This is a genomic window from Ectothiorhodospiraceae bacterium BW-2, assembly GCA_008375315.1.
GTDB lineage: Bacteria > Pseudomonadota > Gammaproteobacteria > Thiohalomonadales > Thiohalomonadaceae > BW-2.
The window spans coordinates 1,326,445-1,410,000 of record CP032507.1; the positions used below are offsets into that span (position 1 = coordinate 1,326,445).

The window sequence follows — 83,556 nt, forward strand, 5'->3', positions numbered from 1 at the left end:
CACTACTGAAATTGATAAAAACACCACCACTTGCCGCTGTCAGACGCGCTAACAATCTAGGCAGATAAGCATTCAGTCGAAAAGTTTCCTCTGAATGTTGTTCACAGGCATCCACGCCAATACGCGCTACACAATTGATAACAACATCAAAATTTTCAGTGTCGAGTAGCGATTGCACTGCATCAAAATCCCTAGCATCCAGAGTTTGCGAGTTAACACCAGTCACCTGAAAACTATCCGCTAATACATAATGTAGTGCGTTACCTAACTTACCCGTATATCCAAGTATTAATATCTTCCTCACAAATCTTCCTCTCTTTGTAAGAGCCTATCAATTCCAGAAACAAAACCTCTCTTATTTATAAATCTGTCGGCCTTGTTCATCGTTTCGTCAGGCTTGGCTGCAATAGGAACTCCAGCCAGCCTAAGCGCGGAATGGAAATCCCTTTTCCCAAGGAGGGATGGAGTATTCCCGTCACCGGTATCAGTCGCTGTACATGGTTGCGGCTGACGAAACGATGAACAAGGCCAATCTGTCAAGCGGCATAACTACTACTTTCTAAATTTTCATCAACCATTTTATAGAGTCGCGTCGCAACATCATGTCGTTCAAGAAGCTTAGCCACTGCAATAAACTGAATGGTACCGATCAGTGATTTGGAGAGCATGGCATCCTCACTCCAGCCATAACGGCGTTTGAGAGACACCTGTTCTTCAGCCGCAGCCTCATCAATCATATCAACAATACCAGCTATCTCTTTATTTTCTGGAATAAAAAAATCGAGAATATCGGTTTGTTGGCCAGTAACAGGATTAATCCACGGCTTGGTTACTAGTGGGTAATCACCGTTTTGCGTGAGAGGACTCCCCGGATAGACACGCATGGTGGAAATAACCGCCACATCAGCCCCCTTATGGATATATTCGGTCGCCACAGTAATGGAGTCCATTAAATCCTCTACCGTACTTTCAGGTATGCCAATAATAATAAACATCTGAGGAGTAATTCCTAGCCTTAATAACTCATCAATGACGATACGGTAATCATCCAATGTTACACCAATCTTATTGACCGATGGCATATGAAGCAGTCGTTCACTAAACGACTCGATACCCAATCCGATATTATGAAACCCTGCTAATTTCATTAGCTGTAGTAATTCAGAACGTAAAATTTTTGTGCCGTCTGACTGACGATACAAAAAATCAAGTACACGAGCCTGACAAAAAAATTGTAGATCGCTGGGTAGTTCGCCCGAACTCTTACCCTCAATAACCTTTTGACAGAACTCTTTTAGGCGCAATATACCCTGAGCGTTGCCTACAGGAAAATCATCGTCACTGAACATAAATGCTCGTGCACCTACATTATTAGCGTAGTGCTCCACAAGTTCATAAACTTCTTGTGCAGACAGCATGATGATGGTGATTTTCTTATCTTGCGACAACGGAAGAAAATTCTGTGAACTACAAAAACCACAGCGACGAGGACAATGGCTGACTGTATAGAGACGCGTTGTTTCCACGGTAAATGAGGCATTATTAAACGCATTATTTTTGCGTGCTCTCATAATATCCCAGTAACGATAATATGGAATATTATTTTTCAACCCATTAACATAAAATAACTCGCTAAACTCTTCTCTAGTCAATGTTGGTGATGGTTGGTAAACCGTTTGCATCCCCATATCTACACGCTCAGTCTTCAGCATCGGTGCTAGATAAGCAACTCCTGATGTGTTTTGTAAAAGTGTCAATAAATTTGTTGACAGTGAATTCCCCTCATGATATTTGCGATCAAATAAAAACAAATGATCACAAAAATTAGCAAAGGTTTTATCTGCAAAACCTAGAAAACAAATGTCCAGTAATTTAGTTCTCAACCATTGTTCGTAATTCATAGTGGCTTCTTGGCCACCGGCAATCATCAATGTATCATGTGCTGAAAGAGCAAGTTGACGGAGTTCTAGAATCGCATCCAAATCCATACTCATATTCACATGGGTGACACTCATTCCAATAATATCATAAGCTCCAGATTTCACCCTTGTTTTTAATAAATTTTCGTCATCTATGTCATAATCAAAGATTTCACAACAGTGATTATGTGCCTCTACTGCAGTCTTAAGATTATAAAGACCTAATGGTGGAGAAATATTAAACCCTGCCCAACTTTTGGATGTAAGCAACAAAATGGAAAGACCATTTTTCATTTTATCCCCTTAATCATACGCGCACCATAAGCAATCTACAGCCAAGTAAAACATAGAATTTATAATTTAAAATGCATAATCATAAACGAACTTTAAGTATTAAAAACAAGATTATCTCTCGTTTTTTTCCTAAGCTCTGAAATATCTTCGATAGACATGCCCCACAACTCGGATATGCGTTCAATCCGTTCCGGAGAAAAATTAATTCTATCCCACTCATAAACTCTCAATATACTGACATCCTTTCCCGTCCACTCATTTGATTTGACCTTTGAATATCTCCAATCAATCTTATAGCTCTCTTCATTCTCAACATCCATAGCATTCGTAGCTAAGGCAATGTCATATATTGTTGTTCCCTTAATGGGAACCATAACAAAAATTTTGATATAGTCAGCATTACAGTGCTCAGCAAACCAAATAGTTTTTCTTATCTCCTCCCAAGTTTCACCGGGGTTTCCGATAACAAAATTTGCTAAAACATACATACCCCTGTCTTTAATATTCTGAATTTTTGCCGGAATTTCAGGAAGATTTTTTATCGGCTTTTTAATAATATCTCTTAAAACTCGTTCATCTCCCGATTCAATAGCAACATTAGCGCCGACACAACCAGACTCTTTCATTAAATCTAGCATCTCATCATCAATTGCAAATATTGGCAGCGCAATGGCAACCCATTTAAGATTTAGTTGCCGCCGAATCAATTCATTCAATATCGCTTTTGCCTTTGGTTTGGCTGCAAAAAGATTATCATCCTGAATCACAAATGATTTCAGTCCAAAGTTCCTAACAAAAAATTCGAGATGATCAACAACTTTATCAGGTGAGGGCACCCGTATCTTGCGTCCTGAGATAAATGGAACCTGACAAAAAGTACAGGGATACGGGCACCCCCTGCTAATCGTTAATGCAATTCCTGGTAATTCAGGCGCACGATTAAACCCATATCGCCCATCTTTCTTCAAATAATCATCGAGATTTACATAGTCATAATTAGGGAATGGTAGTTGATCTAGATCATCAATCAACGCACGATCTTGGATAGTTAATCGATTTAAATCATCACGATACAGCAATCCTTTAGCTGGAATCTCACCTCTGTTTTCCAGATATAATAATAACTCTCTTAACAGATACTCACCTTCGCCATTACAACCATAATCAATATTAGTGTTAGCCATAACCGTCACTGGATCGGTAGTAATATGAACACCTCCAGCTATAACCGTAACATCTGGAAGAGCATTTTTTAACTCATTAGCAGCGATATCCAATGTTTCCGCATACTCTGATGTAATTACTGAAACACCGAAGTATTTAGGCGAAAAGCCCTTAACAATCTCAACAAAATCGCCTATTGAAAGGTTATATTTTTGAGCATCGACAATCTTAACATCAACAATGTCCTCAACCATTGTCGCTAACAGACATAGCGTCGTTGGTGGAAGGTCCCATGTTGTTACCACATCATCTTTTACCCATCTTTGATTGGGATAACATAGTACTAATATTGGTTTGTCACTCATTAAACACCATCCGAAAAACATCAAAAATAAAACGAATTGGCACTGGTCATCTATAATCAATCCCAATCATTACAGGTAATAATTCACTACATTTCTCAGAATTAATGTCTAATATTTTTTTTACCTCATAATCATCTAAGGTTGCATGTTGACGAGCTAAAAAACCTAGGTTAGTCTCTGAAACCTGCACTGACTCTATATCCACACTCAACCCACGACTCTGCGCCCAAGTTCGAGCTAACTCAAAATAACTCATCTCATCTTCCGCAGTCATCTGAAAGACACCCCTAAGACGCTGCTCCATCAGCATAGCAATCACCCATAATGTTCGCTGTATTGATACAGGAGAAAAAACATAATCAACAAAGGCTCGTATAGCTTCACCCCGGTCAAGAGCTCGTTGCCATCCATGTATTACATTCATCGGTCCATCAATAACCTTTCCAAGGCGTAATACCGCACCGGCTCCGGTTAAAAGCAGAGATTCAATGACTGCCTTTTGTCTCCCGTACTCAATAGATGGAGAGACAGTCGTCATCGACTTAACTTTGGGTAGCTCGCCATTAAATACCAAATTAGTCGATGGATAAACCACTGTGGCTCCCCTCTCCCATAGTATTTCAATAAGCCTCATGGTTGCTGCCACATTGATCTGCGCTGTTATTTCTGGTTGATGTTGACATTGAACCACATCGCTAATCCCTGCACATATCACAGCTAAATCAACAGAATTTGGCAACACCCAGCTTGATGGTTCTGAAGATAAATCGAGATATAGTAGTTTCTCGTTATCTCTACGTCTCGTAGTACCTGTAACAGACCATCCTTGATGCGTTAAATAGTTTATCAATGCATGACCTAATGTACCATCTGCGCCAACAACTAAACATTTTTGTTGTACAATCATCATATGACTATAAAATTAGCACTATTAAATTTAGTGTATATTTTCATTCTCAAATGCTGTTGTATAGATATCATTATCTCTAAAACCCAACTCTTTAAATTGATGAATAATATCATATTTATAAATTGACTGCATAACTAATATTGCTGCGTCTGCAAATTTATCTATCAATTCATCATCACGCTTATAAATTGTATATTCACCCAAATATTTAGCGCCATGAAATGTATCATTATTATCAACTATAGCTACAATATTCATATCTTGATAGTTCAATTCAAGCAGATCAAAATACTCCAAAAATATATCTTCGTAAACTCTAGGGCTAATAATTATTTTTTTGTACCGATTATTGACATCCAACAATAGTTCTTTTTGCTGCTGTATTTTCCTTCTTAAATTAGGCAGCGATGACGGATTAAAATCAAATCTCAGTGAACACTGACGACATCCAAGACGTATAATGCGTGGTGTTGAGACCTGTATATTCCCATATTCAACAACACTACTACAGTTAGGACACTCAAGCTCACAAATATAGGCTTCATGTTCAGTACGCTTATCTAACTTTACTGATTTCACTTTACAATACTGTCTTGCCTCTGCTGAAATTTTCTCAATTTCAGCGACAACATTACGATACTCATCATCACTCATTCGAGAAAGATTAAGAGCGGGTGAACCAGAACGAATAAATTTCAGCTTATCGGTTACAATACCCTTTTCCAGAGCCATTTTATACAAAGGCGTTCCTGGATAAGGTGATATTTTTCCAAGATTAATTTTATATTCTGGATGCTGCTTCCACCAAGCTATGGTCTCTTGGCTTGTTTCGTAAGTTTCTGCTGGATCGCCAAAAATAAAATTACCTTGTATTGTTACCCTATTATCGACGGCACATCTAAGTGCACTTTCAATATTTTTTCTTGTTACACCATGCTTCTGCATACTCTTAAGAACATCATCATTTATGCTTTCCAAGCCAAAGCTTACCTCATAACAACCTGAATCACGCATAAATTTTAATGTCTTATCATCCACTGAACCAGGCCATAACTGACAAGTCCATAAAATATTGTATTTCATTATACGCTCGGAAAATTCGATTAATCTCCGTTTACTAGCCGACATCATTTCATCAAGTACTGCAATGATATTAACATTATATTTATTCACAAGGATATCAATTTCATCGAAAACATTATCAAGGTTTCTCATTCTGTATTTTTGACCAATCGGATGGAAGCAGAAAGTACACTTTAGTGGACAGGAACGACTAGTAATAATAGGAATAGCGCGCGGAAAATCAAATGGATAAAATGAAGTTCTAGCAGAAGGATATTGTCGCCGAAAATATTCTTCAATATCGATAAGTGTGAAATCAGGATATGGAAGCTGGTCAATACACTCATTTGCTTCCCGTTCCGTATTATATACATAGCTACCATTCTGCTTATGTACAAGTCCTTTAATTGCAGCAACAGAACTACCTTTTTCCAGAGCATGAACCAGCTCCAACGATGTAATTTCACCCTCCCCTAGAACAGCATAATCAGGTTTTATATGATTGCAGATAAACTCTTTATCACTAGTTACAATCCCCCCTCCAAGCACGGTTAATATAGAAGACTCCAAATTCTTAAATATATCAAATATATTTTTTATACTTTGATAGGCGGCAGAAAGTCCACCGCACATCATAATATTAACCTCATGTAAAGAAAGATAATTTTCAATCACATCTCTCTCTGATCTATCTGCATATGAGTTTAGATTGAGGATCGATACATCGTATCCGTTACTCTTAAGATAAGTAGCGACATACAGAATACCCAATGGCAAGTCATAAAATTCTTTTTGGCTGTATACCAATTTAGGAAGAATAAATACTATTTTCACCTATTTTTCACCTCTATCTTTATTTATCATAGTGAATTTTTAACTTTTAAATTTTATTAGACAGCGCCCACTACTTTTTCCAGAACGCATATCATCAAGAGCATCATTAATATTTTCCAGAGAATAATAATCGGTAAACAATTCCCGCAACTGTATTCTTCCTGCTCGATATAGCGCGTGATAGCGTGGTATATCCAGTTCAGGACGACTCTCTCCACCATGAGAACCTGTAATATATTTCCCAAAATGCATTGGGAGAGAATAAATATTAATATTATCTCCTTTTTTAGGAACTCCAACCAATATAACACGTCCTTGTGGTTTACTCAGTTGATAACCCATTTCAATAATGGCCGGTTTACCTGTATTATCAATAAACACATCAACACCATTGGAATCCAAAATTTGGCTAATCGTCTCTTTTGCATCAACAACATTAGCATTAATCGTATGGGTAGCACCCATCTTCTTCGCTAATTCCAATCTATTGTCATACAGATCAACCGCAATAATGGGATAGGCACCAACTAGACTAGCAGCCTGAACAATATTCAGTCCCACACCTCCAGCACCATAAACCACTACCGACTCACCAATACGCACATTTGCATCATTTTCCACCACACCAAACCCAGTTGTCACGGCACAACCAAATAAAGCCGCGACCTCCATATCACTATCTAATGGGATTGCTGTCATGCGGTTTTCCGACACAATCGAGTATTCGCTAAATGTCGTTACCCAACCGGCGTTTACCGTTTTTTCTCGCCATTGGTATTTAGGTGGAGCAGACTCGATTCCACTCCCTTTACGCCAATGCAATACAACGATATCCCCAACTTTAACAGTTCTTACCCCAGCACCAATCTCAATCACTGTTGCAGAGGCTTCATGTCCTAATAAATGAGGCAAAAATCTATCTTCACCTTTTGCACCATCTATCTCTCCAATTTGAGAACCACAAATACCGCTGAAATGAATTTTAACCAATACCTGTCCCACCTCCAGTGATTCAGGCAACATTATCTCTTCAATAACCAGTGGTTTACGCTGCTCGACTAAAATAGCCGCTTTCATTGTTTTTGGTATCATCTATCATTCACTCAAAGTAGATGTAGGAGTAATCACCACTATAACCCGTCTGCTTGAACCACCAGTCCCACTCTTCTGGAGTACAAAAAGCCTCACAAGTCACCTGCCAATAGAGCAGATTAGCCTTCTCCTCCTCATTTCGGTACGACTCTACACAGAGATATTTATACTTTTTTCCGACCCGTTCCATCTCTCTTAGAGCTTTATCCAGATCGTAGTTATGTAAGTTATGCAGCGTGGTAATGGAAAAAACAAAATCAAAATGGTCATCCGGAAAGGGAAGATGATTAGCATTCCCAATCTGTAACCGATCTTTTATCTCTTCCTTACCATTTTCTATTGCATAATCGGAGATATCGATTCCGTAAACATCTAGTCCAGGCAATAGTTGTGTCAATTCATAAAGTTGATAACCCTTACCACATCCAATATCAAGTATTTTATCGCCAGGTTTTAATCCATAGTGTTGAATCATTGCCTCTCCAACAGGTGCCCAACGACCAGCCATGTAGCGATATCCACCATAGTTTATGCGACGATCGCCATCCCAATAGTCATGCGCCCATTTTTTAGCTAGCATTGCCGCTTTTGCCTTGGGATATTCCGGATCATTTACCCGAGCCAAATAGTCGCGCTGAGTGCTTTTATGTACTTTAGACATAAAATCAATATATGCCATAATCATATTCCTTAATTGATTGAAAAACTGTCTGTGCTTTTGTTAGCTGAGCTATTTTAAGTGCTGTTTCATCTAACATAGGATTTGCAAATTTCCTTCTTTTCATATGCACTGGCAAAAAAATATTGAGCATAATACAACACCATTTTACTTGATAAACCGGATACAACATTTGAATCCGCGTCCTAAAATCATCAACATCAGCAAATAAATGTTGGCTGCGATCAATAAAATATTGGTAATATTTCATCGGAACCTGAACGGCGGGTTGTAGAAAAAAATCTATAACCGTCTTAACTGGATCATCCCACCCCGCATATTCAAAATCGATAAAGTAAATCTCTCCTTTATCTGTTCGTAAGGCGTTATGAAAGCCAAAATCGGACGGTGATACGCAACACTGCCCTTGTGAAAATAGTGCATCCATTGCCCATCCACGCCTATATGCCTGCTGTTCAATCGACTCACGACACCATTTCCAAAACTTGGCCAACTCGTTGATAAAGTCAACACCTTTACCGCCAATACCATCATCATCAATCGCTAGCAGCTGTTGAATACGCCGAGCAGTAATATTCAAGTGCCCAATCAATGACGAAGGCGATTCAGATGCAGGAGGCAGTTTCTCTGCATAGTAACGCATTATGGGTTGGTTGAGTCCATTCAGAAAATTAATGGCTGCATCAACTTCCTGTTGCCCCAACTCATCTGGTTGTAGATGTTCTCCGTCAATATACTCGTAAAGAGCCATACCATTTTCAGCACTCAACGCTAATGGTGCGGGTACACTGCCTGGACAAACATGATTTGCATACACCAGAAAATCATATTCGGTCTGTAACCGATTGCGATTATCACCATCGTGCTGAAAATAGTGCTTCAACAGATATTTTTGATGATTCTCACCTGACTCAATACAGTAACTTCGATTATTCCCCCCCATACACAAAAGAGATATTCGCTCTATTTCTGTATCCTCTGCTGCGGCTCGTACCAACAGTTGCGAAGATATACTGTATAGTTGTGCCTCGTGGATAAGATTTTCCATTAACACTCTATCCCAAGATACTTCCCTATATCCTGCCAAGTTGCAAAAGTAGGCATCAAAGAAAGTGAATAGTGTTCTTCGGGATCAAACAGAATGGAGATAATATTTTTAGGGAACTTTTGCGCGGTCAATATTTCAGGCAAATCATCAATAAAGCAGTCACATCCACACCGTTCAATCTGTGCCAATTTAGTATCGCGTGTTAATTCAAAGAAAAGCTGTTCATCGCTAAATAATTTCCGGTTATTCCAAACAAGATTCTCATTAATCCATCCTCTAGCTGCGGCATGTAGATCATAGGGTAAACCAATGACAGGATATTGTGTCTTATGACTAATGATATTGATAACATGCCCCTGTTCAACGGCTGCTGCGATGAAAGCCACCACACCAGGAAAAGCACTTGCCTCACTCATTCGTTTACCGTAAACATATCCCTGCATCTCTGTCCATACAGGCTCCTGATCTATACCGCGCAAGTAATCGCGTATGGCAATTTTATTGACTGGCATATCAGAATTTATCACCCCCTGTTCTAGTGCAACTTTATAAAAAATTTCATCATAACAGGCTATGGTATTGTCAAAATCAATTCCAATATACATCCAATTCCTCGCTTTAATAACGCAATCAAAACTACCACTAAATGCGTGACAAAATTTGATATGCTATGTTTTTAGCGGTTAAACCATACTTTTGACGAGCATACGCCTGATGGCCTACTTCATGCATAAATTCATCTGCAGTACCAAAATTGACAAGGGGAATCCTATTTTCGGTCGCTACCATCCACTCAGCCACAGCGCTGCCAAAGCCTCCCAACAAACTATGCTCTTCTACGGTTGCAATCAGTTCAAAACGCTCCATAGCCCCTGAAAGATAGGTCACATCAAGAGGTTTTACGGTATGAAAGCTAACTATTTCCGCCAAGACTCCCTGTTCAGCAAGGATATCCGCCGCTTTCAGTGACTCTTCCATCATACTACCTACTGACAACAAGGCAATTCGCTCCCCGGGACGAACAATGATAGCTTCGCCGGTTGTCAATCGTAGTGATTTTGAATGAATATCCGGTTCACCTTTTTTACCAATTCGGATATAGGCCGGCTTATCAGACTGTAACACTGCTCGCATGATCATACGCAGCTCGTTTGTATCACAAGGCGCAAATATCTGCATGCCGGGCAAAGTTCTCATAATGGCTAGATCTTCGAGCGAATGGTGAGTTGGACCAAGCTCTGCGTAAGAGAGACCGGATCCAGTCCCAACAATCACTACCGGAACATTTTGATAACAAACATCCACTCGGATTTGCTCAAAGCAGCGAGTTGTTGTAAACGGAGTAATGGTGTACACAAATGGGCGCAGACCCGAAAGCGCCAATCCGGCAGCAACCCCCATCATATTGGCTTCAGCGATACCGCAATTGAGAAACCGCTTTTCATCTATATCTTTAAATTTATCAAATAGTCTATTACCAATATCACCCGATAAAAGAACAAGCCGTTCATCCACTTTAGATAGTTGCGTTAACTCATCAGCAAATGCATTTCTCATTTGCACTCTCCAAGCTCGTCCTGTGCTAATAACACCTCTTCAGCGGTAGGTATACGATAGTGCCAATTATTATCATCCTCCATAAAGGAGACTCCTTTCCCTTTCGTCGTATGCGCAATAATTGCAGTTGGTTTCTCTTTTTTCGAGGTAAAACGATCTAATTCAAATAACAGCTCAGAGTAATTATGTCCATCAACTTCAACAGATTCCCAGCCGAATGCACGCCATTTATCAATCATAGGATCGAGAGAGAGGATTTCCTGACTACGACCAGTTGCCTGCCATTTATTAAAATCAACAATCACACATAGGTTAGATACTTTTTGTCCAGCAGCCAGCATAGCTGCTTCCCAAATAGAGCCTTCATTACACTCCCCATCTCCCAGCACAACATAAACATTATACTCTCTCTTTTGCATGCGTGCCGCCAATGCAATTCCCAATCCTATGGGTAAACCATGACCTAACGAACCAGTCGCAGCCTCAATTCCAGGTAATTTATCCGGCGTAGGAGGATGTTCCGCAAACAACCCACCATCCTTACCGTAATCATTAAGACAATCCGAATGATAATAACCGCGTTTTGCTAGCACATGAAATAATGCTGGTGCCCCATGACCTTTGCTCAAAATACAACGATCTCTCAATGGATCTGTTGCTTTAGAAGGATTGATTCTCAATTTCGAAAAATATAGAGCTACCAAAATATCAACACAAGAGAGGCATGAACCTAAATGAGGCGTATGGCTCTTGTGGGAATTCTCAATAATTTGTTTTCTTAAAACACAAGCAATCTGTTTCAGTTGGTCGTACTGCATAATAATCAATATAATTTACAATAAAGTAATAGAACAATTATGGCTTGTGGATGTATGTATCATTCTGATTTTTTAATACATCAAAATTAGAATCAATCCACTCTATAACTTCATCAACACCTTGTTCAAGACTTACAACATCACTCCAGCCAATATTTTTTCTAATTTTGGTACTATCAATCAAATAAGCTGCATCTTTTCCGAGCCTTTCATCAGCTATATCGACCACATCATAAAAGTCAACTCCCATTTTATTACATATCATTTCAACTATACTCTTAATAGTTACAGTTGACTCAGTAGCTATATGGTAAACATCACCGATATCACCTTGTAAAGCCACCTTTAATGTAGCATCTGCAACATCCCTTATATGCACGAATGATCTCTCTGAAATACCACCGCCATGGAGCTGCAAACGCCTTTTTTGCTTTATATACATGATAGTTCGAGGAATAATCCGATAGAGTTGCTGACCAATCCCGTAAACATTCGCTGCACGAGTATAAACTGCTGGAAAATTATAATTATCAATAAATGTTTTCAAACTCATATCGCCAGCTGCTCTAGAGGCAGCATAGGGCGTACTAGGGTTATAAGGCTGATCTTCCCTAACATAGTTAGGACAATTACCATAAACTTCTGGCGTTGCAATATGAACATATTTTTTTATAAAATCAAAATCTTTTAACCTATTAAATAGCCTTGTCACAGCAACAGCATTCGTCATAAACCAATGTTCAGGATGTAACCAACTCTCAGCCACCATACCCTGAGCAGCAAAATTCACGATATAGTCAGGTTTTTCTTTTTCCATCAAATCAGCAATTTTATCTAGATCATGATTGAGATCCATCTGATAAAAAGTGTAATATTCATCCACTAACCTGTTATTAATGTACGGCAAAAAAAGTCTATTAGGTGGCTGAGAACGGCTAACTCCAATTACTGAGTAACCCATATTTAAGCCAAAATCGACAAAACTCGCTCCCGAAAAAGAATTACTGCCAATCACCACTATTTTTTCATTCATAATCATTAACTTACTACCAAGAAGACCCACTCCAAACTACAACCGTAAACAGCCAAATTAAAAAAATCAATCTGCAATTATGACTTGTTTATCCTTCAATTTAGCGTCTTACAAAAAAAAACTTAAGTTTTTTTTTTTAAAACCGCTGTCATTTATATATCATATCCTTAATTAAAGTTACATATACTATATTTATTTGTCAACCAAGAGAGACTCTGCAATGCCAAAAAAAATGAACCTAACCAACAAGCTACATCAACCGCTGATACTAGAGCGCATTTCACAATCCGACTCTTTAGCACCAAAAACCTATCCCCTCGTCGTCGAACTCGACACCACCGAGGCCTGTGATCTCGCCTGCCCCGGCTGTATTAGCGAAGATATTGTCCAAAACGGCGCTCGTTTCTCCAACGAAAGACTACTACAACTCGGAGAGGAACTCTACGATGCGGGCGTTAAAGCCGTTGTCCTTATTGGGGGCGGCGAACCCCTAGCCCACCCCGCTGTTGGTGAGTTAATTGACTACTTTGGCACCCATGATATCCACATTGGCATCACCACTAATGGCACCTTTATCCACAAATATCTGGAACCAATTGCCAAATACTCGTCATGGACCAGAGTCTCTATGGACGCTGCAACGAACAAGCTATTCCAAAAACTACGACCCTCCAAAGGAGGAAAATCGAAATTCGACCAAATTATCGCCAATATGCGGCAATTAGCCAAAGTTAAACAGGGTAAACTGGGCTATTCTTATCTCATTCAAACGGAAGCCGATGGTAATGGCGTTGTCCCCAATATTCACGAAATATATGCAGCCGCAGAGTTAGCACGCGATATCGGCTGTGACTACTTTGAAGTTAAACCGAGCTACCAATTTCGTAAGGGCATCGAGCATGCATTGATGAAACACTCTCAAGAGAAGATGGATCAAGCGCGAGCTGAAATTGAACGACTTGATGAGCTAGAGACCGATAGCTTTAGTATTATTAAGGCGATTAACCTAGATGCATCTCTAAATGGCATTAATGAACCACAACCAAAGGACTACAAACGCTGTCCGGCTTCCATTCTTCGCACCCTGATTGCGCCATCGGGCGTTTTTGTCTGCCCCTATTGGCGTGGGAAAATTCAATACAACATGGGGCAATTGCACGATCAATCTTTTCAATCGCTATGGCATGGCCAATGCCGCGCTGAAGTAATGAACTACCTTGATGCCGGAAAACAGTGTAACTTTCACTGCCTACGACACCTATCCAATCTTGAAACTATTGCTATAACGAATGCACTGGAGCAGGGGAATCCCATAGCGACCGTTGATGAGTTTGATCGATTTATTTAACCTTTTGAGCCTAAGACCTCTTTGGACTCGAACAAATTACCCACAAATAATGGCACATACTGGGAAACCCTGTATGCAGCACCTCATCGTTCATTCCAAAAAGAAACACATTATTAAAATATTGATAACCCAAATCTTTTAATGCGGTTGCGTCTTTTAAATTAACATGACCCTCTTTGGATGCATGAGAGGCGTATTGACTCGCAGCCTTGTTAGGAGTTCCCATAATTATTACCCCTTTATGATTCAGTGAATCGACCAAGTTTCCAACAAATGCAGACTCCTCATTTGGAAAAACATGTTCAATGACATCGACAAGAAAGATGCCATCAACCTTTTCAGGAAATGAGGCGTGTATAAAATCGAAGTATTCGAAGCGGACATTTTCCAGAAAACTGTTTCGTGTCCGTGTTTTATCCAGCATATCTTGATCGATATCGGTACAAATTAGTTGCTTGACCCTACTTGCGACCAAAGGCGAACCAAAACCATCCCCGATACCAACCTCAATCACTCGATCCATGCCCTGCAACATACTGGAACAAAATTTATACCTAGACAACACATAACAGAGATGACGCGGGTCTACGCGATAAATTTCCGAAGTATATTCTCCTAGTAGAAGCTGTTCTCGCTGCTTTGCTTCTGCAACCATCGACTCCCATAATATTTTTGAGTTATCCATAATCTATCCTGATTTAGTTATGCCAAATAAGGCCTTGTTCATAGTTTCGTCAGCTAAGAGCCAAAATTGGTAATGTTTCTCAGCACACAAATGACATGACACACATCCCCCTTAGAGGTAAAATCAGTTAATGAAGACCACTTAATCACCAAAAGGAGGCAACATCATGTCGGAGGTCAGTTTAACCGAATCTGTCGTAAACCCAAAGGGAAAACCTGCGCAACCGGAATAGCAATTAATCATCATAGAGTGATGTGGAAAAAATGGCTCAGGAGCTCATTCATGAACAGCTTGTCCGGCTACCATTCTTCGTACCCTCATTGCACCATCAGGTGTTTTTGTCTGCCCCTATTGGCGCGGCAAAATTCAATACAACATGGGGCAACTGCACGATCAATCTTTTCAAGCGCTCTGGCATGGCCAACGCCGCACTGAAGTGATGGACTACCTTGATGCGGGTAAACAGTGCAACTTTCACTGCTTACGCCACCTGTCCAACCTTGAAACTATTGCTATAATGAGTGCACTGGAGCAGGGGGATTCCATAGCGACTATTGATGAGTTTGATCGATTTATTTAATCTTGACAACCCGTTCGAAAAAAGGTGTTTACTCTCTGTCTCAAGGATACTGAACTGTCAAATCACGATTATGGCCTTATGCCTAGTGCTAATAACATCTATTAAAGTTGTTTCCCAATCAAACCATATAGTTTATAATTAATTTTTTTAAACAATTTTTTGAAAGGTTTTAATGATGAAATTTAGCACATCAGAGTTAAATACTGATAGAGGTTGGGCTGCTGCTACTGGCATAAAGAAAAAGCAGTTTTACTTAATTTTGGAAACTTTCGAAAAAAGCCACTCTAGTATTATCGAATCGAAATTACTTAAAAATACGATTGAAATTGGTGATGAATTCTGTATCAAAAACACAGAGGAACTTTTATTTTTTACGCTGTTCAGTTTAAAGAGTGGATTAACTTATGATAACTTGGGTTTTGTGGCTGGAATATCATCATCTTATGCGCACAAAATTCAAGCATTTGGTCTCTCTGTTTTGGAGCACGCATTAAATGAGTTAGAATGTATGCCAATTAGAAAATTTAAGGATCCCACTGAATTTAAAGAGTTTTTTGAGAAAAATAATATCGAAAACATACTCATAGACGCAACCGAGCAACCGAAACAAAGACCATCAGAATATGATAGACAAAAAGAACATTTTTCAGGTAAAAAAAAAGGCATACAGTAAAGGCTTTAGTGATTGCAACCTCTGGAAGAAATATCCCATATATAAGTATGCCATATGCAGGTAGTGTACATGATTTTTCAATGATGAAGCAAGAATTTGATCCGATGGAAAACTGGTTTGAAAATATGAATGCAAATGTTGATTTAGGGTTTCTTGGTATTGAGTCTGTTTATGATTTTAACTCAATAAAAATTCCACATAAAAAACCTAAAAATGGCTCATTGACAGATGAGCAAAAAGCAGAAAATAAAATGGTTGGTTCTGAGAGGATTTTCGTTGAACATAGCATTGGTGGGCTAAAACGTTTTAGAGCTTTAGCTGATAGATTAAGAACTCATTCCGTCAAGTTATATAGCAAAATACTAGGAATATGCGCTGGAATCTGGAATTTCTCTCTCGCTAACCCATTGATTTAAAAAAAGAAACATGTCTATTATAGGAGATATAAAATGGAATGGGCTGCTGTTATAAACAATCCGTTACTTAAAAACCTTCCATTTAAGATTGAACTTAATAAATGGGGGCAAATACTCATGAGTCCTGCAAGTAATAGTCACGGAAATTTACAATATAAAACGGGTTCTAGGATTGAGCCTGAAAAGAGAGGTAAAGGTGAAATAATCACCGAATTTTCTGTACAAACAAGCCAAGGGGTAAAAGTGGCTGATGTTGCATGGGTATCAGATGAATTCATTGAAAAATATGATTTTGAAACGCCTTATAGTTGTGCCCCAGAAATCTGCGTTGAAATTGTATCTCCCTCTAACCCTAAAGAGGAAATTGAAGAAAAAATTGAATTGTATTTGGCAAAAGAAGCTAGAGAAATCTGGATTGTCAGTGATGATGGTAATACAAGATATTACTCGTATAAAGGAGAGCTGTCGCAAAGCGTAGAGCTTGATATTGACAAATAAGTGTCTCTGATGCCACTCTTTACGCTTGCTATTCGTACCAGTTGTGGTGGTTCAACCGGCATGGGTCACCTCAAGCGCTTGACAGCCTTGGCTCAAGCGCTACAGCAGTATTGCATCGAACCACTATTCATTATCAATACCCCTCTGCAACTCACAGAACTTCCGTCCTACTTTAATTTTACCGCTCTAACACTAATTCACAGCGAAAATAACCTGCTAGAGGATGCAGACAACACACTTCACATAGTACGAAGATACCCATCGATTAAGGCAATTATGGTCGATGACTATCAGCTAGGCTCAGCTTGGGAGGAGGTGTTTCAGCAGCAAGGGTATCGGATCATTGTGATTGATGATTTGGTTAGGCAACATCAATGTGATCTACTCATCGACTCCAAATGGCGTGGTGCTGAAACAGCGCTAAGTTATGACCATTGTCTGCCTGCATCGACACAAACACTATTAGGTCCCGACTATTTTATCCTCTCTAGGGAGTATCAAGCAGCTCTACCGGAGAGAAAAGCATCCCTTGCTCCTAACCCGTTCACAATTCTTATTTCACTAGGAGGTTCTCCTAGGTTAGATCAAATCGAGCAGTTAACTGATGCCTTCAGTCATTATTGGAGCCTCACAACTCATCTACAACTCAATATTGTTAGCGGAAATTTACCTCGGCAAAAAATACAATCAGGCCATAGTCGCGTGACGATCGATACCATCGAAAATGTACCCTCTCTATACCCCTGCTATCTGAAATCCGATCTATTTGTCGGAGCTGCGGGTACCTCAATGTATGAAGCCTTTGCCTGTCAACTGCCCGCTATCACCTTTACCATTGCCGATAACCAGCACATTCCGCTATCCCATGTACACGATTTTGGTCATTTTTTTCATAGTAACAGCCCTCCATGGGATTGGCTGGAGGGATTGGTACGAAGTTGTGAACAATTCTGTCAAAATTACTCAAAATTGGAACAATCCTACCGCAACGCCCGTTGTTCTATTGATGGTAAAGGATCTGATCGAATTTCGCTGGCGATTAAGCAACTATTAAGCCCTGCATCGACCTAAATCGTTATGACTATTGTTCACCAGGTAGCCAATCGTCCCCTAGCAATTCATCCATCTGCCAACAAAATAGTTCCGGAAAGTCTGCTATCCCCGTCTCATTCACAGCAATCGATACGGCATCATTCCACACCTTATCCAACCAATCGGGATCAGCAAGCCGTGGTTTAAGGCTAGGCACCTCTTTTAGGTGAAGCGCTATGGCCCGTCTTTGAGTTTGAATCGTTCTCAACCAACTCTTTCCACGCCTTTCGGGCTGATATTCCCACTTAAGCAAATGAGCTATAAGAGCTGCCATTCTTGATGCTAACTCTCTCTGTTCGCTCTTTCCCACATCCTCTATCTCTTCAGCTAAATGTTCAATATCAAGCAGTTCAAACTGTCTATCTCTTAAAAGCTGCGCTTGCTCATTTGCCCATTCTAAAACATCTTGCTCATAAGCGATCATCATTTACTTTTGCACCCCACCCAAGCAGTCCCAAGTCACAGGGTCACCCACCTCTAAATCATAAGCTGCTTTTTTTGACAGCACAATATCGTAGTATTTAGGTGACAGACCAAAACCAGGTCTGACCGACTTAATATTTTGGGCGCTAAAGGGCTCACCGGCTTTGATCGGAGCAATCGCGTAGAGTGATCGTTTTCCCTGCAAATTCTTGCTCGCAGCAGGAGTCACACTATACTCCACATCTCCCAGAGCCTCTTCAACTCGCCGGATTTCGGTCACCATCGCCTGAAACTGCTCGATAGTGAGTGAGAAGAAACTATCCACCGACTCTATCGTCTCATCCAGAATAATATGCTTTTCAATCACCTTTGCGCCCAGAGCCACTGCACCGATGGAAACCCCCATACCAGGCGTATGATCTGAAAGCCCAACTGGCAATCTAAACATCTGTTCCAGATGGGGAATTGTCTTCAGGTTTACTTCCGAGATGGGGGTTGGGTAGGCCGTGGTGCACTTTAACAGCACAATCTCTTCGCATCCGGCCTCTTTCAGAGTCGCTATTGCTTCAGCGAGTTCTGCCACATTAACCAGACCGGTTGAGAGAATGACGGGCTTACCGGTGGCCGCAACCTTTTTTAGCAAGGGAAGATCCAACACCTCTGGTGAGGCGATTTTATAGGCTCGAACATGGTATTTCTCCAACTCATCTACCGATGTTGGATCGAATACTGAACCAAACAGCTCCACACCCAGTTCGTTAGCACGACTAAAAAGAGCAGGCAGCCACTGCCATGGTGTATGAGCATATTCGAATAGATTATATAAATTACCATAGCTGTGCCAAGGGTTATCTTCGGCAATCATAAAATCGGCTTTGTTGGAGTTTATGGTAATGGTGTCAGGACGATAGACCTGTATTTTAATCGCATCAGCACCCGCTTTATGAGCTGCCTCTATCATTTGTAGCGCAATATCAAGTTGGCCTGCATGATTACCGGATATTTCAGCAATTGTATAGACAGGCTGTTCCTCACCAATCGCTCTATCTCCTATTGTTACCGGTCTCATTGGATCTCCTCCTCTAGTTCACATACAAACAGGCGATTAATGTCAGCCAAAATTGCCATCATCGAACTATAACTATTAAACTTAAATAGATAGACTCCCAAGCGCTGCCGTCTATAATCATCAATTCGATCGCCTGACTGTAGATAGGCATACCCAGTGAGTAGATGAGGCTGCAAGCGCTCATTGAGCGTTAAATCGACCAAGATCCCGTTTCGAGACGCCATCGGAGCGTAACGGATCACATAATGGCCCGTTTTTATTGATTGAGAGGCCAAGGTTAGCGGCTGCCCAAGATAACCGTTTAGAGTATTGAGCGTATAGCTAAATTGGGTTAGGTACTCAACCGGTATAGCATACCAATCCCCTGGTGTACGGCGAGTAAACTCAATAATATAGAGCTGATCACCCTGTTGCAGGTATTGGCCATGAATCAAGCCATCGGTTAGTTTTAACTCTGAGGCGATACGCTCCACAACGCCACGCAGATAGCTTTTATGATCTGCAGAGGGGTGGTAGGGGCCAGAGGAGTAGGCAATTTGGTAAGGATTCAGCCAGTGATATTCGCTGTCATAGTAGTCAAAAACCACCTTTTGGTTGACGATAAAACTAGAGAAGCTGTGCATACTCCCCTCAATATACTCCTCAACCACGCAGCGCTGACTTAGTGAGCTTGCTAACGCCCTCTCTATGGCAGATTTAAGCTGCATACTATCGAAAACGGTTGTGATTCCCTTACCGCCGGAGCGATCCACCGGCTTAACAATCACCGGTAGAGGGATTGACCAATCGGCTATTAAGGCCTCTAAATCACTCTGCCTATCCACAGCGCAATAGCTAGGACTACTGACACCAATTTGACGACAAAAGTCGCGATAGAGATCCTTCTCATGGATCACTCTAGCGGTTGTCACACTATCATAGCCGGGCAACCCAAGCCGCTCGGCCACAAACGCAGCCGTTTGGTAGGCGGTATCATTGCTACCGGCAATGACTCGATCAAAGCACTCCTTTTGCGCTAACGCCAATATCGCTTGAGGTTGACTATAATCGAGATTAAAGTGTGCCTCCAATTGTCGGTTGACTGCGATATCCGGCATATTGTTGACGGCACTGATAAGATACCCTTCGTTTTTAGCCCTCTCAATCAACAACAGATCGGAGGGGGTTCCGCCAATGAGTAGTGCTCGCTTAGACATAAAATAGTAGCTGCATGGATACTTTCAAGAGATATTGATTCCATAAATAACATAGGAGCAGTTGCTATCAGATCTATGCTCAACAATCTTACTAAAACCAAAAGATGCTAACATATCTTCATGCAGAGGATTGACATAGATAAAATAAGCGCCTATTGCGTTATTAATAATATGCGTAGCAAGCCCTAACAAAAAACAGCGAAACAATGCCTCATTAAATGGATTATAGGCAAAGATGACCTTATTGTTAGCAGTGTAACTTGCCATGCGTATATCGCACTCATGAATAGTAACACCCTCTATATTTAGCCGTCTTAAATTATCTCTAGCAATCCGATTCAGATAGACTGAATGCTCATAGCCAGTAATGGTAGAAAAACCACACTCATGCGCCAAAATGAGACCGCGCCCCTTGCCTGAACCTATATCAACAAACTCATAGGTTTTGATAATTTCATCGGGAAGCTCTCCACATGCCGATAGAAACACCGACTCAACAACCCCCATATACATGTAGCAGCCATCGTAATTATTAACCCCAAGATGCTCTAAATCAACTACATGACGAGTCTCTATATTATTACGCTTTTTATCAAAACGGTATTCGTCACGAAAGAAGATATATGATTCGCGTAACCCTTTGTAATATATCCGCCTAATCACTCTACGAAAATTAGACCAAAGCAATGTCAAGTTCATAAACCGTGAGCTTCTACACAAAAAGCAGTCATCAATTTAACTTAATCCAAGTTGTCTTCAGTTCACAATATTCATTCAAGGCGTGCAATGATTTATCCTTACCAATTCCAGACTCTTTCACCCCTCCAAACGGAACCGCATTATCATCATCACCATAGCTGTTGACATGAACCATCCCCGCCTCTAATCTCCGACTGCAAAAAAATGCCTCATTAATATCGTTAGTCCATACCGAGGCTGCCAAGCCATAGTGGGTATTGTTAGCTAAATGGAGCGCCTCCTCAATATGCTCATAACTATGAATGATCAATACTGGCCCAAATATCTCCTGTTGCGCCAATTCACTATCGGGGGTCACTTCATCAAAAATCGTGGGGGCAATGTAGTAACCGTTAGTAGGAATAGCTGCATCGCCCTCTATGACTACAGGCTCAATGCCTGCTTGTTTCGCTCGTTGAATAAAGCCCTGAATACGCTGATACTGCTCCTGACTCACAATCGAGCCGACTGTTGTCTGAGGGTTAAATGGATCGGCAGGTACATAGATTTTTGCGGCACGATACAATAGCGATAAAAAGCTCTTTTTTATCTCTTTATCAATGATTAGGCGTGAAGGAGATGAACATATTTGGCCTTGATTATAGAAAATATTTTTTGCTAGAACTTCAGCTGCGTGAGGTAAATTAGCATAGTTTCGGGTCAAGATAAATGGGCTTTTGCCGCCACACTCCAACCCTATCTTTTTCATATTTGATTCGCCGGCATAGAACAACATCTTTTTACCCACAGCCGATGAGCCAGTAAAGAAGAGTCCACGCACTTTAGGGTGTCGAGCCAAGGCCTCGCCAGTCACCTCGCCACGGCCGGTAACAACATTTAGCACACCATCTGGCAACCCCGCTGAGGTTGCCATAGCCGCAATCGCTAAAATAGAATAGCTTGCCTCCTCAGCCGGTTTTATCACCACAGAGTTCCCCATGAGCAGTGCCGGCGCGATCTTCCAAGCGGCTACCACTAACGGATCATTCCAAGGCAGAATCGCCGCCACAACACCTAAGGGTTCACGAGCAACTAAGGCTAACTCCTGAGAGTTAGGCTGATAAGACTCATCGTGAACTTTATCCACAGCTTCAGCAAACCAGCGCACGACACTAATCGCTTTAGGAATCGAATCTTCGATAAAATTACGATAGGCTCGACCGGTCTCCAAAGTATCGAGTTGAGCTAAATAGGTTAGGTTAGCTTCAATGATATCTGCCCAGGCAAAGATAATCTGCTTCCGCTCTCTAACGGGTTTATCGCACCAAACCCGACTCAAATAACTTGCGTTAGCGGCATTAACAGCTTCATCGACTTCACAAGCAGTGCAATCAAATAGTGGCTTTAACTGTAACTGCCGCAGTGGTGATTTTTTACTTAGCAATAGAGAATCAGACAAACTACAATACTGCCCATTAATATATGGCCGATTCTCAATACTATCGATTAATTGTATATTTACAGCGGTTTCCATAGTTACCTCCACTTAATCAAATTTTAATTTGAATTTGAATTTGAATAAGAGCACCAAAAATAGGGCTGGATAGAGCCACCAAAACTGAGTTTAAACCACCCCCGCTGTGGACTATTCACTCCCTCTAAATCAACCTCTGTCACCCCTTTTTTCGCTAACATCGAAAAGGCCTGCCATAATACGGCAGTTCCGGTAGAGCTAGAACGCATTTGCGAGTTGTTAGCTCCAAATAGATAGTAAGCCCTTAGGCCGGCAATCAAAAACAGGGCATAACTTCCTGCGCTACCCATCTTGTCCTTAGCCACGAATAGATGTCCGATTCGGCTGCCTAACAGACTCATCGCCAACGATGATAAAAACATCAAATCCGCTTCACTCATCGCAATATTCTGCCGCAACATTGTTAGTTTATAAAAATCGACAAATTGCGCTACATCATTTGACTCACAAACGGTGATCTGATCACGATAGCCATAACGAATCTGCTGTTTTCTCGATACTGATGCATTTTGGTATAAAGGTGACTCGGTTAATATGCTATTGTCGGTAAACGAGGTAATATCAACAATTGAAGTATATCGCACCTCAATCGAATATTTGGGTGCAGCAATATGGTAGTTACACCACTGAAAAGGTCTAATATCCTGCAATTGTGGCAACAGTTTTAATTTTATTTGATTATATTTAGATACTAACCATGTCGAAAAAAAGGTCAATATATCGAAATACTCCGAATGAATCTGAGCACGATTTAAATTAGGTAAATGACCCATTAATATTCCATCATGAATCAAAGTGCCATGGCCAATAACTTGGGTCTCATCTAATGACACTGCCAAGAGAACAACAGCCACTTTTTCTCGGCCTTTAACACAATAATAGGTGTGGAATACCCCAGATAATGCCTTCAAATAAGAGGAGAGAAAAAAACCGCTCACCAAGGGGGAGCGCAAAATAAATCTATCCCACTGCTCATCTATATGAGCAGGTTCCATAACATAGTGCTTTTGTACCATATCCATAGCGACACCCATGACTAAAATTGCCTAAATAACTTTGGAGTTTTTTTGTTCAGATGGCCAGACAAATAGTGATCGACAACAGCGTCATTATAATAGTCATAAATTAGATGCAAATGGTGAGGATGCCAATCAGAAGAGCGCCAAATTCGCCCACTACTCTTGTGTTTTTTCTTAATGACATATCGCTGTTTATCAAATATTTTAAATAACATTTCAAACTCATCAACCATCGAACTCACAGCTCGACATGAGAGATGATGCAGGCCATCACCAGCCACCAAGGGTGCACAGTTCTGCTGTACAATATCACCGGCATCTAGTTGATCAGTTAGTTCATGAATTGTCATACCTGTCATCTGTGGCTCCAGTAGATAGCTAGGCCAAAAATGGGTAATACAACCACGATACCATGGAGATAATCCCCCATGGATATTCCATTTTTCACCCGTCACACAGGCGAGCGTTGCATTATTCAATATATGAATACCGTAGCTGATAAAGAGAGTGGGAGCTATCTTCTGTAAAAATTGTCGTACCTGTTCACTATTAATTTCAGCTCGGGAAACGACTATTTTAGGTACCCTAGGAAAGTCAGCATGTTCAAAAAAGTCTAGCTCGATCTTCTGCCGCTGCTTAAAGTGGTGGTTAAATAAATTGGCTGTCTCTAGCGGTAAATCAGTTGGTGGTTTTGGCACATGAACCTCCCTCTGCTCAATCACCAAACCATCTAATAGACCTAAATCGTGAAGTTTTCTTGCAATAAATGCGTGACGGGGATGAGAGCCTGCAGCAAATACTAATTTCATCACTCTATAAAATCGATTCCATACTTAATTAAACCACTATTCTCTAATTTCTCAATCACCACTCGTAGCTCTTCAACACAACACCCTGCTGCGTTGGCAATATCAAATAGACTATTTGTACCATCAGCCATACTTAGAACAAGTAGCATACGATTTAACTGTAGGCGGGAATCAAACCGACTATCCGAAGAGCTTGCTCTTGTCTCTTCGGAATTCATGTTAGGGTAGAGTCCTCTCGGCCCTAATTGTGGTTCACCATAAGGAGAACAGTTAATCGGATAGCCACACCACTCAGCATAACGCAATATCTGCTCAATCGTATCAGCACTTCTAATTAAGGCATCCACATCCATAAACTCTTTAGTATCTAGTGAGTTATGATACCCAAGATAGTGTCCATATACTGTTCTTGATATCTGCCCGACCGGTAGCTTAAATCCAGGTGCGCCATATTGCCGTTCATCTGAACCGCCTATGGGCGAAAAAGCTTCATATCTAACAGATTCAATACTATCTAGTTGATTGTTAGATATGTTTTTAATCACCTTATCGAGTATGCTATCTGCTGAACGACTCATTTTATAACGCAGCGAGGTAGCTGAACCGCCGACACAGGTTAAAATAAGACCATAAGCAAGCGACTCTTTAAGATGTCGATGATATTTTGACAAAAAACATAGCGAGCCAATCGTCTCTGGATTTAATAGAAACCGATAACTAAACCGCCTTTTTTTCCAAGTCGCTAGACGAAGATAGAGCAGTAGTAGTGTTAACGGCCCAGAGAGCTCATTGTTAGCGAGTGAGGGGTGGCACAGATAACTGCTGAGCAGCACTTCCCGTTGACTCTCACCGGGTAGAAGCGTATGTCCAAACGGAACGCCACCGGAGATGAATTGTGCCTCAATTTTGGCGTGATAACGCCCCGGTTTTAACTGTTGACGCTTCTGATCAGAGAGACAGAACCCCCAGCTTCTTTTGTAATAACTGGTAACATACGGAATTGCACTAGGTAAAGCGGGAAGACTATGTAGATTTTGTTGTAACCGATCCAGTTCAAAGTATTCATCGACCGGCTCAGAGTAGTTCACTACATGCAGATTAGAGTCCCGACTATCACAGACAACTTCGCCATCAGGCCCCGTCAGTCGAGCATGAGAGAAGTGCCACTCTGGAGGGACAATCCAATCGAAAACTTTACTACCTGTCGGGATTTTTTCGACCCTAAGATCCATCTGCTCACTAAAATAGGCCAGTGACTGCTCTAATCCTGGACCAGTAATACTTCGAGTTAAGGGCCATAACCGATCAAATAAGTTATCAATTAATTTTTTTTCGCTAATGTAACCACTCATACTGGCATACGATCCGATGACTCCAACTCTTGCTGCTGGGTAATCACTTGATAGAGCAGCTCAGCGACACGCCAATCCTCTTCAGTATCGATATCCTGAACTCGGTAACGAGGCAAAATAATCGGAATACCTGCAAAGCCTAGAGTGGCACGCTGATATTGCGGTTGATTAACCCTATCTAAGTCGTTCCAATAGAACTGTCCGGCATCCATATATCCCTCATCTAGATCTTGCGATCGGTAAGTGAAATACTCCGGCCAAAACATCTCCGCTTCGCCTTTATCGTTAATTTTAAAGCTCCGTTGTACTGGAAATGGCATCGATGCAGCTGAAAAAGTACTGGCCTGATCTGGCCGCTGCTTTAACTGTTCTAACCCTTGCCGAATATAGCGAGCATCCATTAACGGTGCTGTCGCATAGAGGGTACAGAGGTAGCGAAAGGAATCCCCCTCCTGCTGCAATCTGTTTAAGGTATAGCTAACAGCTTCCCCCGAAGTCACATAATCATCAGCCAACTCTTTAGGTCGCATAAAGGGGACTGTTGCACCAGCACCAATAGCAACCTCCGCGATCTGTTCATCGTCGGTCGAGACGATAATTTTATCAAACAGTGCAGTTTTAAGCGCAGCCTCAATCGTATAGCAGATTATCGGTTTGCCAAGAAATGGTTTGATATTTTTTTTAGGAATTCGCTTACTGCCTCCTCGGGCAGGAATAATAGCAACGGCTCGGTCTCCACTCTCCAAGGCTCTCTCCCAATTCATGTTAAGCGCCAATAAAACTCAGACACACTCTGCTAGCTTATCAAATTGGGTAATCTGCCCCAAATCGAGAAAAGTTGCATTAGTCCCTGAATTGTACTCAAACCCCTGCTCGACTCGCACTCCTTTCTCACCTAACTGTGTGGTATCAAAATCATTAGTTCGGCTGGTAAATGTAATGCTAGGGGCAATAAGATAGAAGGTATCAAAATCGATGGTTAGATGAGAATCATCTGCTGGGCACATAATCTCATGTAATTTCTCACCTGGGCGAATACCAACTACTCGCTGTTGCAAATTTGGTGCCATCGCGGTGGCTAAATCGACAATACGAACCGATGGAATTTTAGGGATAAACATCTCCCCGCCATGCATTCTGGAAAAATTTTTCAGAACAAAATCAACCCCTTGTTGCAGGGTAATCCAAAACCGGGTCATGTCGGGATGGGTAATGGGAAGATGGTCGCTCCCTTCAGCGATTAACTTCTTAAAGTAGGGGACAACAGATCCCCTAGACCCAACCACATTACCATAGCGTACAACAGAGAAGCGGGTACGGTGTCCGCCAGCCATGTTATTCGCGGCAACAAACAGTTTATCTGATGCCAATTTAGTCGCCCCATAGAGATTAATCGGATTGGCCGCTTTATCAGTTGACAGTGCAATCACCTTATCAACATTATTATCGAGGGCTGCATTGATCACATTCTCTGCGCCATGAATATTGGTCTTGATACACTCCATCGGATTATATTCTGCGGCAGGTACCTGCTTAAGTGCCGCAGCATGAATCACATAATCAACCCCCTGCATGGCTAATCTAATTCTGCTAGGATCTCGCACATCACCAATAAAGTAACGCATGCAGGAGTGATTAAAATCCTGCTGCATCTCAAACTGTTTTAGCTCATCTCGTGAGTAGATGATAATTTTATTAGGCTGATAGCGCTCTAGTAGGGTTTGGGTATATTTTCTACCAAAGGAGCCTGTCCCCCCAGTAATTAGAATATTCTTATTATTAAACAAAATCTTTTACCTCTCAGTTTTATGACTTAATGACATCAAGTTGTCGTGGATTTTGATCGGTAAGCTGCATTGATTGCCCGTGATCTAATGCGCACTCTCTCATGCTACACAAACTCGCCCCTACAATCTAAATAACCGTGTAAAAGATACTCCATTAAATCAGCCATCCAAACACTATCCTGTCGCTGCTGCGCATCAAACAACTCGACTATCAACATCTGTAATGCTTTAGCTTTATCACTCTCATCTAGCTGTACTATTAGATTATTGATCTCATCTAACACATCAATAAAGAGTTGGTTAGCCTCACCTAAATGGCCACAGCGATAAGCAACTGCTGTAGCGACCACTTTCTGGCAAAAACTAATACTATCTTCACTCAAAGTAGTGACACCCCTCAATTTTAGCACCACGCCTATCGCTATTAAAAAATTTCACTTTTGACTTTAAGGCTATATAGGATTCCAGATCACTTAAATAGCTTTTTAGATTAGGCAGTGTCCCAATACGCTCGCCATAACCATTAATCACCCAATCGACATGAGTTACTATTTTATGGCTAAAATCGGAGTTATTTACATGAGATTGATCATTATAGTAGCCAAAGTCGGTGCCATAGAAGACAACCTCTTTAGCCCCCGCCTTTACCGCTAAATCGATGGCTGGATGAATCACACTACCAGAGCTAAAGAGTTGCCATGCGCGATTGTTAAATCCGGCCTGCTGATAGACAACAGAGTTAGAGCAGCCCCAGTAGCGCTGGCCTAACCATACATTAAGTACCTGAATCGGCACAGCAGGAAAATAGAGAAGTCGGGTTTGCCTCATATTGGTTGATAAATCGGCAAAGGCGCGAATAATATCTAAATTTGCCTCAATCACTACAGCTACATCAGGAACTATACCTGCATGATCCAGTGTTTTCAGTGAGGTATCGACTGCAATAATCGTCTCTTTACCCTGCACGGCTTTTAGCGGCTCGAAGTGATCGGCTAAAGTCGGGCCTGCACCAATGACATGGGCTCGCTTTGAGCCTATTTGCCGCAGCAGCGCGGGTAAACGGGCATCCTGTTCCAAAAAAGGGCGATTTTGTGCTATCTGCTCCAGATACTGACTATCACGGCTACGCATGTTCTGTGTGACATAGTCGTCATTTAAAGCCGTTTGTATGGCACGATAGAGTTTCGGACAGCGACTATTTTCAAACCGCAATGCCGAAGGTGCTGTTGCAAAGGGATAGCGTAGCTGCTCATCTGCTGTAGCGACAGTTAAATCGACTCGTGACTGATTTAACCAACGACTAAAGTCGTAGTGAGTGGCGTAGAGGTTAAACAGACGCAGGTTCATTAATACTAGTATTAGCTTTGACTCATTAGCCGTCTGCTCTAGTAGATAGTCAATAACAGCGCCATTATTTTCGCCATAAACATATAGCTGCTGCGCCGTTCTCTCCTGCTGCAGTAAAGGCTTAGCTAATGCGATCGCTTCTGCCATGGGATCAAAACTGCTACTTAAATGGATCCCATCCACGATTAACGATGCAACACTGCCCCGCTCCTCCAAGGTCGCATCATAACTACCGGCCCGTTCTAACTCTGCGGCAAGTTGTGGCCAACGCCGCTCAATCAGGGCTAAATTGGCTGTATAGATAGGGTTATCATTCATCAGCTTCGATAGCAGCTATAGCGTCACTACTGCACTATAGATAGCGCTCTTATCCTCCTCATGGGAGGAGTAGTAGCTAATATAGAGTTGTTGCTGATACTCAACCACACCGGCATAGCTACAATCCCCACCGGACGGAAGAGCTAATAGCTCAATAACATGACCGGTGCCACTATCGATTTGACACACAGAGGTTCGGACTCGCTCATCATAAAGACGAATAACCGCAATTAATTCGCCCGATTTAAGCTGTATCATTTTGGGGCCACCAATACGCCGATCCAGTTTTTGCCACTGCCAAGTGGTATAAGGGGGTGAGGCCTCACCTAAACAGGCAACTGTCTCATCCGGATCACGACTATCACGCCTTAATAAACAGAGCACGCGTTGATCGTTTAAAAAGAGGAGTGAAGTTTCGTTAGAGTAGATATCCGCTTCAGGAAAAAAGTGTTCTTTGACTATTTGCCACGATTTACCATCTTCGGTTCGGTAGAGGCAACCATGACTATCTTTGCCGCTATAAGCAACACTATAACCATAATTTTGCTGCCATGTGGTACTCCAGCGCCAACTCCCTAGCCCTGTTGCACAACTGAACGAACCACTCCAGTTTACGCCATCGGTTGAGAGCCAACTTAGCGATTGCATTCCCTCTCCGTCAACCGGTTCGATAAAGCGTATAACACCATTTAACATCAGCTCATCATGATGCGTCACTGAGAGTTTAGGATCGCGTAGATCGCCTCGACTATCTGATAAAAGAGCAATAGATTGCCACTTTTTAAAATCATCAGAACGAAGCAGGCGTAGTTTCCCATGGTTGCAAACATGCTCACCACCTTCACGAAAACAGCAGTACCATTGATGCTTAAACCGAATCAGATCGGTAAAGGCATTATGCTCACCTTGATCCCACATTTTATGGCCAGTTGATAGTTTCATTTTTCGCCTTTAAGCTTTAACGCTTCATCTCTCATTCGCGCCTGCACATGCTGTAAAACCTTAACGCCATCAATTGCTTGTAATATTGCGTCCAGCAGTGATTGCTCGTTAGTCACATATTCATGCATCAGACTATTGCGTAACAACCTAAGCTCCAACCACTGCTGCGGATTTCTGTTGTGCCACGTTAAAGTAAAACTCCTGTCTGTTTAGCGTGCTGATGAAACGGTGTTTCGGCTACAGTAGCATCTTGCAGTATAAGATCCACCTCAATACCCTCCATCTTTATGATTAGCGTCGCAGCTAATCTTAGCTGTAATGCTAACCGTTGCGGTAAACACTTATCCGTTAAAACCAGTAGGTCAATATCACCACCGCGCAAATCATCATCAACCCGGCTACCAAAGAGTATGATAATCGCTTCATCATCGATCATCTCTGTAACTGTCTGTTTAATTAGCTCAATTTGGGAATTGCTTAAACGCATAATATTTCTGAATATTTACGGTAATCTATGCATACAAATCAGGCCTCAGGATAACGCAACAGTCGATTTCAGGGGGTAACAAGCAAGGAAAAGAGCCCTCCCTTACCGCGTCCCATTACAACAGCGAAAAACTCCGCAACACTCCCTGCAACTTAGGATCGCTCTGCGCTAGCTCTTTCAACGCCCCCACTAAACGAGTCATCTTCGAGCCCTGCTCATGCTGAATCTCAAAATCTTGCTGCAGCCCTAGCTCTATCCGATCTAACCGCTGCTCTAACGGCTTCAACGCCGTTTTACGATCCCACACGATAAAACCAATTAAACCAAATATACCCGCAATCATCACCAACATCAGATTCCATATCTTATCGAACTGATTATTCATTTGGTCAAAACGCTGATTTGTCTGCTTCTCTAACGAATCAATACGCTGATTCACCGCATCAAAACGCGCACTAACCTGCTTCTCCATTGCGTCAAAACGCTCCCCGAACTGCTTTTCCATTATGTCAAACCGCTCTGCGGTCTGCTTCTCCAATGCATCAATACGTTGGTTTACCATGTCGAAGCGCTGATTTACTGCATCAAAGCGCTGATTTACTGCATCAAAGCGCTGATTCACGGCTTCAATACGATGATTCACTGCGTCAATACGCTGATTAACTACCGCAATGTCACTCTTTAAATCACCTAACGATTCGATAATTTCTCGATCTGTTAACCGTGGTGCCACATCAACGGCATAAACACTCTGCATTCCAACCAATAATAACGCTATCACTGTCAGTTTCATCTTAATAACTCCCTACTCACCGATGAAAGAATCATCACTAATATCGCCATAATCTTCTCTACCTGATCAATATGGTATTCTGCTTGATCAATTTTAACCGTTTGTCGGTTAAGCCATAAAAACCGCCACACACTGCCGGTCGTTACCGCACCGTAAATTGAGTCAATCGCGCTGTCCTCTTTTCGGTTAAACTGCTGTGCAGCGACCATTTCAGCCAAGCACTGACCTAAGCCACTAATTATATTTTCGTTTTTAGCCTCAACAATTGTAATAACCGGTGCGGATACATAGAGCTGCTCTGTCGAGTAGCTGAGTAAAAAATCACAAAAGCCGACTAAGCCCTGTTCGCTATTTACATCGAAATGGATACCGGAAAAGAGACTAATACGATGCGATAAAGTGCGTTTTAGCTCCATTAACAACGGTGCAATAATAAACTCTGATCGCGCTTTTTCAGTATTAATGGCTAAAGCAAGTGCGACTGATTCCGCTAACGACTGCTTAAATGTTACGGGTAGAGCATACGGCTTAAGATCACTAAATAGCCATTCATTCTCTATAATAGTGAGCTCAAACTGCTCCTTAACCTGTTTTAGGGTAAAATCACGATAAGCCATCAAGCCTACTCTTGCATAATCGCAATCACGCGAGGGTCTAAACAGGATCGCATAAACCGATTCATCTCACGCTGCTCGCCACTATGGTAAAAGTCGAGCATTAATTGGTTAAACTCTAGCTGCCTCTTTGCCGGAAGGTTAATCGCCGGATAACCCTGATTGAGCAGAACCCCATTCATCACTAAGCGCCCCATCCGTTTATTGACATCATAAAAGAACTGATATCGTGCCATAGTCAGAAACAGATGAATTGCATAGTCATAAATATCGTTAAACTGACTCTGCTGCGCCACCATCTGTTCAAATAGCCGTGGTAGTTCAGCCGCTTTAGGGGGGAGATAGTCACTACCAGCAATCGTTACGCTACCGGTTCGAAAGGTGCCCCACTGTAACGCCTCCTGTTTCGCGGCAATACAGTGCAGCGCACAAACACTGTCGATAGTTACGCTAAAAACATCCTGCTCTAACAACGCAAACAGTTCACGCCACGCATTAGCCTGATTTAGCGCAATCTGTTGATCCGATAAGCGGTGCCCTCCAACGGTAACCCCGTCGAGCAGTGTTTGAATCTCGGGTAGAGTGAAGGGCAGCCCCTCCAGGTTCACCGCATCGCAGACCAACTCTGCCAGTTGGCGTTTGGCCAACATCAGGGCACGCCCCCGATTAGGCTGGATATGCCAATGATGATCACCCAAGCTATCGAATTGCCTAAGCATTTTCCTCCAATAAATTTTCCCGATTTTTGTTTCGTGATTTGACATTTACACGCCAGTTTTTTTGATATTGCGTATAGGGAATTTGCTTTTTCTCCCATTCGGAACGAGGCCGTATTTAGTAAACTATCACCGAAATCTAAGCTCAGGCTTTTTAGGTGGTCGTGATACCACTTTACGCTCTGTCTGCTGTTGGCGTTGCATTAAATCATTTACAATTTCATCAAGATTATGGTGATGCTCTTTTGCATACTCTTCTCTTAATTTTCGGGTTTCGGCGATAATAGGATCATCCCACATAGGTTATTCCTCAAACAGCTCTGATGGAGTACAAATAATCGGTGGTTGGTAGCCGTGGTGTAAGCAGACTCTTTCGATCTTTGGACGCATAATAGCGTTAGCGATAGGCAGTGCATCAAGTTCTGCTTTAACCGGTAACGATCCTGCGTCAATAAAAGCAGTTGCGAGTTGTTTACTCTCTGGGGTAACAGAGAGCTCAGTCAAACCTTGAATAGCGGTTAATCTTTTTTCCGCCGCTTGTGGATCGCCACGAGCGGCTTCTGCTATCACTGCTTCTGAGATATAGATTTCAAAGTGTTGCTGTTGTCTCTCCCACCAATATAGACTTCTGGTTTCATCATGACTCTCTATTTTGGTCATCGGGACATGACTCATAAATCTGCTTAATCACCACCTGCTGCGCCGCGTCAGTTAATTCAGGAAACAGCGGTAGCGACAACGCCCGTTGATAGTAACACTCTGCGGCATTAAAACTGGAGTACTCTACCACCGCCTGCTGATAGTAGGGCTGATGATAGAGTGGGATATAGTGCAAATTAACCCCGATGTCACTCTTTCGTAGATGGTTAAACAGCGAATCCCGCTGCGCTCTACCCGCTAATACTTCAATTACAAACAGATGCCATGACGAACTGAAATCGTCCCCGACCTGCTGCCAAGTTAAGGGTAGCCCCTGCAGCTGCTGCCGGTATTGTGCTGCAATATCACGGCGCTTGGCAATAAACTGATCCAACCGCTGTAGCTGGCTTAGACCTAATGCCGCCTGAATATCGGTCATACGGTAGTTAAAACCGAGCTCAAGCTGTTGGTAGTACCAGGATCCATCCGGCGAGTGGGTCATTAACGCTGGATCACGAGTAATACCGTGGCTGCGTAGTCGTGCCATCTTATCGGCCAGTTCGGCGCGGTTAGTCATCGCCACGCCCCCCTCACCGGTGGTAATCATCTTAACCGGATGGAAGCTAAACACGGTAATATCGCTATAGCGGCTGCCGCCAATCTTATCCCCCCGATACGCTCCCCCTAACGCATGCGAAGCGTCTTCAATAATGGCAAAGCCATATCGTTGCGATAGCGCATATATCGCTGCCATATCGCAGCTCAGGCCGGCAAAGTGAACCGGAATCACGATTTTAGGCAACTTTCCGACACGCTCTGCCTGTTGCAGCTTATACTCCAGAGCATCAACCGAAAGATTGTAGGTTTTAGGGTCGATGTCGACAAAATCGATCTCTGCACCGCAGTAGCGGCCACAGTTAGCTGAAGCGACAAAGGTAATCGGTGTAGTCCAGAGCCAATCGCCCGCTCCTAGTCCTAAAGCAAGGCAAGCTAAGTGCAGCGCTGAGGTCGCACTGTTCACTGCCACCCCATACGCTGCGCCGCAGTAATCACATAGCGCCTGCTCAAAAGCGGGTACCACCGGCCCCTGAGTTAAAAAATCGGAGCGTAGCACCGCTTCAACGGCGGCAATATCGGCCCGACTAACGGTTTGACGACCGTAAGGGATCATGTTTCACTCATGACAGCAACGAGTACCCGTAGCAGTGGTTCTAAATCGCCCGGAACCCGGAACGGATTCAGATCCTGCTCAATCTGCTTTTCAACCGGATGCAGACGGCTAAACTGCCACACATTGCCGGTTGAAACCGCACCATAAAGCCACTTATCATCTGTTTCTTCAACGACAATCCCATATTTGATGGCTAGTTGACAGTTTCACTCACCCCTGACATTGAGACACGCTACCGCCATCGACAGCCATCTTTACGGAGAGAATCTCTCCTCTAGCTATCGCGGGGTATTTTTTAAGCATTACTCAAAGTTAGCGTCTCAGTACCGCTCTTCTTGAGTCGCTAGCATACCCCACTTGGTACGCCATTGCCAGTTAGCCATTGCAGCCCCATCCCCCCCAGATTCTAGACAGCGTAGAGACGGCGAGGAGAGAGTGGCGTGTATTGAACCATCGTTTAATAGAGCGTGGTCTGCTGTAGCGGCTGCACCACGGTGGCGGCTATCGCCGCACCCAATCGATCTGCAAAGCGGGTCAAAAGACCCTCCTCTGGGGTAAAGTTGACAATCTTCTCAACCCCCACCACCTCGCGAGCAACCTTATGTAGATCCCCAATCTCATCGACCAGCCCCAGCTCAATCGCTCGGCGACCACTCCAGATGCGGCCGCTAAAGAGCGCCTCACTCTGCCGCAATCGATCGCCTCGACCCTGCTTCACCGAGTCGATAAAAGCGGTATGAATATCATCCAAAACTTGCTGAATATGGGTAACGGCCTGCTCCTCTAGCGGCGAGAAGGGATCAAGCCCCCCCTTATGCTCCCCTGCGGTCAGCAGCCGCCGCTCAATACCGAGTTTATCCATCGCGGCGGTAAAGCCAAAGCCGTTCATCAAGACCCCAATCGATCCCACTAGCGAGGAGGGGTTAACATAGATTTTGTCAGCCGCTGCGGCGATATAGTAAGCACCCGAGGCACCGATATCGGTGATCACTGCATAGAGGGGGATCGCCTCATGCGCCTGTCGCAGACGCTTAATTTCACGATAGATGAGATCTGACTGCACCGGACTGCCGCCGGGGCTATTGATATAGAGCACCACCCCTTTGGTCATCTCATCTTCAAAGGCGCGTTGTAACCCCTTCATCACTCCATCGGCACTACTCTCGCCCCCATCGGCAATCAGCCCTACCAGATCGACCCGAGCCGTATGTTCGCTGCCACCTAGCCCCTCGCCACTTAAATCGGTACGCCACAGCGTTAACCCTAATAGCGCAAATAGATAGATAAACAGCAGTAGTTTAAACAAAATCCCCCAACGACGCCGTCGCCGCTGCTCCTTCAGACTCTCTAGGCTTAAAGTCTCAATCAACTTACGCTGCCACTGCGGATTATCCACTTGCTCACCACTAGCCACTAATCTTCTCCACATATCTGTAATCTACACCCAATTAATTCAAACTATTCACTATCGAGCCACTGTGGTAGCTCGGTTAAACTATCCATAATTAAGAGCGGATTATGGTTCAGTAACCGCTCTTTAGCGTGCACTCCATAACTGACTCCCATCGAATCGGTACCGGCGTTAACTGCCATCTCCAGATCGTACTCCGTATCGCCGATCATGAGCGTCTGCTCCACTTCACAGCCACAAAAATCGATAATATCAAGCAGCATCTGCGGGTGGGGTTTAGAAAACGACTCATCGGCGCAGCGACTGGTCACAAATAGCTCGCCTAGCCCCGTGCGTTCTAGCTCTCGATCAAGCCCCTTGCGCCCCTTACCCGTCGCAATCGCTAGCAGATAGCCGCGCCGCTGGAGTAGTCGCAACAGATCCACCACCCCCTCAAACAGAGCCGACTCCTGACAGTGCCCCCCCAAAAAGTGGTGGCGGTAGGCGGTGACAAACTGATTAAAAAAGCTCTCACTCTCTCCCGGATAGAGGCTCTCAACCGCCTCACGCAGCCCTAGCCCGATAATATTCTTTAACTCATCACGACGACGGCTAGGTAGCTGTAGCTGCTCAATTGCCAACTCTAGGCAGTGGACAATGGTCGCTTCTGAATCCATTAGGGTGCCATCCCAGTCGAAAACCAGTAGCTGATAGCGGTGTGGGGTCATGGCGTCTGCTCCAATCGGGTTAAAAAGTCGGTTAAATCGGCCGCTAGTGGGGCGGTAAAGTCATAAGTCTGTTCGTTCGGCAGGGTAAAGCGCAGCCGTGAGGCGTGCAAAAAGAGCCGTTTTAGTCCCAATTGCCGCTGGCTGCGATTAAAATCACTATCGCCATACTTCTCATCCATCGCTAACGGGTGGCCCTGCTGCTGGCACTGCACCCGAATTTGGTGGGTTCTACCGGTATCGAGCTGAATCTCAATTAGGCTCTGATCGCAATAGTTACCCCGGCTAAAAAAGCGACTGCGGGCTAGTTTGCCGGCCTCATCGACCTTAACCAGCCGTTCACCAGAACTTAACTGGTTCTTGCGCAGCCGAATCTCAACCTGTAGCCCCTGTTTTGGTAACCGCCACTGCCCCTTCACTAGCGCTAAATAGTGTTTCTCTACCTGCTGGTGGTCACGAAGTAGTGCCTGGAACGCCCTTAGCGCGCTGCGCTTTTTGGCAATGAGCAGACAGCCAGAGGTCTCCCGATCGAGTCGATGCGCCAGCTCCAGATAGGGTGCCTCTGGTCGTAGCGCCCTCAAACCCTCAATCACTCCATAGCTGAGGCCACTGCCGCCATGCACCGCAATCCCACTAGGCTTATTTAGGACTAAAAAGTGGCCATCTTCAAAAATAGTCGCCTGCTGTAGCTGCTGTAAAACCCTCTCTGTCGGCAGCGCTGTAGCAGCGGTGGGTGATTGGCGTATCGGCGGTAACCTCACCTGATCCCCTTCACAGAGGCGATAATCGACCTTAACCCGTTTACGATTCACCCGCACCTCGCCCTTGCGCACCAGTCGATAGATATGGCTTTTGGGCACCCCTTTGAGAATTTTCACCAAAAAATTATCCAGCCGCTGGCCAACACTGCCGATGTCTATTGTATGGTGTTGCACCGAATTTGACATAACTATTTTAGATTAAGCTTTAACATAAGATTGCAGAACATTGAAAAATAACAGAGTTAAACAGAAAAAATTTAACCATTGCCCCCAAAAGACGCTATACTTGGGTAACCGGCTACAGTGGCGCATCAACCTTCAACGCGTCCCCTCACTTCAACCCAGCTCTCGCCCAGCTGGCAGCGTTGAAAGCTGCTGGAGCCGGTTTTCTCTTTCTACCTCAGTCCCAGCTAAAGAGCGCTCTAACCCGTTTAAGCGTTCGAGGGTGCCGACATCGCACCAGAGCCCCTCATAGAGGGTCGCAGCCACCCTCCCCTCTGCCGCAGCTGCCATTAATAGTGGTGCTAACGGCCGCTTTCCTGCCCTCAGCCCGACAAATAGCTCTGGCCGATAGAGGCCGATACCGGCAAAGGTGTAGCGCGACTCCCCCTCCTCACCCTCACAAGCGGCCAGCCCATCGCGTAGGTAGAAATCCCCCCGCTGATGGTGGGAAGGATTAGGCACCAGCACCAAGTGGGCTAGCTGTTCGGGCGCTAGTGAGAGCTGCGTTAACTTAACGCGGCAAAAAATATCGCCATTGACCACCCCAAACGGCGCTTCGCCTAACAGCGGCAGCGCCTGAACAATCCCCCCCGCCGTCTCTAGCGCCTCAGCTTCGCGACTATATTGAATCGAACAGCCATAACGCCCGCCATCCCCCAACGCCGCCTCAAGCTGCTCCCCTAGCCAGGCGGTATTGATCACAATGTGACTCACCCCAAGGGCGACCAAATGGTGTAGCTGGTGCACCAGTAGCGGCTGGCCGGCCACTTCGATTAATGGCTTAGGGGTATGATCGGTTAAGGGCCGCAGCCGCTCGCCGCGACCGGCGGCGAGGATCATCACCCGCAAACCGACGCTACACGACTCGCTCATTGCCACCATCGACCGGCACTTGGGCTGCGGTCGTTTTAGCAAACAGCGGCCCACACATCTCGGCGGCCAACTCGGCTACATCGCGGCTAGTGACTTCGGTTTTTAACAGATTATTACTCTTATACTGCTCCACAGTCAGACCGTAGTGTTCTGCCCGCGCCTGTAGCACCGCCTCGCTCCAGAGCGCGGTATCAAACACGCCATTAGGATGGAGTGTGTTAAGACGAATATTCTCTCCTCCCCACTCTAACGCTGCAACCCGCATTAGCTGATTGAGCGCCGCTTTAGAGGCGGAGTAGGCCGCCGCCCCCGGCCCCGGTGCCGGCACATTTTTAGAGCCGATAACGACCACCCGACCGCCATTTAACGCCAGTTTTAAAAAGGGGTAACAGAGCCGCAGCAGAGTTAAATTGGCGTCGAGATTGACCGCCATCGTCCGCCGCCACACCTCACCACTGAGCGACTCAATCCGACAACCGGCACTAAAGAGCCCGGCGTTGGCCACCACCATATCGAGCCCTCCAAAACGGCGTACCGCCTGATAGATCAAGTCAGAGAGCGCACTCTCATCGGTAATATCACCACACAGACCCAGCGCATTATCGCCGTTAAGCTCGCCAATGGTCGGGTCGATATCTACCCCGACCACCGCCGCCCCGCGCTGCAACAGCGATTTAACCACGGCGCGACCAATACCGCTAGCCGCCCCGGTCACCAGCGCCACCTCGCCTGCAAACAGCGGCGCAGCCCCCCCTTTGCGTAACTTCGCCTGCTCTAAATCCCAATACTCTACCTTGAAGATATCACCCGCCGGCAGCGCCTGATAGCCGCCCAACATTTCAGCTCGTAAAATAATATCGATCGTCTGCTGGTAGATATCGGCCACAATGCGTGCCTCACGGCCACTTTTGCCGACCGTGCAGAGCCCCAGCTCCCTATCTAGCACCACTCTTGGGGCCGGATCGAGTCGCTGTTTACGCTCTTGCGCCTCAGGCTCATAGCGATCGAAGTAGGCCTGATAAGCGCCGACATAGCTCTCAAGATCGCGCCCAATGAGGGGCAACCGCTTGGTGCGAATCACATGATCGGGCGTTGCCGGACCACGATTAGCTATGCTCTCCACCCTCTCATGACGAGCAAACGCGGCACTGTGAGGATCATGATAGCCGACTAGCAGCAGCGCCCGACCAGCCGCTGCAGATATCTCGGCCCGAAGTTGAGCCTGGTTTTGCGCCAGAGCCGCCGTCGGCACAACCCCCTCTGATGACGAGGCTAACTGCCACGCCCCCTGCTGCTGTAGATACGCCTCGGCTAAGGTGACCAGCCCAATCATCCGTTCATAAGACTCTTTAGCGGTATGACCGAAGGAGAAGAGACCGTGGTTCATCAATACCATGCCGATAGTCTCCTCACTCGCCTGCGCCTGATAGCGCTCGGCGCAGAGTCGGGCGAGATCAAAACCGGGCATCACATAGGGGATCACCACCACCTTAGTCCCATAAATTTGCCGAATACGCGCCTCCCCCTCAGGGCTATTGGTGAGGGTGACGATGGCATCAGCGTGGGTGTGATCGACATAGCGCCACGGCAAAATGGCATGCAAAATCGCCTCCACCGACGGGGTCGGTGCTGAGGCGCGAACAGTATGACTGACCAGCTCATTGACCATATCGGGATCGGAGAGTGAGGGCAGTGTGGCTAACCGTTGCAGATAGCGCAGTTCGACCGGTGCAAAGCCCCCCTTCTCAATCGTCGCCAAATCCCAACCACTCCCCTTCACATAGAGCAGCTCTCTTTGCTCGCCAAAGAGATCGGGCTCGCTCAGTTTTACCGAAGTATTCCCCCCCCCATGCAGCACTAACCTCGGCTCCTGACCCAAAAGGCGCGAACTATAGACCCTCAGCGCCAGCTCATCACCGGCTAGCTCAGCGGCATCACGCTCATTCCACAAACTTTGCATCCTGTTTTAACTCCATAAAAATGTAACGACCTACCCCAATGAAGGTTCCCCAACACCACTCATCTTCGCCCACGAATCACGCAGCGTCACGGTACGGTTCCAGACCTGCCGTTCGTTATGACGACTATCGCGGCAGAAGTAACCCTCGCGCTCAAACTGAACCACCTCGCCGATAGAGAGCTCTGCTAGAGAGGGCTCTAGGTAGCATGAGGCTAATTTTTGTAGTGAATCGGGATTAATCGCATCGAGAAAGCTCCCCCCCTCAGCCACCTGATCGGGATTAGGTCGGGCAAAGAGGCGATCATAGAGCCGCACCTCCGCCGTCACGGCATGCGCTACCGAGACCCAGTGGATCACCCCCGCGACCTTTCGATCCGCTGGGTTTTTACCTAAAGTCGCAGGATCGTAGCGACAGCGCAGCTCAATAATCTCGCCATGCTCATCTTTTATCACCTCATCACAGCAGATGACATAGCCGTAACGGAGCCGTACCTCGCCGCCGCTGACAAGTCGCTTGAACTTTTTGTTCGGTTTGACCTCCATAAAGTCCTCGCGATCAATCCATATTTCACGCCCCCACGGAATCTGCCGACTCCCTAGCGCCTCGTTTTGGGGGTGGTTAGCGGCCGTTAGCCACTCCACCTCGCCGTCGGGATAGTTCGTCAGCACCAGCTTGAGCGGCTTTAAGACCGCCATCCGTCTTGGGGCGATCGGATTGAGATCATCGCGCAAGGTACTCTCCAGTAGCTCCATCTCGACCGAATTATCGGCCTTAGCCACCCCGATGCGGTCACAAAAGGTGCGAATGGAGCTTGGGGTATAGCCACGACGACGCAGACCGGCTAGTGTCGGCATACGGGGATCACTCCAGCCATCGACATGACCCTCGCTCACCAGTTGGGTCAACTTGCGTTTGCTAACCACGGTATATTGCAGATTAAGGCGGGCGAACTCAATTTGACGCGGGTGGCAGGGCACCGTGATGTGATTGAGCACCCAGTCGTAGAGCGGGCGGTGATCTTCAAACTCCAGCGTGCAGAGCGAGTGGGTCACCCCCTCTAAGGCATCCGAAATGGGGTGGGTATAGTCGTACATCGGATAGAGACACCACTCACTACCAGTCTGATGGTGAATGACCCCGTGACGAATCCGATAGAGGGTCGGATCTCGTAGATTGATATTGGGGGAGGCCATATCAATTTTAGCCCGCAAGACGCGGCTGCCATCCGCAAAGGCACCGGCTCGCATCTGCTCAAACAGCGCTCTGTTCTCTGCCACAGAGCGGTCGCGATAGGGGCTATTTTGGCCCGGCTCGGTTAGGGTGCCCCGATAGTGGCGCATCTGCTCCCCCGTCTGATCACAGACATAGGCGAGCCCCTTATCGATAAGCTCCAGTGCAAATTGATAGAGCTGTTCAAAGTAGTTGGAGGCATAGTAGCGGTGCTCGCCCCACTCAAAGCCGAGCCAGCGAATATCCTCCTGAATCGATTCGACAAACTCCTGATCCTCTTTGGCTGGATTGGTATCATCGAAGCGCAGGTTACACTGCCCTTGGTAGTCGCGGGCGATACCAAAGTTAAGACAGATCGATTTAGCGTGGCCAATATGGAGGTAGCCATTGGGCTCCGGCGGGAAGCGGGTAACAATCTGCTGATGCCTCCCCTGTGCTAGATCGTTATCGATAATTTGGCGAATAAAGTTCCGCGCCACCACAGTGTCAGTTGAGTTCATCTGTTTCGATTCCAGAGTCGTGTGTTAAAAAAAATAGGGGGGGGGTTAGCTTCGTGCCACCACTCGTCGTACCTGCTCTAAATCGGCTTCGGTATCGACCCCCGGCGGTGGCGCTTCGATCGCTTTAGTGACCGCAATCTGCTCACCGTGCCATAAAATGCGTAACTGTTCTAACGCTTCAGCCTGCTCAATCGCCGCCGGTGAGAGCGCAGAGAAGCGCTTCAAAAAGCCGACTCGGTAGGCGTAAATGCCTAAGTGGCGCAGGTGGGGTAGCGCGGTATCGGGCTTCACGCCGTTGGCGGCAAAGGCCTCTCGCCGCCACGGCACCACCGCTCGGCTAAAGTAGAGCGCCATACCATCGCCACGGACTACCACCTTAACCACATTGGGATCTTGTAGCTCCCCGGCGGTAACGATGGGGGTGGCCAGCGTCGCCACCACCGCCCCACTCTGACGATGGAGCAGCTCGGCGCACTGGCGAATGAGCGCCGGAGGAATGAGTGGCTCATCTCCCTGCACATTGACCACAATCGCATTATCTCGTAGCTGTAACTTTTTTGCCGCCTCAGCGATACGATCCGTGCCACTTTGGTGTTTCACAGAGGTCATCACCACGGTGGCGCCTAAAATTCGCATGGCGGCACCAATCCTATCATCATCGGTAGCGATCGCGACCGAGGTGGCACCACTAGCGATCGCCTGACGATAGACTCGCTCCAGCATCGTCTGGCCACCGATATCGAGTAGCGGCTTGCCCGGCAGACGGCTAGAGAGATATCGTGCCGGAATAATAACCCGAAAGGGGATCTTCAAAGGCTACGCCACCTCTTCATCGGCGGGGAGCTGCCGCGCCTCATCGACTAGCATAACCGGAATGTCGTCCCGAATCGGATAGGCGAGTCGATCGACTTTACAGATCAGCTCCTGCGCCCTTTTTTGATAGCTTAACTTCCCCTTACAGATAGGGCAGACTAAAATCTCTAACAGCTTCATATCCACAACCTCACCTCCGTACACGCGCTAGTTGTTGCTTTAACGCCTCCCAAAATGGCTCGGGTAACGCCGACTCTAGCGCCACTACCCACCAGTTATCAGAGGCAAAGGAGCGACATTTTACGCCATCTTTAGCGGTCATTAATACCGGCAACGAGTCATTAAATGCCAAATCGTCCTCAATAAAGGGGTGGTGGTCGGCAAAGGGGTGCGACTCGACGATCAGGCCCGCCTCCTCAAGCGCGACAAAAAAGCGCTGCGGATAGCCGATAGCCGCCACAGCGTGTACCCGTCGCCGCCTAAAGGCGGCGAGCGTTCGAGTCTCGCCACTGACTAAATTCACCACATCGGCCAAACCCGACACCATCGGCCACTCCCCCGCCGCCGCCGCCCCTCGGTGACAGATCACCATATCGGCCTCTTTTAGCCGCGCGGGGGGCTCCCGTAGCGGCCCGACCGGCAACAGATGGCCATTACCGAACCGGCGTTCGCCATCCACCACCACGAGCTCCATATCACGAGGGAGTCGATAGTGCTGTAGGCCATCATCGCTAATGACTAGATCAACCTCAAAATGGCGCCATAGGTAGAGAGCCGCCTGTCGTCGATCTCTCCCCACCACTAGCGGCACAGCGCATAATTCGGCCAGCAGCCGCGGCTCGTCGCCGACCAGAGCCGGATCGGAGTCGGCACTCACCCGCTGGATAGCCTCGCCCCCCTTGCCACCATAACCACGACTGACGATACCCACCCGCCAGCCCGACTGGGTAAGCTTCTGTACTAACTGGGCGACCAGTGGGGTTTTGCCACTCCCCCCCACGCTGATATTACCTACAATGATCACCGGCAGCGGTAGGGGGGCCGAGGGCCGAAAGCGGTAGTAGCAGCGCCGTATCGCCACCAGTATTCGAAACAGCCACGACAGTGGTAACAGCGGCCACAGTAGCGGGTGGAGCGAGGAGCGATACCATAACCGCTCTATTCGGATCACCCTCGCCCCCCCATTACGCTCTACGATAGAGGCGTAACAGTAGCTGCGCGACGATAACTAAAATCACCGAGGCGAGCAGCAGCAGGGTGGAGATAGCGTTAACCTCCGGCGACACCCCCACCTTGACCATAGAATAGACCTTCAGTGGCAGAATCTCATACCCAGGCCCGGTGACAAAGGAGCTGACAATGACATCATCCATCGACAGCGTAAAGGCGAGTAGCCAACCGGAGGCGAGTGCCGGTAGTAACAGTGGCAGAATAATTCGCCCTAAAATAGTCGTCTCGGCCGCCCCCAAATCTCGCGCCGCCTCAATGAGAGCCGGATCGAATCCCTGTAGTCGAGCGTAGAGAGTCACCGCGACAAAGGGGAGCGAGAAGGTGGTGTGGGCGATGAGCAGTGACCAAAAACCGAGTTCAATTTCTAGCAGCATAAAGATCGCCAAAAAGGAGATCGCCATCACAATATCGGGGGTAACGAGCAATATAAACAGCGTCCCCGTCACCCCCCGCTCCCCCCAAAAGCGGTAACGATAGAGCAAAATCGCCGTTAGCAACCCAATCAAGGTCGCTAGCGAGGCCGACAGTGAGGCGATCGTCAATGAGTTGAGCGTCGCCTGCAGTAGGGCATCGTTCTCCCACAGCTTCTGGTACCACTTCCAACTAAACCCTTGCCAGCTAAAGCCGTAGCGGGAGCTATTAAATGAGTTAATCATGAGCAGCGCAATCGGCAGATAGAGGATAAAAAAGAGCCCACTCGCCCACCCTATCCTAAAAATGGCCACTATCGAGCCCCCCTTTCGTCCGACTGTAACGCACCGCCCGCCAGTAGAGCCATAACATCCCCCCCAGCATCACCATCAGCGCCACACTAAGCGCACTGCCTAACGGCCAGTCGTTACTAGAGAGAAACTGATTTTTAATCACACTCCCTAGCAACATATTTTTAGCTCCCCCCAACAGATCAGCGATATAGAACATTCCCATCGCCGGCAGAAAGACCATGAGCGATCCGGCGATAATCCCCGGCAGCGTCAGCGGTAGGGTAATCCGCCACAGCCGCTGTAGCGCGTTAGCCCCTAAGTCGCGTCCAGCCTCCAACAGTCGCGGATCGAGTCGCTCAAGCGAGGCGTAGAGCGGCAGCACCATAAAGGGGAACAGCACATAGACCAGCCCAAAAACGACCGCAAACTCGGTATAGAGTAGATTTAACGGCTGTTCAATTAACCCTAAATCGAGCAATGTCGTATTAATTAACCCGCGAGTGCCTAAAATCGACTTAATCGCATAGACCCTCACTAAAGAGTTCGTCCAAAAGGGCAAAATCAGCAGCAAGAGCAGCCATAGCTGCCAGCGCCGCCCCGCTCGCGCCATCACCACCGCCAGAGGATAGCCTAGCAGCAGCGCAATCACCGTTGCCATTGCCGCCAGCTTGAGCGAGTGGAGTAGAATCTCCCAATAGATTGGATCAAACAGCCGCCGATACGCCTCTAGCGTCGGCGGCCACGCGACAAAGCTCTCCACCGAACGGTTAAGCAGACTACTACCGATAACCAGTAGGTTAGGGAGCAGCGCAAATAGCACTAACCAGCCGACCACCAGCGTTAGCGTCACACCACGAAAACTAACTCTCATCGATCAGAACCACCTCCCACCCCGGCACCCAATTGACCGCCACCGGCTGATTGAGCCGATAGTCGAAATCGGGATCCTCCTCATCAAAAAACTCTGAGGCGGTAATTTCAGTCCCAGAGGCGAGGCGAATGAGCGAATCGAGCGTCTTACCACGGTAGTTTCGCTCCACTATCGTACCGCTCAGATAGAGCCCCTCCCCCTGATACTCCTCTATCGTCTCAATACGCAGATCTTCGGGGCGCAACAGCACCTCCACCCGCGCCCCCGAGCTAAGCTTGTGAGGGCTCTGCAGCGGCCACACCTGCCCCTCAATAGAGGCGAGATAGCCACCCGCTATCGGTTCGAGAATCGTAGCCGGCAGCAGATTGCTCTCACCGATAAAACCGGCCACAAAGCGGTTAAGCGGGGTTTCGTAGATCTCACGCGGGGTGCCGCTCTGCTCGATCCGCCCCTCTCGCATCACCACGATGCGATCTGACATCGACAGCGCCTCCTCCTGATCATGGGTCACAAACAAAAAGGTAATCCCCAGTTTACGCTGTAGCTGTTTTAGCTCAATCTGCATCTGCTGCCGCAGTTTATGATCAAGCGCACTTAACGACTCATCGAGTAGCAGCATCGCGGGGCGATTAACCACCGCCCTAGCGATTGCCACCCGCTGCTGCTGCCCCCCCGATAGCTGATGGGGATGCCGCTGCGCCATCTGCTCTAGCCGCACCAGCGCCAGCGCCTCCTCCACTCTAGCTTGGCGCTCCGCCGCTGCCACGCCGGCCATCTTAAGCCCAAAGGCGACATTGTCAAAGAGGGTCATATGGGGGAAGAGCGCATAACTTTGAAAGACGGTATTAAATGGCCGATGCTCAGCGGCTAGCATCGTCACCGACTCTCCTCGTAACCGTATCTCGCCCCCATCGGCCCTCTCTAGCCCCGCGATTAGGCGTAAAATCGTGGTTTTACCGCAACCGGAGGGGCCGAGCAGGGTTAAAAACTCCCCCTGATCAACCGTTAAAGAGAAGTCACTCACCACAGTGTGGCGACCATAGCGCTTAGTCAATCGTTCAAGTTGCAAAAAAGCGGCGTCCACCCGGCTCCCCTTGGTCGTTAATTTAAAGGCGCATACTTTATGCCATTCCCCCCCTAAGCGGCAACAAGGCGCTGGCAGAGAGTGATAAATAGCATTACTATGGCGCAACTGTTTACCTCTGGAGGAGTTTGCGATGAATTTTGATGAAATTCACAACTACTATGAGCAGCTGGTGATCAACTATCTAGTTGAGACTGCCATTCAAGAGCACCAGCTTACCGACTCAGATTTGATAGTCGATGTTGCCTGTATTGCCCTTAACCGTCTGCCGGCGCGCTATATTCGCCACGATGTCGATATGGCCTTTTTTCTGACTAGCCACGAACGGCTACAGATGCAGCATCGGGTCATTCAGGAGATTAAAACGGCCATCACACAGGTCAAGGCGCGTCACGCAGAGGATGACCTCGTATGAGTCCTCAGCAGCACCCCATTAACCACATCGATATTAAAGTCTCCACTCACTATTTAGCCGAACAGTCCGATCCTGCCAATATGCAATATGTCTTCAGCTATACCATTACCCTCACCAATCGGGGCACTATCGCCGCCCAGCTCTTAAGCCGCCACTGGCGTATTACCGATGGCAATAACCAGCTACAGGAGGTCTTTGGCGAGGGGGTTGTCGGCGAGCAGCCCTATCTCCAGCCGAAAGAGAGCTACCAATATACTAGCGGGGCGATATTAGAGACCCCCTACGGTACCATGGAGGGGAGCTATCAGATGATTAACGATCTACAGCAGCGTTTTGATGCCCCAATTGCGATGTTTGCCCTTAGCTGCCCCAACCTACTCCATTAACTTACCCGACACGAAGAAGATTAACCCCGACGATGGCCATCTACGCTATTGGCGATATCCAAGGCTGCTACAATGAGCTCAACCGACTCTTAGAGCAGCTAAAATTTGACCAAGCGGCCGACACCCTCTGGTTTGCCGGCGACTTGGTTAATCGCGGCCCCGATTCGCTGCAAGTACTGCGCCTAGTCCACTCACTAGGAGAGGCCGCGGTCACAGTGCTCGGCAACCACGACTTCCACCTACTCGCGCAGTGGCAACAGGTGACAGAGCAGTTCACCCCCTCCCCCTTACTCCAAGCGGTGCTTGAGGCTCCCGACTGCGAGCTGCTGCTACAGTGGCTACGCCGCCGCCCCCTGCTCCACCACGATGCCAGACTCGGCTATACCCTCGTCCACGCCGGCCTAGCACCGCCGTGGAGTCTTGACCGAGCCGCCGCGCTCGCACAGGAGGTAGCGCAGCAGCTTCGTTCAGATAGTTTCGCCGATCTGCTGCACCACCTCTACGGCAACGAGCCGCGCTACTGGAGCGAGAGTCTCAGCGGCTGGGAGCGACTCCGATTTATCGTCAATGCGCTGACCCGAATCCGTTTTTGCGATCATCAAGGGGGGCTCGATTTTAAACAAAAAGTCGGCATTAGGAGCCACCATCCCGATCTTCTCCCTTGGTTTAGCCACCCGCAGCGCCGCTCTGCAACAGAGAGAGTTATCTTTGGCCACTGGTCAACCCTTAAACTCTATCGTCACCATCATGTCTATGGTATCGATACCGGCTGCCTCTGGGGAGGGGAGCTAACCGCCATGCGACTCGATACACCGCAACCCCAATTTATCCGGCTACAGTGCCAAGGCGCAGTCAATCCTAGCAACTATCTACCCGATAGCTCTTGAAAAGCGAAGCACTGCCCCCAAAACTGGTCAGTTCTGAAAAAAAGTTGTCCCGCCCCGACATCAGCGCACTATTTCCGCTATAATCTCGCGGTTCTGCTTCGCGCACAATAGAGACCCATTTTTCTGACCCCCACCTGTGAGAGTTGTATTGAATGCTGGAACAACAGACCTCCCAAATCAAGCTTCTTATTGCCCGCGGCAAAGAGCAGGGCTATCTCACCTACTCTGAAGTTAACGATCACCTCCCCGGTGATATCGTTGAACCGGAACAGATTGAAGATATTATCGGCATGATTAACGACATGGGCATTACTGTCCATGAGGTCGCCCCCGATGCTGACAGCCTGATTCTGGCCGACAACTCGGTTAACGATGACGACGACGCAGCAGAAGAGGCTGCCGCCGCCCTCGCCGCCGTTGACAGCGAGTTCGGTCGCACCACCGATCCGGTACGAATGTATATGCGTGAAATGGGCGCCGTTGAACTATTGACCCGTGAAGGGGAGATAGCCATCGCTAAGCGCATCGAAGAGGGGACTCGCCAAGTCCATATCGCCCTCAGCAGCCAACCTATCTGTATTGCTGAACTGATTAAGCTCTACCAGACACTCGAACCGGGAGATAACAAGGTACTCGATCTCATCTCCGGTTTTACCACCTTGCAACTAGAGGAGGAGGCAATCGAAGAGAGCGACTCAGAAGAGAGTAGCAACGACAAAAAGGGAGCGCTTGAGGTCGAAGAGGATGACGATAGCGCTATCAAAGAGGCGGCTCTCGATCTACATGAAGTGCACCAAAAGATGGTCGCGCTAGAGGCTATCTATAGCCGCCTCATGGAGGAGTGCAAAAAGAGTGCCGTCAGCGGCCAACGACCAGAAGCGATGCTGCGCCAACTGAGTGAGCAGTTTCTGGAGCTAAAACTCACTCCCCGCGTGATCGATACCCTGATTAACCTAGTTCGCACCAACATTAACAATATCCGCACCGTAGAGCGCAAGATTATGGCCATTTGCGTCAATCAGGGCGGTATGCGCAAACAGCACTTTGTCAACGCCTTTACCAACAACGAGACCAACCTCGACTGGTTCGATGCCCTGTTAGCGGCAAATGAGACCTATCGCACTCGTCTCGAACCGCAGCGCGACAATATCGTTATGCTACAAGAGAAGCTGCGCGGTATGGAGAAGAACTGCGGCATGACCATTAACCATGTTAAAGAGATTAACCGTCAGATGTCGATAGGTGAGGCGAAGGCGCGGCGAGCTAAAAAAGAGATGATCGAAGCCAATCTGCGGCTGGTGATCTCAATCGCCAAAAAGTACACCAACCGCGGACTACAGTTTCTCGACCTCATTCAGGAGGGTAACATCGGCCTGATGAAGGCGGTCGATAAGTTTGAGTATCGTCGCGGCTACAAATTCTCCACCTACGCCACCTGGTGGATTCGTCAAGCGATTACCCGCTCGATTGCCGATCAGGCGCGCACCATTCGGATTCCGGTCCACATGATTGAGACGATTAATAAACTCAACCGTATCTCCCGTCAGATGTTGCAGGAGATGGGTCGTGAACCGACGCCAGAGGAGTTGGCGGTTAGAATGGATATACCAGAGGATAAGATTCGCAAGGTGCTCAAAATCGCCAAAGAGCCGATCTCAATGGAGACCCCAATAGGCGATGATGAAGATTCACATCTAGGCGACTTTATCGAGGATAATAACGCCCTCTCCCCCATTGATGCGGCAACGATTGAGGGGCTAAAAGAGAGCACCCAATTGGTGCTTGAGGGGCTAACGGCCAGAGAGTCAAAGGTACTGAGAATGCGCTTTGGCATCGATATGAACACCGACCACACCCTCGAAGAGGTCGGCAAACAGTTTGATGTCACCCGGGAGCGGATTCGCCAAATTGAGGCCAAAGCGCTGCGCAAACTGCGCCATCCGAGTCGGGCGGAGCACCTGAGAACCTTTCTCGATCAAGATTAGTCACCAAAATTGATCTATCCCGACCATTGAACCTTGCCGTCACTGCTGGTATATTCCAGCCACAGCAGTGACGGCTGCCAACGCTTGCTAAAAGTTGAACCACTTGGTAGGTCGGCGCTCTGTATTGAACGAATTTGCCCGGATCGGACTATCCTCCGATCTTGGTGTGGGATTAACCGGCAGTCACGATAGTTGAGTGACGCCCTATGTTACAGTTTCCCATACCACCTCACGCCGTGATGGATAACAAAGCTCAGGCTGGTCGGTGACTCAAGTTAAGCCCGGTTTTCATTTAAAACTCGCCTGAGCGGCTGATTGCCGCAAACCCAATCTAACCGCCCGCTTTTTATCCATCACCGCCGATGTTGGTGTGGAGACTGATGGAAATAACCAATGAAAAAAATGCTTTTTAACGCAACTCAACCGGAAGAGTTACGCTTAGCGCTGGTCGATGGCCAGCGGCTCTACGATCTGGATATCGAAAGCTCCTCTTCTGAGCAGAAAAAATCCAATATCTATAAAGGGAAGATTACCCGCATTGAGTCGAGCCTTGAGGCCGCCTTCGTTGACTATGGCGCCGAACGCCACGGCTTTCTGCCGCTAAAGGAGATATCTCGCAGCTACTTTAGTTCCGATATGAAACCGGGTAGCCGCATCGATATCAAAGAGGTGATGCGAGAGGGCACCGAGGTGCTCATTCAGGTTAAAAAGGAGGAGCGTGGCAACAAAGGCGCTGCGCTGACAACCTTTTTAAGTCTCGCCGGTCGCTATCTAGTGCTGATGCCCAATAATCCTCGTGCGGGCGGTGTTTCACGCCGCATTGAGGGCGATGAGCGGGGAGAGATTCGCTCCATTATGGGGCAGTTACAGATCCCCGATGATATGGGCGTCATCGTCCGCACTGCGGGCGTGGGTAAAAATATTGAAGATCTACAGTGGGATCTCGACTACCTGCTACAGCTCTACCAGGCCATTATCGATGCTAGCGAGCGCGAAAAGGCTCCCGCCCTTATCTTTCAGGAGGGCAATGTTATCCTTAGAGCGATTCGTGACTATCTGCGCAACGATATTAATGAGGTCATTATCGACCAAAAGCAGATGTTTATCGAAGCGCAAGAGTTCATGCAGCGGGTGATGCCAAAAAATTTGAATAAAATCAAATTTTATGACGACCCCATCCCCCTCTTTACCCGTTACCAGATCGAATCGCAGATCGAAACGGCATTTATGCGCGAACTGACCCTCCCCTCCGGCGGGGCGATTGTGATAGATCACACAGAGGCACTCGTCTCCATCGACATCAACTCGGCCCGCTCCACTCGCGGTAGCGATATTGAGGAGACCGCCCTAACGACCAATCTGGAGGCGGCAGAGGAGATCGCCCGCCAACTACGGCTACGAGACATTGGCGGTCTGATTGTCATCGACTTTATCGATATGACCCCTACCCGCAACCAACGCGAGGTCGAGAATAGACTACGCGACTGCCTTAAGCTCGATCGTGCTCGGGTACAGGTCGGACGGATCTCCCGCTTCGGACTGTTAGAGATGTCACGACAGCGCATTCGCACCTCCCTAGGCGACTCTAGCTCCATCACCTGCCCACGCTGTAGTGGCCAAGGCACCATCCGTACCACCAAATCGCTAGCCTTATCGATTCTGCGTCTGATTGAGGAGGAGGCGAATAAAGAGAAGACTGGTGAGATTCAGGCGCAGCTACCGATTTCGGTCGCTACCTATCTACTTAATGAGAAGCGCTATGCCATTAGCGAGATCGAGCGCCGGCTCGGGATCCGTATTGTCCTGATCCCCAACTCCCATCTCGACACCCCTAGCTATGAACTGAATCGTATTCGCCACCGCGACATCTCCGCTCGGGAGGAGGATGACGCTAGTTTCGATATGGTAGATGAGACGCTTACCAGCGCCTACGAACTCGACTATCAACAGCCACTCACCAGCCGCAGCCAACCGGCCCTCGCTCGCCTTCCCGATCCGCTTCGCCCACCCCCTTCGACACTGATAGGCGATGAGATCCCCCCCCAACCCGTCTCGACGAGTGGTCGCGAACAGCGAGGGGGCTTTTTACGCCGCCTAATGTCAACGCTGTTTATTAAAGACGATAACCCCACCACTGAGACAAACAAGCAGCCCCAAACCGCTCAAGAGGTCGCCGCCGCGCCAACACCTAGCAGCAGCCAAAACGGTACCAACGCCCAAAGTGACAACGGCAGCAGTAACAGCCGCAATCGTCGTCGCCGTAACAATCGCAAAAAATCGAACCGCGACAGTAGCAATGACAATAGCGCCGCCCTAGAGGGTAGTCGTGACAGCGACAGAGAGTCGGTCATAGAGGAGGAGACCCCCCCCCCAAAGCCGTCCGATAGCTCAAAAGCAGAGAAGCATAGCGCTCCTGCTAAGTCACATCCCAAAGAGCCCCCCCTTGAGAAGGCCGAGCCGAAGGAGGAGGAGAAGGAGAAGGAACCCCAAAACGGCTCAACCGACACGACAGAAGAGGGCAGCCATAACCGCCGCCGACGCGGAACCGGTCGCAAAGCTAGCGAAAAAAAGGCGCGTGAGGAGAGCGGACACAACACATCTGCCGCAGTCGCCGACATCTCGCCTCCCCAACAGAGAGCTGCGCCCACCGCAGCGGAAACTAGCGACACCGACCGCAATGAACCACCGACACCCGAGGTAGCCGAGGTAGCCGAGGTAGTCCTCTCCACCGAAGTGAAGAGTGAGAGTGAGAGTGAGAGTGAGAACGCCACCACGACGGTAGAGCCGCCGACACCACCGGAGAGCGAAGCGGCAACCACGACGGTAGAGCCGCCGACAGCCGTGGCCGACTATGAACCAGAACCAGAACCAGAACCAGAACCAGAACCAGAACCGGCCGCAACGACCCCTACCACTAGCGAACCCGAGATCGAACCCGAGATCGAACTAGCGCAACAGGCCCCAACAGAGGCACCCGCTGCGGTCGAAGAGGGCGAAGAGGAGGAGTCTTTTGAACGCAAAACAGCCCCCCGCAAACCACGCAGTCGGACTCTACGCAGCCGCAGCCGTAATCGCCGCACCAATCGCCCCCCCTCCGCCAACGGTGAATTAGCGTTTGTTCCCAATCCGGAGCCCGAAGCCGATATCGCCACGCCCCCCCTCCCCGCAGAGTCGATAGAGCCCCCAACCAAGGAGTAGGTAACCCCTCACCCCAACCCTCTCCCGCCGGGAGAGGGAGATTAAGGAGGGAGAGTGAATGGATTGAGGGGGTAACAAGGCCTTATTGAGCAAGCCATCGTCCCACTTCACTGCACCACTGTTCGGTCAGTCGCTGTAGCTGCCGTAGCTGCAGCGCCGCCTCAGCCCAGTGCTGCGCCTGCAACTGCTGCTGTAGCTCTTTAGCTCCAAGCAAAAGCGGCGGTGCGCCGGCGCGTTCGAGCAGTGCTATCAATAGCTGCATCCTCCCCTCAAGCAGCCTCGGCTCGACCTCTGCCGCAAGCAGGGGGTGTAGCTGCTGCAGTAGCAGAGGCAGCTCGCGCTGATATCGCACCATCACCGCCATCAACTCAGATCGCTCACAACTGCCAAAGCAGTACTCAAGACGACTCAACTCAAACAGCGGCATAACGGGACGAGGACTCCCCCCACTCTCGCCACTCTGCTCCCTCACGCCCTCGTCCGCTAGCTGCGGCTGCTGTAACCAACGCTCCAACATTAGCTGTAGCGAGTTAAGCTGAAGCGGTTTACTTAAGTAATCATCCATGCCGGCTTCCAGACAGCGCTCCCGATCACCACTCATCGCATTAGCAGTCATCGCCACAATGGGGATATCGTGACGACGCACGGGTGTCTCAGGGGCACGAATACGCTGCGTCGCCTCTAGGCCATCCATCACTGGCATATTGACATCCATGAGCACTAGGCCGTAGTCAAACTGCTGCAACTTTTGCAGCGCCGCAGCCCCCTCTGCGGCGATCTCGCACCGATAGCCGAGCTGTTTTAACATCTCCTCACCTACAAGCTGATTAACCCGATTATCATCGACGAGTAACAGCGGCAGCGCCCCCCGATCCGCTTGTTGTGACGAGTCGGCTATCTCATGCTGACGCAGAGAGGGCGCTTCATCGGATAAGCGTCGTAAAAAGTGGAGCAGATCAAACTGCGATACCGGTTTCGGTAACCAATCGACCGACGCCCAAGTGCCCCCCTCCCCAGCCGGTAATGGCTGCGGCAACTGGATTTTGCTTAAAATCAATAGGTGGGGAGCCGCCCCTTGCCACCAGCTCTGTGGCTGCAACAGCGGCGCAATATCGGCTTCGCTATCGATACTAACCATCACCAAATCGAGAGCCTCTGGTAGCTCTGTTTCGGTTAAACCTTGCCACCTCTCCCGATAGAAGCTACGAAAGTGCAGACGCAGCAACAGTTGCTGCAGCGCCTCAGCCGCAACGGCGTGCGGCTCACACAACAGTACGCTGTAGCGACTAAAGTCGGGTAGCGGTTTAGAGGGGGCGTTAACCACCGGATAGAGCGGCAGGGTAAACCAAAACCGACTCCCTCTCCCCTCCCGACTCTGCACCCCTATCTCCCCCCCCTGAAGCAGGACTAGCTGCCGACTAATCGCTAGCCCCAGTCCGGTACCGCCATACTCGCGGGTGGTAGAGTGCTCCGCTTGACTAAAGGCTTGAAATAGCTGCTTTAGCCTCCGCTCCGAAATACCTATACCGCTATCCTCTACGGTGCAGTAGAGCTGCGGCTCGCCATCAGAGCCAAGTGTTGGCTCTAACCGCACCACAATATCGCCCTGATGGGTAAATTTTATCGCATTACCAATGAGATTAACCAACACCTGCCGAGTCCGTACCGGATCGCCCTCAATCCACTCCGGCAGCTCTGGTGAGACCAGCATCACCAGCTCTAGCCCCTTTTCGAGGCTACGAACCGCCATCATCGCCACCAACTCATCGATAAAGTCACGCAGGTTGTAGCTCACCCGCTCAAGCTCCATCTTGCCGGCCTCAATTTTGGAAAAGTCGAGAATATCGTTAATAATATCTAGCAGCGACTTAGCACTCGACCAGGCGATACGCGCGTAGCGCTGCTGATGCTGATCGAGCTGGCTTTGCAGCAGCAGTTCCGCCATGCCGATCACGCCATTCATGGGGGTGCGAATCTCATGGCTCATATTGGCTAAAAACTCGCTTTTAGCCCGACTCGCTGCCTCTGCCTGAAGCGTCTGCTGCTCCAGTTTAGCGTTTAGCTCCTCGGCCTGCTCTAATGTCTGCCGCTGCTGCTGCTGTAGCTTAATTCGCTCGGTCACATCGAGAATGTAACCGTTCAGGGCGACCACTTCGCCGCTCTTGCTGCGAACCATATAGGTGAAGTCATCTACCCAAAAAAACTCTCCATTGCGACGCTGTAGCCGGTAACACTGCTGAAAGTGGGCCATACTAGGATCGGCAATATAGCCATCGATATCTTGCGCCACGGTCGGCAGATCATCGGGGTGAAGTAGTGCGGGGTAGCTGATAGCACCCGACATCAACTCCTCAGCACGATAGCCGAGCACCTTATCGACATTTTGTGACACATAGCGCACCGGCCACCCCTCTTGCGGTAGCCACTTAAAGACCACGGTGGGGCCGGCGACGAAGAGCTGCCGCTCCTCTTGCAACGCCTGCTCTGCTAGTTTACTGCGGCTAATATCGATATTCACCCCTACTAGCCGCTGCGCCCGCCCTAACTCATCACAGCGCACCGCAGCCATCGCGTGCAGGTAACGGATCTCCCCATCGGGGCGGATAATACGATACTCGATATCGAAGTTAGCTCCACTTTGAAGCGACTGGTACATCGCCTCGTCAGCGCGGGCAAAATCATCGGGGTGGATCGCCATCTGCCAAGTCTCTAGCGAGACGATTTTCGAGCAGTTTTGTACCCCGAACAGGCTAAACATCGACTCATCCCAAATCAGGCGATTGCGGGTAATATCGAAGTCCCATATCCCCACCATGGCGGTGCGGGTCGCTAACGAGAGCCGCTCAGAGAAGAGTGCTAAATCGTGCTCCTGCGCCTGCGTCTCAAGCAGACGCCGTTTACTATCTACCACCTGGCTGACCGCTTTAATCACCGTTCGGTATTGCAGCACGGCAAACATCGCGGTGACGATCAATCCCCCGCACAGGATTAACCAAGGGAGGTAGCTCTGCTGCTCTAATAGCGTTAGCGGCAGCAGAATATGGATGAGCGCATAGCCGATGGCGCTAAAGAGGCTGCCACTCATCGCCACCATAATGGCCATCCGTAGCGCATAGATGCGCTGTGGCATCGGCAACAACTGCGATGCAGTAGAGGCGGTAGGCCTACTCATTTAGCCACTTTTCAAGCGCGGTAATGATCGCTCTAGCCTGATCTCGGCTGGAGATATTGAACTTCGACTTCTGTTGATACTCGCCATTGCGTTTTTGGTAGCGGCGAATAGTATATTTATCGTCACTGTAGCACTCTTTGTTCTGGTTCCACTCCTGATAGCGATAGAGAATGGTTGACCACGCCCCCTTGCTCAATACCACCTTATCGAGCTCCTTTAGCGTCTCTAGCTCACCCTCTTTATAGCTGATGGTTAACTCATTAATCGTCTCTGCCATGGTTCATACTCCTTGTGTGTTTCGCTCTATTCTCCGCCACAGACTGGACAGTCCGGATCGGCTCGTAATCCTATCGTACGCCACTGCTGGTAGAGCAGATCGGCAATCAATAACCGCCCAACTAGCGGCTCCCCTGCCCCCGTTAACCACTTAATCGCCTCTAGCGCCTGCATCGCTCCAAAGATCCCAACCAGCGGGGCAACCACTCCGGTGGTCGCACAGCTCTGCTCCTCAATGGCTGCCTCATCAGGGTAGAGACAGCGATAGCACCCTGTGCCCCGATTATAATCGAACAGAGTTAACTGCGCCTCAAAGGCGGTTGCCGCCGCAGAGATCAGTGGTACTCTCAGGCGATAACAGCTACGATTAATGGCAAAGCGGGTGGCAAAGTTATCACTACAGTCGAGGATTAGCTGGTGGCCATTCAAGATGTCATCAAGCTCTTCGGCCGCTAGTCGGCGCTCAATAGTCGTACAGCTAAGCGCTGGCGCTAGCTGCCGCAGCCGCTCTGCTGCCACTTCGACCTTGTAACGACCACAGTCGCGGTCACGATAGAGCGGCTGCCTTTGTAAATTACTCAGCTCAATCGTGTCAAAATCGATCAGTGTCAGCGACCCCACGCCGGCGCTAGCGAGGTAGGTGGCAGCCGGCACCCCTAAGCCGCCGAGACCGACAAGCGCTACCTTAGCCCGCCCTAACCGTTGCTGTCCGTCGATGTCAATCTGCGGCAGCATAATCTGCCGACTGTAGCGCAACAGCTCGCTATCGTTCATGTCAAAGCGACTCAAAGATAGGTGCGCCAGTGCTCCGGCCGTTGATCGTGACAGCCGTGTTTTAGATGAGCATAGCGGTTGATAAAGACTTGGGTAGAGACATCCTGACACTTACCACCACAGAGAGCCTCACGCTCGTTACTCTCCAGATAGTGGTAGAGGGCGCGGCGCATCTTCTCCATCAGTGAGTTATCGAGGTGGTAGCCCAGCTCGGTCAGCGCCTGCTCCATGGTTGCGTAGCTTAGGCGGCGCAGATCATAGCCCACCACCATGACCAGCTCCGAGACTCTCTCGACCGTAATCACCCCGTCAATGCCCCGCAGCAGCTCCATCGCTCGACTGACCTGATCGTCCTGACGCAGGCGGTTAAAATGGATCTCGCGCTGTTTGATTCGATCCTCATCCCCACTCATCGCTCTCTCCCCTCGCTTGCCACTGGCCGAATGTCACCCGTACAATCCCCTGTAGATCGACGGCATGACCGATGTTAAAGAAGCCGCTATCGATAAACAGCCTCTTTACCGCTTCGGCCTGATTATACCCCTGTTCCACCAGTAGCCAACCTCCCGCAAGCAAATAGTCACCTGCTTGATCAATAATGTGCTTTAAATCGGCTAGCCCCGCCTCAGCGGCGACTAGCGCCCCTCGCGGCTCAAAACGGAGATCCCCCGCAGCTAACCACGGTGAGTCGGCGGCGAGATAGGGGGGGTTGGCCACGACCATATCGAAGCTCATTCCCCGCAGTGGCTCAAACCAGCTACCGTTGTGCCACGAGACCGACAAGCCATTCGCCATCCCGTTCTGTTTAGCGACCGCTAAAGTCGCCTCGGCAAGCTCTACGGCGTGAATGTCGCACTGTGGCCGCTCCTGCGCTAACGCTAGGGCAATCGCACCACTACCACAGCCTAAATCGACTACCCGCCGCTCCTGCGCTAGTGGCAGACGCAATAGCGCCTGCTCTAGCAGAGTTTCGGTCTCAGGACGCGGAATTAGGGTATCGCGATTGACGCTTAGGGTGAGTCTCCAAAAGTCGCGCCGACCAAGAATATAGGCCACCGGCACCCCCTGCTGTCGCTGCTGTAACCACTGGTGAAAGTGGCGCTGTTCAGTGGCCGTTAGTACCCTTTCGGGCCAGGTGTGCAAGTAGCTGCGATCTCTACCGAGTACCTCGGCTAGCAACAGCTCGGCCTCGAAACGGCCACGCTCACTCACACCTTGTAGCGTAGGTGCCGCCTGCTTTAGCACAGCGGCGATGGTAGGGGGCAGCTCAGCCATCTCTCACCGCAGACTCCCCGCCGGTTACGATTCGCTCAACGAGGCTAACAGCTCGGCTTGGTACTCATTGATAAGCGGTTCGATCACCATATCGAGCGTCCCCTGCATAAACTCATCTAGCTTATAGAGGGTTAGGTTAATCCGATGGTCGGTCACCCGCCCCTGCGGATAGTTATAGGTGCGAATCCGCTCAGAGCGATCACCGCTACCGACCTGTAGTTTACGATTTTGCGCCTGCTCCGAGACGAGCTTCTCCTGCTCTTTGCTCAACAGCTTCGCCTGTAGCACTGACATCGCTTTGGCGCGGTTTTTATGTTGTGAGCGCTCATCTTGGCACTCGACGACAATGCCGCTAGGAAGGTGGGTAATTCGAATTGCCGAGTCGGTCTTATTGACATGCTGTCCCCCCGCCCCCGATGAGCGAAAGGTATCGACTTTTAGATCGGCGCTATTGATATCGATCGCTTCAATATCATCGACCTCCGGCATAATCGCCACCGTACAGGCCGATGTGTGGATTCGCCCCTGCGATTCGGTCTCCGGTACCCGCTGCACCCGATGGGCCCCCGACTCAAATTTGAGCCTAGAGTAGGCCCCCTGACCGACCAGACGGGCGATCACCTCTTTATAGCCCCCATGTTCACCGTAGCTTTCGTTAATAATCTCCACCTGCCAGCGGCGCAGCTCGGCGTAACGGGCATACATTTTGAACAGATCACCGGCGAAGATAGCTGCCTCATCGCCTCCGGTTCCCGCCCGAACCTCCAGATAGATGTTTTTGTTATCGTTAGGGTCTTTAGGGAGCAGTAGCTTCTGTAGTTGCAGCGATAGCTCATCGCGCTGCTGTTTAGCCTGCGCTAGCTCCTCCTCTGCCATCTGTCGCAGCTCGGCCTCCTCCTCGCGCAACATCTCAGTGGCCGTAGCGCAATCCTCAAGCGCCCGCTGGTAGCTGTTAAAACAGTCAACGACCGGTTTTAGCTGCGCATACTCTTGCGATAGCTCACGAAAACGGTTCTGATCAGCGATAATCTCCGGCTCAGAGAGTAACGCGCTAATCTCTATAAAGCGTTCGGAGAGGGTCTCCAGTTTTTGCGCTATGGACGGTTTCACATAAACACCATTAAAATGTCGGTTAGTTATTACAGCCTGCGCCTTTAGAGGCAGGGGCGCTATCTTAGCATGATTGACCCGCTCAAGCAGAGCCTTCAGCCCAACAGAGGAGCAGTTTATGATCGCCACCCCCCCACAGCCCTTAACCGATATTCGTGAGCGTATCTCTGCCGCAGCCACCGCTGCTAACCGTTCGCCGACGACGATTGAGCTGATTGCTGTCAGTAAACGAAAACCGATTGACGCCATTATCGCCGCCTATGAGGCCGGCGTGCGCCATTTCGGTGAAAATCGTACCGAAGAGCTAGTTAAAAAGCGCGAAGCGCTACGCCATCTGCCCGAGATTCGATGGCACTTTATCGGCCAGTTACAGAGTCGTCAGAGCGAAGAGGTCGCCCGTTATGCCGACTATTTTCACGCGCTAGATCGCCTAAAGATTGCTACCCGACTTAACAGCCATCTCCAACGATTGGAGCGCCGGCTGCCGCTCTTCATCCAAATTAATATCTCCGGCGAGGTGAGTAAAAGCGGCCTACCTTGTCATCAGTGGCAACACAATCGTCAGCAGTGGCAACAGCTACAGCAGTTTATTGCCGCTTTAGCGCCACTCTCCCAGCTACAGCCGATGGGGCTCATGACGATGGCTCCTCTCCACGCTTCGCCGGCGGAGCTGCAACGACTGTTTCACTCCATGGCTGCGTTATCAGCGCAGTTACACCAACAGCAACCTGAGCTCAATATGCGCCACCTCTCGATGGGTATGAGTGGCGATTTTGAACTGGCGATTGCCGCCGGAGCAACTCATGTCCGAATTGGTAGTGCTATTTTTGGTTCCAGAACAGAGACATAGATAACAAGTCACTAGGTTGGCAAAAAAAATAGCCATGGAAGGTGATTTTTTTCTTGATTAGTTAGAATTTGCTAATATACTAATACCCATGTTGAGGCAGCGGCAATCACGCCAACGGTCTCTGGGTTGAATCTAAATTTTAGGAGATTTTTAAATATGAAAATTCGTAATCTGTTAGCCGCGACGGCTCTGTTAACTGTCACTACCGCCTCCCAAGCGTGGTGGGGGCCTTTTGATAACGATGGTTATAACAATGGCTGGGGTAACGGTTGGGGCGATACCATGGGCGACTTCTTCGGTGACGGCGCTGGTGACATGGACTTTAACATGAACTTTTCAGGCCGCTCCTCTGCTCGTACTGAAGGGCGTGGCTATGGCCGCGGCTACGGCTACGGCAACAACTACTACGGTTACGCCCCTTACTACGGCTACGCCCCTTACTATGGCTACGCCCCTTACTATGGCCAGGCCCCTTACGGCTACGGCCCCTACGGTTATGCTCCGGTACCGCCAGCAGCTGCTGCCCCCCAGCAACCTGCGGCGCCTGCCGCAGCGAAGTAAACACCCCACCTCCCTCCTTCCCCCCGGGGTGTTTCACCCGCTCTTAGGAGCGGGTTTTTTATTTGGTTTTTACCGTCAGCCGGTAGATATCGACCGAACGGCTACCATCGAACTGTAACCGTTTTAACAGCTCAGCCTCAAATCGGGGCGCTATCTTATCCTGTAACCGCCGCTTGTCGTTATCAAACTTACTCACAAAGAGGAGCTGCTGAAACAGCCCCCGCTCCAGATTGCTCACAAGGATAGCTTGGCGCTGCATCAGGGTGTGAGGCTTTATCGCTGAGTAGCCTAGCGCAGTATAGAGGCCACTGCGCTCGTTAATCACGACTGTTCCTTGCAGCGGATAGTGCTGCTGTAGATAGTGTCGTACCTGCTTATACTCTCGAAACAGCGTGAGCGACTTACCCACCTTGTTCTCTCGTGCCACCACATTGCCAGTTAGGTAGATAAACAGCAGCCCCAGTACTAACCAACCCTGACGCCACCCCTGCCAACTGCGACTGAGCCAGATCAGAGGAGTGGTCGCTAGCGGCACCAGCCACAATAGCTGTATCTGCGCTAAACGGTTAATCCACGCTAGCTGATAGTCACCGAAGTAGTAGGCGAAGTGGGCGATAGAAATTAGGCTCTGCGCCAAGAGTAGCAACCCAAACGCCAATAGGCCACGGCGCTGGCTACGCTGTCGCCACCCCCAGCCTAAAAAGATCACCCCGCCGATGAGCGCCAGCGCCACAATCCAGAGATGGGTCGGCAGACCGGCACCGCTCCAGTCACTAAAGTAGCGCCACATATTGAGCCAGTTTTCGCCAATGCCACCTAAATTGAACGCTTGGGTCGGATCATCGCCAGCATTCGCAAAGTTACTAGAGACTATCTTCTGCCACACCACCGGCAGATAGAGTAGCGGAATCAGCGGCAGAAGCAGCGAATAGCGCCACTGGAGTAGCTGCCGCCAGTGGAGTAGGATAGCCACTAGCGCTACCAGCACCACCGCTGCCGACTCGTAGCGGGCGTAGGAGGCTAATAGCGCTAATAGCAGCAGTAGCTCCATCTCCCCCCCCGAGGGACGGTGCATAAAACGCCATAGCTGCATATAGAACAGCATCACCATCAACATATTCAAAGCGTCGTAGCCGGCCGAGGTGATATTGAGCTGGTAGATAGGGAAAGAGGCGAGTAGCAGGGCCGCCACCACTCCGAAACGGAGTGAGAGGGTACGCTGAAAGAAGAGCACCACCGCACTCAGTGTCACGATAGAGACGAGTAGATTGGTGATAAAAGCGTTAAGCCAGTGAAAACCGCTAATAAAGTGCAGCAGCGCCGTCACAGTGGCAAACAGCCCCGGCCGATGGGCGGTATCGGCGTGAATCACCGACTCGCTATCGTAGTAGTGGAGCGTCTCGGTCACATTTTTCAGTGCCAGATCGGTAAAGAGGGTGCGACTGGTCGCCAAAAGGTTGGTCTCATCGGCCAATACCCGAAATTCGATCCCCACCGAGCTCCAAATCAGTGCCGTTAGTAGGGTAGCGAACAGTGCCACCCTCCCTACCCGCTGCCATGAGAGGCCGCTACTAGCGCCTAAAGTACGCCCACCGCTCATTAGTGTTAGCGCAATGGCAGCGAGAATAAAGTAGATCACTGAGGCGGCAAACCACGGCTCTCGCTGATCCAGTAGTGCTAGGTAACCGAGCAGCGACAGGGCGATGACGGTGGTCAACAGCGCCGCAAAAAAGGGGGAGTTTAATGACACGATTCGCACCACCGCACTATAATTCATCTCAATTATCCTCTTCATTTATAGGGGAGTTCTGCTCCAACCTCTTCAATTTGGAGTCGGAACGATAGGGAACCTGACTGGCCGGAATATGCTGTGAGGCCGAAATCAGGTGCGCTGGCTGATCGTCAAAATAGATGTGTGGTCTGAGCGCCTGTAGCACCTGCTCTTTAGGGAGACCGGCTAGTGCAAAAGCCTGATCGACGATAATCCCCCACTGCCGCAAAGTTTTAATCACCCGAACGTGGGCTGAGGTATTACGGGCGGTGACAATCGCCAGCTTAAGCGGTGATCGCTCCGGCCCTAGCTGCTGATTAATTTGCGATAGCACCTTCACTAGTTTGGTAAACGGCCCCTGACGCAGCTCGATATCCTCATTCTCCTCCTCATGGCGCTGAAAGGTATCGAGCCCCTCTGTGCGATAGATATACTCCGAATCGTCGCTAATAATCACCGCATCGGCATCAAAAGCGAGCCGAATCCGCTCCTGATCGGGCTGAAAGTTCTGTGGTGGATCGTAGATCACCGCCGCAGCGCACTCCTCGGTATCGATCGCGGTCTGCACATCGCGCGGATCGCGGGTAAGTAGCAGATCGACGCTAAAGGCCTTCAAAAAGGGGGCGAGAGACTCACCACCAGAGAAGGCGGAGCGACTGATGTCGATCTGATAGTGTTTAATCGAGTTATGGATCCGTAAGCCGGTATCGGGGGTATTTTTCGACATCACCACCACCTCCACCAGACGCTGATCGGTCAACTGATTGAGTCGCAGCAGCGCCTCGACTAGATGAAACGCCGTTCCCTTAGCGAGAATGACCGCCTCATTATCGAGTTGATACTGTCGATACTCGGTCAAACTCCCTTGCAGAAATATCTCGTGTTCAATCTCTAGGTCAAATAGCGCTCGTGACGAGACCCCGATCACCAGCGGCTTTAGCTCATCAACCACTCTTTTCCTTGCCACCTTTAGTTGTCTTCAGCAAATGGTTTCCCACATAGTCGCCCAACCACTGCTTAAAGGGCCCACCTAGCTTAGGATCTCGTAGTGCATATTCAACATTGGCCTGCAAAAAGCCGAGCTTATCGCCGCAGTCGTAGCTTATGCCATCAAATTTGAAGCCGAACATAATCTCAAACTCCAATAGCTGCGCCATCGCATCGGTGAGTTGAATCTCACCACCGGCCCCAGGATGGGTCTGGTGGAGCAGATCGATAATCCTAGGGGTAAAGATATAGCGCCCGACCACTGAGAGGTTCGACGGAGCCTCCTCCGCCTTCGGCTTCTCGACTAGCCCCTTAACCCGCAGATCACGACCACTATCATCCAGATCGACAATCCCATACTTATGCACCTCGCTAGTCGGCACCTCCTCTAAGGCAATAATGGAGGTGTGGGTACGGCGGTACAGATCGACCATCTGCTTTAAACAGCCCTGTTTAGGGTGGTACATCACCACATCAGGTAGGAGCACCGCGAACGGTTCGTTACCGAGTGCAGGTTCGGCACATAGGACAGCGTGCCCTAGCCCTAGCGCCTCCGGCTGGCGCACACTGATAATGCGCACCCCTTTGGGCAGAATCGACTGCTTAATTTTTAGCAGCTCCTCCTTTCCACGACGCCGGAGCTCCGCCTCTAGCTCGTAGTTCTTATCAAAGTGGTTCTCAATGGCGCTCTTATCAGAGTGAGTGACTAGGATAATATCGGTAATCCCCGCCTCGGCCGCCTCTTCAACGATATACTGTATCAGCGGTTTATCGACCACCGGCAGTAGCTCTTTGGGGATCGCTTTAGTTGCCGGCAAAAATCGCGTCCCTAAACCGGCAACCGGCAGCACCGCTTTACGAATATGGCTTGTTAACATATAGCCTCCTTAACAAAAGATTAACCCAACGGGCAGTATACCAAGCTGACAACAAAAAATAAGTCTAACAGTAATTTGTGAATGATTTCACACCCAGTTTACCTCAATACCCTCTATATTAAGCTTTGCTGATATTTTAAAATTATCGCCCAATTTTGGTTTTACCCCTAGACATCTGCAATTTGTACGCTAGAATAGCCCTAAAAACCGTTGCAACAACATAGGATTAGAGAGTCTTGTTAAATAAAGATCTTAAATTCATCGACCAGCCGATTCATATCAAGCGCCGCCGAGCTGCGCGAAATCTGTTTCTGGTGCTGCTCATCTCCACCGCAGGTCTAGCCTACGCCTTTACCGAACTGCTACAGGCCCCTCCGGTACTTCAGAGCGTTTCGCTCTCAAAAATAGCGCTGCAACAGCAGACAGAGGCGGAGCAGCAGGCCTCCACACTGCCTACCGACTCGCTCCATCTAGCCTCCCTTGAGCTCAGGGCTCCCCCCTTTAAGCCGGCACAGATGGAGAGCCAGCCGCTACAACCAGAGGCCCTCCTCCTCTCCACGGCAGAGGAGAGCCCTCAGGCGGCAGAAGCGGCCCCTCCCCCCCCCCCCTCCCCTATCAAATGGCATGAGGCGACTGTCAGCAGTGGTGACAACTTAACTCTCATCTTCTCCCGTTTCAATTTAGGTGCTGCCACAGTCGCCGAGCTTCTAGCGATCGATAAGCGCCACGATAAGCTGCTACACAAGCTGCGTATCGGCCAAAAGCTGCAACTGGCCACTAATGAGGGGGCACTACTGTCGCTACACTACCGCATCTCACCCCTTGTGACCGCCAAATTTGAGCGCAATGACGCCGATAAGTTCGACTACCAAAAAATTGAACGCGAACACGATATTCAGACCACATTCGCCGCCGCCACCATTGAGGAGTCACTCTATAAGAGCGGCGTAGCGGCAGGGTTGAGCGATAATTTAATTATGGAGCTCGCTAACCTCTTCGGGTGGGATATCGACTTTGCGCTCGATATTCGCAAAGGCGATCAATTTATCGTCCACTATGAGGAGCTCTATTTAGATGGCAACAAGGTGCGTGATGGCCAGATCATCGCCGCCGAGTTCACGAATCGCAGCCATAAATATCAGGCCTTTCGTCATCTAACCAGCAACGGCGATGCACAATACTTTGATGCCGAAGGGCAGAGTATGCGCAAAGCATTTTTGCGTAGTCCGGTCGATTTTCGCCGCATCTCCTCCCGCTTTCAGCCCGAACGCTACCACCCAGTGCTGGGGGTCAAACGGCCCCACCGCGGGGTTGATTATGCGGCGGCAACAGGCACGCCAATTAAGGCCGCCGGTGATGGCAAGGTGCTCTTTGTCGGTAAAAAAGGGGGCTACGGTAATACCGTTATTCTGCAACACGGTGGCCAGTTCACCACCCTCTATGGCCACATGTCGCGTTTTAAGCGCGGGTTACGCAAAGGGGAAAGGGTCTCTCAGGGGGAGATTATCGGCTATGTTGGCTCAACCGGACTGGCAACCGGCCCCCATCTCCACTACGAGTTCAGAGTCAACGGCACTCACAAAAACCCGCTTACGGTCAAGTTTCCCGATGCCGAACCGATTGAACCGCGCTACCGTAGCACCTTTTTAGCGCAGGCGACTAGGCTACAGACCCTGCTAGAGCGCTACCAGCAGTCGCAGCTTGCGCTTAACGATTAGCCCTCAGGCCATATACATCCCGCCGTTCACATGAATGGTCTCGCCGCTAATGTAGCTCGCTGCCGGTGAGGCCAAAAAGGCAACTGTGGCGGCGATCTCCTCCGCCCTGCCCAGTCGCGCTAACGGAATTTGGGTCAATAGCGCCTGCTTCTGTTCCTCAGCTAACGCACGAGTCATATCGGTATCGATAAACCCCGGCGCGACACAATTCACGGTAATACCGCGCGAACCGACCTCGCGCGCTAGCGATTTAGAAAAACCGATCATCCCCGCCTTCGCCGCTGCGTAGTTGCTCTGGCCGGCATTGCCGCTGACACCGACGACTGAGGCGATGCTGATAATCCGCCCCCGTTTAGCCTTCATCATGCCGCGAATGACCGCCTTAGAGAGGCGATAAATGGAGGAGAGATTGGTATCGATAATCTCCTCCCACTCACTCTCCTTCATCCGCATTAGCAGGTTATCACGGGTAATACCGGCGTTATTAACCAAAATCGTCGGCGCTGAGAACAGCTCGGTGATCGCTTTAAGCGTCGTCTCAATCGACTCGGGGTCGGTCACATTGAGCACGCGACCTTCGCCCCGAAGGTCGGCTTGACGCAGCCCCTCGCCTATCGCCGCCGCCCCTCTCTCAGAGGTGGCGGTACCGATAACGGTCGCCCCCATCTGACCAAGCTGCAAGGCGATCGCCTGACCAATGCCACGACTCGCACCGGTGACTAGCGCCACCTCCTGACTTAAATCAAATCTCATCATTGTCACCTTCTCTCGTCTCTAGTCTCAATGTAACTTTAGTGCTTGGTGCAGTGTCTCTGAATCGAACACCGACACGGTGCTCACCACCGTGGTAATGCGCTTATTTAATCCGGCCAACACCTTACCACTACCGAGCTCTAACGCTGTCGTAACGCCCTTATCGGCTAACATTGAGACTATCTCCACCCAGCGTACGGGGCTATAGAGCTGTCGCACTAGCGCCAATTTAATCGCCTCAGGCTCAAATTCGCAGGCGACATCGACATTGTTAATGACGGCAATCTCAGGTGCCGTTATCGTCGTCTTAGCCAACTTTTGTGCTAGCTGCTCTGCCGCAGGGGCCATTAATGCGCAGTGGGATGGCACACTCACCGGTAGCCGTTTGGCGCGTTTAGCGCCGGCCGCTTTAGCAGCGACTGACGCTGCCTCCACCGCATCGCGATGACCGGCGATCACTATCTGTTGTGGTGAGTTAAAGTTCACCGCACTTACCAGCGATTCGGGGGTCGATATCTCGGCACAGAGCTTAACGACCGGCTCGCTATCGAGCCCCATAATCGCCGCCATCGCACCCACACCATCGGGCACCGCCTGCTGCATCAGTTTACCCCGTTCGGCGACCAGCACCACCGCCTCGGCAAGCCCTAGGCTACCGGCTGCAACTAAGGCGGTGTACTCGCCGAGGCTGTGGCCAGCTAGATAGGCGGGGGTTACCCCCTGCTGCTGCCATAGGCGCCACACGGCTACTCCAGCGGTGAGCATCACCGGCTGGGTTAGATCGGTACGGTTTAACTGCGCCTCCGGCCCCTGACTCATCAGCTGCCACAGATCTTCGCCAAGTGCTGCCGAGGCCTCGGCCACCGTCTCTTTAAGCTGCGGATAGTGCGCCGCCAACTCGGTTAACATACCTACTGACTGGGAACCCTGTCCCGGGAAGAGTACCGCTACACTCATGCGTTTGACACGACCTCACTAAAAAAAGTTACTTCAAACCGAACTACCCGTGGCGATGGCGCTAATAGCGAACCAAGACCGATCCCCAAGTAAACCCACCACCAAACGCCTCTAGTAGTAACACTTCGCCCCGCTGAATACGCCCATCTCTCACCGCAGTATCGAGCGCTAGCGGCACCGATGCGCCCGAGGTATTCCCGTGGCGATCCACTGTCACGACAACCCTCTCCATCCCCATCTTCAGCTTTTTGGCGGTGGCCTGAATAATGCGAATATTGGCCTGATGGGGGACTAACCAGTCGATATCGCCCCGATCCATACAGTTCGCCGCTAGCGTCTCATCGACAATCTGTCCTAGGGTATTCACCGCCACTTTAAAGACCTCGTTACCACGCATCTCCACATAGGCACTACCCGCCAAAATCGCGCTATAGTCGGTCGAGACACCAGCCTGTATCTGAAGTAGATCTTTATATTGGCCATCGGCGTGAAGATGGGTAGAGAGAATCCCCGCCTCGTCAGAGGGCTCTAGCACCACCGCGCCGGCACCATCACCAAACAGAATTGAGGTGCCGCGATCACTCCAGTCGGTAATTGCCGACATCGTCTCGGCCCCCACTACCAGCACCTTTTTATGGCTGCCGCTCTGAATAAATTTATCGGCAACCGTTAGGGCGTAGATAAAGCCGGTACAGACCGCCTGGACATCAAACGCCGCCGCGCCATGGTTATCGAGCCGCTGTTGTAGCAGACAGGCGGTGCTAGGAAAGATCTGATCTGGGGTCGTGGTCGCCACGATAATCAGATCGAGCTCTGCGGCGCTCATATCGGCCGCCTGTAGCGCCTGTTGCGCCGCCTGCTCGGCCAGATCGACGGTACTCTGCCCGCTACTGACTAAGTGTCGCTGCTTAATCCCCGTACGAGTCGTAATCCACTCATCGGTAGTATCGACCATCTGTTCGAGATCGGCATTGGTTAAAATCCGCTCGGGCAGGTAGCTGCCGGTCGCGGTTATCTTTGTATAACGCATGATAAGTGATAATACTCCCACCCCATTAAGGGGGCTATTTCACGGCATGGAGTTCGAGTAGTCGATGCCGAATCTGCTCTGGGACATTCTTCTCTATTTCAATTACCGCTTCGCGAATGGCGGTTGTATAGGAGAAGATATCGGCGCTGCCGTGGCTCTTAATCACAATACCGTTCAGGCCGACTAAACTTGCCCCGTTATAGGCGCGAGGATCGATCCGACGCCGAAAGGCTCGTAGTACCGGCAGTGCCGCCAAGCCGCTCAAACGGGTCAGCCAGTTACGCTTAAACTCCTGCCGCATGGTGTGGCTAATCATCTTCGCTAACCCCTCACTGGTTTTGAGGGCGACATTGCCAACAAAACCATCGGCGACAATGACATCGACTCCGCCACGGTAGATGGCATCCCCCTCGACATAGCCAATATAGTTTAGCTCGCTCTGTTGCAGCAGTTGGTGCGTCCGTTTTACCTGCTCATTCCCCTTGATCTCCTCTTCGCCAACATTGAGTAGGCCAATAGAGGGGCGCTCAATACTATCTACGGCACTCGTCAGCACCGACCCCATGAGGGCGAACTGGTAGAGAATCGTCGCATCGCTATCGACATTCGCGCCTAAATCAAGCATGTGAGTATGGCCACTAATGGTCGGCAGGGCGGTAATAATTGCCGGTCGGTCAACACCGGCGAGCGTCTTTAGGACAAAGCGAGAGGTGGCCATTAACGCACCGGTATTACCCGCGCTCACACACGCCTTAGCTCGCCCCGTTTTGACTAAGTCTATCGCTACTCGCATAGAGGAGTCTTTTTTGTTTCGTAGCGCCTTAGAGGGGAGCTCATCCATGGTAACAACTTGAGAGGTGTGCACCACCTCAATAGCACTGCCGGCGTAGCGACTACTCTGCAGCTGCTGCTCAATTTGAGCTTGATCACCGACTAGCAGTAGCTGTAGCTCCGGCTGCTGCCGACAACACTCGACAGCGGCAGGCACAGTCACCTCTGGCCCAAAATCGCCCCCCATAGCGTCAATAGCGATGGTCATCTTTTGCATAGTTGAGAGTTAAGGTGCCTCTATTTTTGGCAGTTTAGCAGGCTTACAGACAATAAATCCCGGTTAAACCGGGATCTATTCTCACGACCACAAAAGAGTCGCCGCACAGCCTGTCTTAAAGGGACAGTTCAGAGGAAGCCACTACACGACGATAGTCTTGAACCATTAGGATCACGATTGAACATCCACCACCTTGCGGCCACGGTAGTAGCCATCGGCACTGATATGGTGGCGACGATGGGTCTCACCGGTTGTCGGCTCAATGGAGAGTGTCGGCTTCGACAGCGCATCGTGCGCGCGACGCATACCGCGACGGGAAGGAGATTTCTTGTTTTGCTGAACAGCCATGGGTTATACCTCGAACTAGCTAAAAATTTTCAAAAATTGATGTTACAACAGCGAGCACTACACCAGTTAACTACCATCGCTTGGCAAATAGATCAAGACCTCTGTTGCGGACAATCGCTCTCAGAGTGTAGCGCAATTAGCGGTAACGCTAATAGCAGCTCCTCCTCGATCACATCGGCCACGGTAATCAGGCCATCGGTCACCAGCAGCGGTTCATAAGACGGATCCAGTGCTGCGACCGCTCTCTCCGAATCGACCAGCGCTAAATGAAACTGCAACTGAAGCGGCCACACAAACGGGGTTAGACAGCGCTGACACAGCAGCTCTAGCTCTGTGTCTAATTCACCGCGCCAGTAGTGAATCCCCGTCAGATCGACACCACACTCTAACCGCAGCCGAACCTCACCATGGTGGCCATGGAGCAGCTCTCCTAGCCGCGACATTGTGGCTAGAGGTAAGCTCCCCCGAAAACGCTCCTGCTTACGGGCAGAGCGCCAAGGATCAAGCCGTACCGGCAAACGCTCGCTTTTCATAGGGCGCGAATCATACTGGTAGAGCGTAGCTGTGTCAAAAGAAAAGATTGGCCTAAACAGAGAGGTTGACTACAATAGGCGGTCTCGATAACCGCTGCCAAATTGATACATTGACCATGCAACCACTCATACTCGCCTCTACCTCCCCCTTTAGGCGCGAACTGCTACAGAAACTTAGGCTACCTTTTCTCTGCGCCGCACCGGCGATTGATGAGTCGGCTATCGCCGGTGAATCGGCCACCGCACTGGTTGAGCGGCTAGCGAGAGCGAAGGCAGAGGCCGTTGCCACAGCCCACCCCGATGGGCTGATTATCGGCTCCGATCAGGTAGCGACACTAGGGGAGAGCGTGTTGGGTAAACCGGGCGATCACGCCACGGCGCTACAGCAGCTAACGGCGTGTCAGGGGCAAAAAGTGGTGTTTCAGACCGCTCTAGCGCTATTGAATGGCCGTACAGGCCAGATACAGAGCCAGGTGGTGCCGTTTACAGTCTATTTTCGCCAGCTCCCTATCGCCCAGCTCGAACGCTACTTAGCGTTAGAGCAGCCCTATCAGTGCGCCGGCAGTTTTAAATCGGAGGGGTTAGGGATCGCCCTCTTCTCTAAACTAGAGGGGGAGGATCCCAATACGCTAATCGGTCTGCCGCTGATTGCGCTTATCGCGATGCTAGAGCGGGAGGGAGTCTCGCCACTATAGCCCGTCGGTCGCTCGGCTACTCTGGCAGTGACTGCTCTAGCTCCTTAAACGCCCCCTGACTCTCTCGCTGCCCCTCTAACTCATCGAAGGCGTTACCGGCCCGATAGCGGCTTAAGCGGTGGGAGATATCGATAAGACGCTGCTTCTCATACGCCTCAAGGGTGGTTTTATCGATACACCCTTTCACAAAGACCCGCTCCACCTCCTCCTCATAACTAATTTTAATAAAGTTCATCTTCGCCTCGACAAAGAGCGGTAGCTGTGGGTCTTGCTTAAACTGATTGACCATCTGCCGCTCCTCTACGGTGCGCACTTGGTGCAGATTCTCATAGACCACGACATCGGTCAGCCTCTCTATCCGCTGCACCATAAGCTGCTTATTGGCACTTTTCGCCCGCTCTAACAGATAGTAGTCGCCATCAATAAAGTTAAATGTACAAAATTTGCTCGCCTCCTCGTGATAGTACCATCTAGGTGCGCCATCAACCTCCACTTCGGTGGTCGATTTCAGATACTGTTCAAATAGAAATGAGGCTAGCGTATTCACTAGCGACAGCAGTAACCCTTCAAGCATATTAAACTCCTCATATACGTATAGATAGTGGATAGACAGTGGTTAGGGGGAATAGTCGTTGCGCTCAATGGAGCAGCCTAGAGGGCTCGGTCACCTCTTTTTCGGCATGGTTCACAGCGGTGCTAAGATTCCACTCAGCCCGAGTGATGCCGTCGTGGAGCAGCTTCTGCAATCCAAAGATCATCTTTTGATCCAAGCTCATATTGATGCTCTGCTGCTTGATCGTCACGACCGTTAACTGTAGCGCACCACTGCTCTGTAGGTGGTAGTCGATGCGGTTAGCTAACAGTGGGCTCTTACCTAGCGGTGTCGCTGCCGGCGGGGTGTGAGCCGCTGTTGGCGTGGAGAAGTCGAGTTGCTGTAGCGCCTGCTGGCGCTCAAACTGGGCGATACCGGGTAGCGCCTGCGCTAGCTGCCCCCCTTCGAGCTCCCCCTCTGCCGGACGATACTCTCGCGCTAGATTTTTGCGCGTTACCTGCTCTAGCACCCGCATTAATAGCTGACTGAAGCGGCGAGTAAAGTAAAGATAGATATCACTTAAGTCACTATCTCTTAAGGTGACCAGTAGCCTATCTTCGGTCGGATCATAACGGACATTTAACTGCTGCAGTTTGGCCATATTTTAAGTTCTCTAAAAAACGATGAAGTCCCTAAAGAGTAGGGGGTCTGCGCAGTAGATGCAACGATATCGACCAAGAAGGGTGCAAATCGTACCGTTGGCGTGTACCATTCTCCCCCTGTTCGGTTCATCAACGCCGACTCTGCCCCAGCGCGGAATTTATGACACTTACCACTCAAATGGAGCTTAGCTTATGTTAAAACCACTCACACTCGCCCTTGCCGCAACCCTGTTCACCACGAGTAGCGCCTTTGCCTGTCCCGGTAAAGGGGGAATGGACGGCCCTAGCGGCATGAGTGCCCCCGGCGGCGACTTTATGGCTCGCGCCTACCACTATCTGCAAATTAGTGACGAACAACAGGCAGCATGGGAGAGCTTTGCGACAGCGCTACAACAGGAGCAAATGGCTCACCGCTCCCATCGCTCCCACCGGCACATGAAGAGGGCAAACTCAGACAACGACAATCCGTTTGCTGCCCGGGTAGCCATGATGCAGAGCCACCTAGAGCAGGTTCAAGCGGTCGCCACAGCCTATGATGAGCTCGTCGCCACCCTCAGTGAGGAGCAGAAGGGGCGTCTGGCGGTGATTAATGGCAAGCGCCCCCCAATGCCGATGCACCACCAAGGGGGAATGACACCCCCAGCAAAAACCTTGACAGGGAGTGAATAGCCGAGCCGCCCTAGCGTTACTCCAGTCTTAGTCTATGGCCTCACCGTCTCACTACATTACCTACGAGGGGGCACAGCGGTTACAGCAGGAGCTCAATTTTCTCTGGAAAGAGAAGCGCCCTGCTGTCACCCGAGCCGTCTCTGCGGCGGCAGCGTTAGGTGATCGCTCAGAAAATGCCGACTATATCTATGGCAAAAAGCAGCTACGAGAGATAGATAAGCGAGTACGCTTTCTGAGCAAGCGGCTCGATGAGCTCACGATCGTTCACGAACCGCCGCAAGATCAGAGCCGAGTCTTCTTTGGCGCTTGGGTTACCATCGAAGATGAACAGGGTCAAGCGCAGTGCTACCGACTAGTCGGTAGTGATGAGTACGATCCGGCTCGTCACTGGATTAGCCTCCACTCCCCGATGGCAAAAGCGCTGCTCGGACGCTCACTAGATGATGAGATTGAGGTCGTGCTCCCCCGAGGAAGAGGGCATTATACCATTATTGCCATCCACTATCGGGGCGATAGCAGCCAGCCGTTTATCAAGCCAGAGTGGGCGTAACGGGATCTCTATGCCCAAAAACACCCTGCTACCGCTACTGCTGCTACTGTTAACCGGCTGTAGCGGCTATCAGCTACGCGGCAGCAGTGACATCGCCCCCCCTCCTCCCACAACTCTTACCCTACAGGGGCTGCACTACGGCTCACCGCTCTATCGAGCCTTGCAGCGTCAGTGGCAATTGCTAGGCATCACCCAAACGCCAGTTGCCCCATGGCAACTTGACTGTACCCCTCCCCGCTGGTCTAACACCCTACTCTATCGACAGAGCGGTGAGCAGGCGCTCTATGAGCTAGCCCTAGAGCTAAGCTGCACCCTCACCCACCAGCAGCAGTCACAGCCACAGCGATTCACACAGAGACTAGAACGAGACTACTCGGCACTGGCGGATAGTCCGCTAGCCATTAGTGCTCAAGAGCGTTATGTACGCCAACAGCTAGCCGATGAGGCGGCCACAGAGCTGATGCAACACCTAAGCCGCCATGTCGATTGAGCTCCAAAACCGCACGCTCTCCGGTGCCATTTGGGTGATCGGTGATGAGCCGCTACAATTTAATGAAACCCTCGACCAGCTACGCCAAAGCGCACGACAGCAGGGATATGGGGAGCGAGAGGTCTATGATGTCGAACCGGGATTTAACTGGGAGGCACTCTTTGCCAATAGCCGTATGAAGTCGCTCTTCGCCGCTAAAACGGTAGTTGATGTTCGACTCCACCACCCCCCCGATGCCGCAACACTAAAACAGATAACTCAAGCGATCACCTCATGGCCCGCCGATAAACTACTGCTGTTAAGCTATGCCGTTGCCGAGGGAACACCAACTAAAAAGCTAGCCTGGGTAAAGAGGCTACCCGATACCCTGCTGCTCATTCAGATCAAAAAGATCCCCCCCTATAAACTCCCCAATTGGCTACAGCAACGGGCTCGCCAACAGCGGATAACCTTGACGACCGAGGCGGCTCGACGACTCGCACAGTTAACCGAAGGCAATCTCATTGCCGCCATCCAAGAGCTGCAAAAGTTACAGCTAAACGACCCTGAACGACAGCAGTTCGATATTGAGCAGCTTAAAACGCTGCAACAGAGTGCCCACTACACCCCATTCGCCCTGTGGGATGCTATTTTAGAGCGCAATCCCCAAAGAGCGGTACAGATAGTTCAGACACTCAGAGCAGAAGGGGAGGCGGTACCACAACTCCTATGGCTTATAGAGCGGGAGCTGACCTGCATGGTCGAGGCGAGTAGCTATCTGAGCCGTCGCCAGTCGCTACAGCCACTATGGCAAGAGAGAAATCTATTCAACTCCCTGCGTCCTGCCACCGAAAAGCTCCTACAGAGCCACTCAGAGCTCTTCTGGCAGCAGGCACTCATTCGAACCGCCGCCATTGATCGCCTTGGCAAGTCGGAGGAGAGCGACTTAGCTTGGTGGCAGTTAGAGGAGCTAGTCGCCAAACTGGCCACCCCCCAAGTTGCGCACGCTCATTAGACAGCTTCCATCGCGCCTCTTCCCCTCTCGCTGCCTACTCTGCGGTAGCTCGTCCCCGCTCGATTCGGGTGTCGATAACCTCTGTCGCGGCTGCTTTGCCTCTCTGCGCCCTAATGTGGGCTACTGCCAACGATGCGCCCTGCCGATCCACGCTGAATCGGCCCAGATCTGTAGTCAATGTAGCGTCAACCCACCGCTCTTTAGCCGTATCTATGCCCCGTGGCTCTACCAAGCTCCCCTAAAACAGCTCATTATCGGGCTTAAATTTCAACACCAACTAAGCCATGCCCCCTTACTCGCAGAGCTAATGGCACTCACTCTACCCCGACCGCTCCCCGATCTGCTGCTACCGATCCCGCTCCACCACCGTCGCATGGCAGAGCGCGGTTTTAACCAAACCGAAGAGATCGGTCGCCACCTAGCTAAGCTTGGTGCTATCGATTTCGAGACTAAGGCACTGCGCCGTATTCGCCCGACCCAACCACAAACAACACTCCATAGCCGTACCGCCCGCCAACTCAACCTTAGAGGGGTCTTTGCCACCTCGCCTCGCCTCACCCACTGGCCGCAACGAATCGCCCTGCTCGATGATGTCGTAACCACCGCAACCACAGTGAATGAAGCCGTTTCAACCCTACTTAACGCCGGAGCGACCACAGTTGAGGTGTGGGCAGTGGCACGAGCCACCTTTTCATAGTACCCTCTGCACCTCTCCCTCTTTAAACATGGAAAAAGACCACTCCTTACCACTATGCGCCTGAGCAGAATCAAACTAGCCGGGTTTAAATCGTTTGTCGATCCGACCACTGTGCCATTTCCAACTAACCTAACTGGAGTGGTAGGACCAAATGGCTGTGGTAAATCGAATATTATCGATGCTGTGCGCTGGGTGATGGGGGAGAGTTCGGCTAAACATCTGCGTGGCGACTCGATGACCGATGTCATTTTTAACGGCTCCACCGCTCGTAAGCCGGTAGGACAGGCCGCTATCGAACTGATTTTTGATAATAGCGATCACACCCTCACTGGGGAGTATGCCGCCTTTAACGACATTTCGATTCGACGGCAGTTAAATCGTGACGGCCAATCGATCTACTCTCTTAACGGCACCCGCTGTCGCCGCCGAGATATTACCGACATCTTTTTAGGCACCGGTCTAGGACCACGCAGCTACGCCATTATCGAACAGGGGATGATTTCACGACTCATTGAGGCTCGACCAGAAGAGCTACGCCAACTCCTAGAGGAGGCGGCTGGGATTTCCAAATATAAAGAGCGACGCAAAGAGACCGAGCGGCGCATGACCCAGACCCGCGACAACCTAGAGCGTTTAAACGATATTCGGGAGGAGCTACAAAAACAGCTCGACAAACTACAGCGCCAAGCCGACACGGCTCGCCGTTACCAAGCCCTGCAACAGCAGCAACAGCAGCTCGGCCGGCAACTCCTCATGCGTCGCTGGGACGATATTGAACAACTCGCTATCGGCATGGAGCAGCAACTGACACAACACCAGCTCCAGCAGGCGCAGTTAACTGCTCGCCTCACCCACACCGATACCCTACTCGAACAGCTACGCCAACAGCAACAGCAGCAGCAACAGGCGACCCAAGAGAGCCAAGCAGAGCTCTATCGCCTCGGCAGCGAACTGGTTCGGTGCGAACAGACGATTCACCATAAACAGGAGCAGAGCCGACAACAGCAGCAACAATTAGAGCAGCTAGATCAGCAGTATCAGCAGCTAGCCCAGCAGTTACAAGGTGATCAGCAGCAGCAGATATCCCACCAACTAGAGCTACAACAGCTTACCCCCGAACTACAACGACAGCAGCAGCAGTTTGAAGAGTTACAGCTGCAACTCGAACAGAGTGAGTCACAGCAGCAGCAGTGGCAACAGCGATGGGAGCAGTTTCATCAGCAGGCGGCTGAGCCGATACGCACCGCCGATCTCGAACGGCAGCGTATCGGCCAATTAGAGCAGCAACAGCAGCAGCGAAGAGAGCGACAGCAACGACTCGAACAGGAGCGGCAGCAGCTCAACCTGATCCAGCTAGAGCAGGAGCTGCAACAGCTACAGTTTGAGTATGAGGAGAGTGACCTAAAGCGACAGGAGCAGCAGCAGCAGCTAGCACAGCTCGACGATGAACAGCAGCACCAGCACCATACCCTTCGACAGCTTGAACAGCAGCTCAATCTGATCAGACAGCAGCTTAGTGAACAGCAGGGGCAGCTAAGCTCGCTACGAACCCTACAGCAGGCGGCGCTCAATAACCCCGACTCGCCCCTGCCGCCCCACCTACAACAGCTCGGCATCGCTGACGATCTGCGTCTGCCACAACTCCTCATCGCCGCAGCGGCATGGCAACCGGCAGTCGAAGCGATTTTGCAGCATGCCTTTAACGCTATCTGTCTCATTGATGGAAAGAGCGTTAACTGGTCTCAGTTCGACCAGCTCACCAATACCATGGTCATCTTTCCTCCCAAAGCGGCTCCCCACCAGCCCCCCCCTTTCGGTCGCTGGTTGAGCGACTATGTCGATGGAAGCTGGAGGGAGCTATCGCTACTACAAGGGGTGATTGCGGTTGAGAGCCTTGATCAGGCACTAGAGTGGCAACCACAACTCCCTCAACACCACACAATGGTTACCCCCGAGGCGATCATCGTTGGTCAAGAGTGGATTGCATGGCCAGAGCAGCAAGCGCAGAACGGTAATATTCTACAGCGCCAACAGCAGCTCGAAGCGAGTGAGGCGGCGGTTGCCCTGCACAAAGAGAGGCTAGAGCAGCTCCAACAGCAGCACCAAAACGACGAGGAGCTGTTAGCCGAGTTACAACAACAGCAGCAGCTACAACAGCAGCAACTGATCCAATCTCAACGCCAAACCCATCTACTAGAGGGTAAACTACAGACCAAACAGGCCCGAATCGAACATCTACAACAGCGACAGCAGCAGCTAGCGCAGGAGTTAACCGAGCTAGAGCAGCAGCAGCAGCTCGATAATCAACAGCTAGTCGCCTCACAACAGCAGCTACACCGTGCCCTAGCGCAGACAGAAGAGCTAGCGCAGCAGCGACAACAGCTACAGCAGCAGCGGGAACACTACAGCCAACAACTACAGCAGCAACGACACCAGCGTGATCGACAGCAGCAGCAGTTACATCAACGACAACTCCAACAGCAGCAAGCACAACACCACTACCAGGCGGCTAGCGAAGCGTGTGAACGGGGAGAGGCTCAACTACAACTCATTGCGGCACGAATCACCACACTCAAACAGACTCTTAGCGAGACGAGCTCCCCCATTGAGGCGCTACTAGAGCAGCAGCAGCTACTGTTAGAACAGCGTGCTGAAAACGAGTTAGAGCTACAGCAGCGGCGACAGCAGCTATCACAGATAGAGGCTAATATGGGTGAGCAGGAGCAGCAGCGGCTAGAGAGCGAAGTCTATCTCAATCGTCTCAGAGAGCGCCTCGCCACCGAACAGTTGACACTACAGGAGCAGCGAGTACGGCAGCAGACACTACTCGAACAGCTCGATAGCGACCCACAGCAGCGACAAGAGCTACTCAAGTCACTAACTCCAGAGGATACCGTCGCCCACCTAGAGCAGCAGCGGCAGCAACTAGCAGATCGCATCGCTCGTCTCGGCACCATTAATCTAGCCGCGATAGAGGAGTATAACCAGCAACTAGAGCGAAAAAACTACCTAGATGCACAGTTTAACGATTTACAAACCGCACTAGAGACTCTGGAAAGTGCCATTCGAAAAATAGATCGCGAAACCCGCCAACGCTTTAAAACGGTCTTCGAACAGGTCAATCAGGGGCTACAACAGCGCTTTCCGACCCTATTCGGCGGCGGCAGCGCCTATCTGGAGCTGACAGGAGAGGATCTACTCGATACTGGGGTAACGATTATGGCCCGCCCCCCTGGCAAACGCAACAGCACCATTCATCTCCTCTCGGGTGGGGAGAAGGCCTTAACCGCTGTCGCGTTAGTATTTACCATTTTTGAGTTAAACCCCTCCCCTTTCTGTATGCTAGATGAGGTCGATGCTCCACTAGATGAGGCTAATGTCGGCCGCTTTTGCGCTATGGTGCGGGAGATGTCTCAGCAAGTGCAGTTTATATTCATCACCCATAATAAAGTCACGATGGAGTTAGCTTCGACACTAGCTGGAGTCACTATGCATGAAGCGGGCGTGTCACGCTTAGTTGCAGTGGATGTCGAAGAGGCGATAGAGATGGCTACGACCTGACTCAGTTTAGGTTAACTTAACACTCTCCAAACGAAAAAAGCCTCTGCTAGGCTATAGCAGAGGCTTTAGGAATAAGTTCCTGGCGGTGACCTACTTTCACATAGCATCTGCCACACTATCATCGGCGCTGAGCAGTTTCACTTCTGAGTTCGGGATGGGGTCAGGTGGTTCCCACTCGCTATTGCCACCAGGAAAAACAGGTACAGGCAAGCATGTTAATAATCGGCTAAACCCTTTGGGGTTATATGGCCAAGCCTCACGGGCAATTAGTACGGGTTAGCTTCATCCATTACTGAACTTCTACACCCCGCCTATCAACGTCGTGGTCTCCAACGGCCCTTTAGGGGACTCTAAGTCCCAGTGAGAACTCGTCTTGAGGGAGGCTTCCCGCTTAGATGCTTTCAGCGGTTATCCCGTCCGAACATAGCTACCCGGCAGTGCCACTGGCGTGACAACCGGAACACCAGAGGTTCGTCCACTCCGGTCCTCTCGTACTAGGAGCAGCTCCTCTCAATTCTCAAACGCCCACGGCAGATAGGGACCGAACTGTCTCACGACGTTCTGAACCCAGCTCGCGTACCACTTTAAATGGCGAACAGCCATACCCTTGGGACCGACTACAGCCCCAGGATGTGATGAGCCGACATCAAGGTGCCAAACACCGCCGTCGATATGAACTCTTGGGCGGTATCAGCCTGTTATCCCCGGAGTACCTTTTATCCGTTGAGCGATGGCCCTTCCATTCAGAACCACCGGATCACTAAGACCTACTTTCGTACCTGTTCGACTTGTCTGTCTCACAGTCAAGCACCCTTGTGCCTTTACACTAACCGCATGATGTCCGACCATGCTTAGGGTACCTTCGTGCTCCTCCGTTACTCTTTGGGAGGAGACCGCCCCAGTCAAACTACCCACCATACACTGTCCCTGAACCGGTTTACGGCCCGAGGTTAGAACTCCAAACATGCCAGGGTGGTATTTCAAGGGCGGCTCGGCTAAAACTGGCGTTTTAGTTTCATTGCCTCCCACCTATCCTACACAAGCAGGTTCAAAATTCAGTGCAAAGCTGTAGTAAAGGTTCACGGGGTCTTTCCGTCTAGCCGCGGGTACGCTGCATCTTAACAGCGATTTCAATTTCACTGAGTCTCGGGTGGAGACAGTGTGGCCATCGTTACGCCATTCGTGCAGGTCGGAACTTACCCGACAAGGAATTTCGCTACCTTAGGACCGTTATAGTTACGGCCGCCGTTTACCGGGGCTTCGATCAAGAGCTTCGCTTGCGCTAACCCCATCAATTAACCTTCCGGCACCGGGCAGGCGTCACACCCTATACTTCATCTTTCGATTTTGCAGAGTGCTATGTTTTTGATAAACAGTCGCAGCCACCTGGTTATTGCAACCTGTTTCAGCTCTACTTGCTAGAAGCTTCACTTAATGCAGGCACACCTTCTCCCGAAGTTACGGTGCTATTTTGCCTAGTTCCTTCACCCGAGTTCTCTCAAGCGCCTTGGGATTCTCACCCCGCCCACGTGTGTCCGTTTGGAGTACGGTCCTTATTAGCTGAAGCTTAGAGGGTTTTCCAGGAAGCAGGGCATCAATCACTTCAGTTCCGTAGAACTTCGTCATTACCTCTCAGTATTAAGTACCCGGATTTGCCTAAGTACTCTACCTACAGGCTTAAACTAACTATTCCAACAGTTAGCTGACCTAGCCTTCTTCGTCACCCCATCGCACTAATAAGCGGTACAGGAATATTAACCTGTTTCCCATCAGCTACGCATTTCTGCCTCGCCTTAGGGGCCGACTAACCCTGCGCCGATGAACGTTGCGCAGGAAACCTTGGGCTTTCGGCGTGCGAGACTTTCACTCGCATTGTCGTTACTTATGTCAGCATTCGCACTTCTGATACCTCCAGCAAACCTCCCGGTTCACCTTCAACAGCCTACAGAACGCTCCTCTACCAAGCGTGTATACACGCTTCCGCAGCTTCGGTACGAAACTTCAGCCCCGTTATATCTTCCGCGCAGGCCGACTCGACCAGTGAGCTATTACGCTTTCTTTAAAGGATGGCTGCTTCTAAGCCAACCTCCTGGCTGTCTCTGCCTTCCCACATCGTTTCCCACTAAGTTTCGATTTTGGGACCTTAGCTGGCGGTCTGGGTTGTTTCCCTCTCCACGACGGACGTTAGCACCCGCCGTGTGTCTCCCATGATTGCACTTTACGGTATTCGGAGTTTGCATCGGGTTGGTAAGCCGGGATGGCCCCCTAGCCGAAACAGTGCTCTACCCCCGTAAGTGAGACATGAGGCGCTACCTAAATAGCTTTCGAGGAGAACCAGCTATCTCCGGGCTTGATTAGCCTTTCACTCCGATCCACAGCTCATCCCCTCATTTTTCAACATAAGTGGGTTCGGGCCTCCAGCGCGTGTTACCGCACCTTCACCCTGGCCATGGATAGATCGCCCGGTTT

General features: G+C 49.4%; 82 protein-coding genes and 2 rRNA genes (2 of these 84 cut by a window edge). 21 read left to right on the plus strand and 63 right to left on the minus strand.

Annotation, left to right across the window (positions count from 1 at the left end; all coding sequences use genetic code 11):
- The 12 genes from D5085_06320 to D5085_06375 all read right to left on the minus strand — a co-directional run.
- Nucleotides 1-304 carry the 5' end (the start) of an NAD(P)-dependent oxidoreductase gene (locus D5085_06320; protein ID QEP42773.1) on the minus strand. It extends 530 nt beyond the left edge of the window, so only the first 304 of its 834 coding nucleotides appear in the window; its start codon is at nt 302-304; its stop codon lies beyond the left edge, outside the window.
- A gap of 232 nt (nt 305-536) precedes the next feature.
- Nucleotides 537-2,213 carry a radical SAM protein gene (locus tag D5085_06325; protein ID QEP42774.1) on the minus strand — a complete coding sequence of 559 codons (1,677 nt, stop codon included), beginning with the start codon at nt 2,211-2,213 and terminating at the stop codon, nt 537-539.
- A 92-nt stretch (nt 2,214-2,305) separates the two neighbouring features.
- The gene (locus D5085_06330) at nt 2,306-3,802 is read right to left on the minus strand and encodes a radical SAM protein (GenBank protein ID QEP42775.1); all 1,497 of its coding nucleotides are present in this window, start codon (nt 3,800-3,802) and stop codon (nt 2,306-2,308) included.
- Nucleotides 3,789-4,652: an NAD-dependent epimerase/dehydratase family protein gene (locus D5085_06335; GenBank protein ID QEP42776.1), complete on the minus strand. Its 864-nt coding sequence runs from the start codon at nt 4,650-4,652 to the stop codon at nt 3,789-3,791. Before D5085_06335 ends, D5085_06330 begins: the two co-directional genes overlap by 14 nt.
- Before the next feature lie 27 nt (nt 4,653-4,679).
- Nucleotides 4,680-6,548 carry a radical SAM protein gene (locus D5085_06340; GenBank protein QEP42777.1) on the minus strand — a complete coding sequence of 623 codons (1,869 nt, stop codon included), beginning with the start codon at nt 6,546-6,548 and terminating at the stop codon, nt 4,680-4,682.
- Between the two features lie 39 nt (nt 6,549-6,587).
- Nucleotides 6,588-7,625, minus strand: a complete 1,038-nt coding sequence (locus tag D5085_06345; GenBank protein QEP45074.1) for a dehydrogenase — start codon at nt 7,623-7,625, stop codon at nt 6,588-6,590.
- A 22-nt stretch (nt 7,626-7,647) separates the two neighbouring features.
- Nucleotides 7,648-8,319, minus strand: coding sequence for a methyltransferase domain-containing protein (locus D5085_06350; GenBank protein ID QEP42778.1), 672 nt, complete (start codon nt 8,317-8,319; stop codon nt 7,648-7,650).
- Nucleotides 8,306-9,367, minus strand: coding sequence for an aminoglycoside phosphotransferase family protein (locus D5085_06355; protein ID QEP42779.1), 1,062 nt, complete (start codon nt 9,365-9,367; stop codon nt 8,306-8,308). The genes D5085_06350 and D5085_06355 overlap by 14 nt, the downstream gene beginning before the upstream one ends.
- A complete protein-coding gene (locus D5085_06360; protein ID QEP42780.1) occupies nt 9,367-9,972 on the minus strand; it encodes a haloacid dehalogenase-like hydrolase in 606 nt (201 codons plus the stop codon). Before D5085_06360 ends, D5085_06355 begins: the two co-directional genes overlap by 1 nt.
- Before the next feature lie 37 nt (nt 9,973-10,009).
- Complete coding sequence (locus D5085_06365; GenBank protein QEP42781.1) at nt 10,010-10,924, minus strand: transketolase; 915 nt, start codon at nt 10,922-10,924, stop codon at nt 10,010-10,012.
- On the minus strand, nt 10,921-11,742 hold the full coding sequence (locus D5085_06370) for a transketolase (protein QEP42782.1): 822 nt from the start codon (nt 11,740-11,742) through the stop codon (nt 10,921-10,923). The genes D5085_06365 and D5085_06370 overlap by 4 nt, the downstream gene beginning before the upstream one ends.
- Nucleotides 11,743-11,779: 37 nt before the next feature.
- Entirely contained in the window at nt 11,780-12,781 is a 1,002-nt protein-coding gene (locus D5085_06375) for an NAD-dependent epimerase/dehydratase family protein (protein ID QEP42783.1), read from the minus strand.
- A 214-nt stretch (nt 12,782-12,995) separates the two neighbouring features.
- On the opposite strand from D5085_06375, the gene D5085_06380 reads away from it, so the two are divergent.
- Complete coding sequence (locus D5085_06380) at nt 12,996-14,123, plus strand: radical SAM protein (GenBank protein ID QEP42784.1); 1,128 nt, start codon at nt 12,996-12,998, stop codon at nt 14,121-14,123.
- A 10-nt stretch (nt 14,124-14,133) separates the two neighbouring features.
- Here D5085_06380 and D5085_06385 read toward each other — a convergent pair whose 3' ends face one another.
- A complete protein-coding gene (locus D5085_06385; GenBank protein ID QEP42785.1) occupies nt 14,134-14,808 on the minus strand; it encodes a class I SAM-dependent methyltransferase in 675 nt (224 codons plus the stop codon).
- Between the two features lie 376 nt (nt 14,809-15,184).
- Between D5085_06385 and D5085_06390 the strand changes: the two genes are divergently transcribed.
- From D5085_06390 to D5085_06410, 5 genes are all read left to right on the plus strand, one after another.
- Nucleotides 15,185-15,388, plus strand: coding sequence for a hypothetical protein (locus D5085_06390; protein ID QEP42786.1), 204 nt, complete (start codon nt 15,185-15,187; stop codon nt 15,386-15,388).
- A 175-nt stretch (nt 15,389-15,563) separates the two neighbouring features.
- Nucleotides 15,564-16,061 carry a transposase family protein gene (locus D5085_06395; protein QEP42787.1) on the plus strand — a complete coding sequence of 166 codons (498 nt, stop codon included), beginning with the start codon at nt 15,564-15,566 and terminating at the stop codon, nt 16,059-16,061.
- Between the two features lie 8 nt (nt 16,062-16,069).
- Nucleotides 16,070-16,477, plus strand: coding sequence for a hypothetical protein (locus D5085_06400; protein ID QEP42788.1), 408 nt, complete (start codon nt 16,070-16,072; stop codon nt 16,475-16,477).
- A 33-nt stretch (nt 16,478-16,510) separates the two neighbouring features.
- Complete coding sequence (locus D5085_06405) at nt 16,511-16,975, plus strand: Uma2 family endonuclease (GenBank protein QEP42789.1); 465 nt, start codon at nt 16,511-16,513, stop codon at nt 16,973-16,975.
- A 9-nt stretch (nt 16,976-16,984) separates the two neighbouring features.
- A complete protein-coding gene (locus D5085_06410; protein QEP42790.1) occupies nt 16,985-18,046 on the plus strand; it encodes a hypothetical protein in 1,062 nt (353 codons plus the stop codon).
- A 10-nt stretch (nt 18,047-18,056) separates the two neighbouring features.
- On the opposite strand, the gene D5085_06415 is transcribed toward D5085_06410, so the two are convergent.
- The 31 genes from D5085_06415 to potA form a co-directional block, all read right to left on the minus strand.
- Nucleotides 18,057-18,491, minus strand: a complete 435-nt coding sequence (locus D5085_06415; GenBank protein QEP45075.1) for a DUF29 domain-containing protein — start codon at nt 18,489-18,491, stop codon at nt 18,057-18,059.
- 3 nt (nt 18,492-18,494) lie between these two features.
- On the minus strand, nt 18,495-19,559 hold the full coding sequence (gene pseI / locus D5085_06420; GenBank protein ID QEP42791.1) for a pseudaminic acid synthase: 1,065 nt from the start codon (nt 19,557-19,559) through the stop codon (nt 18,495-18,497).
- A complete protein-coding gene (locus tag D5085_06425; GenBank protein ID QEP42792.1) occupies nt 19,556-20,755 on the minus strand; it encodes an ATP-grasp domain-containing protein in 1,200 nt (399 codons plus the stop codon). The genes pseI and D5085_06425 overlap by 4 nt, the downstream gene beginning before the upstream one ends.
- A 24-nt stretch (nt 20,756-20,779) precedes the next feature.
- A complete protein-coding gene (locus D5085_06430) occupies nt 20,780-21,268 on the minus strand; it encodes a hypothetical protein (GenBank protein ID QEP42793.1) in 489 nt (162 codons plus the stop codon).
- A 217-nt stretch (nt 21,269-21,485) separates the two neighbouring features.
- A complete protein-coding gene (locus D5085_06435; GenBank protein ID QEP42794.1) occupies nt 21,486-22,967 on the minus strand; it encodes an aldehyde dehydrogenase family protein in 1,482 nt (493 codons plus the stop codon).
- A gap of 23 nt (nt 22,968-22,990) precedes the next feature.
- Nucleotides 22,991-24,001: a GNAT family N-acetyltransferase gene (locus D5085_06440; GenBank protein ID QEP42795.1), complete on the minus strand. Its 1,011-nt coding sequence runs from the start codon at nt 23,999-24,001 to the stop codon at nt 22,991-22,993.
- A 2-nt stretch (nt 24,002-24,003) separates the two neighbouring features.
- Nucleotides 24,004-24,795, minus strand: a complete 792-nt coding sequence (locus D5085_06445; protein ID QEP42796.1) for a methionyl-tRNA formyltransferase — start codon at nt 24,793-24,795, stop codon at nt 24,004-24,006.
- Nucleotides 24,795-26,147, minus strand: a complete 1,353-nt coding sequence (locus D5085_06450) for a DUF4910 domain-containing protein (protein ID QEP42797.1) — start codon at nt 26,145-26,147, stop codon at nt 24,795-24,797. The genes D5085_06445 and D5085_06450 overlap by 1 nt, the downstream gene beginning before the upstream one ends.
- Complete coding sequence (gene pseF, locus D5085_06455; GenBank protein ID QEP42798.1) at nt 26,144-26,911, minus strand: pseudaminic acid cytidylyltransferase; 768 nt, start codon at nt 26,909-26,911, stop codon at nt 26,144-26,146. Before pseF ends, D5085_06450 begins: the two co-directional genes overlap by 4 nt.
- Nucleotides 26,912-26,929: 18 nt before the next feature.
- Nucleotides 26,930-27,934 carry a UDP-N-acetylglucosamine 4,6-dehydratase (inverting) gene (gene pseB / locus D5085_06460; GenBank protein QEP42799.1) on the minus strand — a complete coding sequence of 335 codons (1,005 nt, stop codon included), beginning with the start codon at nt 27,932-27,934 and terminating at the stop codon, nt 26,930-26,932.
- A gap of 104 nt (nt 27,935-28,038) precedes the next feature.
- Entirely contained in the window at nt 28,039-28,317 is a 279-nt protein-coding gene (locus tag D5085_06465; protein ID QEP42800.1) for a hypothetical protein, read from the minus strand.
- A complete protein-coding gene (locus tag D5085_06470; GenBank protein QEP42801.1) occupies nt 28,310-29,599 on the minus strand; it encodes a DUF115 domain-containing protein in 1,290 nt (429 codons plus the stop codon). The genes D5085_06465 and D5085_06470 overlap by 8 nt, the downstream gene beginning before the upstream one ends.
- 15 nt (nt 29,600-29,614) lie before the next feature.
- The gene (locus D5085_06475; protein QEP42802.1) at nt 29,615-30,541 is read right to left on the minus strand and encodes an exo-alpha-sialidase; all 927 of its coding nucleotides are present in this window, start codon (nt 30,539-30,541) and stop codon (nt 29,615-29,617) included.
- Nucleotides 30,542-30,728: 187 nt separating this feature from the next.
- Nucleotides 30,729-31,028 (minus strand): nucleotidyltransferase domain-containing protein, encoded by a 300-nt coding sequence (locus D5085_06480; protein ID QEP42803.1) that lies wholly within the window; start codon nt 31,026-31,028, stop codon nt 30,729-30,731.
- Between the two features lie 115 nt (nt 31,029-31,143).
- Nucleotides 31,144-31,821 (minus strand): hypothetical protein, encoded by a 678-nt coding sequence (locus D5085_06485; protein QEP42804.1) that lies wholly within the window; start codon nt 31,819-31,821, stop codon nt 31,144-31,146.
- Nucleotides 31,818-32,438 carry a hypothetical protein gene (locus D5085_06490; protein ID QEP42805.1) on the minus strand — a complete coding sequence of 207 codons (621 nt, stop codon included), beginning with the start codon at nt 32,436-32,438 and terminating at the stop codon, nt 31,818-31,820. Before D5085_06490 ends, D5085_06485 begins: the two co-directional genes overlap by 4 nt.
- Nucleotides 32,439-32,443: 5 nt before the next feature.
- Nucleotides 32,444-33,154, minus strand: coding sequence for a cell filamentation protein Fic (locus D5085_06495; protein QEP42806.1), 711 nt, complete (start codon nt 33,152-33,154; stop codon nt 32,444-32,446).
- A 300-nt stretch (nt 33,155-33,454) separates the two neighbouring features.
- Nucleotides 33,455-33,811 carry a DNA-binding protein gene (locus D5085_06500; GenBank protein QEP42807.1) on the minus strand — a complete coding sequence of 119 codons (357 nt, stop codon included), beginning with the start codon at nt 33,809-33,811 and terminating at the stop codon, nt 33,455-33,457.
- Nucleotides 33,789-34,961, minus strand: coding sequence for a UDP-4-amino-4,6-dideoxy-N-acetyl-beta-L-altrosamine transaminase (gene pseC, locus D5085_06505; GenBank protein ID QEP42808.1), 1,173 nt, complete (start codon nt 34,959-34,961; stop codon nt 33,789-33,791). The genes D5085_06500 and pseC overlap by 23 nt, the downstream gene beginning before the upstream one ends.
- Before the next feature lie 457 nt (nt 34,962-35,418).
- Nucleotides 35,419-36,390 (minus strand): signal peptide peptidase SppA, encoded by a 972-nt coding sequence (gene sppA, locus D5085_06510; protein ID QEP42809.1) that lies wholly within the window; start codon nt 36,388-36,390, stop codon nt 35,419-35,421.
- A 29-nt stretch (nt 36,391-36,419) separates the two neighbouring features.
- Entirely contained in the window at nt 36,420-37,079 is a 660-nt protein-coding gene (locus D5085_06515) for an HAD family hydrolase (protein QEP42810.1), read from the minus strand.
- On the minus strand, nt 37,076-38,023 hold the full coding sequence (locus D5085_06520) for an RluA family pseudouridine synthase (GenBank protein QEP42811.1): 948 nt from the start codon (nt 38,021-38,023) through the stop codon (nt 37,076-37,078). Before D5085_06520 ends, D5085_06515 begins: the two co-directional genes overlap by 4 nt.
- Before the next feature lie 150 nt (nt 38,024-38,173).
- Nucleotides 38,174-38,908: a nucleotidyltransferase family protein gene (locus D5085_06525; GenBank protein QEP45076.1), complete on the minus strand. Its 735-nt coding sequence runs from the start codon at nt 38,906-38,908 to the stop codon at nt 38,174-38,176.
- Between the two features lie 7 nt (nt 38,909-38,915).
- Nucleotides 38,916-40,892 (minus strand): bifunctional aldolase/short-chain dehydrogenase, encoded by a 1,977-nt coding sequence (locus D5085_06530; protein ID QEP42812.1) that lies wholly within the window; start codon nt 40,890-40,892, stop codon nt 38,916-38,918.
- 30 nt (nt 40,893-40,922) lie between these two features.
- Nucleotides 40,923-42,623, minus strand: a complete 1,701-nt coding sequence (locus D5085_06535) for a glutamine--tRNA ligase/YqeY domain fusion protein (protein QEP42813.1) — start codon at nt 42,621-42,623, stop codon at nt 40,923-40,925.
- Between the two features lie 45 nt (nt 42,624-42,668).
- Nucleotides 42,669-43,436 (minus strand): 3-deoxy-manno-octulosonate cytidylyltransferase, encoded by a 768-nt coding sequence (locus D5085_06540; GenBank protein QEP42814.1) that lies wholly within the window; start codon nt 43,434-43,436, stop codon nt 42,669-42,671.
- A gap of 3 nt (nt 43,437-43,439) precedes the next feature.
- Nucleotides 43,440-43,622 carry a Trm112 family protein gene (locus D5085_06545; protein ID QEP42815.1) on the minus strand — a complete coding sequence of 61 codons (183 nt, stop codon included), beginning with the start codon at nt 43,620-43,622 and terminating at the stop codon, nt 43,440-43,442.
- Between the two features lie 4 nt (nt 43,623-43,626).
- Entirely contained in the window at nt 43,627-44,607 is a 981-nt protein-coding gene (locus tag D5085_06550) for a tetraacyldisaccharide 4'-kinase (protein ID QEP42816.1), read from the minus strand.
- Nucleotides 44,608-44,620: 13 nt separating this feature from the next.
- On the minus strand, nt 44,621-45,394 hold the full coding sequence (gene potC / locus D5085_06555; protein QEP42817.1) for a spermidine/putrescine ABC transporter permease PotC: 774 nt from the start codon (nt 45,392-45,394) through the stop codon (nt 44,621-44,623).
- A complete protein-coding gene (potB, locus tag D5085_06560) occupies nt 45,378-46,241 on the minus strand; it encodes a spermidine/putrescine ABC transporter permease PotB (protein QEP42818.1) in 864 nt (287 codons plus the stop codon). The genes potC and potB overlap by 17 nt, the downstream gene beginning before the upstream one ends.
- Nucleotides 46,231-47,325, minus strand: coding sequence for a spermidine/putrescine ABC transporter ATP-binding protein PotA (gene potA / locus D5085_06565; protein ID QEP42819.1), 1,095 nt, complete (start codon nt 47,323-47,325; stop codon nt 46,231-46,233). Before potA ends, potB begins: the two co-directional genes overlap by 11 nt.
- 133 nt (nt 47,326-47,458) lie before the next feature.
- Here potA and D5085_06570 point away from each other — a divergent pair, with 133 nt between their 5' ends.
- The 5 genes from D5085_06570 to D5085_06590 all read left to right on the plus strand — a co-directional run bounded on the left by D5085_06570 (nt 47,459) and on the right by D5085_06590 (nt 54,196).
- A complete protein-coding gene (locus tag D5085_06570; protein QEP42820.1) occupies nt 47,459-47,740 on the plus strand; it encodes a competence protein ComFB in 282 nt (93 codons plus the stop codon).
- On the plus strand, nt 47,737-48,126 hold the full coding sequence (apaG, locus tag D5085_06575) for a Co2+/Mg2+ efflux protein ApaG (protein ID QEP42821.1): 390 nt from the start codon (nt 47,737-47,739) through the stop codon (nt 48,124-48,126). The genes D5085_06570 and apaG overlap by 4 nt, the downstream gene beginning before the upstream one ends.
- 32 nt (nt 48,127-48,158) lie before the next feature.
- A complete protein-coding gene (locus tag D5085_06580) occupies nt 48,159-49,013 on the plus strand; it encodes a symmetrical bis(5'-nucleosyl)-tetraphosphatase (protein QEP42822.1) in 855 nt (284 codons plus the stop codon).
- Nucleotides 49,014-49,165: 152 nt separating this feature from the next.
- Nucleotides 49,166-50,998 carry an RNA polymerase sigma factor RpoD gene (gene rpoD, locus D5085_06585; GenBank protein QEP42823.1) on the plus strand — a complete coding sequence of 611 codons (1,833 nt, stop codon included), beginning with the start codon at nt 49,166-49,168 and terminating at the stop codon, nt 50,996-50,998.
- 393 nt (nt 50,999-51,391) lie between these two features.
- Nucleotides 51,392-54,196, plus strand: coding sequence for an Rne/Rng family ribonuclease (locus D5085_06590; protein ID QEP42824.1), 2,805 nt, complete (start codon nt 51,392-51,394; stop codon nt 54,194-54,196).
- 82 nt (nt 54,197-54,278) lie between these two features.
- Here the strand turns inward: D5085_06590 and D5085_06595 are convergent, their stop codons facing one another.
- Genes D5085_06595 through prfA form a run of 6 tightly spaced genes read right to left on the minus strand, consistent with a single transcriptional unit; the run spans nt 54,279 to nt 60,803 of the window.
- The gene (locus D5085_06595; protein QEP42825.1) at nt 54,279-57,368 is read right to left on the minus strand and encodes a response regulator; all 3,090 of its coding nucleotides are present in this window, start codon (nt 57,366-57,368) and stop codon (nt 54,279-54,281) included.
- Nucleotides 57,361-57,645, minus strand: coding sequence for a hypothetical protein (locus D5085_06600; protein QEP42826.1), 285 nt, complete (start codon nt 57,643-57,645; stop codon nt 57,361-57,363). Before D5085_06600 ends, D5085_06595 begins: the two co-directional genes overlap by 8 nt.
- A gap of 26 nt (nt 57,646-57,671) precedes the next feature.
- Complete coding sequence (moeB, locus tag D5085_06605) at nt 57,672-58,418, minus strand: molybdopterin-synthase adenylyltransferase MoeB (GenBank protein ID QEP42827.1); 747 nt, start codon at nt 58,416-58,418, stop codon at nt 57,672-57,674.
- A gap of 11 nt (nt 58,419-58,429) precedes the next feature.
- Nucleotides 58,430-58,831, minus strand: a complete 402-nt coding sequence (locus D5085_06610; protein QEP42828.1) for a hypothetical protein — start codon at nt 58,829-58,831, stop codon at nt 58,430-58,432.
- The gene (gene prmC / locus D5085_06615) at nt 58,818-59,693 is read right to left on the minus strand and encodes a peptide chain release factor N(5)-glutamine methyltransferase (protein ID QEP42829.1); all 876 of its coding nucleotides are present in this window, start codon (nt 59,691-59,693) and stop codon (nt 58,818-58,820) included. The genes D5085_06610 and prmC overlap by 14 nt, the downstream gene beginning before the upstream one ends.
- A 24-nt stretch (nt 59,694-59,717) precedes the next feature.
- Nucleotides 59,718-60,803 (minus strand): peptide chain release factor 1, encoded by a 1,086-nt coding sequence (prfA, locus tag D5085_06620; protein QEP42830.1) that lies wholly within the window; start codon nt 60,801-60,803, stop codon nt 59,718-59,720.
- Between the two features lie 118 nt (nt 60,804-60,921).
- On the opposite strand from prfA, the gene D5085_06625 reads away from it, so the two are divergent.
- Nucleotides 60,922-61,653 carry a YggS family pyridoxal phosphate-dependent enzyme gene (locus tag D5085_06625; protein ID QEP42831.1) on the plus strand — a complete coding sequence of 244 codons (732 nt, stop codon included), beginning with the start codon at nt 60,922-60,924 and terminating at the stop codon, nt 61,651-61,653.
- A gap of 156 nt (nt 61,654-61,809) precedes the next feature.
- Nucleotides 61,810-62,214, plus strand: coding sequence for a sulfur globule protein CV1 (locus D5085_06630; GenBank protein ID QEP42832.1), 405 nt, complete (start codon nt 61,810-61,812; stop codon nt 62,212-62,214).
- 58 nt (nt 62,215-62,272) lie between these two features.
- Here D5085_06630 and D5085_06635 read toward each other — a convergent pair whose 3' ends face one another.
- Genes D5085_06635 through galU form a run of 3 tightly spaced genes read right to left on the minus strand, consistent with a single transcriptional unit; the run spans nt 62,273 to nt 65,850 of the window.
- Nucleotides 62,273-64,009, minus strand: coding sequence for a hypothetical protein (locus tag D5085_06635; protein QEP42833.1), 1,737 nt, complete (start codon nt 64,007-64,009; stop codon nt 62,273-62,275).
- Complete coding sequence (locus D5085_06640; GenBank protein QEP42834.1) at nt 63,993-64,937, minus strand: 5'-nucleotidase; 945 nt, start codon at nt 64,935-64,937, stop codon at nt 63,993-63,995. Before D5085_06640 ends, D5085_06635 begins: the two co-directional genes overlap by 17 nt.
- On the minus strand, nt 64,930-65,850 hold the full coding sequence (galU, locus tag D5085_06645) for a UTP--glucose-1-phosphate uridylyltransferase (protein QEP42835.1): 921 nt from the start codon (nt 65,848-65,850) through the stop codon (nt 64,930-64,932). Before galU ends, D5085_06640 begins: the two co-directional genes overlap by 8 nt.
- A gap of 515 nt (nt 65,851-66,365) precedes the next feature.
- Between galU and D5085_06650 the strand changes: the two genes are divergently transcribed.
- Complete coding sequence (locus D5085_06650; protein QEP45077.1) at nt 66,366-67,568, plus strand: peptidase M23; 1,203 nt, start codon at nt 66,366-66,368, stop codon at nt 67,566-67,568.
- A gap of 3 nt (nt 67,569-67,571) precedes the next feature.
- Here the strand turns inward: D5085_06650 and fabG are convergent, their stop codons facing one another.
- From fabG to D5085_06680, 6 genes are all read right to left on the minus strand, one after another.
- Nucleotides 67,572-68,324 (minus strand): 3-oxoacyl-ACP reductase FabG, encoded by a 753-nt coding sequence (gene fabG / locus D5085_06655; protein ID QEP42836.1) that lies wholly within the window; start codon nt 68,322-68,324, stop codon nt 67,572-67,574.
- Nucleotides 68,325-68,348: 24 nt separating this feature from the next.
- Nucleotides 68,349-69,278 (minus strand): [acyl-carrier-protein] S-malonyltransferase, encoded by a 930-nt coding sequence (gene fabD, locus D5085_06660; GenBank protein ID QEP42837.1) that lies wholly within the window; start codon nt 69,276-69,278, stop codon nt 68,349-68,351.
- 61 nt (nt 69,279-69,339) lie between these two features.
- The gene (locus D5085_06665) at nt 69,340-70,308 is read right to left on the minus strand and encodes a ketoacyl-ACP synthase III (protein ID QEP42838.1); all 969 of its coding nucleotides are present in this window, start codon (nt 70,306-70,308) and stop codon (nt 69,340-69,342) included.
- A gap of 34 nt (nt 70,309-70,342) precedes the next feature.
- Complete coding sequence (gene plsX / locus D5085_06670; protein ID QEP42839.1) at nt 70,343-71,356, minus strand: phosphate acyltransferase PlsX; 1,014 nt, start codon at nt 71,354-71,356, stop codon at nt 70,343-70,345.
- Nucleotides 71,357-71,527: 171 nt separating this feature from the next.
- Entirely contained in the window at nt 71,528-71,704 is a 177-nt protein-coding gene (locus D5085_06675; protein ID QEP42840.1) for a 50S ribosomal protein L32, read from the minus strand.
- A 92-nt stretch (nt 71,705-71,796) separates the two neighbouring features.
- Entirely contained in the window at nt 71,797-72,237 is a 441-nt protein-coding gene (locus tag D5085_06680) for a DNA-binding protein (GenBank protein ID QEP42841.1), read from the minus strand.
- 116 nt (nt 72,238-72,353) lie between these two features.
- Here D5085_06680 and D5085_06685 point away from each other — a divergent pair, with 116 nt between their 5' ends.
- A complete protein-coding gene (locus D5085_06685) occupies nt 72,354-72,932 on the plus strand; it encodes a septum formation inhibitor Maf (GenBank protein ID QEP45078.1) in 579 nt (192 codons plus the stop codon).
- A gap of 16 nt (nt 72,933-72,948) precedes the next feature.
- Here the strand turns inward: D5085_06685 and D5085_06690 are convergent, their stop codons facing one another.
- Together D5085_06690 and D5085_06695 are read right to left on the minus strand one after the other, a co-directional pair.
- The gene (locus D5085_06690) at nt 72,949-73,506 is read right to left on the minus strand and encodes a hypothetical protein (protein QEP42842.1); all 558 of its coding nucleotides are present in this window, start codon (nt 73,504-73,506) and stop codon (nt 72,949-72,951) included.
- Nucleotides 73,507-73,570: 64 nt separating this feature from the next.
- A complete protein-coding gene (locus D5085_06695) occupies nt 73,571-74,125 on the minus strand; it encodes a hypothetical protein (GenBank protein QEP42843.1) in 555 nt (184 codons plus the stop codon).
- A gap of 193 nt (nt 74,126-74,318) precedes the next feature.
- Here D5085_06695 and D5085_06700 point away from each other — a divergent pair, with 193 nt between their 5' ends.
- From D5085_06700 to smc, 6 genes are read left to right on the plus strand one after another with little or no spacing between them, the layout of a single operon-like run.
- The gene (locus D5085_06700; protein QEP42844.1) at nt 74,319-74,795 is read left to right on the plus strand and encodes a hypothetical protein; all 477 of its coding nucleotides are present in this window, start codon (nt 74,319-74,321) and stop codon (nt 74,793-74,795) included.
- 34 nt (nt 74,796-74,829) lie between these two features.
- Nucleotides 74,830-75,345, plus strand: coding sequence for a transcription elongation factor GreB (greB, locus tag D5085_06705; GenBank protein QEP42845.1), 516 nt, complete (start codon nt 74,830-74,832; stop codon nt 75,343-75,345).
- The gene (locus D5085_06710; protein QEP42846.1) at nt 75,236-75,835 is read left to right on the plus strand and encodes a hypothetical protein; all 600 of its coding nucleotides are present in this window, start codon (nt 75,236-75,238) and stop codon (nt 75,833-75,835) included. Before greB ends, D5085_06710 begins: the two co-directional genes overlap by 110 nt.
- Nucleotides 75,825-76,829 carry a DNA polymerase III subunit delta gene (holA, locus tag D5085_06715; GenBank protein ID QEP42847.1) on the plus strand — a complete coding sequence of 335 codons (1,005 nt, stop codon included), beginning with the start codon at nt 75,825-75,827 and terminating at the stop codon, nt 76,827-76,829. Before D5085_06710 ends, holA begins: the two co-directional genes overlap by 11 nt.
- Nucleotides 76,813-77,526 carry a ComF family protein gene (locus D5085_06720; GenBank protein ID QEP42848.1) on the plus strand — a complete coding sequence of 238 codons (714 nt, stop codon included), beginning with the start codon at nt 76,813-76,815 and terminating at the stop codon, nt 77,524-77,526. Before holA ends, D5085_06720 begins: the two co-directional genes overlap by 17 nt.
- Nucleotides 77,527-77,580: 54 nt before the next feature.
- Nucleotides 77,581-81,087, plus strand: a complete 3,507-nt coding sequence (gene smc, locus D5085_06725) for a chromosome segregation protein SMC (protein ID QEP42849.1) — start codon at nt 77,581-77,583, stop codon at nt 81,085-81,087.
- 77 nt (nt 81,088-81,164) lie between these two features.
- Here the strand turns inward: smc and rrf are convergent.
- Nucleotides 81,165-81,279: ribosomal RNA gene (gene rrf / locus D5085_06730) — 5S ribosomal RNA — on the minus strand.
- Between the two features lie 36 nt (nt 81,280-81,315).
- A 23S ribosomal RNA gene (locus D5085_06735) occupies nt 81,316-83,556 on the minus strand; it runs 664 nt beyond the window's last position.

Bases quoted from the DNA above. Each gene is read 5' to 3' on its own strand.
- D5085_06360 (QEP42780.1), bottom strand. From the start codon at position 9,972: ATGTATATTGGAATTGATTTTGACAATACCATAGCCTGTTATGATGAA.
- D5085_06390 (QEP42786.1), top strand. From the start codon at position 15,185: ATGGGGCAACTGCACGATCAATCTTTTCAAGCGCTCTGGCATGGCCAA.
- D5085_06495 (QEP42806.1), bottom strand. From the start codon at position 33,154: ATGCTTAGGCAATTCGATAGCTTGGGTGATCATCATTGGCATATCCAG.
- pseF (QEP42798.1), bottom strand. From the start codon at position 26,911: ATGAATTGGGAGAGAGCCTTGGAGAGTGGAGACCGAGCCGTTGCTATT.
- D5085_06405 (QEP42789.1), top strand. From the start codon at position 16,511: ATGGAATGGGCTGCTGTTATAAACAATCCGTTACTTAAAAACCTTCCA.
- D5085_06710 (QEP42846.1), top strand. From the start codon at position 75,236: ATGATGAGATTGAGGTCGTGCTCCCCCGAGGAAGAGGGCATTATACCA.
- D5085_06520 (QEP42811.1), bottom strand. From the start codon at position 38,023: ATGTCAAATTCGGTGCAACACCATACAATAGACATCGGCAGTGTTGGC.
- D5085_06415 (QEP45075.1), bottom strand. From the start codon at position 18,491: ATGATCGCTTATGAGCAAGATGTTTTAGAATGGGCAAATGAGCAAGCG.
- D5085_06430 (QEP42793.1), bottom strand. From the start codon at position 21,268: ATGTATATGGGGGTTGTTGAGTCGGTGTTTCTATCGGCATGTGGAGAG.
- D5085_06350 (QEP42778.1), bottom strand. From the start codon at position 8,319: ATGGCATATATTGATTTTATGTCTAAAGTACATAAAAGCACTCAGCGC.
- rpoD (QEP42823.1), top strand. From the start codon at position 49,166: ATGCTGGAACAACAGACCTCCCAAATCAAGCTTCTTATTGCCCGCGGC.
- D5085_06355 (QEP42779.1), bottom strand. From the start codon at position 9,367: ATGGAAAATCTTATCCACGAGGCACAACTATACAGTATATCTTCGCAA.
- D5085_06425 (QEP42792.1), bottom strand. From the start codon at position 20,755: ATGTCTAAGCGAGCACTACTCATTGGCGGAACCCCCTCCGATCTGTTG.
- apaG (QEP42821.1), top strand. From the start codon at position 47,737: ATGAGTCCTCAGCAGCACCCCATTAACCACATCGATATTAAAGTCTCC.
- fabD (QEP42837.1), bottom strand. From the start codon at position 69,278: ATGAGTGTAGCGGTACTCTTCCCGGGACAGGGTTCCCAGTCAGTAGGT.
- D5085_06380 (QEP42784.1), top strand. From the start codon at position 12,996: ATGCCAAAAAAAATGAACCTAACCAACAAGCTACATCAACCGCTGATA.
- D5085_06580 (QEP42822.1), top strand. From the start codon at position 48,159: ATGGCCATCTACGCTATTGGCGATATCCAAGGCTGCTACAATGAGCTC.
- fabG (QEP42836.1), bottom strand. From the start codon at position 68,324: ATGATGAGATTTGATTTAAGTCAGGAGGTGGCGCTAGTCACCGGTGCG.
- D5085_06375 (QEP42783.1), bottom strand. From the start codon at position 12,781: ATGATTATGAATGAAAAAATAGTGGTGATTGGCAGTAATTCTTTTTCG.
- D5085_06470 (QEP42801.1), bottom strand. From the start codon at position 29,599: ATGAATGATAACCCTATCTATACAGCCAATTTAGCCCTGATTGAGCGG.
- D5085_06635 (QEP42833.1), bottom strand. From the start codon at position 64,009: ATGAAGAGGATAATTGAGATGAATTATAGTGCGGTGGTGCGAATCGTG.
- D5085_06500 (QEP42807.1), bottom strand. From the start codon at position 33,811: ATGACCAAAATAGAGAGTCATGATGAAACCAGAAGTCTATATTGGTGG.
- D5085_06515 (QEP42810.1), bottom strand. From the start codon at position 37,079: ATGACCCCACACCGCTATCAGCTACTGGTTTTCGACTGGGATGGCACC.
- D5085_06435 (QEP42794.1), bottom strand. From the start codon at position 22,967: ATGGAAACCGCTGTAAATATACAATTAATCGATAGTATTGAGAATCGG.
- D5085_06610 (QEP42828.1), bottom strand. From the start codon at position 58,831: ATGAGTGGGGATGAGGATCGAATCAAACAGCGCGAGATCCATTTTAAC.
- D5085_06695 (QEP42843.1), bottom strand. From the start codon at position 74,125: ATGGCCAAACTGCAGCAGTTAAATGTCCGTTATGATCCGACCGAAGAT.
- D5085_06685 (QEP45078.1), top strand. From the start codon at position 72,354: ATGCAACCACTCATACTCGCCTCTACCTCCCCCTTTAGGCGCGAACTG.
- smc (QEP42849.1), top strand. From the start codon at position 77,581: ATGCGCCTGAGCAGAATCAAACTAGCCGGGTTTAAATCGTTTGTCGAT.
- D5085_06595 (QEP42825.1), bottom strand. From the start codon at position 57,368: ATGAGTAGGCCTACCGCCTCTACTGCATCGCAGTTGTTGCCGATGCCA.
- D5085_06535 (QEP42813.1), bottom strand. From the start codon at position 42,623: ATGAACTCAACTGACACTGTGGTGGCGCGGAACTTTATTCGCCAAATT.
- D5085_06410 (QEP42790.1), top strand. From the start codon at position 16,985: ATGCCACTCTTTACGCTTGCTATTCGTACCAGTTGTGGTGGTTCAACC.
- sppA (QEP42809.1), bottom strand. From the start codon at position 36,390: ATGTGGAGAAGATTAGTGGCTAGTGGTGAGCAAGTGGATAATCCGCAG.
- D5085_06690 (QEP42842.1), bottom strand. From the start codon at position 73,506: ATGCTTGAAGGGTTACTGCTGTCGCTAGTGAATACGCTAGCCTCATTT.
- D5085_06365 (QEP42781.1), bottom strand. From the start codon at position 10,924: ATGAGAAATGCATTTGCTGATGAGTTAACGCAACTATCTAAAGTGGAT.
- D5085_06370 (QEP42782.1), bottom strand. From the start codon at position 11,742: ATGCAGTACGACCAACTGAAACAGATTGCTTGTGTTTTAAGAAAACAA.
- D5085_06625 (QEP42831.1), top strand. From the start codon at position 60,922: ATGATCGCCACCCCCCCACAGCCCTTAACCGATATTCGTGAGCGTATC.
- D5085_06490 (QEP42805.1), bottom strand. From the start codon at position 32,438: ATGGCTTATCGTGATTTTACCCTAAAACAGGTTAAGGAGCAGTTTGAG.
- D5085_06385 (QEP42785.1), bottom strand. From the start codon at position 14,808: ATGGATAACTCAAAAATATTATGGGAGTCGATGGTTGCAGAAGCAAAG.
- D5085_06680 (QEP42841.1), bottom strand. From the start codon at position 72,237: ATGAAAAGCGAGCGTTTGCCGGTACGGCTTGATCCTTGGCGCTCTGCC.
- holA (QEP42847.1), top strand. From the start codon at position 75,825: ATGTCGATTGAGCTCCAAAACCGCACGCTCTCCGGTGCCATTTGGGTG.
- greB (QEP42845.1), top strand. From the start codon at position 74,830: ATGGCCTCACCGTCTCACTACATTACCTACGAGGGGGCACAGCGGTTA.
- D5085_06485 (QEP42804.1), bottom strand. From the start codon at position 31,821: ATGAAACTGACAGTGATAGCGTTATTATTGGTTGGAATGCAGAGTGTT.
- pseI (QEP42791.1), bottom strand. From the start codon at position 19,559: ATGAGACCGGTAACAATAGGAGATAGAGCGATTGGTGAGGAACAGCCT.
- D5085_06675 (QEP42840.1), bottom strand. From the start codon at position 71,704: ATGGCTGTTCAGCAAAACAAGAAATCTCCTTCCCGTCGCGGTATGCGT.
- D5085_06570 (QEP42820.1), top strand. From the start codon at position 47,459: ATGAATTTTGATGAAATTCACAACTACTATGAGCAGCTGGTGATCAAC.
- galU (QEP42835.1), bottom strand. From the start codon at position 65,850: ATGTTAACAAGCCATATTCGTAAAGCGGTGCTGCCGGTTGCCGGTTTA.
- D5085_06590 (QEP42824.1), top strand. From the start codon at position 51,392: ATGAAAAAAATGCTTTTTAACGCAACTCAACCGGAAGAGTTACGCTTA.
- D5085_06700 (QEP42844.1), top strand. From the start codon at position 74,319: ATGTTAAAACCACTCACACTCGCCCTTGCCGCAACCCTGTTCACCACG.
- prmC (QEP42829.1), bottom strand. From the start codon at position 59,693: ATGGCTGAGCTGCCCCCTACCATCGCCGCTGTGCTAAAGCAGGCGGCA.
- D5085_06630 (QEP42832.1), top strand. From the start codon at position 61,810: ATGAAAATTCGTAATCTGTTAGCCGCGACGGCTCTGTTAACTGTCACT.
- D5085_06475 (QEP42802.1), bottom strand. From the start codon at position 30,541: ATGAAACTATCAACTGGCCATAAAATGTGGGATCAAGGTGAGCATAAT.
- D5085_06335 (QEP42776.1), bottom strand. From the start codon at position 4,652: ATGATGATTGTACAACAAAAATGTTTAGTTGTTGGCGCAGATGGTACA.
- D5085_06440 (QEP42795.1), bottom strand. From the start codon at position 24,001: ATGGGTGTCGCTATGGATATGGTACAAAAGCACTATGTTATGGAACCT.
- D5085_06665 (QEP42838.1), bottom strand. From the start codon at position 70,308: ATGCGTTATACAAAGATAACCGCGACCGGCAGCTACCTGCCCGAGCGG.
- moeB (QEP42827.1), bottom strand. From the start codon at position 58,418: ATGAACGATAGCGAGCTGTTGCGCTACAGTCGGCAGATTATGCTGCCG.
- D5085_06345 (QEP45074.1), bottom strand. From the start codon at position 7,625: ATGAAAGCGGCTATTTTAGTCGAGCAGCGTAAACCACTGGTTATTGAA.
- D5085_06325 (QEP42774.1), bottom strand. From the start codon at position 2,213: ATGAAAAATGGTCTTTCCATTTTGTTGCTTACATCCAAAAGTTGGGCA.
- D5085_06445 (QEP42796.1), bottom strand. From the start codon at position 24,795: ATGAAATTAGTATTTGCTGCAGGCTCTCATCCCCGTCACGCATTTATT.
- plsX (QEP42839.1), bottom strand. From the start codon at position 71,356: ATGCAAAAGATGACCATCGCTATTGACGCTATGGGGGGCGATTTTGGG.
- D5085_06650 (QEP45077.1), top strand. From the start codon at position 66,366: ATGGAGAGCCAGCCGCTACAACCAGAGGCCCTCCTCCTCTCCACGGCA.
- D5085_06450 (QEP42797.1), bottom strand. From the start codon at position 26,147: ATGAGTGGTTACATTAGCGAAAAAAAATTAATTGATAACTTATTTGAT.
- D5085_06395 (QEP42787.1), top strand. From the start codon at position 15,564: ATGAAATTTAGCACATCAGAGTTAAATACTGATAGAGGTTGGGCTGCT.
- D5085_06600 (QEP42826.1), bottom strand. From the start codon at position 57,645: ATGGCAGAGACGATTAATGAGTTAACCATCAGCTATAAAGAGGGTGAG.
- D5085_06530 (QEP42812.1), bottom strand. From the start codon at position 40,892: ATGCAAAGTTTGTGGAATGAGCGTGATGCCGCTGAGCTAGCCGGTGAT.
- D5085_06480 (QEP42803.1), bottom strand. From the start codon at position 31,028: ATGCGTTTAAGCAATTCCCAAATTGAGCTAATTAAACAGACAGTTACA.
- potB (QEP42818.1), bottom strand. From the start codon at position 46,241: ATGAGAGTTAGTTTTCGTGGTGTGACGCTAACGCTGGTGGTCGGCTGG.
- pseC (QEP42808.1), bottom strand. From the start codon at position 34,961: ATGATCCCTTACGGTCGTCAAACCGTTAGTCGGGCCGATATTGCCGCC.